This window comes from Sphaerimonospora cavernae, from assembly GCF_042435035.1.
Taxonomy (GTDB): domain Bacteria; phylum Actinomycetota; class Actinomycetes; order Streptosporangiales; family Streptosporangiaceae; genus Sphaerimonospora; species Sphaerimonospora cavernae.
This window is the reverse complement of the sequence record NZ_JBHMQT010000033.1, coordinates 1-110228: the sequence shown is the minus strand read 5'-3', so window position 1 is coordinate 110228 and position 110228 is coordinate 1. Positions and strand designations below refer to the sequence as shown.

The window sequence follows — 110228 nt, the reverse complement described above, 5'->3', positions numbered from 1 at the left end:
CCACCGGGACCGACGACAGCAGCATGAACGCGGTGGCCAGCACCGAGTACATGAGCGTGTTGCCGATCCAGGTGAGCAGTGGCGCCTTCTCGAAGATCTCGGTGAAGTTGCCCCAGTTCCACGTCTTCGGCCACAGCTGTGAGGTGAGCGCCTGGTTGTCGTCCATCAGCGCCGTCAGCGCGATGAAGACCAGCGGTCCGAGGAACATGATCGACAATGCGATGGCGAGTGCGTGGTGGGCGATCCACAGGAGCATCCGCCGCCACCTGACCGACGCCGTGGCCGCGGCGGCGGGGGAGGCCGAGGTGGTGGTGGTCGTCATGCCTCCTCCTCGGCGAAGCCCCGGAACTGCCGCAGCAGGACGAGCGTGAACATCATCGAGACGACGAACAGCACCAGCGCCATGACGCAGGCGTAGCCCATGGCGAAGTCACGGAAGCCCTGGTGGTAGAGCCATTCGGGGAATGTCAGCGTCGACTGGTCGGGGTAGCCCGGGGTGAACACCGACCCGGCCGAGTCGGTGGACCCGGAGGCGACCCGGGCCGCGATCATCGCCTGGGTGAAGTACTGCAGGGCCTGGATGACCCCGGTCACCGCGGCGAACATCAGCACCGGCCGGATCACGGGCAGTGTGATCCGGTAGAACCGCTGCCAGGCGCCCGCCCCGTCGATCGCGGCGGCCTCGTACAGCTGCTTGGGCACGTCCAGCAGGGCGGCCATGAAGATCACCATCAGGTCGCCGACCGACCAGAGGGCGAGCATGGTCAGCCCCCACTTCGACCAGGCCGGGTCGCCGAACCAGTCGGGGGAGCCGATCCCCACCGCGGACAGGATGGCCTGCACCGGGCCGGTGCCCGGGTTCAGCAGGTACACGAACCCGAGCGTCCCGGCCACCACCGGCACCAGCGACGGCAGATAGAAGATCGTACGGAACAGCCCCACTCCGGCCTTCAGCCTGGTGATGAGCTGGGCCACGCCGAGGCCGAACAGCACCCGCAGCGGGACCATGACCACGACCAGCCACAGCGTGTTCTTGATCGACCGCCAGGCGGCCGGATCCTCCAGGAAGTACCGGTAGTTCAACAGCCCCACCGGCTCCAGCGTGAACATGTCGTACCGCTGGAAGGAGAAATAGACGGTGGCGAGCAGCGGGTAGAGGAAGAAGACCGCGAACCCGATGATCCACGGGGAGAGCCAGATCAGCGCGCGGAGATTGTCGCGCCGGCCGCGGCCCGTACCTCGACCTCGGCCGGCGAGTGGAACGGCTGCCATGGATCAGCCGCCCGCGGTCAGCTTCAGCTTGTCGTCGATCCTCTTGTCCACGTCGGCGAGCAGGGCGTCCAGGTCATCGGCCCGGCCGGACTCCCACTTGATCTGCGCCTCCTGCAGCGCCTGCTGGTTGAAGACGGAGTTGAGGTGGGCCGGCAGCGTGGTGCTGTTCGGGTTGGCGAACACGTCGAGGAAGGTCTGGAAGTGCTCGTCCTTCTTCAGGTTCGGCGACTGCAGCGCGGGCAGCGTGCTCGGCACGTTGCGGATCGCGTTCGACAGCGTGACCAGCGCATCGGTGTCGGTGGTCAGGTACTTGACCAGCTCCCAGGCCGCCTCGGCGTGCTTGGCCCCCTTCGGGATACCGATGACGGTGCCGGTGATGAAGCCCGCGCCGTACCGCTCGGGCTGGTCGTCGGCGACCGGGAACGGGGCGGTGCCGTAGTCGAGGTCGGGGGCGCTGTCGGCGAGCATGGCGACCCGCCACTCACCGTCGATGGCCATCGCGACCTTGCCCTTGTGGAAGGGGTTGTCGGCCGACCACTCGTCCCCGAAGCTCTTGCGGAACTTCTCGATCTTGTCGTAGCCGAACCAGTCGGTCAGGTCCTTCTGCCAGGTCATCAGCTTCTTCCACTGCGGGTCGGAGCCGATGGCCGAGGTGCCGTCGGGGTTGGTCCACTTCGCGCCGACCATGACCCCGGTGTGGATCGGGGAGTTCTCGTACATCTGGCTGATCGGCATGAAACCGGCGACCTCGAGGTCGCCCTTGGCGTTCTTGACCGTGAGCTTCTTGGCGAGGTCGGCCAGTTCGCTCAGCGTCTTGGGCGGTTCGTTGCCCTGCATGAGCTTCTTGTTGTAGTAGAGCCCGTAGGCGTCGGCGAGCATGGGCAGCACGCACCGCTTGCCGTCGTACTGGGTGTACTCGTCGATGACCTTGGGGAACAGTGCCGTCCCGTCGATCTTGCTCGCCGTCAGGTACGGGTTCAGGTCCTGGAAGATGCCGGCCTTGCAGAACTCGGCCACGCTGTCGGTGGTGAACGACAGGGCGACGTCGGGCGGGTTGCCGCCGCGGACCGACTGGATGATCTGGTCGTCCTGGATCGCCTTGGTCGCCTTGACCGTGATCCACGGGAACTTCTGGTTGAAGCCGGCGAGCGTGTCCTCGAACGCCTTGAGCTCGCTGTCGGCGCTGAAGCCGTGCCAGAACTCGATGGTGACCGGGGTCTGATCGGTCGCGCTCGCCCCGACCTTCGGCGGGCCGGAGGACTCCGTGCCGGCCGTGCAGGCGGTGAGCAGGGCGAGACCGGCGGCCGCCGCCGCGGGGATCACGAGCGGTCGTCTCATCTCGGGGGGTGCCTTTCTGTCAGGAAATCATGATCATCAGGACGGGGAGATCAGGGGGCCGAACAGCTCGTCGCGGGTCGCGCCGAGGGCGAGGTCGAGGGCGCCGGCGATGACGGGATTGCCCTCGACGGCGGACAGCCGCACCGGGGGTCGGGGGATGGTCAGCGCGTGCAGCTCCCGCTCGACGAGCTCGCGCAGGATCTCGCCGCCGGCCATCGGCACTCCGCCGGACAGGACGACGATCTCGGGGTCGACGACCGCGGTGACCGAGGCGAGCCCGAGCGCGAGGCGGGTGGCCACCTCCGCGAGCGCCGCCCGGGCCGCGTTCGCCCGCGCGGCCTCCGGCCGGCCACGCTCGATCGCGGCCACGGCGTTCCGCACGGCCTGCGCCGGGCTCGGCCCGCGCAGGCCGTGTGCACGCAGGATGTTCAGTACGGCGATGCCGCCGGACAGCGCCTGGAAACCATGCCTGGACCGCTTGCCGACATCGCGGGCGGTGGGGGCGCCGATCACCGGCATGTAGCCGACCTCGCCCGCGCCTCCGGTCGCGCCCCGGTGCAGCCGCCCGTCCAGGACCAGGGCCGCGCCGAGGCCCTCCTCGGCCCACAGCAGCACGAAGTCGCGGTGGCCCCGCGCGGCGCCCCGCGACCGCTCCGCCTGAGCGGCGAGGTTCACGTCGTTCTCGATGTCGACCGGCACGCCGATCCCGTCGCGCAACGTGCCGACCACGTCCGGGACGTGCCAGCCGGGGATGTGCGCCGCGTACCCCAGGCGGCCGGTGGAGGGGTCGATCGCGCCGCCGATGCCGATGACGACACGGTTCAGCGTCCGCGGATCGAGCCCGGCGGGGGAGCAGGCGCCGGTGAGCGCCGAGCGCACGCGTTCCACCACGTCGCCGCCGCTCCGGCCGGGGGTGGGCAGGCGGTGCGTGGCGACCGCGCCCCCCGTGATGTCCGCGACGGCCACCTCGATCCTGGCCGGGGTCACGTCCAGCGCCGCCACGTGCGCCGCGCCGGGATTGATCCGGTACAGCTCGGCCGTACGGCCCGGCATGCCCCCGCGGATGCCGTCCAGCACGACCAGGCCGGCCTCCTGGAGTCTGGCCAGGAGCTGGGAGGCGGTCGGCTTGGACAGCCCGATGAGCGCGCCCAGCTCCGGGCGGGTGAGGGGACCCCGCTCCAGCAGGACCCGGAGCGCGGCGCCGTCGTTGATCGCCCGCAGCAGGCTGGGCGTTCCACCCATGGGCCGTTCGCTCACCGGCCGTCCCTCCAACCTGCGCTTAATCTTCTATTAGTAAAGTTTCCTAACTTATAGAGGCCCCGGCTGCCGATGTCAACGGGCCGGCGGCGCCGCAACCGACCTGTGACCCGCACCCGGACAGGGCCACCGACGACCACCGGGCCACTACAATCTGTCGGCCTATGCCTGAGACTTCGGCGGGTGAGCTGGCCCGGGAACAGAAGTACGTCGCCGCGCTGTACGAGCGCCTCGACGTGCTGCGCGAGCGCACGCGCAGACAGCTTGACGACGTGCTGGCCCAGGGCGCCTCCGGCACGCATCAGAACCGGTCCGAGCGTGACACGTTCGCCGTCATGTACGCCCAGCGCCTGGCCCGCCTGTGGGCGGTGGAGAACCGGCTGTGCTTCGGCAGGCTGGACCACGCCGACGAAACCTCGCTGTACATCGGCCGCATCGGCCTGTCGGACGACGAGCAGCACCGCCTGCTGATCGACTGGCGGGCACCGGTCGCCCAGCCGTTCTACCGGGCGACCCCGGCCGCGCCGATGGGGCTGACCCGCAGACGCCACCTGCACAGCAAGGGCCGCAAGGTCACCGGGGTCGACGACGACCTGCTCGACCTCGACCGGCTCACCGACGCCGACCGCGCCACGCTGAACGGCGAGGCCGCCCTGCTGGCCGCGCTGGACGAGCGGCGCACCGGGCGGATGCGCGACATCGTGGCCACCATCCAGGCCGAACAGGACGCGATCATCCGGAGCGACCTGAACGGCGTGCTCGTCGTCCAGGGCGGCCCGGGCACCGGCAAGACCGTGGTGGCCCTGCACCGCGCGGCCTACCTCCTGTACACCTACCGGGAGCGCCTGGAACGGCGGGGCGTGCTGGTCCTCGGGCCCAACCCGACGTTCATGCGCTACATCGACCAGGTCCTGCCCTCGCTCGGCGAGACCGACGTGCTGCTGTCCACCATCGGTGACCTCTACCCCGGGGTCACCGCCGCCCGCTCCGATCCCCCCGAAGCCGCCGCGATCAAGGGATCGGTCCGGATGGCCAAGGTGGTGGCGGCCGCCGTAGGCGACCGGCAGCGGATCCCGGACCGGCCGCTGGAGATCCGGCTCGACAAGTTCACGCTGCGGCTCGACGTCAAGACCTTCGAGGCCGCCCGGGCGAAGGCGCTGCGCGCCCGCAAGCCGCACAACGAGGCGCGCCCGGTGTTCGTCAGGCATCTGCTGAACACCCTGACCAGGCAGGCCGCCAGGAAGCTCGGCCGCGGCATGCTCGACGAGGCCGACTTCGCCGAGCTGCGCGAGGACCTGCGGACCGAGGAGCCGGTTCGGGCCGCGCTCAACCGGCTCTGGCCGTACCTCACCCCGCAGCGCCTGCTGATCGGCCTGTTCACCTCCGCCGAGCGGATGGCCGCCGCCGGGCTGAACGAGCGGGAGCGGGAGGCGCTGCTGCGGGAGCCGCCCCGGCCGGGTGAGGGCGGCGCCTGGTGGAGCGAGGCCGACGTCCCGCTGCTCGACGAGGCGGCCGAGCTCCTCGGCCACATCGACGAGGGGGTGGTCCGGGCGGCCCGGATCGCCGAGGAGGAGCGCCGGGAGCGGATCGCATACGCCCGGGAGGTCCTCGAGCTGACCGGTATGGCCGACATCATGGACGCCGAGCGTTTCGCGGCCCGCCAGGAGGCCGAGGAGACGCAGCTGACCACGGCGGAGCGGGCGGCGCGCGACCGCACCTGGGCGTTCGGCCATGCGATCGTCGACGAGGCGCAGGAGCTGTCGGAGATGGCCTGGCGCATGGTCATGCGCCGCTGCCCGAGCCGGTCGATGACGATCGTCGGCGACATCGCCCAGACCGGTTCGTCAGCCGGTGCGGCCAGCTGGGGCCGGATGCTGGACCCGTACGTCGGGGGCCGCTGGCGCGAGGCCGTCCTCACGGTGAACTACCGCACGCCGGCCGAGTCGATGGCGGTCGCGGCCCGGGTGCTGGAGCTGGTCGGCCCGGACCTGAAGGCCCCGGAGTCGGTGCGCGAGACCGGGGAGCGGCCCTGGGCGCTGCGCGTGGCGGAACTGTCCGAGCTGGGCCCGCTGGTCCGCGAAGAGATCGTCCGGGATGAGGAAGGCGGCGCGGGCCGCCTGGTCGTGATCGTCCCGGCCTCGGCGGAGCGCGAGATCGGGGCACTGGTCACCGCCGCCGTGCCGGGCGCCGTCGCCGTGCCGGGACCGGCCGCCCTCGACGCCCCGGTCGCCGTGCTGACCGTGGCGGACGCCAAGGGGCTCGAGTTCGACTCGGTGATCGTGGTCGAACCGTCGCGGATCCTGAGGGAGTCACCCCGGGGGCCCAGCGACCTCTACGTCGCGGTGACCCGGGCCACCCGGCGGCTCGGCGTGGTGCACACCGGCGTGCTGCCCGCCGCTCTGACCGGTATGGCGGACCGGATCCGATGACGGCCACATCGCCCCAGGCAGTCGGGGCGGAATTTGTCAGATACCCTCCAGCTGGGCAAAGTTGGCATTACCCCTGTTGGGGGTGCGGTTGACATCTACGCTGAGGTCGGTAGTTTGCTGCGAGTCCAGCACGGGACTGACCGGTTGGCCGTCTCCTGGCGCCATCGGCTCCTGCGTCCGTGACGGAGAGTGACTCCGTCTTCACAGCCAGGCGCAGACCGATGTTCCGCCGGGCCGGGGCACCCCAGCCGGCCGGGGGGTTGGACCCAGGGAAGGGGTCCGGGCACCCAGTAGACAACGGTCTCCGCGCCCGCCGCCGGCGGGACGGATCCGGTCCGAAGGGCAGCCCGGGCCCCCTTCCGCCGTAGAGTGTGCCCGTGTTACTGAAAGTGGCCGCCTCCGTCGCCGGCGGCCTGGTGCTCTACCTGGCCTTCCCGCCCATCGGCTGGTGGTTCTGCGCGCCGGTCGGCGTCGCGCTGCTCGCCCTCGCCCTGTACGGCACGGCCTGGCGCCGCGCCGCCTGGATCGGATATGTGGGAGCCCTGGCGTTCCTGTTCCCCACGCTGTCGTGGGTGCGCCCGATCGGGAACGACGCCTGGCTGGCCCTGGTGGGCATCGAGAGCCTGTTCTGGGCCGCCCTGGCGGTGGCGGTCACCTACGTCATGCGATCGCGCGCCTGGCCGCTCTGGGTGGCCTGCCTGTGGGTCGCCCAGGAATGGGCCCGCGGCCTGTTCCCGGTCGGCGGTTTCCCCTGGGCGCGGCTGGCCTTCAGCCAGGGCGAGTCGCCGTACACCCCCTTCGCCGCGCTCGGCGGCGCCCCGCTTGTGAGTTTCACGGTCGCCCTGTCGGGAACGCTGCTGTCCGCGCTGGTCATCAGGGTCGTCAGGGCTCCCGGGGGGATGCGGTGGGACGGCGTCGTCGCCGGGACGCTGCTGGGCGCGATAGCCGTACCGGTGCTGGGGTTCGCGGTGCCCCGGCCCGGCGACGAGGGCAGAACAGTGCGGATAGGCGTGATCCAGGGGAACGTCCCCGGGCGGGGGATGTACTTCCTCGGGGACGAGCCCGCCGTGGTGCTGCGCAACCACGCGGATGAGACGCACCGTATGGCCAGGGCCGTACAGGACGGGAAGTTGCCCAAGCCGGACCTCGTGGTCTGGCCGGAGAACTCGACCGACATCGACCCCTACGAGAACCGGTTCGCCCGTGAGGTGATCGACTCGGCGGCCAAGGACATCGGGGCGCCGATCCTCGTCGGGGCCGTCGTGCACATCGGGACCGAGTACCGGGCGACCCGCGGCCTGGTGTGGGACCCGGTCACCGGGCCGGGGGCGTACTACGACAAGCGCAAGCTCGTGCCGTTCGGCGAGTACACCCCGATGAAGGACCTGGTCCTGGCGCTGTCCGAACGGGCCCATCTGGTCGGCCGGCAGTCGAAGGCGGGTGAGACGCCGGGCGCGCTGCGGATGGGGCCGGTCACGGTGGGCGTGGTGGAGTGCTACGAGGTGGCCTTCGACGGCATGGTCAGGGACACCGTCGCCACCGGCGGCACCCCGCTGGTCGTGCAGACCAACAACGCCAGCTACGCGCTCACCAACCTGCCGCCCCAGCAGCTCGCGATGTCGCAGCTGCGTGCGGTGGAGTTCAACCGGGCCGTGGTCACGGCGGCGACCACGGGGATCTCGGCCTATGTCACCCCGGACGGCCGGATCGCGTGGCGGACCGGCGAACTGGTCGCGGACATGAATGTCGTGGACGTCCCCGTCAGGACGGGGACCACGCTCGCCGCCAGGTTGGGTGCGCTGCCTGAATGGATTTTGATATTCATTGGTGCGACTGCAACCGTGGCGGCGATTGCGAAAGCGCGGAGGAACAGCTGATGGAGCGGCCTGGCGGGCGAGTGCTCGTGATCGTCCCCACGTACAACGAGCGAGAGAACCTGCCCGTGATCACGCGGCGGCTGCGCGAGGCGCTGCCCGACGCGGACCTGCTCGTCGCCGACGACAACAGCCCCGACGGCACCGGGGAGATCGCCGACGAACTGGCCGGGCGGGACGACCACATCCACGTCATGCACCGGCCGGGCAAGCAGGGCCTCGGCGCGGCCTACATCGCCGGGTTCCGGTGGGGGCTGGAGCGGGGCTACGACATCCTGTGCGAGATCGACGCCGACGGCTCGCACCAGCCGGAGGAGCTGCCCCAGCTGGTCGACTCGGTGGGCCGCGGCGCCGACCTCGCGATCGGCTCCCGGTGGGTGCCGGGCGGGAAGGTCGTCAACTGGCCGCTGCGGCGCGAGTTGCTGTCGCGCGGCGCCAACATCTACGTGCGGCTGATGCTCGGCATCCCGGTCCGCGACGCCACCGCCGGCTTCCGCGCCTACCGCGCCTCGACGCTGCGGAAGATCGGCCTGGACGACGTCGAGTCGCAGGGCTACTGCTTCCAGGTCGACCTCACGCTCAGGACCGTACGGCACGGCCTGCGCGTGACCGAGGTCCCGATCAGGTTCGTGGAGCGCACGGTCGGCGCCAGCAAGATGAGCGGCGACATCATGAAGGAGGCCCTGTGGCGGATCACCGTCTGGGGGTTCCAGGGCATGGACCGGCGGTTTCGCCGTCGGCGATGACTGGAACCACTCGGGCGGCGGAGACGTTTCATCCTGTATGTACGGTCTGTAGGTACGGCCGCCGTGTGATTGAGGGGTGACATGCTGCGAATCGGGTTGTTTCTGGCGTTCCTCGTCGTCCCCGTCCTGGAGATATGGGTCCTGATCCAGGTGGGATCGGTCATCGGTGGCTGGAATACGGTCGGCCTGCTGATCGCCGGCGGCCTCCTCGGCGCCTGGCTGATGCGCCGGGAGGGCAGAAGGGCCTGGGCGGCGCTGCAGAGCGCGATCAGGTCCGGGCGGCAGTGCGACCGCGAGTTGGCCGACAGCGCTCTGGTGATGGCGGGCGGCGCGCTGCTGCTGGCGCCCGGCTTCCTCAGCGACGTGTTCGGCCTCTTCTTCATCCTGCCGGTCACCCGGCCGATCGCGCGCCGCTGGCTGGCGTGGTTCCTGGGCCGCCGCGTCCGCTCGCTGGCCGCGCGCTCGCCGTACGGTCCGCTGCTGGACCACACCGGCGGATTCGGCGATCGGTTCGGCGGCCCGTTCGGTGGTACGGGCGCGGCCGGCGGGTCGGGGAGCCGCGCCGGGCACGCCCGCGTGGTGCACGGCGAAGTGATCACGGACGACGGTGAGACGGCGCGCGGCGGCGACGGCGACAGGCCCGCCATCAGGTGAAGCCCACCAGGTGAAGCAGCGCCTGTCCGGTGAAGCACCGCTGGGAACGTGAGACGCCCCCGGAGACCGTTCGGAAACGGTCTCCGGGGGCGTCCCTTTCGTGGCTTCAGCCACTCATGTCTTCAGCCGGTCGGCGGTCTCTCACGAGAGGCTAGGCGCTCTTGCGGCGCTGCTCCCGCAAGATGGCCAGGCGCTCGTTGAGCACCTCCTCCAGGTCCTCGATGGACCGGCGCTCCAGCAGCATGTCCCAGTGCGTCCGCGCGGGCTTGGCCTTCTTCTGCTGCGGCTGCTCGCCGTCGACGCGCAGCGCCGTGGTGCCGCAGTAGCGGCACTCCCAGGACGAGGGGATCTCTGCCTCGACGGCGAGTGGAACCGTGGTGAGATGGCCCTTGGGGCACGTGTAGGACACCTCCTGGCGTGGGGCCAGGTCGGTGTTGCGGTCGTTCTCGTAGCTGGTCGCGCCGAGCCGGGTGCCGCGAAGTGCACGCTCTCCCATGTTCCAAGCCTCCTGAGGTCCCCGCCTAGAGGGGTTATGTCGCCACCGCGTACAACGCCTGATACCGTTTGTGGATTCCCAGGAGTGGCCTGCTCCAACCGCACTTTCGCATCACTCGCTAGATGTGATCGGGGACCTCGTTGCCGGCCTCCCGGATGGCCCGCGGAAGATCGACGATCACGAGCAGCACGAAGCCGATCACGAAGAACACGACCAGCGAGACGATCGCCGTGCGATAGCTGTCGGTTACCTGCAGGGCCAGCGTCAGCACCAGAGAGCCGAGGAACGCCGATCCCTTGTCGCTGATCTGGTACAGACTGAAGTACTCGGCCTCCCGGCCCGGCGGGATCACCAGGGAGTACAGCGAGCGCGACAGCGCCTGGGTGCCGCCGAGGACGATCGCGATGAAGAACGCGATCGCGAAGAACTGGATCGCCGCGCCCTTCTGCAGGAAGTAGGCGACGCCCACGACGGCGGTCCAGATGACGAGGCTGCCGAGCACCGTGCGCTTGGTGCCGTATCGCAGGGCGAGCCTGCCGAGCAGGAGGGCGCCGCCGAACGCGACGAACTGCACCATGAGAATCGCCCCGATCTGGGTGCTCTTGCCCAGCTCCAGCTCGTGCTCCGCATAGGTGGACGAGAAGCTGATGACAGTCTGCACACCGTCGTTGTAGAGCAGGTAGGCGACCAGGAACAGCAGGGTGCGCGGGTAGCGGCGAAGATCGGCGATGGTACGGCCGAGCTGGCGGACGCTGCCCGACACGGCGCGGGAGACGGTGGCGTCGTGAGCGTAGCCCGGGCGGTCGCGCAGCCGCAGCATCGGGATGATCGCGAAAATCGCCCACCACAGTCCCGCCGAGGCCAGACTGATCCGTACGGCGAGGCCCTCGTCGATTCCGCCGCTCAGATAGAGGGCGAGGTTCACCGCCAGCAGCAGGCCGCCGCCGAGATAGCCGAACGCCCAGCCCCGGCTGGAGACGTCGTCGCGCTCGCCCGCCTCCGCGATCTGCGGCAGGAACGAATCGTAGGTCACCCGAGCCCCGCCGAAGGCGACGTTGGCGAGGAGGAACAGCCAGCCGCCGAGCAGGTAGCGGTCGCCGGAGACGAAGTAGAACCCGAGCGTGGCCGCCGCGCCCAGATAGGCCAGAAAGCCCATGATCTGCTTCTTGCGGCCCGTGTGGTCGGCGAGCGCGCCCACGATCGGCATGGTCACGATCTGGAGCAGCACCGAGATCGTCACGAGGGCCGTGAAGTACGCCTTCGGCCGCAGATCCAGCCCGAGGAACGCGACGAAGCCCTCCTCCCCGCCGGCCGCCGTCGTCGCCACCGCTGTCAGGTAGGGCCCGAGGAAGACGGTCAGGACGGTCGTCTGGAAGGCCGAGTCCGCCCAGTCGTACCAGAACCAGCCGCGGTGCTCACGCCGCCGCGACTGCGGCGACTCCTCTTCGACGACCTCGGGGGCGGCCATGCTGTCTCCCTTATGTGACGATCACGGGAAAAGTGAAGCCGAGATTATCCCCGATCGCGTCCCCGCGATAGGCGTGGGACTCTCGGCTCAACTGCCGTAGGTGAGGAGGTCGCCCGGTTGGCACCCGAGTTCGCGGCAGATCGCGCTCAGCGTGGAGAACCGGATCGCCCTGGCCTTGCCGTTCTTCAGGATCGACAGGTTGACGATCGTCACGCCAACCCGGTCGGCCAGTTCGGTGAGTGTCATCCCGCGTTCTGCGAGCAACCGGTCCAGATGGACGTGGATGTGGTGCTCGGTGTCGGATGGCATGTCAGACCAGCCCTTCGGTGTCTTCCCGCAGGGCGGCGCCCCTCCTGAAGATCGTGCCCAGTGCGGCCAGGAGCAGGGCGAACCCGATAGGGGCCGGAGCGAACGGCCAGTCGGTGTCGATCATCCCCTCGGCGGGGGTGCCGCCCACCACGATCACCGCGACCATCGTCCTGAGCGGTTCAACGAGCAGGCCGTATCCGGCCACGCAGCCGGCCATGAGGAAGATCCGCCGGGCGTTGCGAGGCACGAAAGGGTCACCTCGCCTAAGCGTTCGGGCGACCTGCCACAGCAGAAAAGTGAGGATGGTGGTTAACAGCGCCGTCACCACCGACGGCAGGTGCATCAGGAGGGTCTGCCAACGCTCCGGGTGATCGAGAGAGATGAAGGCGCTGTAGCTCAGGCCGATTCTCAATGGCCCCACCTGTTGAGGATTGAGAAAGGGCCAGTCCAGCAACTGGGGCACCTCCATGGTGGCGGGGCCGGTGTAAGTCACGCCCGAAGCCATCCACGCCGTGCCGAGCAGGGCGATGACTCCGAGCGCGAAAGCCAGGTAGGCCAGGTTCTCAAAGATCGCCCACCAGGTGCGGCCCGTCCATACACGCACTCGCCCCCATCCCACGGAATCCCCTCCTTATCGTTTATCGATATGAAAGATAAGCGAGAAGGAGGGTGTTGTGAAGGACGGGGAGATAGGCGAGCCGGGATTCCGGGCCCGCTTCGGCGACGAGGAGTTCGACGCCGCAGTGCGTGCCGCGATAGGCCTCCACGACAGCGGCCCCGGACTCGGGTGAGAGTTCGGGGCCGGATGTCCGTCGAGCGACGTGCCAGGCGACAACGGTCGGACACGCTCGGCCTGCGGGCCCTTGGCCCCCTGGCCCGCGGTGTACTCGACCCGCTGGTTCTCCTCCAGTGACCGGTAACCACCGGCATTGATGGCCGAGTAGTGGACGAAGACGTCCGGGGTGCCGTCGTCGGTGGCTCCGGAGGGCCTTCGTCATACGATCTCGTCGCAGAAGTCCTCCAATGGGCGGTGGGCTACGGCGGCGGCGTGCTTTCGCAGTTGGGCCGGCCCGATACCCAGCTCGCCAGTGGGACTTTCGATGAGATCTCCATGACGTGGGGATCGCCTTCGAGCCCTCGACCTGAGCGAAGAGCATCGCAGCCATGCGACGCGTTGGTAACGGTGGTCAGGTCACAGGTGGACGCGGACCTGCCAGCCGTCCTGGATGCGCCGGAGAGTGGGACGCAGGTCGGCGAAGGCTGGCTGTCCCTGCGCGCGCCAACTGTCAGCCCAGCCTGCCAGCACCTGCAGGGCGTGGCCGTCGCCCGCATGGAACGCGCGCTGGGCATCGCTGAAGCTGATCAGCGCGGCCTCGCTGGGTGAGGCATAGCCGATCCGCCAGACGGGTTCCCCGCAGGCGGCGGTGGTCAGCCCCTGGGGTCGGGTAGCGAGGAGGAAGCCGTAGAAGCCGTTGTGGTCCTCCGACTCGTCCAACGGTCCCGGCGCCGGGCGACCGTCCAGCATGAGCCGGTCCAGCAGGGCCCGGCCCAAGGTGTCGCTGTCTTGCCGGGTGCGCAGCCACTCCGCCGACAGCCACCATGAACAGCCCTCACCGTCTCGGGTGACGGCGTCGGCTCCGTAGGGCGGCACCAGCCATTGGTCGACGACCTGATCATGCGCCTCGACGAACCCTCCGGGGACGAGCTGCTCGGCCACCATTTCCTCACCCTCACAGCGGACGCGGGCTACGCCGAACGTCTTCGCCATGCCGGTCAGGTTCACGGGAGTGACGATGACCGCTTGCGGGGTGGCCTGTACCACCCACTCGTCGGGGATCCGCGCCGAGGTCGCCCACGCGATGACCCGATCGAACTCGTCAGCACGGCCCGGGGCGCCCTTGGCACCATCCCCGCAGATCGGCTCGACATTGCGGCGGCCGTGATTGTGAAGCAGTTCCTCGGCGCGGGTGACCAGCTCGGGCACGACCTCGACCGTGGTCACGTGGCCGGCGTCGCCGACCAGATGGGAGAGCAGCGCGGTGGAGTAGCCGGAGCCGGTGCCGATCTCCAGCACTCGTGCACCTGGGGTGACATCGAGCAGGTCGAGCATGGTCGCGATCACCGTCGGGGAGGACGTTTGCGGGAGGCGGGCACCGTCGGGGCCGGTCGTGTAGGCGCCCTCATCGACGGCCGCCAAAGCGGCTTCCACGGGCGGGCTGAAGGTCATGTGCGTCTCCTCATCAGATGCGCAGCAGCAGCAGATAGGGCCGATCCGGGTTCTCGGGCTCCCCTGCCGGGCCGGCGTCGGTCTCGATCCAGGCGTGGGCGGCGTACGGGGACATGCGGCCCCCGATGCACCAGTCCACGGCCCGTCTCTTGCACGCGGCGGCGAGTACGGCGGTCAGGGAGTGTTCCAGGCACGCGGCCCGGCCGGGGAACCATTGTCCGGCCCAGCGTGCCGCAGCGGCGGTCGTTTCCGCCTCTTCGGGCGTGGCGGGCCTACGGCAGCGGCGTTTCACCCAGGCAGCGACCCGCGTCGTCCGCTCGAACGGCAGCCGCAGTAGCAGCACCGCCGCCGCGAAGGCGGCCAGGGCGATGAGCCGATCCACCACCGGCAGCCGTGGCGTGGCCGCGGGCAGCGCCATGTGGCTGCTCATGGCGTCGAGGTGAGCAGCCCACGGTCTTGCAAGGTGGCCGTGAGCCGCTCGATGTCGCCGCGTGCAGTGTCGGCGTCGACATCGAAGCAGTTCAGCACCGCGGCCACGGCCTCGTTGACGCTTCCGCCTGCCACCAGGGCGTTCCACGCGACGGCAGCGGCGGGGTTGAGCCCGTACAACTGGCCGCCGGACCGGTCGAGCAGGATGCCGCCCTCGTCCGTGGTCTGGAACGTGACCCCCTCAGCGGGTGCCAGTCGCGGCATGGTGTACCTCCTGAACATGAGTGGCCCAAAAGTCGGGTCGAGGCTGGTGGATCCGGCGCAGCCACAGCTCGGCGGCGACCACGTCGCCGAGCGCGGGCAGGGGCACGTTCTGGCCGTTGATGGCGTCGTCCAGCGCGAGCGTCAGCGGGGCCGGATCGATCAGCCCGTGCTCGGCCAGAAGCGGGGCGCGGAGCAGCGCCCGCAGGTGCGGTGCCGCCTGCCGCAGCCCGGCATACACGCAGGCGGTGTAGTCGCCCTTGGTGCGGCGGGTCAGCAGCTCGGCCGGGACCATCCCGTCGACCGCGGCCGCCAGCAGCGGTTTGGCGGCAGCCGTGGTGGTGCGGTCCGCCACGGTCACACCCATGCAGGCGGCGATCACCTGATTGTCGAGGAACGGGACATGCACCGGCACGCCGAGCTGATCGGCGAGTTGCTCGAATGCCCGGCTGGCACCGCCGTTCCATTGAAGAGTCGCCATCGCCGCCTCGTCACCCCCGATCTTGTAGTCCGCCGACTGCCGGATCTCGTCGACGTGGTCGGCCAGGCGATGCCGCACCGGTGCAGGTGCCCACGCGGCAGTAGGGGAGACGCTGCACCAGGTGAGGTAGTCCTCGACGCCACGGCGGCGGTGGGGGCCGCCCGCACGGAGGCGGCGCGTGACCTGCCCGAGCGCATCCGCGTAGCTGGTCCGCGCCAGCCGTACCGCAGCCGCGACCATCGCGTGGGCGGGTCGGTGACGCAGCCGCGCCCATGATCCAGCTTCCCGCAACAGGTCGCGGATACGCCCAGTGCGGACCAGGTCGGCGAGGTAGGGGAGCGGCCCGACCAACACTGCATCGCCGCCATCCCCGCTCAGGTGCGCCTGTGAGCCGTGTTCGAGAGCAGGAGCGAGACGGGAGCGGGTGCGCGCCACCAACAAGACCTCCTGTGACGGCTCATCCAGCAGCGGTGCCGCATCCAGATCGAGAAATGGCAGGCAGGTGTCGTCGCCGTGGACCACGACATGTCGTAGACCGGGTGCTGAGCGGGCGCACATCTCGGCGTAGGTCAGATCGTCGACGCTCCCGGAAAGCGGGTCGACGTAGGTGACAGCGGGCAACTGCGAGGGCAGGCACGCGGCTGCCAGCAACGCCAGGGTAGAGGAGTCCAGGCCGCCGGACAGGTCGGCCGTCATCTCCGGCCACATCTCCACACGCCGGCCTGCAGCGGTGATCAGAGCGGCACGTAGAGCGGCAGCTCCGTCCTCGAAAGACGTCCCACCCAACTGCAGCGGGATCGGATGCTGAGTCGGTTCACCTTCTCCCAGCACCAGGACGTGACCGGGCCGGGAGCGGCGAACCCGGGTGAATGAGGACCGGCCCTCAGCCGCTTGCGGGACATCAGCGCACAACAGCGTCGAGGTCATCCAGTCCAGGTCTGGCCCGGCGCCTATGAGGTCGGCCAGCGGCAGCGGTGAGGAAGCAAACCAGAATCCGCCCGCCCACCGTGTGTAGAAGACCGGGTGCAGCCCGGCCAGGTCGGTCACGATCGACACCGCCTGCTCGTCGGCCACGACGATCACACAGTTGCCCGGCAGCTTGGCCAGGCGGGCGTAGTCTCCAGCCTGTTGCGCGTCAGTGACAGCGGCGGCCAGTTCGGCGTCGGTGGCCAGGCACACCCCAAGCGCGGCGATCTGACAGCCGTCGACCTGCACTGTGCGTACCCGCTCGCCGGACCAGTCACCGGCCGTCCACAGTGGGTGAGTTCCTGCCCAGATGCGACGGCTGCCGACTGGCGTGGGCAGGACGACATCGACGGAGTCGGAACCGGGCACCCAACCGGCGAACCAACGCATGACCACTCCTTGATCTGCTCAATGGGGCGGTGCACCCGCCGCCCCCGGAGGCGGCGGGTGCACCAGGAGCCGCGGAGGCTCAGTTGTAGTACTTCGACATGTCAGCGGTGTCGTTGTTGCTGCTGCCGAGCACGACCGACCGCACGTCACCGAGCTCCACCAGGGCCGGGGTGCTGTAGGTCTGCTTGTTCATTGAGTTCACCTCCTCCCGAAATAGCGGGGTGTTGAAGGTACTCCCCGGACCGGACCGGTTCGGGGGTTGTGCTGGTGGCCGGCGTCCAGGGGCTGGAGCCCGCCACACCCGTCCTCACCGGGACTACACCGGCAGGGACGGAGCCTGAGCGTTCGCGGCCAGCCGCTCGCGGGTGAACTCCCCGTCCTCGACCCCGCCGAGGAACGCGTCCCACTCGGCAGGAGTGAACACCAGGGCGGGACCGTCGGGATCCTTGCTGTCCCGCACGCCGACCTTGCCGTCAGCGATCAGTGCCACTTCCACGCAGGCGCAGTTGTTGGCGCTGCGGCTGCTCTTCCACCAAGCGGCCCCGGAAAAGTCGGCAGCAAGCATGTCTCCCCTTCTCTCTCCAGATCTCCGAACCGGTCACCACCGAGAACAGGTCGCCATCCCCACGCTCATTGGGCGGCCAGGTGATCGAATTTGCCGCTCTTCACGGCCTTGACGAAGATGTCCCAGGCGTGCCGGTTGGTCGTCACGAAGCTCGGGCGCTGCATGATCCCGGTGTGCGACAGGTCGCCGATCGCGATCGTGATCGCATCGCCCTCCTGCTGAGGCATGAACCTGTCCGCTTTGATCGAGGAGAGCAATCGGGTCCACCGTGCCAGGCTCACCCGCACCGACGGCTGTTCCTCATCGATCGAATCTCGGACGTAGACCACCGCCGTGCGCGGTTGGTACTCGGCCGACAACCCCTCCCACACCCCCACGCCCAGCAGGGTCTTCCTCTGTTCGGTCATTTTTCGCCGCCTCCATGTGTGACGAAGAGATCAGTTCTCCACGGTCGAGCCGATAGGGAATGCTGTAGACCACGCAGAACTCGGTGACGAACGGCGATAACGGGTGGGAGTGCCGCAGTTCGGTGAAACGCTCGGCGACGCGGTGCGCGGCCGTGGTGACCGCCTCGGCCCGGCATCCGGTGTAGACGCGCCGCCCTGTCTGTGCCGAGACACGGCCGGTCCACCAGCGGTAGCGCCAGCCATTCGTCTCCGGCTCGCACCAGATGACCAAGTCGACCCACACCGACACCAGGGCCAGGCCCTCGCCCTCGTTGACATCGGCGGCGATCCCCCACCGCTTCAGCTCCGCGCGAAGCCGCTCGGCCACCTGACCGGCAGGAGACAGCACAACCACCGCAGCAGTCCCGCTCACCCCTTGACCCTGACTTTGCCGTAGAACGGCGTACACCCGAGCCACCTTCGGTGCAGCCGGGGTGGACTTGCTTGCGGCTTGTTCTAACCGATCAACGGATCCTGAGGAGAGCCCTTCGTCAACCGTCATCGCACGCCACGCCTCCAACCGGTTCGTGCAGCCCGCGTGAGGCAGAGCCGCATCGTCTCCCCTGACCGTCCTGCCACAGAGCGATCGGGTACCCTCTAAACGCCAAACGTTTGGTGTCTCACTCATGGATCCAGCGAGAGTGCGAAGTCAAGAAACTCCAAACGATTGGCGTTTGGCGGTAAGATCTCTTGGGACAGGAGAGGGAGACATGCAACACGTCAGCAAGCTCGGCTTCCGGCAGATCGCCAGCGAGATTCGACAAGCGATCATCGAGGGTCGCTTCCCGCCGGGAGCCTTCCTTCCACCAGAACCGGAACTCGCCGCCCAGTACGGCGCGTCTCGAAGTTTGGTCAACAGGGCGATGCAGGCACTCGCAGCCGAAGGAATGGTCCGTTCCCGTCAAGGCCGGGGGACGATCGTCACGTGGATTCCTCCGTTGCTGCACACACCAGCTCGCTATGCGCGCGACACGCGCGAAAGTGACGGCGCAAAGGGGGCATTTGACGCGGAGATCCGAGCCATTGGTCTCCAGCCGGAGCACGAGATCCGAACCGATCGAGCCGAGCCGCCAGCCGCCGTCGCCGATGTCCTTGGGCTCCCCCACGGTCAGGCAAACTGCTTGGTACGACGCCGGAGGCTGCTTGCGTCCGGCATCCCGATCCGCCTGAATGAGTCGTGGATCCCGTTGACGATCGCCGCCGGAACAGTGCTGGAAGAGCAAGGGCCCGTGATCGTCGGCGGAATCAAATCAGCGCTGGCCGAGCTTGGCTACCCACAGACAGACGCGACGGAGCGGATCACGGTCCGCTTGCCGACAGAGGGCGAAGTCCAAGCGCTGGAGATCAGCCCCGAACGGAGCGTTCTCGACATCCACCATGTGGGCAAGATCGCAGACGGTCGGGCCGTCGAGGTCACCATCTCGGTCACCCCGGCGAATTACCTGGTGATCGAGAACCAGTTCCCGCTCGCCTGAGCTTCCGGACGAACAGGATCGGAGTAGAGATGACAGCCATACTGCCGACGCAGACGCCGATGTCCGAGATGGCGACAACCGGACGACTTCCGGCCTTCGTCTACGACCTCGCCGAGCTGGACGCCCACATGAAGGACATCCGAGCCGCGCTGGGGGACATCGAGCTCTATTACGCGGTCAAGGCGAACCCCGATCCGGAGCTGCTGAAGGTGCTCGCCCGTCATGTCGATGGCTTCGAAGTCGCCTCAGGCGGAGAGCTGGCACACGTACGGGCGCTGCACCCCGACATGCCGATCGCGTTCGGTGGTCCCGGAAAGACCGACGAGGAGCTGTTCAGCGCGGTTACGCGACTGCATGTGGAGAGTCCCAGCGAACTCCGGCGCCTGCTCGCCTCTGAACGTTCCGCCGATGTACTGCTGCGCGTCAACCTGGACGTCCCGATCGAAGGCGCATCACTGGCGATGGGCGGAGGCGCGACGCCGTTCGGGATGGACCCGCAGGGCATCGCCGAATGCCTGGAGCAGCTGCTCGCAGAGCAGGACGTCATCCGGCTTCGCGGTATTCACGCGCATCTGGCCAGCGGCCTTGACGCCCCCCGGATGCTGGAGTTGGCGGCCGCCATCCTCGACTACGCGCGGGGGCTCGGCGTTACCGAGATCAACCTGGGTGGGGGGATGGCCGTCTCCTACGCCGACCCGGACCGCCGTTTCGACTGGCAGACGTACGGCAGGGGCCTCGCGGAGCTGCGCCGCCCCGGGGAGGTGCTGCGCATCGAACCCGGACGCTCCCTCACTGTCTACTGCGGCCGGTACGTGACCAGGGTGATCGACGTCAAGCGCGTTCACGGCGAGTTGTTCGCCGTCGTGGCGGGCGGAACCCATCACATCCGCACTCCGGCGACCAAGGGGCACAGTCAGCCTATGATCATCCGGGAGGCCGGTGAACCCACCACGATCGTCGGCCAGCTCTGCACCCCCAAGGACACGCTCGCACGACGGGTCCCCGTGAGCCTGAAGCCTGGCGACATCGTGGAGTTCACCATGGCGGGAGCGTACGCGTGGAACATCTCCCACCATGACTTCCTCATGCACCCGAAGCCCAGCTTCCGGTACGTCGGGGAGTAGTCCAGGGCAACGAGACCGGTGGCTACGGCGGCGGCGTGCCCTGTGCTCCCACGTCGCCGGCGGCGTCTGACGGCCGCGGGCCGGGAGCCGTCACGCTCCCGGCCTGTGCTGTGCGGTCGCCGGTCGGTTTTTCAGACGCCGGCGAGTGCGGAGATCACCCGGGCGCGGTGGGCCGCGGGGGAGCCCCAGGCCGAGTGCAGGGCGCGGGCCTTGCGGATCCACAGGCTGGGGTCGTACTCGTCGGTGTAGCCGATCGCGCCGTGCACCTGCAGCGCGATCTTCGCTGCCGCGTACGCCGCCTCCGACGCCGCGACCTTCGCGGCCGACACGTCGCGCCCGAAGTCCGGCGAGCCGTAGGAGACGGCCGCGCCGTGCACCAGCGGGCGGGCGTACTCCAGGCCGACGAGCGCGTCGGCCAGGTGGTGCTTGACCGCCTGGAACTCGCCGATCGGCCGCCCGAACTGCTGCCGGGCCTTCGCGTAGTCCACGCTCACCTCCAGCAGCCGCCGGCCCACGCCGACGAGCTGGGCGGCGGTGGCCAGCACCCCCATGTCGCAGGCGGCCCGGGCGGCGGCGGCGACCGAGGGACCGGCGGCGAGAACGTCGCCCGCCACGACGGACGGCAGCCGGCGGGCCGGATCCAGGGAGGCGCGCACCTCACCTGCCGCGGCGGCGCGCAGCTCGTCGCCGTCCACGAGCAGCACCAGGTCGGCGGCGTCGGCGTCCAGTGCGTACGGCGCGGCGGCCTGAGGCGGCGCGGGCAGTGCGGGCAGTGCGGGCAGTGCGAGTGAGGCGACGACCCGGCCCTCCGCGATGCCCTCCAGCCACTCGCTCCCGCGTTCCAGCTCATCGCCCAGGCGGTGGAGCAGCGTGGCGACGGCCACAGTCTCGGTGTACGGCCCGGGCACGGCGTGCCGTCCCAGCTCGTGGAAGGCGGTGACCAGCTCGACCGGCAGCGGCCCGGCTCCGCCGGCCGACTCGGGTACGGCGAGGGCGAGGACGCCCGTCGCGGCGAGTGAACGCCACAGGGCCAGGCCGGGCTGGTGGGCGCCCGCGGCCCAGCCGCGGATCACCGACGGCGTGTCCGCCTCGGTGAGGATCTTGTCCAGGGTCTCGCCGAACAGCCGCTGCTCGGCGTCGAGGATGAACTTCACGGCGGCCTCCCTATCGCCCGGCTCGGGGCAGGCCGAGCACGCGCTCGGCGATGACGTTGCGCTGGATCTCGTTGGTCCCGGCGTAGATCGGCCCGGCGAGTGAGAAGACGTAGCCCTCCAGCCAGTCGCCCTCCAGCTCGCCGTCCGGGCCGAGGAGGTCGAGGGCGGTCTCGTGCAGCGTCACGTCGAGCTCGGACCAGAAGATCTTGTTGATGCTGGACTCGGCGCCGATGTCGTCGGTCCGCGAGACGGTCTCGTAGCCCTTCAGCCGGTAGGCCCGCGCCTTGATCCACGCGTCGGCGACCCGGTCGCGCAGCGCGGTGTCGGCGGGGTCGGCCCGCTCCCGCCACAGGTCCAGCAGCCGGTCCGCGGCGGCCAGGAACCGCCCGGGGCTGCGCAGCGTGAGACCGCGCTCGTTGCCGGTGGTGCTCATCGCGACCTTCCATCCGGCGCCCGGCTCGCCGATCACATCCCGGTCGGGGACGAACACGTCGTCGAAGAACAGCTCCGCGAAGGCGGGCTTGCCGTCGATGCGGCCGATCGGGCGCCGGGTGATCCCCTCCGCGTCCAGCGGGAACATCAAATACGTCAGCCCGCGATGCCGCTGGGCCTCCGGATCGGAGCGGAACGGGCCGAAGCCCCAGTCGGCGAAGGCCGCCCGGGAGCTCCACGTCTTCTGGCCGTTCAGCAGCCAGCCGCCGTCGACCCGGGTCGCGGTGGCGCGCAGGGAGGCGAGGTCGCTGCCGGCGCCCGGCTCCGACCAGGCCTGCGCCCAGATCACCTCACCGGAGGCCATCGACGGCAGGACGCGGGCGAGCTGCTCGGGGGTGCCGTGCTGGAACAGGGTGGGCGCGAGCAGGTTGATGCCGTTCTGGCTGACCCGGCCCGGCGCCCCGGCCGCGTAGTACTCCTCCTCGAAGACCAGCCACTCCAGCGGGGTCGCGGCGCGTCCGCCGTACTCCTCCGGCCAGGACACCACCGACAGGCGTGCGCCGTACAGCTCGCGCTCCCAGGCGCGGTGGGCGGCGAAGCCCTCCTCGATCTCCAGCGAGGGCAGCGGGGCGGCGGGCAGGTGCGTGCGCAGCCATTCGCGCACCTCGGCGCGGAACGGTGCAACGGACGACAGGTCAAGATCCATCGGCGGCCGCCTTCATGCTCTTGGGGTCCATCCCGGCCAGGGAGTCGGCCGAGGTCTCGGCGTTGTGGGCGTGGGCGAGGTGGTGCAGGCCGAAGACCGAGTCCATCCCGGTGTGCATGCCCTGCAGGTCCTCGGCCTGGTTGACGGCCTTCTTGGTCAGCGCCAGTCCCAGGCGCGGCATCGCGGCGATCTTCTCGGCCAGCGCGAAGGTCTCCGCCTCCAGCTGCTCGCGTGGTACGACCCGGTTGACCATCCCCACCTCGTGGGCGCGGGCGGCGCCCATCCGGTCACCGGTGAACAGGAACTCCTTGGCGATCCGCGGCGGCATCACCCAGGGGTGGGCGAAGTATTCGACGCCGGGGATGCCCATCCGCACCACCGGGTCGGCGAAGAACGCGTCGTCGGAGGCGACGATCAGGTCGCACACCCAGGCGAGCATGAGCCCGCCGGCGATGCAGGCGCCCTGCACCATCGCGATGGTCGGCTTGGGGATCTCCCGCCAGCGCCGGCACATGCCGACGTAGACCTCCGACTCGCGCGCGAAGCGGCTCTCGGCGCCCTCCTTGCCCACGTGGTCCCACCACAGGGTGGCCTTGCGGTCGAAGGACAGATGCGCGTCCCGCTCCGGCGTGCCGATGTCATGACCGGCGGAGAAGTGTTTGCCCGCGCCGGCCAGCACGATCACCTTGACCTCGTCGTCGGCGACGGCCCGGTAGAAGGCCTCGTCCAGCGCGTAGGTCATCTTCGAGTTCTGGGCGTTGCGGTAGTCCGGGCGGTTCATCGTGACCACCGCCACGGGGCCGCGCCGTTCGTAGTGCACCACGCTCATCGGGCACCCCTCGATTCTTTCTAACAACTGTTTGGTAGAGTAACCTACGTGAAGCTCACTGAGGAGACGGAGGCGGGGGAATGACCGTAGGAGCGACGGGGAAGACGGCACCCTCCTATGTTCCGGGCCACGGGCTGCTGCGCGGCCGGGTGGCCGTGGTGACCGCCGCGGCCGGTACCGGAATCGGCGGTGCCTGCGCGCGTCGCATGCTGGAGGAAGGCGCCCGTGTAGTGATCAGCGACGCCCATGAGAGGCGGCTCGCTGAAACCGCGGCCGAGCTCGAGAAGGAGTTCGGAGCCGACGCGGTCACCTCTGTGCCATGCGACGTGACCAAGGAAGAGCAGGTCCGGCACCTGTTCGCGACCGCCGAGGAGCGCCTCGGCCCGGTGGACGTCGTGGTCAACAACGCGGGCCTGGGTGGTACGGCCCGGCTGGTCGAGATGACCGATGAGCAGTGGACCCGGGTGCTGGACGTCACGCTGAACGGCACCATGCGCTGCACCCGTGCCGCGCTGGCGCTGATGCAGCCCAGGGGGCGCGGCGTGATCGTGAACAACGCGTCGGTGATCGGCTGGCGGGCGCAGGAGGGGCAGGCGCACTACGCGGCGGCCAAGGCCGGGGTCATGGCCCTGACCAGGTGCGCCGCGATCGAGGCCGCGCCGCACGGCGTACGCGTCAACGCGGTGGCCCCCTCCCTTGCCATGCACCCCCACCTGGCCAAGGTTACGACCGAGGAGCTACTGGCCGAACTGACGACGAGGGAGGCCTTCGGTCGTTACGCGGAGCCGTGGGAGATCGCCAACGTTATCGTCTTCCTCGCGAGCGACTACTCCTCCTACATGACCGGAGAGGTCGTCTCGGTCTCCAGTCAGCATCCCTGAGGCATCCCGGAGAGGTCCGATCCGCCATGAGCGCAAGACGCCGAGACTCCGCCAGCACCGCCGCGGCACGCGCCGAGCGGCGAGCCGAGTTGCTCGCCACGGCCGCCGAGGTCTTCGCGTCGCGGGGGTACGCCGTAACCACGGTCCGGGAGGTCGCCGAGGCGGCCGGCATGCTCGGCGGCAGCCTCTACTACCACTTCGACTCCAAGGAGTCGATGGTCGACGAGATCCTGTCGGCCTTCCTCACCGAGATGTGGGCGGCCTACGACAGGGTGCTCGCATCCGGGCTCGGATCCCGCGAGACCTTCCAGGCTCTCGTCGCCGAGTCGTTCCGCATGATCGACCGTCATCGCCCGGCGGTCATGATCTATCAAAACGAGTCGCGATATCTGTCGACAAATCCGCGTTTTTCCTACCTGCTCGACTCTCAGGAGCGGTTCCGGCAGATGTGGCTGGAACTGCTGGACCGGGGCGTGCTGGACGGCACGTTCCGGGTCGGGCTCGACACCGGGGTCATCTACCGGTTTCTCCGCGACACCGTCTGGGTGGCGGCCGGCTGGTACCGGAGCGGTGGCCGGTTGACCGCCGACGAGATCGCCAGGCAGTACCTCACGATGATCCTCGACGGGATCCTGTCAGCGTAAATCTAAGGAGTTTCGATGGCTGAGGCGTACATCGTCGAAGCGGTGCGCACGCCCGTGGGCAGGCGCGGCGGCGGGCTGTCCGGGGTGCACCCGGCCGACCTCGGCGCGCACGTGCTGAACGAGTTGGTGTCCCGCTCGGGAATCGACCCGTCCGCGGTCGAGGACGTGGTCTTCGGCTGCCTGGACACGGTCGGCCCGCAGGCCGGCGACATCGCCCGCACCTGCTGGCTGGCCGCGGGGCTCCCCGAGGAGGTGCCGGGCGTGACCGTCGACCGGCAGTGCGGATCCTCCCAGCAGGCCGTGCACTTCGCCGCCCAGGCCGTGCTGTCCGGCACGAGCGACCTGGTCGTCGCCGGTGGTGTGCAGAACATGTCGCAGATCCCCATCGCGTTCGCCTCGCGCGGCGCCGCCGACTCGCTCGGCCTCACCGAGGGCCCGTACGTCGGCTCGCGCGGCTGGCAGGCCCGGTACGGCACGCAGGACGTGTCCCAGTTCCGCGGCGCCGAGATGATCGCCAGTGACTGGGACATCTCGCGGGAGGACATGGAGGCCTTCGCCTTCGAGTCGCACCAGCGGGCGATCCGGGCCATCGACGAGGGGCGCTTCGAGCGCGAGATCACCCCGTTCGAGGGCGTCACCACCGACGAGGGGCCGCGCCGCGACACCTCGCTGGAGAAGATGGCGTCGCTGAAGACCCTGGAGGAGGGCGGCAAGCTCACCGCCGCCGTCGCCTCGCAGATCTCCGACGCCGCCGCGGCCATGCTGATCGCCTCCGAGGCCGCGGTGAAGGCGCACGGCCTGCGGCCCCGCGCCCGCGTCCACCACATCTCGGTACGCGGCGAGGACCCCATCCGCATGCTGTCGGCCCCCATCCCGGCCACCGCGTACGCGCTGAAGAAGACGGGCATGTCGATCGACGACATGGACCTGGTGGAGATCAACGAGGCGTTCGCCTCGGTCGTGCTGGCCTGGCTGAAGGAGACCGGGGCCGATCACGCGAAGGTCAACGTGAACGGCGGCGCCATCGCGCTCGGTCACCCGCTCGGCGCCACCGGTGTCCGGTTGATGACCACCCTGCTGCATGAGCTGGAGCGCACCGGCGGCCGGTACGGCCTGCAGACGATGTGCGAGGGCGGCGGCCAGGCCAACGTCACCATCATCGAACGCCTCTGACCCGAACAGGACTGGACGCTCCCCGGCTCCGGAAAGTCGTCCGCCCCCGTCCCATCCCCGCGCCCGACATACCCGATACAAGGGTGCATGGGGGTGTGACGGCGGCGGACGCGTTCGTTCGCGGGGTCAGCTTGAAGCCGCCTGCGCGGCCCCGTCAGGATCTTCCGCCGTCTCCGGCTCATCCGCCCGGAGCACCGCCGCCAGCAGACCGGGGAAGCGCCGCTCCAGCTCCGCATGGCGCAGCAGGCTGTATCTGCAGGTTCCCTCCCGGTACTGGAGGATGACGCCGCTCTCCCGCAGCACCTTGAAGTGGTGGGTCGTGGTCGACTTGGACAGCGGAAGGTCGAAGGCGCCGCAGCTCATCGGCTCCGTGGACCGGGCGAGCGAGCGGACGATCCGCAGCCGGGCCGGCTCGCCGAGCGCCCGCATCACCTGATCGATCCGGATGTCCTCCAGATCCGGCTGCGGAAGGCACTTGCCCGACTGCCGCAAATCATCGCTCGACATCCACTCATTGTACGACAGACGTCGGACAAGCGGCTCCGCCTCCGTCTCGTCCCCCAAGCGAGACGGAGGCGGAGAGCCGTACCGTCAGGACGGTCAGGAACCGAAGGTCCAGCCGGGTATGCCGGGCATGCCGGGGATGGGCCCGGACGGCACGTGTATCGGGGACCGGTGCAACGAGGTCACCTCGGTGGGCGGCACCGCCGGGCAGCGGCTGCCGCGGGCGGGGAGGGCGAGCGACACCAGGTAGCGGTCGAACGCCCCGGTCGTGCAGTCGCCGCGGCCGTAGATGCCGTGGCCCCAGCCCTCATAGGTGAGCAGCACGCCTGAGCGGCCGAGCTGCATGGCGGTGTGCACCGCCCAGGGGTAGGCGGTGGCGGGATCGTGCAGCGCGTTGCCCAGCAGCAGCGGGGTGTTCGTACGCACGTGCAGGCGGTGCTGCGGGTTGGGAATCGGGGCGCGCCGGCCGAGACAGGCGGCGGTAAACGAGATCGCGAGCGGACTGATCCGCATGTCGGGCGCGAGCCGTGCCGACCGGCGAAGATGAGTCGCGTACTCCCGGAAGTCGCGGATCGGCAGGAGATAGTCCTCGCAGAACACCGGCGGTGAATACCCGGTGACCTCCTCCTGCATCGGCCGGGGGGCGAGCAGCTTCATCAGCTGCCCCTGCTCGGCCCGCGCGGAAGGCTCGGCGCCGGTGTCGATCGCGACGAGCAGGTCAGCGAGCTCGGCCCAGAAGGGCCCGTAGAAACCGGAGGTGGCCAGCGCGATCAGGCTGCTCTGGTTCAACGGCACATCCGGATATCCGGGGAAGTGCAGCTCGCCGCGTTCCGCCCGGGCGAGCAGACCGGCCCAGAACGCCCGGATGTCCTTGCCGTGCAGCGCGCAGGTGCTGGTCCGTTCGCACCAGGCGACGAACTCGTTGAAGGAGTCCTGGACGGTCGCGGCCTCGGTGTCGAGGAACGCCCTGGTGCCCAGGGTGTGGTCCATGGTGCTGTCGAGGGCCAGTGCCCGGAAGTTGCGCGGGAAGGTCTCGGCGTACACCTGCCCGATCAGGGTGCCGTACGAGATGCCGTAATAGGTGAGCTTCCGTTCGCCGAGGGCGGCGCGGATCGCGTCGAGGTCGCGCGCCACGCTGAGCGTGTCGACGTGGTCGAACAGCGGTCCCGTACGCGCCCGGCAGTCATCGCGCAGCCGCCGGTTGTAGGCGAGGCGCGCGGTGAAGTCGGCCTGGCTCTTCATGATCGGATCGGGCATCTGGGCAAGGAGATCCGTCGAGCAGACCACCGGGTGGCTGCGGGCGATGCCGCGCGGGTCGAAACCGACGATGTCGAACTTCCGGTTGATCTCGTCGCTGAACGTCATCTGGTATTCGCCGATGATGGCTTCGACGCCCGAACCGCCGGGGCCACCGGGGTTGATGACCAGCGATCCGATCCTGGCCGCCGGATCGGTGGCCTTGCGCCGGGCCAGCGCGAGGTCGATGGTCGGGCCGCCGGGCCGGGCCCAGTCGATCGGCACGGGGAGCGTGCCGCACTCGGCGGTCGGGTCATCCTCGCACGGGGACCAGTTGATGGACCGGGTGGTGCCCGCTCCCGCGGCACCCGTGCCGGCGGTGGCGGGGGAGTGGGGGAGCAGGGTGGCGGCGCTGACGGATAACGCCGCAGTGATCACTTGCAGTGTTCTTCGCATCGGCCCTCCGGCAGTTGAAGTGATCGATAACCAAATCCTCGATCACCGATGACAACTCTTGGGTCCGACTAAAGGTGGAAATGTCCGTCATCCTTGCGGCGTACAGCCGTAGCCGACATCAACCCAAATCCCACCCCTCCCACATCACCGTGATCTTGTAGTTTCTGTCACGCATAAGGGTTGACCTGCTCGGACGAGCTTCATGATCTTGCAGTTTCTGGCATACCTGGGCGCTGGCCAGGCCTGATGGCCGTCATGATCTTGCACTCTCCGGCCGAATGCAAGATCAACTCGCGCGATAGTGCAGGTCGGAGGGGTTGCTCGAAAACAACTGCAAGATCACCGTAGGTGAATGCCCAGGTGGGGAGGCATTCCTGCGAGAATTCGCAAGATCACGCGAGGGGGTGGGGGATCGTCTCAGGGGCCGGAGAATCCTTGAGGGCGTTGGTGGGACGTACGACCGGTGACGCGGGCGTGGCGTGGCCGATCTACCGTCGGGGGCGGACTGGGCGGTACGTACTACCCGTATGGGGGGAAATGCGTACGTATGTGGGGGTTTTCCCCGTCAGTATCAGGGCTTGGAGACGGCATTCTGAAAACGTCGTAAAGAACGTCCCCGCACCTCGAAGTGACCGGCACCCGCCAGCCGAAGGGAACCGATCATGTGTCAGCACCAGCCGCCGTGTCCGCCCGCCGACGCCCGCGACCGCGAGGCCGCGTGCCTGATGGCCTTCCATCCGGAGCAGGGCTGGGGCCTGCTGTGTAACGGCGTCGTGCTGTTCGACGACCGGGGAGAGCTGCTGCCCGACGGGCGAAGTGTGCCCTCCCGCCGACCGGACCGCCGTGAGGTGCTGGGGCGGGCCGCATGAGCCAGGCGTCCGTCACCTCCGCCGTGGGCCGGGCCGCCGCGCTGCACAGGCGCCGCGTACGGGAGTGCTGGCAGGCCGCCAGGCGCCGGCTCGGCGAGATCGTCATTCAGCTCGCGGAAGAGCCCGAGATCAAGACCGCCTCCTGGCACCTGCCTGCCAGCCGCCGATCGCCGGCCGTCGCCCGCCGGCTGACCCGGCTGAGCCTTGAGCGGTGGGACATGGGCGGGCTGTCCGACGCCGCCGAACTGCTGGTGAGCGAGTTGGCCACCAACGCCGTGTGCCACACCCGGGGGCCCGTCCGGCTCGCACTCACCGCGCAGGAGAACCTGCTGCGGTGCGAGGTGGAAGACACCGGCCACCTGCTTCCCCAGCCCGGCGAGGCGGACGACTTCGACGAGAGCGGGCGGGGGCTGCGCATCCTCGACCTCATGGCCTGCTGCTGGGGCGCCACCCACACGCCGGCCGGGAAGGTGATGTGGTTCGAGCTCTCCGGGGACGTGGACGGGGACGGGGACCGCGCCGCCTGATCACTGGGGAGGCCGTCGGCCGGGCCGGGTGTTCCCGTGACCCCTGTGGGCGCCGTGCGTGTCTGCGTGGATCATTCTCGCCGCGTTTATTAGGATGTCCTAGTATTTTCTTAGGACGTCCTAGTAAATTCGGTCCCACCCGATCCCCACAGGAGACGACTTCGATGCACGTTCCCCTGCACCCCGTCCGCGTCGTCACGGCGGCGGCGCTGTTCGACGGTCATGACGCGGCGATCAACATCATGCGGCGGATCCTCCAGTCGCAGGGGGCCGAGGTCATCCACCTGGGGCACAACCGGTCGGTGGAGGAGGTCGTCACCGCGGCGATCCAGGAGGACGTGCAGGGCGTGGCGATCAGCTCCTACCAGGGCGGCCACGTCGAATACTTCAGCTACCTCGTGGACCTGCTGCGCGAGCGCGGCGCCGGGCACGTCAAGGTGTACGGCGGAGGCGGCGGGGTCATCATCCCCGAGGAGATCGAGCGCCTGCACGCCTACGGGGTGGCGGGCATCTTCTCCCCGGAGGACGGGCAGCGGCTCGGCCTGGCCGGGATGATCAACACGGTCGTCGCGGCGTGCGACGTGGACCTGGCGGCCGGGGAGCCGCCCGCGATCGCGGCGGTCACGGAGGGCGACCAGCAGGCACTGGCGCGTGCGATCACGGTCGTGGAGTCCGGTGCCGCCGGCGATTGGCTCGCGGAGCTGCGCGGCGCGGCCGCCGCCCGCCGGGCCCCCGTGCTGGGCATCACCGGAACGGGCGGATCGGGCAAGTCCTCCCTCACGGACGAGCTGCTGCGCCGGATCAGGATCGATTACGAGGACAAGCTGCGGGTCGCGGTGGTGGCGGTCGACCCGACCCGCCGCCGGGGCGGGGGAGCGCTGCTCGGCGACCGGATCCGGATGAACAGCCTGGCCGGTGGCGGGGCCTACTTCCGGTCGCTGGCGACCAGGAACGCCCGGGAGCTGCCCGGCTACACCGCTGACGTGATCGCGGCGTGCCGGGCGGCCGGGTATGACCTGGTCATCGTGGAGACCCCGGGCATCGGCCAGGGCGACGCGGCGATCGTGCCGTACGCGGACGTGTCCCTGTACGTGATGACACCGGAGTTCGGCGCGGCGTCCCAGCTCGAGAAGATCGACATGCTCGATTTCGCGGACGTGGTCGCGATCAACAAGTTCGAACGCCGGGGCGGGCAGGACGCGCTGCGCGACGTGCGCCGCCAGCTGGTGCGCAACCGGGAGGCGTTCGGGGTGCCGCCCCAGGAGATGCCGGTCTTCGGGACGATCGCCTCGCGCTTCAACGACGAGGGCGTGACCGCGCTCTACCAGCGGCTTCGCGACCTGCTCGGCGAGCACGGGCTGCCGGCCGGGCCCTGCCTGCTGCCGCGGGTGGAGGGGACGGCGTCGAAGGTCACCGCCGGCGTCGTGCCGCCGTCCCGTACGCGCTATCTGGCGGAGATCGCCGAGACCGTCCGCGGCTATCACGCCCACACCGGCGAGCAGGCCGAGGCGGTGCGCCGGCGGCAGCACCTGGCGCACGCCCGTGAACTGGTCGCCGCCGAGGGCGCCGACACCGCTGCCCTGGACACCCTGGACGTGCTGCTTGAGCGGGCCGAGGTCGGCATCGACGCGGGCAGCCGCGGCCTGCTGGCCGAGTGGGATGCGACGGCCGAGACGTACCGGGCCGATGAACTGGTGGTGAAGGTCCGCGACCGGGAGCTGCGCACGCCGCTGTGGCGGGACACGCTGTCGGGCAACCGGATCCCCCGCGTCGCCCTGCCGCGCTATGCCGACCACGGCGACCTGCTGCGCTTCCTGCGCGCGGAGAACCTGCCGGGCCGTTTCCCGTTCACCGCCGGGGTCTTCCCGTTCAAGCGGGACGACGAGGACCCCACGAGGATGTTCGCCGGCGAGGGCGACCCGTTCCGTACCAACCGGCGCTTCAAGCTCCTGTCGGAGGGCCAGCCGGCCACGCGGCTGTCCACGGCGTTCGACTCGGTCACCCTGTATGGCCACGACCCGGCCGAACGCCCCGACATCTACGGAAAAGTCGGCACATCTGGGGTGTCGATCGCGACGCTGGACGATATGAAGGCGCTGTACGACGGGTTCGACCTGTCCGCGCCGAATACCTCGGTGTCGATGACGATCAACGGTCCGGCGCCGACCATCCTGGCCTTCTTCCTCAACGCGGCCATCGACCAGGCGCTCGACCGTTTCTACGACGAGCACGGCCGCGAACCGTCCGCGCAGGAGGCGGCGGAACTCCGCGCCCGGACCCTGTCGACCGTACGGGGGACCGTGCAGGCCGACATCCTCAAAGAAGACCAGGGCCAGAACACCTGCATCTTCTCCACCGAGTTCAGTTTGCGGATGATGGCCGACATCCAGGAATGGTTCATCGCCAACGGAGTGCGCAACTTTTACTCGGTGTCGATCTCCGGCTACCACATCGCCGAGGCCGGAGCGAACCCGATCAGCCAGCTCGCCTTCACCCTGGCCAACGGGTTCACCTACGTGGAGGCCTATCTGGCGCGGGGAATGGACGTCGACGCCTTCGCGCCGAACCTGTCGTTCTTCTTCTCCAACGGCATGGACCCCGAATACAGCGTGCTCGGGCGGGTCGCCCGGCGGATCTGGGCGGTCGCGATGCGCGAGCGGTACGGCGCGGGCGAGCGGGCGCAGAAGCTGAAGTACCACATCCAGACCTCGGGCCGGTCGCTGCACGCCCAGGAGATGGACTTCAACGACATCCGCACCACGCTGCAGGCGCTGATCGCGATCTACGACAACTGCAACAGCCTGCACACCAACGCCTTCGACGAGGCCGTCACCACCCCCTCGGCCGAGTCGGTGCGCCGGGCCATGGCGATCCAGCTCATCATCAACCGCGAGTGGGGCCTGGCCATGAACGAGAACCCGCTGCAGGGGTCGTTCATCATCGACGAACTGACCGACCTGGTGGAAGAGGCCGTGCTGACCGAGTTCGAGCGCATCTCCGACCGCGGCGGTGTGCTGGGGGCCATGGAGACCGGCTACCAGCGCGGCAAGATCCAGGACGAGTCGATGCTGTACGAGCAGCGCAAGCACGACGGCAGCCTGCCGATCATCGGGGTCAACACCTTCCGCAACCCCGACGGCGACGTCCAGCACGGCCCGCTGGAGCTGGCCCGCGGCACCGAGCAGGAGAAGCAGTCACAGCTGGAGCGGCTGTGCGCCTTCCACAAGGCCCGCGCCGATGACGCGCCCGCGGCCCTGGACCGCCTGCGGCGGGCGGCCATGTCGGCCGACAACGCGTTCGAGGTGCTGATGGACGCCGCCCGGGTCTGCTCACTCGGCCAGATCACCGAGGCGCTGTTCGAGATCGGCGGCCAGTACCGCCGAAACGTCTGACGAAAGCGACGCCTGATCGGGGAAGCCGCGGCTTCCCCGATATTAAGAAGAAACAATTGTGCGGGTGTTTGGGTAAAACCGCAAGGCGGGACCGGCAAACATGCCGCCAGCGGACCGAATGCATCGTGTTCGAAATGACGAGGCAAGCCCAGCGCCATCACGGGGCGGCGGAAGCCAGCGCATGCCCATCGAAATACCCGGAATGATGATCTGGTCGTCCCAGGAACAGTCAATTTGGCTGGACGTGCTCGGACAGCGGTGCCAACGATTGAGATACGAGCTGATCGCCCAATGCGATCTGATCGAAGAGGAGTATCTCTATGCACGGCAATCGATTCTCATTACTGCTCGGTCCGGCGGTACTCGGAATTGTCGCGCTCTGGCCCGCGACGGCGGCCTCGGCCTCGACGACCACCCACACTCCGAGTCTGGCGGCGGCGGTGGCCTCGCCCAGCGCGGCGATCCCCGGCGCCTACGGATACGGCGAGGAGGAATCGGAGAGCGGATACGCCCAGGAGAGCTCGTACAGCGGCGAGCTGATCAGTCAGTCCGGCTACAGCCGGCTCGGCTCCAGCCGGCTCGCATCCGTCCAGGTCGGATCCATCAGCAGTCGGACGATCAGTGAGGAGGCCTCGTACGCCCATCCGGTGTCGGTCTCACGCACGATCAGCTACCAGCGTCCGGTCACTCACACGCGGATGGTCACCACCCAGCGTCCGGTCACCACCACGCGGATGGTCACCAGCCAGCGTCCGGTCACCACCACGCGGATGGTCACCAGCCAGCGTCCGGTCACGCACACGCGGATGGTCACCGAGTCGCGTCCGGTGACGCGGCACGTCACCTTCCAGCGTCCGGTCACCGAGACGCACATGGTCACCGAGTCGCGTCCGGTGACGCGATGGGTCACCTACCAGCGTCCGGTCACGCACACGCGGATGGTCACCGAGTCGCGTCCGGTGACGGAGCAGGTCACCTTCCAGCGTCCGGTGAGCGAGACGCGGCTGGTCTCGGAGAGCCACCCGGTCAGCGAGACCAGGCTGGTCACGGAGAGCCACCCGGTCAGCGAGACGCGACTGGTGAGCGAGAGCCACCCGGTCAGCGAGACCCAACTGGTCACCGAGTCGCGGCAGGTGTCCTTCAACAGCCCGGCGTCGTTCAGTCACCAGTCGGGCCTGAGCGAGGCCAGCTGGTCGAGCCAGTCCGGCCTGTCCAGCCAGTCGTACAGCCTGTCCAGCGAGGAGGAGTGTGACTGAAAGCAGTGACGACAGGGGGCACGGGCATCCGCCCGTGCCCCCTCTCTCATTCCAGGTCAGTACATACGAGGCGGGCCTGATCGGCTAACGGCAGGTCTTCGTCGCGACCGAGCAGTGCTTGACCTCGGGGTAGCGGGCCGACGGCTTGCTGAGCAGAGGTTGGCGCCTGTGGCGCAGGTGCAGGTCGAAGAAGGCCGCGACGTACCTGCGGGTGATCTCCATGGATCGGGCGCCGGGTATGTCGGCGCCGAGGTCGATGCCGAACTGGTCGGCCAGCACGCCGAGATCGGTGAAGGAGGTGTGCGCGGCCCCGGTCACGAGGAGCCAGCGCTTCCATCCGGTCATGAGTTTCCAGTCACGTTCCCAGCTCTCGGCCTGTGATTCGCCGGATCCGGGGGTGTTGGAGGACGGCTTGCCCAGGAACAGGAACGGCCGCGACAGCCCGCTGTCCGGGATCGGGGCGTACGTCATGCCGTCGATGTCGATTCCGGCGCGCACGCGGGAGTCTTCGATCATTGTCGGGATGGCGCTCGCTCCGCCGACGGAGTGGCCGGCCATCGCGATCCGGGATCGGTTGATCAGCCGGGCGCCTTTCCACTTCGGGTGTGACCCGGTGAGCTGGTCGAGCACGAAGGAGACGTCGGCCGCCCGGCTGCTCACCAGCTTCTCCCACCACGCCGGGTCTTTTTTGATCTTGCATGTGACGCAGGTGGTCACCCGTCCGTCGGGGAAGGTGGTGGCGACGTTCTCGTAGGTGTGGTCGATCGCGGCCACCACGTAGCCCCTGCTGGCCAGGTCCTCGGCCAGCGAAGTGAGCTCGGACCGGGGCTTGGAATGGCCGGGGGAGAGCACGACGAGAGGCAGGCCGTACCTGCGCCCAGCCGGCTGGGCATCGGTGAAGGCGTTGGTCCGTGTCCTGCTCAGCAGATCCAGCGGCACTCCGGTGATCCCTCCGTCCTTCAAGAGGAGCTCGGACTCCTTCGGTGTCATGTACCGCGCCCGGTGGCGGCCCGGTGACTTCGCCGGGTACCACAGGGAGACCATGAGCTCCCTGGCCTTCATCTCGGGAACCCACGGGTCGGGGCGGGAGGCGTCCTTCAGGTAGAGGGCCGTGGTGCCGACCGGGTGCGTGCCGGTCGGCTTGGGCAGGTACGGCGTGCCGCTCGGCGTGGCCGTGGGCGTGACGGCGGCAGGCGCGGCCGAGGCGGGGGCGGACACGCAGACGGCTGTGGCCACGACGGCGAGCAGGCCGGTGACGGCGGCCAGGCCGCCGCGGTCGTGTCGCCTGGCCGCATGGCGCGGTTCGATCGCATGACTCATGGAGGCAGCGGTCCTTTCGAAAGGGGATGGCAACGTGAAGGGGGACCGGTCAGGACACGCGGTTGCGGATCCATCGGAGGCAGAGCCAGGCCAGCAGGGCGGAGAGGGCGAGGAAGATCGCTGTCTCGATCCCCTGCAGGGCCCAGAAGCGGTCGGCGGGCTGGTAGGTCACCCGTTGCCGGTAACCGAGGTCTGCGAGCTTCGTGAGGCACTCCTGGTCGGCCTCGGCCACCGGACCGGGGGAAGCCCGCCCCTGCGGCTCCGACGGCATCGGTGGCAGCAGGCAGGCCGCCACCCAGGACGGCGCCGTGACCACCCGTCCGGTGGCGTCGACGGTCTCGTTGCCCAGGACCCACGCTCCCCGTGGTCCGGCCACGGCCAGTTCCTCCACCCCGCCGGAGCTGTTCACCCCCAGCTTCGAGATGTTCGCCGGTGTGATCGTGACGGTCTGCTGGACCGCGGGGATCACGTACGGGCGCACCGCGAAGGGCACGGCGATCTGGACCGCGGCGAACACGGCGAGGGTGACGGCCATGGCGGGCACGGTGCGGCGCAGCAGGATTCCGGCGGTGACACCGAGCACGAAGGCGAAGGCGGCATAGCCGACGGGCGTGATCCCGCGCACGCCGAACAGCAGCGGCGAGATCCGCGCGGCGAAGGACTCGGCGTCGGGCACGTCTGTGCCGATGTCGGCGCCGACCGGGACCGTGGACGGCTGGCTGGCGGCGTCGACGGGACCGGCCCACCAGGTGACCGCGAGGCTGAGCAGCCCGGCCGCGGCCACCGCGGCCAGGCCGGTGAGGGCGAGTTTTGCGGCCAGCCACCGGGCCCGGGTGACGCTCTGGTTCCACACCAGGCGGTGGGTGCCGGCCTCCAGCTCCCGGGTGACCAGCGGGGCGCCCCAGAAGACGCCGATGACGGCGGGCAGGAGGTACGTCGCCACGATGCCGGCGTAGTACAGCCTGCTGTCGGCCGGGGTGAGCCGCACGACGCCGGACAGCGGCCGCCCGGCGATCACGAGGATGGCGGCCAGCACGAGAAGGAGGCCGTACACCGCCGCGGCCTGAGCGCGGAACTGCCGCCAGGTCAGCCAGATCACCGCAGCACCTCCAGCGTGGGGCGCGGGCCGGAGCCGGCCTCGGCGGGACGGCTCATGTAGGCCAGCACGAGGTCCTCCAGGCCGACCGTGCTGACGGTCCAGGAAGGATCAAGGATGGGCGCCTCGGTGCGGATCATCAGCGTGGTCTGCCGGTCGGTGTGGCTGGCCGAGATGACCTCCTGGTCCGCGGGCAGCGTGGCGGCATCGCGGCGTGGCCCGCTCAACCGATGATGGGCGGCCAGGAGCTCCTCGACCTCTCCTGTCAGCCGCACCTGACCGGCGACCAGCACGACGAGGTGGTCGCAGACGCGTTCCAGATCGGCGACCAGGTGGGAGGACAGCACGACGCTGAGTCCGTGCTCGGCGACGGCCTCCATCAGGTCCTGCAGGAACTCCCGCCGGGCGAGCGGGTCCAGGGCGGCGACCGGCTCATCCAGGATCAGCAGCTCGGGTCGCTTGGCGATGCCCAGGGTCAGGGCGAGCTGGGCGCGCTGACCGCCCGACAGCTTCCCGGCCCGCTGGCCCGGGTCCAGGCCGAGCCGCTCGATCCGGCGGCGTGCCAGGGCGTCGTCCCAGCTCGGGTTGAGCCTGGCCCCGAGGCGCAGGTGGTCGGCCACGGTCAGGCCGGCGTAGGTGGGGGTGTCCTGGGCGACGAAGCCGACCTTCGCCAGCTGTGCCGGGCCGCTGCCGGGCATGCCGCCACACACCTCTATCGTGCCCGTCGTCGGTGCCAGCATCCCGGCGGCCAGGTTCAGCAGCGTCGACTTCCCCGCGCCGTTGGGCCCGACCAGGCCGGTCACGTGCCCGGCCGGGATGTCCAGCGCACAGCCGGTCAGCGCCCAGCCCCGCCGGTACTTCTTGCCCAGGTGCCGGGCCCGCAAGACGGCGGTCACGCTATGTCCTCTCTGGCGGTGGTCCGAAAGGTGGTCATGAACAGGGCCTCGATGCTTTCGTCGTCGAGGCCGGCCCGGCGGGCCCTGTCCAGCCAGCGCCGCAGGTCCTGCCGCAGCGGTCCGTGCGCGGCGAGCGTGGCGTCGGTCAGCGTCCGGGTGACGAACGTCCCGACACCCGGGCGGGCGGCGACGAGATCGGCGTGTTCGAGTTCCCGGTACGCCTTGAGGACGGTGTTGGGGTTGATCGCCAGCTGGGCCACCACCTCCTTGACCGTCGGAAGCCGGTCGCCCTCACGCAGCAGGCCCAGCCGCAGCGCGTGCCGCACCTGCTGGACGAGTTGCAGGTACGGCGAGACGCCGGACCTGCCGTCCAGGTGGAACTCGATCACCACTTCCTCCATTTATCTACGATGCTAGTACTTTAGGTAAATGGAAGAAGCCGGTCAAGGAGCAGACCACCCGGTGATCTTGCTACATCACACTCGCCGACTCCGCGGGGCAGCGATGGCGTGGAGCTCCGCGGTGGGTGAATCTAGGATCGGAACGCGTGGCCGCCGGCGCGCACGTTCCGGAAGGTGGGCCCATGGACGTCCTACGTACTCCCGAGGAGCGCTTCACCGATCTGCCCGGCTTCCCCTATGAACCCCGCTATGCCGAGGTGGCCGGTGACGTGCGGATGGCGTACGTCGAGGCCGGCCCGGCCGACGGACCCGTCGTGCTGCTCCTGCACGGCGAGCCGAGCTGGTCGTTCCTCTACCGCCACGTCATGGCGGTGCTCGCCGAGGCGGGCTGCCGGGCCATCGCCCCGGATCTGATCGGTTTCGGCCGGTCGGACAAGCCGTCGAGGGTGGAGGATCACACCTACGCCCGGCACGTGGAGTGGGTCAGGTCGCTCGCCTTCGACGCGCTCGGCCTGCGGGACGTGACACTGGTGGGGCAGGACTGGGGTGGCCTGATCGGGCTGCGGCTCGTCGCCGAGCATCCGGACCGCTTCGCCCGGGTCGTCGCGGCCAACACGGGGTTGCCGACCGGTGACATCCCGATGCCGCAGGTGTGGCACCGGTTCCGGGAGACCGTACGGAACGCGCCCGTGCTCGACGTCGCCCGGCTCGTTCGGTCCGGGTGCGTCACCACGCTGCCGGACACCGTCCTGCGCGCTTATGACGCGCCGTTCCCGGCCGAGGAGTACAAGGCCGGGCCGCGGGCGATGCCGAACCTGGTGCCCACCACGCCCGATGATCCCGCCGCGCCGGCCAACCGGGCCGCCTGGGCGGTCCTCGCCACGCTCGACCTGCCATTCCTGGTGGCATTCTCCGACCGGGACCCGATCACCGGTGGCATGGCGCCGATCCTGAAGAAGACGATCCCCGGCGCGGCCGGCCTCGATCACCCCGTCATCGCGAACGCCGGTCATTTCCTGCAGGAGGACGCCGGACACGAGCTGGGCGAGGTCGTCGCGGCCTTCGTCCGCGCATGGTCCCAGCAGTAGGGCCGTACGTCACCAACCGGCCGAGTTCGAGATCGCCAGAGACAGGAAGACCGGTGCGGTGCGGCCCTGACTGCTATCGCCCCCAACGTTCTCTTGTCCTGGGCGACGGGGTGTGACGACCACGTAGTCAGACCCGAGATTGGGAGGCGGGGACCTTCGCCAGGAAACGGGCGAAATCACTGAGAAACACTGAGAAACACTGATACTCAGTGAACGGCAGTAGAGTCGCGGCCGGGTGACGGCATCATCTCGAACCGGAGGCCGGATGGATCAGGCATGGACCTGGGGGCAGGATGTGCCGCTGCGGTGGTTGCTGATCGATGACGGCAGCAGCGGCGTGGACGACTCCGACGTCCCCCTGGCGCTGTGCGCCGAGATCGACGGCTTGTTCGTCGAGCCCGCGCCGCCCCCGGTCCCGGAGCAGTTCACCCTGATCGGCTGTCGGCCCGAGCCGCCGCTGCAGGCCCTGCTGGAGCGGCGATCGGCCCGGCGGCGCCACCTGCGGGCAGTGATTCACGCCGTCGACCGCAGCGGGCGCACGGTGGCCATGGCCAAGATGGTGTCGGCCACCGTAACCGGAGCAGGCCCCTCCCGCCTCGGCACGGGCCTGATCGACCTCATCCTCGACGACGGGCTCTATGAGCCCCTGCCCAGCGGTGCCCGCGCGATCTGGGAACTGTGGCACATAGGCCGACCGATCCGGCCCAACCTGTGGGCCGGCTACGACCGGGCGCTGCGGCACCAATGGTCCGGCGCGGCCCTGTGCCACCACCCCGACGGGCAGCCTGACCGGCCCGCCGGAGGCACCTACCACCTCGACGGCCGGTTCGTCACCGACATCGAGGGCTTTTACTGCGCTCTGGGTGAGGCCATCAACGGCCCCGGCGGCTACTTCGGCTGGAACCTTTCCGCGCTTGATGACTGCCTGCGCGGTCAGTGGGGGGCTGCGCCGCCGTTCCGGCTCATCTGGCGCGACGCCGACGTGGCCCGTCGGCACCTCGTGCCGGGCTATGACCGCCCGGCCTACGACCAGCGATCCTGGGGCCCGGCGATCACCTTGCAAGACCTGCTCGGCATCTTCACCGACCGCGGGGCCGAGGTTGAACTGCGATGAACGTTTTGTCGGTAGTGAGAGTGAATCAAATACACGGAGAGTTTGAGGTGGACGAGGAGACGGTGGGCGTGCCAGGATCGGTGCTGGGTCACGAAGCCGATCGCGCCCCTGGACGATCGTCGGCTGGCAACCTCGCCTCACCGCGCAAGGTGCCCTCCAGGGAAGACCTGGCCGCTGCCGGCATCGGCAGTGGCAAGCGCGGATCTCCCTGCCTCTCCCGGTAAGGGGGTCCCCTGACAGCCAGAGGACCTTCATGACCTACGAACGCGACTTCTTCCGCGACGCCGCGGTCCACGACATCTCGCCGGTCCTGAGTTCAGCCGTGCAGGTGATCGACGCCGCCTTCCCCGACGAGCTTTGCCTGCGACTCCGCCCGGTGCTTCCCCACCTCGCGGGAACGGCCGATGACGGCAGGGACGGGGACCGCGTCCGCCTCGCGCAGGACTGGCTGGTCCGGACCTGCCTGGCGGCATGGATGCGGGCCGCCGGACAGCAGGACGAGGCGGTGCGGCTCCGCCGCCTGACACCCGTCCGGGATATCGGAACGGCACTGCGAGCGGCGGGGGTGGCCGCGCAGGCGTCCGGCAAGGTCATGATCAGCGCCCCCGGCAGGGCGGAGGGATTCCCCCTCGTCAGCACCGCCGTAGGGGCGGCGAACCGGGCCGTGAAGACCATGACCGTGTGGAACTGTGTCGCTGCCGCCGGCGCGGCCTTCGCCGGGTCCACCGGGCGCCACCCCCCGATGGGCTCCGGGCACGGTGACGGGGTGAAGCCAGACCGATCAGGTGGGGCATCGGGGCGTTTCGCGGGGCGAGGCGGCTCGGTGAGCGTGAGCCGTTCGCCGTCCCAGGTGCCGACCACGTGGTAGTCGCCCCAGCGCACGCCACCCTGGGCGTCGTGCTCGACCGTGTTCCAGTCCCACCCGACGATGTCGGGCCCGGCGCACTGGGGCGGCATGGAGAAGGCGACGCCGGCGCAGAGCTGTGGGCCGTGTCGCGCGTCGGCGAGCACGAATCCGTCGGCCTGGTAACGCGTCGGGGGAGCGGACGCCGCGGACGCCGTCCCGCAGGCGGCGAGCCCGGCGAGTGCGGCCGCGAGCCAGACGCCTCTCATGCCCCCCGAAGATTCACCCATGTCATCGGCCGGACTATCGCGAGCCGGAGTCGCGGTCGAGTTCGCAGCGGAGTTTCATGCTCTTGGCCTCCGTGCGGATGTACCGGCGGGTCCGCCCGCCGGTGAGCAGGCCCACCAGCGGCGCCGGCAGGCCGGACTGGTCGATCGTGAGGAGGAGCGATCCGCCGCCCGGTCGAGGTGTGATCGGGTGCCCCGCGACCGTGGTCACGCCTCCGCTGGTCGCCTGCCAGGCGAAGGAGTCGCCCTCCGTGAACTCGGTCACCTGCCAGACCATCACGGGAAGCCCCGGTTGTTTGATCCGGACACGGCTGCCGAGGCCCAGTGGACCGTCCCCTTGACCGTTGCCGAGAAACTCGAGCTCGGTCACCGTGGGCAGGAACTCGGGCCACCTGGCCACGTCCGTCATGACCCGCCAGATCCGCTCCGGAGACGCGTCGATGTCGATGCCGGTCTCGAATCGCATAACGGTCGACCCCCGGGTCAGTTGGGCGTGACGAGCGTCGTCTCCCGCATCCTACAAAGAAACGATCTACGGAAGTGAGGAGGCCTCCCCACGGTCCCGATCACCCTGGTCAGCCTGCGGTCGACGCCTACTACGCCCTGTTGATCCGGTCGCCGCGGCCGGAAAACCTGTGCCGGACTCCTACCTGAATGCCGGATGATGGCGACAGGCAAACGAAAGGTGGCCCAGTGGGTGGTTTAGGCAGAATCGGGGTCCTTGTTGCCGCCAACCTGCTCGGTGGAGTCGGAGTCGCCGCCGGGGTCGCGGTCGGTGCGCTGCTCATCGAAGCGGTCGGCGGCACCACGATGGCGGGGCTGGGCTCGGCCGCGAACGTGCTCGGCGCGGCGGTCGCCGCGGTGCCGCTGGCCGCGATCGCGTCCCGGTACGGGCGGCGCTGGTCGCTCACCCTGGGCTATGCGCTCGCCGCCATCGGCGGCGCTCTGATCATCGCCGCCGCTATGATCTCCAACATCGTCGTCCTGCTGGCCGCGCTGGCCTTCTTCGGCGTCGCGCAGGCGGTGAACCTGCAGACCCGGTACGCGGCGGCCGACGACGTCCCGCCCGCCACCCAGGCCAGGGCGATGTCGACGGTGATCTGGGCGACCACCATCGGGTCGGTGGCCGGCCCCAACCTCAGCGAGGTGGGGGACAGGCTCGGCGTACGGCTCGGGCTGCCCGTTCTGTCCGGCCCCTACCTGTTCTCGGTCCTGTCCTTCGTGTTGGCGGCGGCGGTGGTGGCGCTGCTGTTCCGGCCTGCCGTACGGCCCCGGGAGGCGGCGGCGGCCGTCCCGGCGGGGTCCGCCGGGACGGAGCCGACGGTGGGTGCGATGGCGGCGCTGCGCTGGGCGGCGGCGCATCCGACGGCACGGTTCGCGATGGTGCTCATCGCGGCGGCACACGCCGTGATGATCACGGTGATGGTGATGACCCCGCTGCACCTGCAGCACCACGGGATGACGCTGCAGGTGGTCGGCATCGTCATCAGCCTGCACATTTTGGGGATGTACGCGTTCAGCCCGGTCTTCGGCTGGCTGGCCGACCGGCTCGGCGTGGTCCGGGTCGCGTTCGGCGGCATCGCGATGCTCTCGGTGGCCCTCGTGCTCGGTTTCCTGGCCGCGGCCACCCCGGCGGGCGGGGCTCTCACCGCGGTGGCGCTGACCGTCCTCGGGGCGGGCTGGTCGGCGTCGGTGATCTCCGCTTCCGCGCTGCTGACGAGCGCCTCGCCGGCCCGGGTCCGGGTGCCCCTGCAGGGCGTCACCGACGCGGGCATGAGCTACGCGGGGGCCGCGGCGGCCGCGCTGGCCGGGCCGATCCTCGCATTCGGCGGTTTCCACGCGGTCAACATCGCCGCGGCGATCATCCTGGTGCCCGCCGTGATGGCCGGCGTCGCAGCCCTTCGCGGCCGGGGCGCCGACACCGCCGACACCGCCGACACGGCGCCTGAGGATCCGCTCGACGAGGGGGACCGCCGGGACATCGGCTCGCCGCGCTGAACACGGACTGCGCTGAACACGGACCCCCGCCCCCCACCCCTTGGCCGTGATCTTGCGAATTCTCGCAAACAAGCATCGTGACCTGCGCAGCTCAATTTGGTGATCTCGCAGTTTCTCGCACGTAGGCCTCCTGACGTGCGCAGACGACTTCGGTGATCTTGCATGGCGAGAAGTGCAAGATCACTGACCCTGTTGGTGCTGCTCACGGGGTAGGTCTGCGAGAAACTGCAAGATCACGGCCAAGGTATGGGGGGTGGTTGTGCAGATTGTCTGGCGTAGATTGATTTGGTGCTGGACGGTCTGGGCACATTGCCCGGTACGGCCTGGCCCCGGCGAGTTCGTGCTGATCAGCGGGGTAAAGGTCCACTAGCATGCGATCGTGGACAGCGACGAGGTGACGTTCTCCGGTGGCGAGGCCCGTGGCGAGGAACTGTTCGCCTCGCTGTTCGACGACGCCGCGCTCTTCCCGCCCGGTAACGCGCCCATGGCCGACGCCGTACCGGCGCATCGCCGCCACCGCGCGTCGTGGTACGCCCGTTTCGTCGGCCCGTTCATCTGCGCGGACACCCGGCTGGCCGAGCTCCCGGCGGACGTGGCGATCAGCGTCGTGGTGACGGGCGGACCGGCGGCGATCGAGCGGTTGGGCGAGGGGCTGAGCGAGGGGCTCGGCCCGCTGCCGAACGCGGTGGCGCTGGAGGTCTCGGGCGTGGCGGATCCGGCCGACGCGGCGGCGGCCGTGACCGCGCTGCGGAACTGGACGAGCGGCGGCCGGGCGAGCGGCGGCCGGACAAGCGATCCCGACAGGGGCGCGGCCGGGTTCGTCGAGGTCCCGCGGGGCGAGGCGTCCCTTCCCGTGCTGGACGTGCTCGCGGGCACGGCGTTCCTCGCGAAGTTCCGTACCGGCGGCCTTCAGCCGCAGGCGTTCCCGTCCGAGGCCGAGCTGGCCGGGGCGATCGTCGCCTGCGCGGACCGGGGCCTGCCGTTCAAGTGCACCGCCGGGCTGCACCATGCCGTACGGCACACCGCACCCGGCACGGGTTTCGAGCACCACGGGTTCCTCAACGTGCTGCTCGCCACGAGCGCGGCCCTGGACGGTGTGGCGGCGGACGAGGTGGCAGAGGTGCTCGCCGAGCGGGATGCCGTCGCGGTGGCCGACCGGATCCGCGCCCTCGGCGACGACGATGTGGCGGCGGCCCGCCGGATGTTCCGATCGTTTGGCACCTGCAGCATCGACGAGCCTCTCGACGACCTGGCCGCGCTGCGCCTGATCACCGTACCCGCCTGATCAGCATTCGGACCGCGACCGTACAGGAGCGACTGTGACCTGGATCGACCTTCGAGACGACGGATGGGGCCTGGACAACTTGCCCTACGGAGTGTTCTCCACCGACGGGCCGGACCGCCGGGTGGGCGTGGCGGTCGGCGGGCACGTCCTGGACCTGGCCGCCGCCGCGCGGGACCTGTGGCCGGCCATGGCCGGCACGTTCGCCGAGGGCACGCTCGACCGTTTCATGGCCCGGGGGCGGGCCGTGTGGGACGAGACCCGCGAGCGCGTCACCGGCTGGCTCACCGACGCCGCCCATGAGCGCGCCGTGCGGCCGCACCTGGTGGACCGGGACGCGGTGCGGCTCCACCTGCCCTTCACCGTCGCCGACTACGTTGACTTCTACGCCTCAGAGCACCACGCCGCCAACCTCGGCCGCATGTTCCGCCCCGGCCAGGAGCCGCTGACCCCGAACTGGCGGCACCTGCCGATCGGCTACCACGGCAGGGCGGGCACGGTCGTGGTGTCCGGCACGCCGGTCGTACGGCCATGCGGGCAGCGTCGTACCCCGGACGGCGACATCGTCTTCGGCCCGTCGACCCGCCTGGACATCGAGGCCGAGCTGGGATTCGTCGTGGGCGCCCCCTCCGAGCCGGGCACGCCGGTGCCGGTCGAGGATTTCGCCGACCACGTCTTCGGGGCCTGCCTGGTCAACGACTGGTCGGCCCGGGACATCCAGTCGTGGGAGTACGTGCCGCTGGGTCCCTTCCTCGGCAAGTCGTTCGCCACGTCGGTCTCCCCGTGGGTGGTCCCGCTGGCGGCGCTCGAACGCGCCCGGGTCGAGCCGCCGGTACGCGATCCGAGGCCGCTGCCCTACCTGGACGACGCGGGCATGGAAGGCTGGGGGCTGGACATCCGGCTGGAGGTCAGGCTGAACGGCCACGCGGTGTCGCGGCCGCCGTTCGCCGGGATGTACTGGACGGCCGCCCAGCAACTCGCCCATATGACGGTGAACGGCGCGAGCCTGCGCACCGGTGACCTGTTCGCCTCGGGCACGATCAGCGGACCCCGGCCGGATGAGCGCGGCTCCCTGATCGAGCTGTCCTGGGCGGGCGAGTCGCCGATCGAGCTGCCTGACGGGAGCAAGCGCACGTTCCTCGAAGACGGCGACGAGGTCGTCATCACCGCCACAGCCCCGGGATCGGGCGGGGGCGCCGTCTCCTTCGGCGAGGTCCGCGGCGTCATCGTCGCGCCCCGAGCCGGCTGAAACACCGCGCCCGGCTCGGATCTCCAGCCGGGTGGATGGAGCGGACGGGCCCCGGTTCCAGCTGGAACCGGGGCCCGTCGTCACTCAGCCGGTCAGCACGCCTGGTGCTTGGCCGGCGTCCGTCCCGCGAAAACCGCGTCGGCGAAGGCGCGGGCCTCGCCGTACGAGGCCGCCACGGTCGTCCTGTGGTCCGGCCCGGTGGCGGGCGGCGAGCCCAGCAGCAAGTAGTCCACCAGGGGCCTGCTGCTGGCGCACAGCCGCGGAATGAGCGGGTTCACCTGGGTCGCCGGATCGACGAGCGTGTCGCCCCAGCTGGAGACCACCATCGTCGGCACCCGTAGTCTGAGGTGCTCGGACGCCTGACTGTCGAGGTAGGCGGTCAGCTTCGCCTGCTCGGTCTCGGTGCCGTCGGCGAAGGGGTTGCGCGGTGCGGCGGCGTACACCTGCTCGGCGACCGCGTACGAGTCGTCGATGCACCCGTTGCGGCCGACCTCCAGCAGCGGCTGCGCCTCGGGGATCAGCATCGCCGCGGCGTCGATGGACGGATCGGCCGCTTCGGCCCCGCTCAGGATGGTCGGCAGGAAGGCCAGCACCGCGATCGCCTGGGCCCGCGGCATGTACGGGATGGCGGAGAAGTACGAGGTGGTGACCTTCAGGTTGTGGCCGCCGGGGGAGAGGGCGACCGCGCCCAGGAGCCGGACGTCGCGGCGCGGGCCGCTTTGGGCGGCGGTCCAGAGCGCGGAGTGCCCGCCCTGGCTGTGGCCCATCACGACGTAGTTCTTGCCGACGTGCGGGTTGAGGGCGCGGGCCGCGCGCACGATGTCGACCACCGTGTTGGCGGCGCTCTGCCCGTTCAGGTAGGGATGGACGCCCGGGGTGCCCAGGCCCTCGTAGTCGGTCTGCACGACGGCGTAGCCGGCGGCCACGTACCTGTCGAGTGTCTGGCTGACGGTTCCGATGTAGCCGCCGTCCTGGCGGGTGGGGGTGCACTGATCGGCGTTGCCCACGGTGCCGTGCGCCCAGCTGATGACCGGCCAGCCGCCCGCCGGCGCCTTGCCCCGCGGGATCGCGACCGCGCCGGTGACCTCGATGCGCCGGCCCTGGGCGCCCACGGAGACGTAGCGGACCAGGCGATTCGACGCGGCGCTGGGCAGGACGGTGGCGCCGGTCAGCTTGGTGCTGCGCAGCAGCCTGCCTCGCTGGCCGGGCGGGACAGACTGATGGGACGAGTTGCCGATCGCGTGGCCGGTCCCGTTGCCTTCGGCACTACCTGCCTGCGCGGTGGTGATTCCGCCGGCGGTCAGCAGGGCGACCGTCCCGGTTACGGCGATGGCCCGGGACATCCAGGCCAGACGCGTGGTGCTCATCAGTGTTCCTCCTTGTGGGGGATACAGCCGGTCCGCCACGTCCTGTGGCGGTGTCGTTCACCTGTGCGTCTCCTCGGGCGTCGATGGGCGGCATCCAACCGGTGAAGATCACGCTGCGGCGACCCGCCATCCCGCTCAGCGCGACGAGAGTTCCAGCCCGCGTCCGCCGCTCTCGGCGGTCGGCCCGCCCCGTCCGAAGATCCGAAATCCGCACAGGCTTCAGTGTGACGTGCTGGCCCGGATCATCAGTTCGGTGGGGAGGATCTCGACCGTGCCCGGCGCGACGTGGCCGGCGAGGATGCCGGCGAGCAGCCGCGCGGCCCGGCGGCCCATCTCGCGGGGGGCGATGTCGACCGCGGTGATGGGGGTGGCCAGGCCGCGCAGTGAGGGGCTGTCCACGTAGGAGGCCACCAGCAGGTCGGCGGGCACGTGGCGGCCCTGCTGGAGGGCGGCGTGCACCGCGCTGGTCGCGCCGCCGTCGGGGACGGAGACGATCGCGCCGACTCCGCCCGGCGCGCGCAGGGCCTCGGCCACCGCGTGGTTCACGTCCTCCGGATCGCAGACGAAGGGCACGTCGTAGACGAGCGCCTCGCGGCCGTTGTCGGCGCACCAGGCCCGGTAGGCGGTGCGGATGTCCAGGCCGAAGGAGGTCTCCGCACCCGGGCAGAGCAGCGCGATGTGGTCGCCGCGGCCGGACAGGTGATCGAGCAGGGCGCGGGTCCCCGCCCGATGGTCGGACTCGACCCGGCCCGCGTGCCGGGCGCCCGGCGTCAGGTCCCGCTCGCAGGTGACGACCGGGACGCGCAGGTCGGTGAGCGTTTCCAGCATCGGGTCGCCGAGCACGGGGTCGGAGACCATCACGCCGTCGATGTGCGGCGGCGGCGTGCGGCCGGGGTCCGCGGGGGCCGGGATGAGGGTGAGCGCCAGGTCGTGCGCGAGCGCCTCCTCGGCGGCGCCGATGGCGAGGTCCATGTAGTACTCGAGCCCGATGGTGCGCGCCGGGAAGTACAGGCCGATGGCCCCGGTGCGGCCGCCGCGCAGGTTGCGGGCGCTCCGGTTGGCGACGTAGCCCAGCTCACGGGCGATCGCGGCCACCCGCTCGCGGGTGGCGGCGGGCAGCCGGCCACGTCCGCTCAGCGCGTCCGACACGGTCGTCTTCGACACCCCCGCGGCGCGGGCCACGTCCTGCAGGGTGATCGGTCGGGATTCGTTCATCGAGGTCAACGGTACTCGCAAAGATCGGCTGCCATCCCCTGTGGTAACGATCCGGACCACATTGGCGGAACGTTCCTTCAACCCTATTGCAGGAACGTTCCTGTGCGTGGTCTAATCGCGCTCACCTTCTCCGACCCCCTGCGCCCACGCCCTGGACACGGAGGTGACAGTCGTGCATCTCACCCCTGCGGAACGCGACCGGCTGCTGCTGTTCACCACGGCGGAGCTGGCCAGGGCGCGGCGGGCCCGCGGCCTGCGGCTGAACGTGCCCGAGGCCACCGCGCTGATCGCCGACACGGTGTGCGAGGCGGCGCGCGACGGCCGGCGGCTGAGCGAGGCGATCGCGGCCGGCCGCTCGGTGCTGACCCACGAGGACGTGCTGCCCGGCGTCGCCGACGTGGTCACCGAGGTGCAGGTCGAGGCGGTCTTCGACGACGGGACCCGGCTGGCCGTGGTCACCGGGCCGTTCGGCCCGGCGGGGCCCGACCCGAGGGGGCCCGGCGCGGTGATCCCCGGGAAGCCGCGAGCCGAGCCGTACGGCGACGACGCGGTGGAGGGGGTGGACGGGGTGGACGCGGTGACGGTGGAGGTCGTCAACACGGCGGCCGTGCCGATCAGCGTCACCTCGCACTTCCACTTCTTCGAGGTGAACCCGCGGCTGCGCTTCGACCGGGCCGCCGCCTACGGGCGGCATCTGGCCGTACCGGCCGGAACGGCCGTACGGTTCGACCCCGGCGCGGCCAGTGAGGTGCGGCTGGTGCCGATCGGCGGCGCGCGGGTGGCGGTCGGCTTCGCCGGCCTGGTGGACGGTCCGCTGGACGCGCCCGGCGCCCGGGAGGCGGCGCTGGAACGGGCCCGTGCCTGCGGCTACCTGGGAGCGGGGGAGCGGGCATGAACGGTGACGACTACGCGGCGGTGTACGGGCCGACGACCGGGGACCGGGTGGTGCTCGGCGACACCGGGCTGGTGGTGGAGGTCGAGGCCGACGCGCAGCGGTACGGCGAGGAGTTCCTGGCCGGGTTCGGCAAGACCGCCCGCGACGGCCTGCACCTGAAGGCGACCTCGGTGCGCGACACCTGTGACCTGGTCGTGTCCAACGTGCTGATCCTCGACCCGGTGCTGGGGGTGCGCAAGGCCTCGATCGGGATCCGGGCGGGCCGGATCGCCGCGATCGGCCGGGCGGGCAACCCCGACACCCTCGACGGGGTCGACGTGGTGGTCGGCACCGGGACCACGATCATCAGTGGGGAGGGCCTGATCGCCACGGCCGGGGTGATCGACACCCACGTCCACCTGATGTCCCCGCGGGTGATGGAGGCGTCGCTGGCCTCCGGGGTGACGACGATCCTCGGCCAGGAGTTCGGCCCGGTGTGGGGGGTCGGGGTGAACTCGCCGTGGGCGCTGCGCACCGCGTTCGCCGCGTTCGACGCCTGGCCGGTCAACATCGGCTTCCTGGCCCGTGGCTCCTCCTCCCGGCCCGAGCCGCTGGTCGAGGCGCTGGCCGAGGGTGGTGCCTGCGGCTTCAAGGTGCACGAGGACATGGGCGCGCACGCCCGGGCGCTCGACACCGCGCTGCGGGTCGCCGAGGACCACGACGTGCAGGTCGCGCTGCACACCGACGGCCTGAACGAGAGCCTTTCGGTACGGGACACCCTGGCCGTGCTGGACGGGCGCACGATCCACGCCTTCCACATCGAGGGCTGCGGCGGCGGGCACGTGCCCGACGTGCTCAGCCTGGCCGGGCAGCCGCACGTCATCGGCTCCTCCACCAACCCGACGCTGCCGTTCGGCCGGGACGCCGTCGCCGAGCACTACGACATGATCGTCTCCTGCCACGGGCTGTCTCCGGACCTGCCGAGCGACGAGGCGATGGCCCGCGACCGGATCCGCGCGCAGACCATGGGCGCCGAGGACGTGCTGCACGACCTTGGCGTCATCCCGATCACCTCCTCCGACGCCCAGGGCATGGGCCGGGCCGGGGAGACGGTCCGGCGGACCTTCGCCCTGGCCGCGAAGATGAAGGCCGAGCGGGGAGCCGAGCACGACCGGCACGACAACGCCCGGGTGCTGCGTTATCTGGCCAAGCTCACCGTCAACCCGGCGCTGGCGCACGGCCTCGGCCACGAGATCGGCTCGATCGCGGTGGGCAGGCTCGCCGACCTCGTGCTGTGGCAGCCGGCCCGGTTCGCCGCCACCCCGCACCTCGTGCTCAAGGCCGGGTTCCCCGCCTGGGGCGTGACCGGCGACCCCAACGCGGCGGTGGACAGCGCGCAGCCGCTGGTCCTCGGGCCGCAGTTCGGCGGGTACGGCGCAGCCCCGGCCGAGCTGGCCGTCGCCTTCGTCAGCCGGTCCGCCCGCGACGCCGGGGAGGACCGCCTGCCCACCCGCCGCCGCCGCGTGGCCGTACGCGGCACGCGCGGCATCGGCCTGCCCGACATGGTGCGCAACACCCGCACCGGGCGGGTCCACGTCGATCCCGGCACCGGCGCGGTCGACCTGGACGGTGAGCCGCTCACCTCCAGACCGGCCGAACGGGTGTCCCTGTCCCGCCTGTACTTCCTCTGAAACCCCTCAATCTCTCTCAGAACCAGGAGGTGCGCACCGAGTGACTCCGTACGCCGATCTTGTCATCACCGGGGCCGACGTCTACACCGTGGACGCGGCCCGGAGCTGGTCCGACGCGGTGGCCGTGCGCGGGGACCGGATCGTCGCGCTCGGCGCGGCGGCCGCCGGCGAGCTCATCGGCCCGCGCACCCGGGTGATCGAGGCGCGCGGCGGGATGGTGCTGCCCGGCTTCCAGGACGCGCACGTCCACGCCCCGTTCGCCGGCCGGAACCGGCTGAACGTGGACCTGAACGGCCTGGTCGGCCGGCAGGCCTACCTCGACCGCATCGCCGCCTACGCGGCGGCCGACCCCGACGTGCCCTGGATCGTCGGCGGCGGCTGGGCGATGGAGTACTTCCCCGGCGGCACGCCCAGCAAGGACGACCTCGACGCGATCGTGCCGGACCGGCCGGTGTTCCTGTTCAACCGGGACGTGCACGGCGCCTGGGTGAACTCGGCCGCGCTCGCCGCGGCCGGGATCGACAGGGACACCCCCGACCCGGCCGACGGCCGCATCGAGCGCGACCCGCGGACCGGCGAGCCGACCGGCACCCTGCACGAGGGCGCCGCCTACAGCTTCAACGACCGCCACGTCCCACTCCCCAGCCGGCAGGACTGGGAGGCCGCGATCCTCAACGCCCAACACCACCTGCACTCCCTCGGCATCACCGGCTGGCAGGACGCCTGGGTCACCCCGGCCACGCTGGACGCCTACCGCTCGCTCGACGCCTCCGGCCGGCTCACCGCCCGGGTGGTCGGCGCGCTGTGGTGGGACCGGCATCGCGGACTCGACCAGATCCCGGAGTTCCTCGGCCAGCGGGAGGCAGGCACCGAGCGGTTCCGCCCGACCACCGTGAAGATCATGACCGACGGGGTGATGGAGAACTACACCGGCGCGCTGCTCGAGCCGTACTGCGACGGCTGCGGCGGGCACACCGACAACCACGGCCTGTCGTACGTCGAACGCGACCTGCTGGCCGCGGCGGTGACCGAGCTGGACCGGCTCGGCTTCCAGGTGCACATGCACGCCATCGGCGACCGCGCCGTACGCAACGCGCTCGACGCCGTACAGGCAGCTCGGGCCGCCAACGGCGGCGGCGACCACCGGCACCACATCGCGCACCTGCAGCTGGTGCAGCCCGAGGACGTGCCCCGCTTCCGCGAACTGGGCGTCACCGCCAACTGCCAGGCGTACTGGGCGCAGATGGAACCGCAGATGGAGGAGCTGACGCTGCCGTTCCTCGGCCGGGACCGCGCCGACCTGCAATATCCGTTCGGCGACCTGCTCCGCACCGGCGCGACGCTGGCGATGGGCAGCGACTGGGCGGTGACCACCGCCAACCCGCTGGAGGAGATCGAGGTCGCGGTCACCCGCATCGACCCGGACAACCGCGGCAACGCGCCGTTCCTGCCCGAGCAGGCGCTGCCGCTGCCGGTCGCGCTGGCCGCGTTCACCGCCGGCTCCGCCTACGTCAACCACGACGACGACGCCGGCGCCATCGCCGTCGGCAGGCGCGCCGACCTCGCCGTCCTCGACCGCAACCTGTTCAGCCGCGCCGCCGGTCCGGTCGGCGACGCGCACGTCGACTACACCATCGCCGCGGGCTCCGTCGTGTACGAGCGCCCGTAAGTCCGTAAGGAGCCCTGAGGAGGGTTCGATGCCAAACCAGCCCACCCCCCACTCCACCCCCACCACCACGACGACACATCTGCAGCGGGTGCTCGGCATGCCCTCGCTGGTGCTGTTCGGTCTGGCCTACATGGTGCCGCTGACCGTGTTCACGACGTACGGGATCGTCACCGACCTGACCGAGGGGCACCTGCCCGGGGCGTACGTCGTCACGCTCACGGCCATGCTGTTCACCGCATACAGCTACGGGCGGATGGTCCGGGCGCATCCGTACGCCGGATCGGCCTACACCTACACGCAGAAGTCCTTCGGCCCGCACCTGGGATTCATGACCGGCTGGGCCCTGATGCTGGACTACGTGTTCCTCCCGATGATCAACTATCTGGTCATCGGCATCTACCTGCACGCCGCCTTCGACATGATCCCGATCTGGGTGTGGATCCTCGCCGCGATCGTCCTGGTCACCGGGCTGAACGTGCTGGGCATCCGCATGGTCAGCCGGATGAACCTCATCCTGATCGCGATCCAGATCGTGTTCATCGCGGTGTTCCTGGTGGGCGCCCTGCGCGCCGTCGCCGGCGAACCGCTGCCGTCGCTCACCGCGCCGTTCTTCAGCGACGGCGCCGACACCTCGAAGATCCTCGGCGGCGCCGCGATCCTGTGCCTGTCCTTCCTCGGGTTCGACGCGGTCTCCACACTGTCGGAGGAGACCCACGACCCGCGGCGGCGGGTGCCCCGGGCGATCATGCTGACGACGCTGGCCGGCGGCGTCATGTTCATCGTCATCTCCTACGTCGGCCACCTGGCCTTCCCCAACTGGCAGTCGTTCACCGACGTGGACTCGGCGGCGCTGGACGTCATGAAGCACATCGGCGGCGCCGCCATGGCCGCCTTCTTCACCGCCGCCTACATCTCCGGGTGTTTCGCCTCGGCGATGGCCTCCCAGGCGAGCGTGTCGCGCATCCTGTACGCCATGGGCCGCGACGGCGTGCTGCCGCGGCGGTTCTTCGCCTACCTGCATCCCCGGTTCCGCAACCCGGTGCTGGCCACCCTCGCGGTCGGCGCGGTGTCGCTGGTGGCGCTGTTCATCAGCCTGGATCTGGCCTCGGCGATGATCAGTTTCGGTGCGCTCGTCGCGTTCTCGTTCGTGAACCTCTCGGTGATCAAGCACTATGTCGTGGACGAGGGCCGGCGGACCGCCGCCGACCTGGTCAAGTTCGGCGTGGTGCCCGCCATCGGCGTGCTGCTCAGCCTGTGGCTGTGGACCAGCCTGTCCGGGCTGACGTTCATCGTCGGGCTGTCCTGGGTCGCGGCCGGGTTCATCTACCTGCTCGGGCTGACCCGGATGTTCACCCGGCGCCCGCCGGAGCTGCGCCTGACCGAGGTCGAACTGGACGACGAGGCGGATCCCAAGTCGGCGGTGCGGTCATGACGGTACGGGTGGCCGCGTGTCAGCTGGCTCCCGTGGTCGGCGACCCTGAACGCAACCTCGACCTGGCGCTGGCCGCGGTGTCGGCGGCGGCCGACCGGGGAGCCCGGCTGGTCGTGCTGCCCGAGCTCGTGACCAGCGGCTATGTGTTCGCCGACGAGGCGGAGGCACGCGGGACGGCGCAGGCGCAGGACGGACCCGCGGTGGTCGCCCTCGCCCGGGCGGCCCGCGACCGCGGCCTGGTGGTCTGCTTCGGCTTCGCCGAGTTGGACGCCGACGGGCTGCTGCGCAACAGCACCGCGCTGGTCGACGCCCACGGCCTGCGCGCGGTCTACCGCAAGGCGCACCTGTGGGATCGGGAAAAGGAGATCTTCATCCCGGGGGACGACCCGCCTCCGGTGGTCGACACCGAGCTCGGCAGGGTCGGCCTGGTCATCTGCTACGACCTGGAGTTTCCGGAGTGGCTGCGGCTGGCCGCGCTGCGGGGCGCCCAGATCGTGTGCGCGCCGACCAACTGGCCGGCCGAGCCCCGGCCGCCGGGGGAGCGGCCGATCGAGGTGGTGCGCGCGCAGGCGAGCGCATCGGTCAACCGGATCTTCCTGGCGGTCGCCGACCGGACCGGCACCGAGCGCGGGGTGGAGTGGGTGTCCGGGTCGGCGATCATCGGCCACGACGGCTTCCCGCTGAGCGAGGCCGAGCCGGGCGGCGGCGAGCAGATCCTGCTGGCCGACTGCGCCCTCGCCGAGGCGGCCGACAAGCGGATCTCCCCCCGCAACGACGTCCTCGCCGACCGCCGCCCCCACCTCTACGGCGAAGTCACCCAGCCCTGAGGCGGCCGGCCGAGTCGCCCGCCCCTGGGTCGCAAGCCCGCTGGCCCCACAGTTATGACTCCTCCGTCTCTCTGAAATAGATAGGAGTACACTTCGACGAAGTACACTTCTATCTATTGGAGAAGGATGCTCGACAAGCCTGAGCGCATCTTTGACCGCGAATTCGAGTGGCGTCACCTGTCGGCGTTCGCTGGACGCGCCCATGAGCGGCCACAGCTCGGTGTGATCAGCGGGCGCCGACGTCAGGGGAAGACCTTCCTCGTGGAAGCGCTTGCCCGGGAGACCGGCGGGTTCTACTTCGGTGCCACCGAGGCGACGGAAACCGAGTCGCTGAGGCTGTTCTCCGACGCGCTCGCCGACTACGCGGACGCTCAGGTCCCGATGCGCTTCGCGAGCTGGGATGAGGCGATCAGGCAGCTCTTCCTGGTGGGCGCGGACAGACGCCGTCCACTGGTGATCGACGAGTTCCCCTACTTGAGCAAGGTGTCACCCGCGCTGCCCTCGATCATCCAGCGGGAGATCGATCGTGCGGTGTCGTCAAGGGCTCCCGTGTCCCTGCTGCTCTGCGGTTCCGCCATGTCCGTGATGGGTGGTCTGCTCTCCGGTAGCGCGCCGCTACGCGGGCGCGCGTCGTTGGAGCTTGTCGTACGCCCGTTCGACTATCCGCTTGCGGCGCGATACTGGCGCATCGATGACCCCAGACTGGGAGTGCTCACCCATGCGGTGGTGGGTGGCACGCCCGCCTATCTCCGCTTCGTCAACGACGACATACCCGCCGGACTCGACGACTTCGACGACTGGGTGCAGCGAACGGTGCTCGATCCTGGCACTCCGCTGTTCCGAGAGGCCCGCTATCTTCTGGAGGAAGAAGCCGACGTTCGCGACTCGGCCTTGTATCACTCGGTGCTGGCGGCTGTGGCGGCGGGCAATGGGACACGAGGTGGGATCGCCGGCTATATCGGCCGCAAGGCCGCCGACATCGGGCACCACCTCAATGTCCTGGAAGACAGCTGCCTCCTGCGCAAGGAGGCCGACGTCTTCCGGCAGGGGCGCTCGATCTACCGCGTCTGCGAACCCCTGATCACCTTCTACCAGATGGTCATGCGACCGCAGTGGGGCTTGCTGGAGAGCGGCAGAGCGCGAAGTGTTTGGCTGGACGCGCGGACGCGGTTCCGCGATCAGGTGATCGGCCCCCACTTCGAGCAGTTGTGCCGCGAGTTCGCACGGGTCGAGCCGGTCTTCGGTGAGCTTCCCGGCGAGGTGGGGGCGGGGGTGGTGGCCGACCCCTCCAGGCGGAGTCAGATCCAGGTGGACGTGGTGGTGTTCGCCCCGGCCGTGCCGGGCCAGCCGCACAGAGTCCTGGCCCTGGGCGAAGTCAAGTGGGGCAAGCGCCTGACTCTGGAACATGCCGCCCGCCTGCAGCGGGCCCGAGAGCTGCTGGCCGCCAAAGGGCTCGACGTTCGTGACACCGTCCTGGCCTGCTTCAGCGGGGCCGGATTCGACCCTGCGCTGCGCACCGAGTCCGGTGTTCGCCTGATCGGACTGGAGGACCTGTATCCGCCTCGTGCATGAGCTTGCCGTTCACTGAGTATTCGGGTTCGCGAGAGCACCGCGCCCCTGACTACCAATGGACACTGGCCGATGCCGTGATGGGCGAGGAAAGCGGGCGTACGGGCTCGGGTGACGAGCAGCGCCCGCATCCCCGGCGTGGCCCATCCGGTTGCCGCCTGGTGGGCCACGCCGCGACATGACTCAGCTGAGGCGGTCGAACAGGCCCTCGAGGTCGAGCTCGCCTCCGAGCCGGCCGCGTGGACAGCGCCCTCGACGACACGGTGCGCCTGCTCACCCGAGAGATCTGTGACCCGCAGATCGCCACCACGGTCGTGCTCGACCGGCTCGTCGACGTCATCCTCGTCCAACTGCTGCGCCGCTGGCTGAGCACCTGCCCGGACCTCGCCCGCGGCTCCTGGCTCGGGGCTCTCGCCGACCCGTTGGTCACCGAAGCCATGGTCCGCATGCATCAGCAGCCCGCCCGGTCGTGGACCACCGAGACGCTCGCCCGTGACCTCACGGTGTCCCGTTCCACCCTGACCCGACGCTTCCAGGACGTCACCGGACAGAGCCCGGGTGCGTACCTGACCCGATGGCGAATGGACCTCGCCGCCCGCCGGCTACGCGACACCGACGACAGCATCGAGACCATCGCCCGATCCGTCGGATATACCTCCGTCTACGCCTTCAACCGCGCGTTCCGCCGCACACGATCCCAGCCGCCGGCCCGCTTCCGCCTCAGCATCCGCTGACCGACAGCGACGCCCGCGGTCAGATGAAGGGCTCGGCGATCGGCAGCAGGACCAGGATGAGGCAGGCCGCCAGGACCAGCCACAACTTGGGCCGTCCGGCGCTCGTCCGCCGCCAGACGATCGCCAAGGCCGCCGCCACGGCGAGCGCCAGGAGCAGGTGGGCGCTGTACCACACGGGCATCGGGATCCTCCCCATGACCGTGCCGGAGAACAGGTCGTCGGGCAGCGCGTAGCCGACGACCAGGGTGAGCGTGCCCAGCCCCAGCAGCGCGACCCCGGCCAGCACCTGCCGGGCCGTGAGGCCGGCCACCGCACGCAGCGCCATCAGCACCAGGAGGGCCTGGGAGAACCCGTGGTGCGACTGCCGCATCAGCAGGCCGCCGCGCACGTCGAAGCTGATCTGCAGGGTCGAGTCGTAGGCCTCGCTCATCTGGACTCCGTGCAGCGGGGTGTAGGAGCCGTCGTAGGAGACCGCCCCGCCGTCCGGGGTGTAGAAGAACGCGAGGAAACCGCCGGTGATCAGGACGACCACGAGGCAGGAGACGAGCATCGAGTTCAAGATCACTGTTAACGTCTGTCGCACGCGGCATATCTCACCACAGATCGAAGCACGATGATCTCGTGGTCGCCGGATGACGAGGGCCCTGCCGCGGCCGTGAACGGCCCCACATCAGTCGCGGTCACTGGTCGTGGAGATCCTGGCCAAGGCCGGCGGCACGGGCTTTGACAATGGCCTGAGGCCGGTCGGACACCTGGATCTTGCGGTAGATAGTGGACAGGTGGTTGGCGATGGTTTTTCTGGACAGGCCAAGCCGTTGCGCGATCACGGCGTTGCCGTGGCCTTCGGCTACGAGGCCGAGAATCTGGCGCTCCCGGAAGGTCAGGTCGGGAAAGCCGGATGCGCCGCCGCCGCCACCGCCACCGGCGAGGAGCGTGGTGATGCGGGCGGCGACGGCGGCGCCGAAAATGGCCTGGCCCTGGTGCACCGCGTGGATGGCGTGCAGGATCTCCTGCTGTCCGGCGCCCTTGAGGAGGTAGCCGCGGGCACCGGCCTGCATGGCGTGCAGCACCGAGGCGTCGTCGTCGTACATCGTGAGCACGAGCACGGCGGCCCCGGGGCATTCGACGCGCAACCGGCGCGCGGCCTGCAGACCGTCCAGCCCGGGCATCTGAAGGTCGAGCAGCACGATGTCGGGTTGCTGCAGCACGGCCTCCCGGATCGCCGCGGCGCCGTCGGCGACCTCGGCGACGACCTGCACATCGGATCGGTTGCCCAGGACGGCGCGCAGGCCTTCCCGTACGATCGGGTGATCGTCGGCGATCAGCACGCGGACGGGATGGTCATCGGTCACGGCAGCTCCAGGGGGAGGGCGGCGTGCACCCGGCCGCCGTCGGGTGTGGGGCCGGCCTCACAGCCGCCGCCGAGTTCCTCGGCGCGTTCCCGCATCGAGGTCAACCCGACCCCGCGTCGCCACGGCCCGGTGCCGCTTCGGCCGTCGTCGTTGACCTCGATGTGCAGCAGACCATCGGCGTACACGAGGATCTCGGCATGGCCGGCGTCGGCGTGGCGAAGGACGTTGGTGATCGCCTCCGTGGCGATGCGGTAGGCGGCGACCTCGACCGCGGCCGGCAGGGACGGAACCGGAGCGGGTGCGGTGACGGTGATGCGGGTCGCGGTCGTACGGGTCGCGGTCGTACGGGTCGCGGTTGTGAGGGTCGTGGCCGTACGGGTCGTGACGGCGAGGGTTTCGGCGTGCTGGCGCAGCGCCCCGACCAGGCCGAGGTCGTCGATGGCCGGTGGGCGCAGTCCATACACGAGCCGCCGGATCTCGTCGATGGCCGACCGGCTGTCTCGCACCACCTCATCGAGCAACTGCCGGGCACCGGTCTGGTCATCGCCCAGCAGCCCGCGCGCGGCGTCGGCCTTCAACGCCGATCCGGTCAGGACGGGGCCGATTCCGTCGTGCAGGTCGCGGCGGATGCGTCGACGCTCCTCTTCCAACGCCGCGACGGTCCGCTCCCGCGAGCGCATCAGATCCTCGGTGAGGACCACGGCGTGGACGGCGGGGCCTGCTTGGCGACGCAGGTCCTCCAGGAGGGCGGCCCGCCCGTCGTCCAAAGTGAGCTGACGAGGCGGCAGCGCGACGGTGAGTGTGCCCACCGGCTCCCCGCGGTGACTCAACGGCAGCTCGACCAGGCTTCCACCGGGCGAACCGTGCTCGACCACCCGGTACGGCCCGCCCTCACGGCCGGCGGCGACCCGTACGTACGGCAGGCGCAGCGACGTGGCCACGACGGACGCGATCGCCGGCAGGACCGCGCCCGGAGCCATCGGCGTCTCCAGCTGTCGGCCGAGGCGCACCAGGGCGGCGTAGGGCCGGGTACGGTCGCCGAAGAAGAGCCGGTCGACCGTGGCCTGCAGCCCACTGCGCACCGGAGAGAACGCCACGGCCACCGCCCCGGTGGCGATCACCTGAGGCAACGGGCCGGGCTGGGCCAACTGTCCGATGCCGATGCTCAGAGCCACGTACAAGCCGAGCAGGACCCCGGTCAGCAGTGTGTAGACGAGCGTGCGGTTGATGAGGACGCGGATGCCGTACAGGCGATACCGCAGGATGGCGATCGTCATCGCGGCCGGGATGAGCGGGAACGTCAGCAGCGGCACCGGCGCCGGCGGCGCCGACCCGACGAACCCCGGCGTGTTGACCAGTATGACGACCGCTCCCGCCCAGACCAGCCACAGCATCTGCAGCCGCTGCTCACCACGATGGCGGACGAGCCGCACCAGCGGCACCGCCGACGACGCGAGCACGACCACCCCCGCCACCGCGAGCATCGGTCCGAGCATCACCGCGAGGTCGTCGGCCACCCGGGCCGGCAGAAGTGGCCCCGGATCGTCCAGTTCGATGCCGGCCAGCAGGTCCGGACTCGTGACCCAGCCCAGCGTCGCGGTCACGCCGACGAACATGGTGACGACCGCGAACCAACGGCCCACGCGGCCCAGTGGCCGTCCCGTCGGGAACGTCTGCACAACCAGCGGGAGGCCGATCGCGATGGCCGGCATCCACACGGTCGAGAAGACGATGGCGAGCACCCGGGACACCGCGCCGCCGTCGCCGCCGGCGATGCGGGCGTAGGCCATGCTGCCTACGGCGGCCGCGATCAGATACAGCGTGCCGCCGCCCAGCATCAGCCAACCCAGCCGGTTCCCCGGCACCCGGGTGGCGACGATGGCGCCGCAGACCGCGAACGAGACGCCGATCGCGGCGTCGCCGAGAAGGTACGCGTCGACCAGCTCACGCAGCGGTACCCGCCCAGTGATCCACAGTGTTCCAGCCGACAGCAGCAACACGACGTCGATCAGCGAGATCACGCGCGCCAGCCCCGGCAGCAACCATCTGACCGTCGGCGGTCGTTCTGCGCCGATCGGCCCGGCGACAGTGGCGTCGTCCACCGTCATATCCTCCCGGACCGCTGGCGGGCACCCCCAGGGAACACGTTCCCGGTCCGGCCGGGAGAGCCTCCCGGCCGGTCCCGGTCAGTATCTCTGTCGAAGGCGGGCCGCACCAGCCCACGCTGGGACACATCCGGTGCTCGACGACAGGAGGACATCATGAGTACCACCATCCCGACCGGTGTGACATCGACCGTCGCCACTCGACCTGCCCGCCTGCTGGGCCTGACCGGCATCGCCGCCGGTCTTCTCTGGGCTGTCCTGACCGTCTGGGAGTACCAGGCCGGCCTGCAGGACGGTCCGCTGATCGGCGCACGGCTCGTCAACCAGATCGGGTTCGCCATCGCCATCGCGGGATACGTCGCCCTGCTCATCGGCGTCCATCGGGCTCGGCCCGCCGGCCCCGGACGCGTGGCCCGTGCCATCACCGGGCTGTTCGCCGCGGCCTGGCTGGTGATCCTGGCCGGCCAGCTGCTCAGCCTGCTGGCCGACCTCAGCGGCGACGACAACCCGCTGCTGGGGATCGGCGGACTCCTCCAGGGCGTAGCCTCTCTTGCCACCGGCATCGCCGTCGCGCGCAGCGGGCGGTGGTCCGGCTGGCAGCGGTGGTGGCCGCTGCTCCTGGCCCTGTACTACGTCGGCGTGCTCCTCGTCCCGGTTTTCGCCGGTCACGAGCCGACCATGCTGACCGAGAGCATCTGGGCCGTGACCTACGCGGTGCTCGGCATCGCTCTCGCCACCGCGACCCGACGCGCCGACGCGGGTCAGAGGTCGTTGCCGGCGTAGGACAGGTTGAAGCTCTTGTTGACCAGCGGGAAGTCGGGGACGATCGCGCCGCTCAGCGCGACGGGCAGGGCCGGCCAGTTGAAGAACGACGGGTCGACGATCTTCACGCGGGACAGCGTCCCGTCTCCGGCGAGCTCGACGCGATGGACGATCGTCCCTCGCCAGCCCTCGGCGATCCCGACGCCCGACGCCGGCCCCCCGGCCGTCACGCGATCGCCGAGCTGGACGCCGGCGGACAGGCCGGCCACCAGCCGGTTGATCAGCTCGACCGAGACCGCGATCTCCTCGGCGCGCACCTGGAACCGGGCGAGCACGTCGCCGCTGGTACGGGTGACCACGCTGAGCGGCCCGATGTCGGCGAACGGGTGGTCGCGGCGGGCGTCCGCGTCGAGGCCGCTGGCCCGTGCGACGTACCCGAGGACGCCGAGGTCCCGCGCCGCCTCCGCCGACAGCTCGGCCGTGCCCGCGAACCGGTCGAGGACGACGGTGTGCCCGAGAGCGAGATCGACGATCTCCGCGACGTCGGCGGCGACGGCCGACATGACGGCGGGATCGGGCAGGACGCGCAGCTCGGCACCGCCCGGGATGACCCCGCCGCGCAGCAGCCGGTGGCCGGTGACCCCGGCGTTGAGCCGCAGCAGCCGCTCACGGACCCGCTGGGCATGGGCGTTCAGGATGGCGTGGGCCACGTCGTTGCACAGCGCGCCGAGGTCGGTGACGTGGTTGTACAGCCGTTCCAGCTCCAGGAGGACGGCCCGCATGAGCTGCGCCTTCCGCGGGACCGTGCATCCCGTGGCCTCCTCCACGGCCAGGCAGTACGCCAGGGCGTGACCGACGGACGTGTCGCCGCTCACCCGCTCGGCGAGCTCGAGCCCGTCGGCGGGGGCGCGGCCCTCGAAGAGCTTCTCGACGCCCTTGTGCACGTACCACAGCCGGGCCTTCAGCTTCAGGATCGTCTCGCCCACGACCGAGAACCGGAAGTGTCCCGGCTCGATCATCCCGGCGTGCACGGGCCCGACGGGGATCTCGTAGACACCCGGCCCGGTCACGGTCACGAACGGAAAGGGCCCCTCGGGGTCGCCGAACGACGGCGGCGGCCCGGCGTCGGAGCGCATCGGATACCACCCGCGCGGCCAGTGGTGGTGGCGCACCAGGCGGCGCGGCAGTGGATGATCGGCTGGCACGATGCCGTACAGGTCGCGCATCTCGCGTTCGAACCGCCCGGCGGGAAACGACAGCGCGGCGAGGCTGGGCACGACCGGATCGCCGACGGGCAGGTGTACCCGCAGCTCGGTACGCCGTTCCGGGCCCTGATCGAAGCCGGCGGCGGTGAACAGATAGACGACGCGGAAACCGCCGGCCTGCTCGCACGCGGACACGAGCGCCAGCCGGTGGCCGCCGTCGCCGAGCAGTCGCGCGGCGTGGCCGGGCAGCTCGCCGGGGCCGATGTCGAGGACGAGGCGTTCGGTCATGGCGTGACTCCGGCGCTGGTGATGGTGGTCGCGGCGGTTTCGAGCAGCGGCCGCAGCGGCCCGGTCCAGACGCCGAGCACGGCGGCCGCGGCCAGCCCGGCGACCAGCGGCAGGGCGGCCGTGCGCGGCAGCAGCCGTACGGCGCCCGCCGGGTCGGCCGAGTCCGCGGCCTCGGGAACATCAGGGTTTTCCGGGGCCTGGGGCGGACCGAGCAGCATGCGCCCGGCGTGGCGGGCGACGGCGGCGAACACGACGAGCAGCAGCACGAGAGCCGCCCCCGTCGCCCAGCCCGCCCAGGTGCCGGATTGGAACCCGGCCCGTACGATGCCGATCTCGCTGGCGAACAGGCTGAACGGCGGCAGCCCGAGCACGGCGGCCAGCCCCAGGCCGAAGGCCCCGGCCAGCAGCGGCGCTCGCCGGGCCAGGCCGCGGATCGCGGTGATCCGGCTGCTGCCGGCCGCCAGGGTGATGTGGCCGGCCGACAGGAACAGCACCGACTTGGCCAGGCCGTGCCCGAGGATGTGCAGCAGGACGGCGGTGAGCGCCAGCCGGCCGCCGATGGCGGCGCCCAGGGCCAGCAGGCCCATGTGCTCGATGCTGGAGTAGGCCAGCATGCGCTTGTAGTCACGCTGGGCGATCAGCAGCGCGGCGGCCACGGCGAGCGAGCCGAGCGCGGCGACCAGCAGCAGCGTCCGGGCGAAACCGGCGCCGAGCGCCGCGTCGGAGATCACCTTGACCCGCAGGATCGCGTAGAACGCCACCGACAGCAGCACGCCGGACATCAGCGCGGACACCGGCGCCGGCGCCTGGCTGTGCGCGTCGGGCAGCCAGGCGTTCATCGGGGCGAGCCCGGCCTTGGCGCCGAAGCCGAGCACGAGCAGGGCGACCGCCATCCGCGTCACGCCGGGGTCGAGCGCGGCGGCCTGCCCGGCCAGCACCGCCCAATCCAGGCCGGCCCCGGCGTCGACACCGGCGTGCTGCCCCGCGTAGTGCAGCAGCACCACACCGAGCAGCGCGAGCGCGATGCCGACCGAGCAGATCACCACGTACTTCCACGCGGCCTCGGTCGCCTCGCGGGTGCGGCGGTGCCCGACGAGGAACGCGGTCAGGATCGTGGTGGCCTCGACCGCCACCCACAGCACGCCCAGGCTGGCCGCCAGCACGGCGAGCGCCATCGCGGCGATGAAACCCTGCGTGAACATGCCGTACCGGCGGGCCGCCCGAGGCCCGGCGTGCCCAGAGTGGGCAGACGCCGTGGCCGACTCGGCGGCCAGGTAGGCGGGGCTGGCGAGCATCGCGAGCAGCGCGACGGCCCCGATCACGATCAGCATGAACGCGCTCAGCGAGTCGGCGCGCAGCAGCCCGCCGAGGGCCCGCCGCGACCCGTCGGCGGTGACGGCGGCCAGCGTGATCGCCGCGGCCAGCGATCCGGCGGCCGCCACCGCGCCGAGCCAGGCCGTGGCGGGCCGCCAGCCCAGGACCGCGTACAGGCAGCCGGCCAGCACCGGCAGCAGCACGGGTGCGCCCACCAGCAGGGTCACGACAGGTCCTCCTCCATCAGTCGTGCAACTCGCGCAGCTCGCCGAGGTCGGTCCCGCCGAAGGCGGCGCGCATCCGCGTGGTCAGGACCTGCAGCACCAGTACGGCCAGCAGCACGTCCAGCGACACGCCGAGCTCGACCACCAGCGGCACCCCGCTGGTGGTGAGGAACGCGGTCGCCGTGATCGCGTTGTCGATCAGCAGGAAGCCGACCACCTGCGACAGCGCCCGCCGCCGGGTGACCAGCACGAAGAAGCCGACCAGCAGCACGGTCAGCGCCACCGGCACCGCCTGGGTGGCGGGGTCGGGCGACAGCCGCACGATCGGCTGGGACACGGCGTAGGCCACCAGCGCGAGCACCGCCGCGGCCAGCAGCGAGGTCGCCACGTTGACCAGCGGCCGCGTCTCACGCGCCTCCTCACCCGCCGTCCCGTTCCCGGGTGGCGGGGTGTTCAGCGCACGCCGCATCAGGTACGGCAGCAGGCCGGCGCGCAGCGCCCCCACTCCCACCGCGACGGCGACCAGATGGACCGACCCCTGGCGCAGGCCGAGCACCACGACCATCGCGCCGAGCGCGACGCCCTGCAGGGCGAACAATCTGACGATGGCCGCCAGGTCGCGCCGCCACAGCACCAGCACCCCCGCGAGCAGGAACGCTCCGCAGGCCAGCGCGAGCCACTGGGCGTACATCGAGTCGCTCATCAGGCACCGCCCGCCAGGAAGAAGGACGCGGCGACCGCCAGCAGGGCCAGCAGGAAGGACCCGGCGAGCAGCTCGGGGATGCGGAACAGGCGCAGCTTGGCCATGAACACCTCACCGACGGCCAGCAGCACGCCCAGGGCGGCAGTCTTCACCGCGAACGCCGCCACACCGATCAGCACGGCCAGCGCTCCCGTACCGGCCGTGGCCACACCCCAGGGCAGGAACAGGCTGCCCAGCAGGCCGAGCAGTACGGTCAGCCGAGCCGCGGAGGCCCACTCGATCAGCGCGAGGTCGGGGCCGGAATACTCCAGCACCATAGCCTCGTGGATCATCGTCAGTTCCAGGTGGGTGGACGGGTTGTCCACCGGGATCCGGCCGGTCTCCGCGATCGTCACCACGGCCAGGGCGACGGCGGCCAGCAGGCTGGCGGGGGACAGCACCCGCATCGGGTCCGCCGCGGTCAGGTCGACGATCGCGCCCAGGTTGGTCGACCCGGCCCGCACCGACAGGGCGAAGACCGACACCAGGATGGTCGGCTCCACCAGCGCGAGCACGGTGACCTCCCGGCTGGCCCCCATGCCGCCGAACGCGGTCCCGGTGTCCAGGCCGCCCAGCGCCAGCGCCACCGATCCCAGCGCGAGCAGCGCGGTCACCGCGAACAGGTCGGCCGCCGAGTCCAGCGGCGACGCCGTGCTGACGAGCGGGACGACGGCCGCCACGACCAGCGCCGTGCCGGCGAGCACCAGCGGCGCCAGGCGGAACGGCCATCCGGTGTCCCGCGGCGTGGTCGGCTCCTTGCGCAGCAGCTTGCGCAGGTCCCGCCACGGCTGCGGCACCCCGGCTCCGGCCCGTCCCTCCATGCGGGCGCGCACCTGGCGCATCAGCCCGACCAGCAGCGGCGCCCCGGCGATGACGAGCACCACCTGCAGCACGGTCGCGATCAGGCCGCTCATGAAACCATCGCTCATGGGATCACCGCCAGGAGGATCAGCAGGCCGGTGAGCGTCCAGAAGCCGTAGGCCAGATAGCGGTGCACGCTGCCGTTGGCCAGCGCCCGCGCCCGGCGGCCGACGGCTTCGACGGCGGCCAGCAGCGGGCCGTACAGCCGCCGCTCGATCCGGTCGGGGACCAGGGCGTGGAAGCGGATCCGCTCCACCAGGTAGGCCGACTCCTTCTTCGGGGTCACATCGACGTCCGTCTCCGGTCGCAGCACGTCGTCGAAGACACGCTGCAGCGGCTCGGCGAAGGACGTCGCCGTGTACTGCATGCGCGTCGACATGGGTCCGACACCGCAGTCCCACAGCCGCGCGACCCGCCGCCCGCGCGCCGCGAGCATCCGTACGGCCCCGGCGAGCAAGATGATCGCCGCCACCACGGCCACGGCGATCAGCAGCGGCGACATGGTGCCCGCGATCCCGGACAGGTGCAGCGTCACGGTCTCCATCGCCGGCCCGGAGACGGGGCCGGTGGCCGGTGCGGCGCCCGGGAGCAGCGTGCCGACCGCGCGGGCCAGGCCGGGCACGATCACGGTGGGGCCAAGCGCGAGGGCGGCGCAGCAGAGCGCGGCCAGGCCCATCCCGCCCAGCATCGACGGCGGGCTCTCCACCGCCCTGTCCGCCTCTGGGCTGCGCGGCCGGGCGAGGAAACCGACGCCGAACGCCTTGACGAACGTGGCGACCGCCAGCCCGGCCGACATCGCCACCACCCCGACGGCCAGCGGCAGCGCCACCGCCCCGGCGACGCCGGAGGCGGGGATCGCGTGGACGAGGCTCTGCAGCAGCAGCCACTCGCTGACGAACCCGTTGCCCGGCGGCAGCGCGGAGGCCGCCAGCGCCCCGATCGCGAACAGCGCCGTCGTGTACGGCATGCGGGCGCGTAGTCCGCCCAGGACGTCCAGGTCCCTGGTTCCGGTGGCGTGCAGCACCGACCCGGCGGCCTGGAACAGCAGCGTCTTGAACGCCGCGTGGTTGACCACGTGCAGCAGCGCGGCCACCAGCGCGAGGGCGGCCAGTCGCGGCGCGCCGCGCGTGGCGAAGAACCCCGCCGCGCCGAGGCCCATCAGCACCAGCCCCATGTTCTCGGTGGTGGAGTAGCCGAGCAGCCGCTTCAGGTCGGAGGAGACCGCGGCCTGCAGGATGCCGTACATCGCGGAGGCGCCGCCGGCGGCCAGCACCAGCAGCCACCACCAGGCCGGGCCACCGCCTTCCGAAGAGCCGCGTAGCAGGTCGAGGCCGACCCGGGCGATGCCGTACACGCCCATGTTGACCATGGCCGCGCTCATCAGCGCCGACACGTGGCTCGGCGCCTCCGGGTGCGCCCGCGGCAGCCACGCGTGCAGCGGGACGACACCGGCCTTGGAGGCGAACCCGGCGAACGTCGCCAGGAACACCGCGTCGCGGGCGAGGGGCGGCAGGTGCGCCGCGCGGAGCTGGTCGAAGGCCTCGCCGTGGGCCCCGGCCGCGAATCCGGCGAGCCCGGCGAGGATCGCGATCAGCCCGAGGTGGGTCATCACGGCGTACCACAGCCCCGCGCCGCCCACGGCCGTACGGCGGCCGTGCTCGGCCAGCACCAGCAGCAGCGAGGTGATCGCCATCAGCTCCCAGGCGACCAGCAGCGTGCTCACGCTCGCCGCGGCCGGCACCAGCAGCATCGACGCGACGAACAGCGGCAGCGTCGCCTGCACCACCCGGCCGGAAAGGCCGTGCCGGGCGTAGCCGATCCCGTAGACGCCCGCGCAGACGGCCACGCCTCCGGTGACCGCGACGAACAGCCCGCCCAGCGGGTCGAGCGCGAGCCGCACCCCGGCCAGCGGCAGCAGATCGGGCAGCCATGCCGACCAGGCGTGCCCGGCCATGGCGGCCCCGCCCGCCACCGCGCCGGCCGCGCCCGCCGCCGCCGTGCCGAGGCCCGACAGCGCGGGCCGGATCCGGGCGGGTACGGCCGGCGCGAGCAGGGCCGTCGCCAGGCACAGGCCGAGCGCGACCGTCAAGAGCGTCCCGGGGAGGTTCATCGGCCGGTCAGCCGCCGCAGCGCCGCGACGATGGCCTCGGGCTCGGGCGGGCAGCCGGGCACCTCGGCGTCGACCGGGACCACGTCGCCCACCGCGCCGGCGACGCCGTACGCGCCGGCGAACACCCCGCAGTCGCGGGCGCAGTCTCCGACGGCGATGACGAGCCGGGGCTGCGGCACCGCTTCGTAGGTGCGGCGCAGCGGCACCTCCATGTTGCGGGTGACCGGGCCGGTCACCAGCAGCGCGTCGGCGTGCCGGGGAGAGGCCACGAGCCGGGCCCCGTACCGCTCGGCGTCGTAGACGGGGCCGAAGGCCGAGCCGATCTCCACCTCGCAGCCGCTGCACGACCCGGCGTCCACGTGGCGGAACTGCACGGACCCACGCAACTCGGCCGCCTCCGGCGGGGCCTCCCCGGTGGGGCGCTCGGGCGCGGGCTCGGCGACCCGTCCGGTCTTTCTGATCTTGCGCCACAGGCTCACGCGGCGACTCCTGCTTCCAACTCGGATGATCTCATTGGGACCGGGGTTGTTCCTCCTGCCGCAGCTCGGCCAGCACCCTCCCCTGGCCGGAGAGTACCTCGGTGAGGATCCGCCGGGCCGCGCGCAGTAGATCGGCCACGTCGCCGCAGCTCAGCGCGTACACAACGGTGGATCCCTCACGGGTGGCGGTCACGAGGCCCGCGCGGCGCAGCACGGCGAGCTGCTGCGACAGGTTCGACGGCTCGACCTCGATGTCCGCGAGCAGGTCACGCACCGGCAGCGGGCCGTCCTGGAGCAGTTCGAGCACCCGTACGCGCACTGGATGGCCGAGCGTGCGGAAGAACTCCGCCTTGACCTGGTGGAGGGGCACGGACATGGTCAGCCCGTGCCTAAGCCGCGTCGCACCGTCAGCGACGTACACCGAAGAAGTTGGATAAGTCCGAAACTCACCAATCCAGTATGTGACGAATTGAAGATTTCTTCAACTCGTCGACCCACCCTCACCCCCCACCCCACCCCCGTGATCTTGCACTTTCTCGCACCAAGCCGTCCCCACCTGCGCCTTTCCCTTTCGTGATCTTGCAATTACTCGCACGCATGGTCTCTGGCCAGGAGCGATGTCCTTCGTGATCTTGCAGTGCAAGATCACGAAGGATGGAGTCGCAGTTCAGGTGGGTCGTGTGCGAGTATCTGCAAGATCACGAAAGAGATCTGGGCAGTTCAGAGGGGCAGACTGCGAGAATTCGCAAGATCACGGGCTTCTCGTGTCCTCTCTTCTCTCTTTTTTGGGGAGTGGAGGTGGTCGACCTGGTTGTAGGCGACGAGCCGGAGGGCGCCGTTCGCATGCCGCCAGCGGGTCAGGGAGGCATTGGCCACCGGGCCGTCCCGGACGATGTCGGCGACCTCCTGCCAGGACAGTCCCTCGATCAGGCGGCGGAGCATCAGCACCACGGCGTCGTGGGCCACCAGGAGAATCCTGCGCCCCGGATGGCGTACGTGCAGGTCGTCGAGGACCTCCCGCAGCCGGGCCGTGACATCGTCGAACGACTCCCCGCCGGGTGGCCGGTAATGAAACTCCCCGACGGTACGGCGCCGCCGGGTTTCAGCCGGGAAGCGGGCCCCGATCGCGGCGTCGCTGAGCAGCTCCAGCTCACCCATCACCCGATCTCGCAGCCGGTCGTCGAAACGCGGTGGCGGCAGGGCTGGTCCGCAAGCGGCGACCACCGCTGACGCGATGCCGAGCGTCTGCCTGGCACGTACGTATGGCGAGCAGAGCACGACCTCGGGACGCTCATCGGTGGGCGACTCCATCAGGCGTACGCCGAGCCGCGCCGCCTGCCAACATCCCAGAGGGGAGAGCGGCACTGCGGCGTCCCGACAGGTGAGCCCCAAATCGAGGGCACCACTCGCCCGCGCGGCCGCGAAGGCGATGTTGGCGGTGCTCTCGCCATGCCTGACCACGATCAGCTCGGCGACGCCAGGAATCGAAGATGGCGGCATATGTCGATGTAATCACGGCGTCGACAACAGGTCAGGCCACCGCCCTGAACCGTTTGGTCAGTTGATCATGCGGCTGAAGGCGTCCGGAGTGACGATGGGGAGCCCGTACGCCCGTGCCTTACGGGCCTTGCCGGAAAGGGTGTCGGGATCGGCCGCGACAAGGAGCCGCACTTTCTTCGTCACGCTGGGATGGGGGGCGTAGCCGGCTCGGCGGGCCCGTGCCTCCCATGCTTCGCGGCCGCCGTCCATCTCCCCGGTGAACACGATCAGGTCGCCGGGCGTCAGCTGGAAGCGGGAGATCGCCGGCGTCGTCTCGCCCGCCGTGCGGCTCAGTGCCGTTTCTACCGCCGCGGGCGGCAGGTCGAGTAGCGCGGCGACCAGTTCCAGCTCGCGGCGTTCGGCTTCGGTGACGACGCCGTCGGCGAGCGCCGCCTCGGCGAGCGCGGCGAGGTAGCCGCGGTGCAGCCGTTCCAGGTCCGCGCGGCCGAGCCCGAGATCCGTGGCGAGCTGGACCAGGGCGTCGGCCTCGGCCGCGGAGATGTGATGGTCGAGAAGCACCTGGTCCAGCAGCGCGAGGTAGGAGTCGGCCGCGGCCGGATGTGGCACGCGGGGGAGCCGGTCGACGATGCGGGCCAGGAAATGTCCGTTGCGGTCGGCCGCGGCGCCACGCCGTACCGCCGGGGTGTCCGAGGGCGGCAGGTGCGGCCATGAGGTCTGGGTCGCGAGGTGGAGCAGGTCCCGCCAGGGGACCGCCGGAGCGGCGAGGCCCAGGTAGTGCCGCAGAAGCGCGGCCGCGGCCCGCGCGTCGATGAGCGCGTCGTGGTGGCCGTTGAGCGGGATGTCGGCCATCGCGCAGCAGGCCGCGAGCGCGCGGGGAGCCTCGGGAAGATAACGGGCGGCCTCGGCCATCGTGCAGATCCCGAGGTCACGTCGGAGCGGGACGTCCGCGCCGAGCCGGCTGAACTCCTGCGAGACGAACCCGAGGTCGAAGGGGAGATTGTGCGCGACCACGACGCGCTCGTGCAGGAGCTCGGCGAGGGTCCCGGCGATGTCCTTGAAGGTCGGGGCGTGCCGTACGTCGGCGGCGCGGATGCCGTGGATGTGCTGCGGGCCCAGATCGCGTTCGGGATTGAGGAGTGTGGCCCACTCGCCGGTCACCTCACCCGTGGGCGTGAGGTGGACGACTCCGATCTCGATGACGCGATCGTTGCGCCTTGGCGCCAATCCGGTCGTCTCCACATCGATGACCGCGTAGCCGAGTGGGTCGTTCGCCATGTCACTCCCTGCTGGCCGTGTGAATCTCCTACACCTGCCTGGAAGATGACATCGGGCGTACGGAAAGTCAGCCGGAACGGGCAGAGTGAGACCAGCTCGTGACGATCCGAGGCACAGGACCGCCCGGGCGGCGTGTGGCAGCCCGGGCGGCTCCGGGGATGCCCCGGCTCAGCGGTGAGTGAAATCAGCGAGCGGAAACAGTCTTCTGCCACTTCTCAATCGTCTGCTTGTACGGCTCCGGCATGTGGAGGGCCGGTACGTCGGCGTAGGCGAAGACGCCGAGCTCCTTGTGCTCGTTGGAGCTGCGGATCTCTTCGTCGCCGGTATAGGTCGCTCCGAAGCTCACGATGAACGTATGGCGTAGCGGCGTGATCTCGTAGACCCAGGTGTCGATGATCTCCTCTACGGACACGGTGATGTTGAGTTCCTCGAAGACTTCTCGGCAGACACAGACCTCCGGGGTCTCCCCCACCTCGAGCTTCCCGCCGGGCAACTCCCACTCGTCGCGCTCGTTCATCAGCAGCGGGACCTTGCCGCCCATGTCGATGACGAGCTTCACGGATATCGGGAGCTGATATTCGAAGTAGCCCGGGTTGCGCTCGACCAGATATTCCGGCATGCCGTTGCTCCGAAGGCGGTCCGGTCCGTCCATATCAGTTCTCACTTTCAAGGGTCAAAAGAATCGCCGCCAAATCGTCGGCATTCTTGAATTTCTTCGCCGCTGCCGCCTGTGTCGGACCTGATTCGCGTTGCCTGATCCGGGCGGTGATGCTGTCGAGACCATCCTCGCGCGCGTGGTGGCCTAGGCTATGCCAATCTGGAAATATCCGATAGTCCGCAACAGCGCGGGCGAAGCCATCGGTACAGAGCAGCAGTGTGTCAATACTCTCCAACGGAAGCGTCTCCGCGTGGACTTTGAAAACCGCGTCGGGATGGCCGGAGAAAACCGATTCTTCATAGACGCCTTTGATGTACTCCGTTCGTCGTGCGAACATCGCGTCTACGATCTCCTGCCTTGTTTGCTGCTGTGACCTGGCCCGCTCGACCGCTCCCGCTTCACGAGCCTCAAAGAAATCGGTACTGATCTCCCGGGCGACCTCTGACTCGCGATAGGCGATAATAGTGGCGTCGCCGATGCGCCCTAGTTGAACATAGTCGTCATGTATTACGGCGAGGCCGATCGAGCAACAGGGGTGATTGTGCAGGTCGTGCGGAGAAAGATCTGCCAGTCGGGTGCGCACGTCTCTCCCCAGAGCATCGAAAACGTCGCCGGCAGTCTTCGCGTCGGCGCCAGAACCGATTACATGCAGACGCTGCTGAACGAGATCCACCAGCCATTGGACATTTGATGCCGCAGGCAGTGTCATTTCATTGGTGAAATCGGTTGCTCCGTCTATCACCCAGGCGAGGTTTCCCGATGCCCCTGCCCGATCCTCCGTCGGCTTCGTCCGCGAGCCGGGACTCTGCGTCAGATCAAGGACTTTCAACGGTCTCGTCACCGTCCTATCAGATGCGGTATCACTATCAATGCCACGCCGGCCAGGAACGAGACCAGCACGCGCCACAACGAGCGCGCGGTCATCAATGAGAAGGCCGAGAAGACGATGACGACGGAGCCTGCCATCACTTGGATGAGAGCTACGCCGTCCGCGGGTTTGCTCTGGCTGGCGATACTTCCTCCCGCAGCGATCAATGCCACGACCGCGGCGAGCAACCCCATCAACTGGAGCTGTTGGTTTTTGAACTCCGCCAACTCCCGTCTACCGCTTTCTTGCATTTCGTCCCAGCGAGCCTGCTGCTCCAGCAGGTCGATCCGTATTCGTGTGGTGTGGTACTGAGTCAGCCGCCTGTGATGATCGCGGCCGTCGCGCGGCTCCAGTTCGATGGCCCGAGTCAGGGAAACGCGAGCCGAATCAAAATCTCGCCGAAGTGCCAGGATGCGTGCTTTTGTTTCATGATAATGAGCGACCTGCCCATTGGAGGATATTATGGCTTTGTCTGCGCATTGCTCCGCTTCTGCGATCTCGTTTTTCGTTGGCGGGGTTGACCTCCGTTCGAGGTATTCTGCCATGAAGGCGGCCAGTTGGTGCACAACTCCAGCGACGTTGGGCATGTCGACAGTCGCCCTACGAGAATATTCCACTGCTTTGCGTAGACTGGCGACATCCCCGCGGTTGCGTTCGATTATGGCGAGGAAAGTAACGAAGTAGGGTTCTCTGGAGAACTGTTTGGCGTAGCGTGCCACTGTTTGCTCGTAGTCGGTGTGCCGTTCTTCTCGCCGTATTCGGAGGAGCAGGCCATATAAGGCACAAAAACGTGTGGATGGTTCAAGTCTGGAAAGTTCCAGTATCTCACGTAATGTCTCTTCTGGTTCGGGGAGGCGCTCGATGGCGCCCCGTATGGCTTGCGGGAAATCCGGGGATGTCTGCTCAGGTAAGCATCTGAGCTCCCGAATGACGGCACCATATTTCTTTGGAGCACGCACGCATTAACCCTGGAGTTGGTCGGAGCGATCGTTTGTCAATTCGAATCCGATGTTCATGTGGGAGTGTGCGGAGGAGCCCATGACTACCGCCATTATCCTAATGGCTTCGCGATTCCCGGTGAATGTTCTGCGGCCGTGTAGAAATCTCTGATTGTGAATCAGGTAGCCCTGCCCCTCCTCAAATAAGTGGACGGCGGGCGTCGTAAGTGCGCCCTGCATCATGGTGAGCAGGGGCTGGGCGCCGACGGTTGCGGCGTGCGGCTGCGCCATCTGATCGGATCTGTACCGGATGCGGTAGCGCTTCGAGTCGGTAGAGGACGAGATGACAGGCAACCAGGGGCGCCCCCTGGATCGTAAGACGACATGTCGTGCCTCTGAGACCAACGTACTGCGCTCGGCGGCCCGGACAATTTCTGCCCCATCCAAGAGAAGGGACTCACCGCCCTTGGAGGAAGGCTGGGTGTAGAGGCATCCCACTATCGTGGGTGGCGCAGGTGAATGTGCGCGATCGGTGTGGAGAGGCAAAGACCGGCGTGTGAAGCCGTTGCCGTTGCCGTCGCTCACCGCGAGTGGCTGGATGACGGTGATCCCGGGGTTGCTCTCATGAGGATGGGAGTAGGGAACCGTCCAATCGCCAAGAAACGAGGTGAGTTCCGCCACGGTGGCCTCGGCCACGAGGACGATGCCGTGAACGGCCAACCATCTTCTGGCTTCTACGGTGGTGAGTTGTCGCCCCATCGGCGTCAACAGTCTCATGCCACGGCCCTCGCTGGGTAGGCAGCAGATCCCGGGTAGGTGGTGCCATGGCAAGTAGACCGCACATCTGCCGCTCTATCCAGTCAGGGTGTGCTCGTCACCGAGCATGCCCGGTTCATAATTCTGTTTGTGGTCTGTCCCCTTCCTGCAGCATAATTGAGTTATGATGCGATATCAGCCTGTTTTTGACTGAAAGGGCGATTATTGTGTGTCGTGGAATCCGTGCTTATGGTTCGCGCTGTGGCCGATGACGTGGATGGAAAGGGCGTGACGGGAAATTGGGCGCTTTCCTTGTCTTCGAGGCCAACGGCTGAGCGCAACTCCCGCAGCTCCCGCTGCCGCTGCTCCTCGTCGTGATCCTCGTCGAGGTGGGTGGGCGCCTGGGCCAGGCCCTAGGCGATGGCGTTGAGCAAACGCGACCAGACCGCCGCGGAAGGGTTACCTCGCTCGTTTGCTCGGCTAAGATCCACAAAAGACGCGTCTCAGGCGGGGATGGCTGACATGGAAAAAGTGCCGGCGGGAGTCGATCCGACTGTTCCGAGTGTGGCCCGCATCTACGACTACCTGCTCGGCGGCAAGGACAACTTCGCCTCCGACCGGGCGGCGGCCGAGAAGCTGATCGCGCTGACCCCCAACGCCCGGGAGGGGGTGCAGGCGAACCGGCGCTTCCTCAGCCGGGCCGTACGACTCATGTGCGAGAACGGTGTCCGGCAGTTCCTCGATATCGGCACCGGCCTGCCCACCCAGGAGAACGTGCACCAGGTGGCGCTGCGCGCGGCGCCCGAATCCCGGATCGTGTACGTCGACAACGACCCCATCGTGCTCAGCCACGGGCGCGCCCTGCTGGAGGACAACGCGCAGACCATCGTCGTGGACGGCGACATGCGGGAGCCGGAGGCCATCCTCGACGACCCCAGGGTCACCGGGCACATCGACTTCGATCAGCCGGTCGGCCTGCTCATGCTCGCCGTGCTGCACTTCGTCCCGGAGGACGAGGACGCCGAGCGGATCGTGAAGACGCTGCGCGACCGCCTCGCACCCGGAAGCGGCATGGCGATCAGCCACCTGTCGTACGGCGACCTCGACGAGGAGCAGATCCGCGAGGGCAGGGCGCTCTACCAGAAGACCTCGGCCGGCTCCGCGACGCCCCGCTCGTACGCGGGGATCATGACGTTCTTCGACGGGTTCGACCTGGTCGAGCCGGGCCTGGTGCCCACCGAGGAGTGGCGCCCCGAGGAGGGGGAGCCCCACCTTCCCCGCCTCCCGGGCGTCGTGGGCTTCGCGGGAGTCGGCCTGCTCCGCTGAGCCCATGACGACGGCGTCCATGACGACGGCCGGGCCGTACTGCGCCGGCGGCTCCGGCCGTCCCGCCTCGCCGTACGCCTCCGGAATGGGCCGTCAGTCGCTCCGGCTGCGGTATCGGATCGAGGTGGGCCCGCAGGATGCGGCGCCCGGCGGGGTTCAGCCGGCCGGGGGACAGGGATGTACGGCGATGACCGCGCCGACGGGCAGCGGCCCGTACAGGTGGGGGAAGCCGTCTTCCACGCGGATGTCCAGGCCGGTGGGGTCGATGTGCAGGACGGCGAGCGGCTCGGTGACGCCGCTGTAGAAGGTGTCGTGGACGTTGCGCAGTTGGGCGGAGTCGCGGCTGCAGTGGATGAAGCCCTCCTGTTCGAGGGTGCGGCCGAGGGTGGAGACGCGGTATTCGCCGGCCTGGCGGGCGGCGTCCCAGTCGGTGAGCAGGGCCAGATGCCGGACAGTGGCCTGGGCGGCCCATTCGTGTTCGAGGACGGCGTAGACGATCTCGCTGGTCCACTCGCCTTTGACGTGTTCGTTGTCCAGGAGGTGGGCTTCCTGGCGCATGCCGAGCTTGCGCAGGACGGCGGCCGAGGCGGTGTTGCGGGCGTCCAGCCTGCCGGTGACGCGGTGCAGGCCGAGCTGGTCGAAGCCCAGGCGGAGCATCTCGCGGGCGGCTTCGCCGGCATAGCCGCGGCCGTGGTGGTGGGGGTGGAGGATGTAGCCGATCTCGCCTTGGCGGTGTTCCCGGCTGGTCCAGATGAGCAGGATGCTGCCGATGACCTCGCCGCTGTCGGCCAGGGTGATCGCCAGTTCGATGACGTCGCCCTCCTGGTGCAGGGCGGTACGGGTGATCTTTGCGTCGAGGGACGCGCGGGAGGCGTCGAGGTCGCGGGGGTGCCAGTAGAGGTAGCGGGCGACATCGGGGAGGGACTCGTAGGCGTGGATCGCGTCGAGGTCGCCGGAGGTGAAGGGGCGCAGCAGGAGGCGGCGGGTGGTGATGGGGTGGCGAGGGTGAAGCACAGGGCGGAAGTCTAGGGAGGAGGCCAGGGGGCGGCAACGCGTTTTCGAACGCGGCTCGGCACGTGAACCTAACTAACATTCCCGATCGTGCATAATGTTAGGGAGTGTTAGGGAAGTTTGAGGAGTGCCCGGCAGGGGGCGAGCGGTGAGCGGAGGGGGAGCGGTGCCGCGGCAGTACTACTCGGTCGACCAGGTGGCGGCGCTGCTGGGCCTCCACGTGAAGACCGTGCGCGCCTACGTACGGGACGGCCGGCTGAAGGCGACCCGGATCGGCAAGCAATATCGGATCGCACGCGAGGACCTGGAGGCGTTCACCGGGAACGCTGCGCCCTCCGCCGGCCGGGGCGGCGGCCCGTATGCCGAGGCGTCGACGATCGTGCGGATCGACGGGATCGACCGCGAGGCCGTCACCCGGCTGACCAACACGGTCATGGCCGCCATCGCCCACGGACCGGACGGCGACGGACGGATGCGCGTCGAGGCCGTCTACGACGAGGAACGGGAAAGCCTGAAGGTCGTCATCCTCGGCGGCCTGGACAGCACAGCGGAGCTGATCAAAATCATCGACGTGCTGGTCGGGGAGGCGGAATGAAGGGCAGCCACACCGTCCTCCTCAAGGGCCGGGCTCTGCCGATAGTTCGGCGAACACCAGGAGGTACGCACCCCCATGACTGACACCCTTCAGCAGATCAACGGCACGCCGGTCTTCGTGTGCGCGGCTGACGGCGAACCGCTGCGCGGTGAGCGCGACGCCGTCGACCTCATCGGCAACGCCTCCTATCAGGGCGCCGCGTGGGTAGCGGTCCCGGCCGGCCGGTTCCCGGATGACTTCTTCCGGTTGCGTACGCGCGTCGCCGGGGAGATCGCGCAGAAGTTCGTCAACTACCGGATGGGCCTCGCCGTCGTCGGCGACATCTCCCGGCACACCGCCGCCAGCACCGCCCTGCGGGACTTCGTCTACGAGAGCAACCGTGGCACGCAGCTGTGGTTCGTCCCCGACATGGACGCCCTGCACGACCGCCTCGGCCCGGCTCGTGCGAGCGCCTGACCTCAGGCGTCGGCGTCGGTGAGCTGGAACCAGACCACGCGGCCGGTCTCGGCGTCGTGCCAGCCCCAGGTGGTGGCCAGTCGCCGTACCAGCCAGAGGCCGCGGCCTCCGTCGCGCGGCTGGTCGACAAGGTCGTCGGGGAGGACCCGGGGTTCGCTGACGGGGGAGCCGGCGTCGATGACGTCGACGTGGAGCGTTCCATCGCGGAGGGCGGCCGCGAGGGTGACCTGACCGCCGGGGCGGGCGGAGTCGGAGTGCCGTACGGCGTTCGCGACCAGTTCGGTGGTCAGCAGGAGGGCGTCGTCGACGCGGGGGTGGTCGGTGGCGGCCAGCAGCACCCGCAGGTAGCGGCGGGCCCTGGGTACGGACGCGGTCTCGCCGGGCAACTCGACCTGCCCGAGCAGGCCGAGGGCCTTCATCGCGCCCTCCAGAGAACCCGGACACCCGGTGCGCCAGAGACGTCGTCTCTGTCTGACAGGACCTCCGCTGCCCGCGCCAACCGTACGGCCTCCGCGGTCGCGGCGAGCCGGGCTTCGTGCGCGGCCCGTACGGCGGTGACCCGCAGCCGCGACCCGGCGTCGTAGAGGGGGATCTCCATGGTCGGCTCGTGGTGCGGCGGCAGCCGTACGACCGAGTCCATCCCGAGATCGTGCAGCTCCCCGGCCAGCCGGATCAGATGGCCCGCCTCCACCCCAACGTCACGCACCCGCATCTCCCCACCTGCCCTCTCGTCGCTTCGTGGCCTTGGTGTAGCGCCTGTATTCACGAAGAGTGATTAGGCGCATACGAAGAGCATGCGGCTGTGGGGATCGCCGCGCAATGGGATCCGCAAATTGCGTTGTGAGTTTCTTCGACACTGTTCGTCGTCAGCCCGCTACTCTGTGTCTCGGCTCAAGGGAGGGTGTACATGCGGCAAAGCGGCAGCCCGACGGTGCGCAGGCGACGCCTCGCGGCAGAACTGCGTCGTTTGCGCGAGAGAGCAGAGATGACGATCGAGCAGGTCGCCGAGCGGCTCGGCTGGTCTGCCACCAAGGTCTCGCGCATCGAGACCTGCCGCGTCGGGGTCGCGCTGAAGGACGTCGAGCGCCTGGTTGATCTCTATGAGGTCGATGACGCCAAGCGCAAGGAGTTGCTCGACCTCGCACGGGATGCGCAGAAGAAGGGCTGGTGGCACGCCTACGGGGAACTCCCCAGCGAATACGCCACCTACATCGGGCTTGAAGATGAGGCCGCCTCGATGTGCAGCTTCGCCCCCTCGGTGATCCCCGGCATCCTCCAGACCGAGGACTATGCACGTGCCATCATCCGTTCGGCTCTGATGGGCCTGTCATCGCCGGCCGAGGTCGAGCGTCGTGTCGAGGTCCGCATGGCCAGGCAGGCACTGCTCACTCAGGACGAACCCCTTCGCCTCTGGACCATCCTGGATGAAGCGGTCATTCGCCGGACCATCGGCAGCCCTGCTGACATGCGGGCCCAACTCGGGCGGCTCCTCGAATTGGTCGATCTACCCAACATCACCGTCCAAGTCCTGTCCTTCGCTGCCGGAGCGCATCCAGGGACGAACGGCGCCTTCCAGATATTGGAGTTTCCCGAGCCTGCCCACCCAGATGTGGTGTCCCTGGAGAACTTCACGGGCAGTCTCTATGTGGAACAGGAGACGGATGTTTACCGATATACGGTGATGTTCGACCACCTTCGCGCCAAGGCGCTGGACCCGGACCAGTCCCGGCGTGTCCTTACCGAGACGATGACTGGACTCGGCCGGTCGGCATGAGAGGAGAGAGTGGGATGTTCAAGCCGGAGCTGTCTCGCGTCGAATGGAAGAAGAGCGTACGCAGCGGGAATGGTCAGGACTGTGTCGAGGTCGCGATCGCCGATGCCGGCGAGGCCGGGGACGAGCACAAGGCGGACGTAGAACAGCTCTACCTGATCCGTGACTCCAAGGACCCCGACGGCCCGGTCCTGGCCTTCACTGCCAGCGAATGGGACGCCTTCATCGGCGGCGTCAAAGACGGCGAGTTCGACGCCCCCGCCTGAGCATTGCCGCACGGCTACCGCCAGATGGCACCTGCGGCCAGTACGAAGCAGGGTCAGTCAAGCGGGGCTGGGGTGTGAGAACCCGAGGTGGTTTTGGGGCCTCGCTATGTTCGGGATAGCGGCAAAGCGTTACGGAGGTTTGACTCTCGTCGTCGCAGCAAGAGCTTCGCCCTTGAGCAGAATGAATCTCTGGCCTTAAGTAGTCTGTTGGCTACAGTGGCGTGTACCTTGGGATAGCTGGGGGTCAAATTGCGAAAGATGGCAGGAGTCATCGTCCTGATGGCGGGCTTGGCTGTGATATTTTTCTCCGCCTATCGGGACGAATATTTCGCTCTCCTCGCGCGCATTCCACGCGGAGAAATTCTCGTACTTGCGGGTCTAATTTTATTCTTTACAGGATTAGGTCTGCTGATTTCGAGGCGGGTGTCATCTTCATCTGAGAAGCTGCTCACGCCCATGCGTGTGCTGTCGCCATGGTGGATATTAGGTGGCTTTGTAGCCGTCATAGTTTCGACATATACAGCCACCGCAGTCCTCACGAACGTGGCAGGGACGGATCCCGCCCTGCGTCTTGATGCGATAAAGAGTGGATTGACGGTAGGTGCTGGAGCGGCTGGAGGAGTAGCGCTGCTACTCGCAGTTCGCCGGCAATGGCTAGGTGAGCGCACCCAGACCTATCAGGAATACGATGCCACAGAAAAACGGATTACCGATCTATACTCGAAGGCTGTTGATCAGTTAGGTTCTGATAAGGCGGGCGTGCGAATTGCCGCGATGTATGCATTGGAGCGATTGGGTCGGAACAATCCCGAGCACCGGCAATCCATTCTTGATGTAATCTGTGCATATCTACGAACCCCGGCAACTGATCAGCGAGGCGGTAGTTCGAAGCAGGTTGAGGCATCAAAGGATGGCGACGGGATTGAATGCCAGGAGCGCGATGACGATGGAGACCATCTCGACCTAGAGGTTCGCCTCACCGCCCAACATATTCTGTCGAGGCACCTTAGATCCAAGTTATTGTACAGCTGGCGCTCCTCTAACGAGATTGGTGGAGAAGACTATTGGCCGGGAATGAAATTAGATCTCACCAGAGCCTACTTAGTGAATTTTGATCTCAGTGACTGTCAGGTCGATTCGGCGAGTTTCGAGCGTGCGGCGTTCATCGGACAAACACGCTTCTCAGGTAGCAGTTTTCAGGGACGGGCCAACTTTGAGCGAGCTGTGTTCGAAGGTGTTGCAGATTTCGGTGCCAGCAAATTTTCGGGGGCCCACTTTATGGGGGCGACTTTCGCTAGCGCCGCAATCTTCCAGTATGCGGATTTTCGGCGTGAGTCGAACTTCCGTGAGGCGAAATTCGACTCCGTCGACTTTCAGGGATCCCGCTTTCGTACTGTGCGGTTCGATAAGGCGTGCTTCAATGGGGAGATCTCAAATTTTCGAAATACAGATTTTTTTGCGGGATACTTTGGAGGCGTGGCCTTCCGGTCAAAGTTGGATCTAAGTGAAGCAACCTTTCGGGGTGGTGTTCTCTTCGATGGAGTGCACTTCTCTGATTCGGCTCGGTTCGACGATACATTTTTTGGACGCGCCAGTTTTAGGAACTCATCCTTCCGTGGTGACGCTTCTTTTGTTGGTGTTGCATCGCGCGGCATTGCCTATCAAATGGATCCGGAAGCGGGGGGTGTGCATGTTGATAGGAGCATGAGGACTGCCGACGAGGGAATATCTGCTATCCAGCAGTTAATTCGCTGGCTGCTGGTGCGTCGCACTGCCTCTCCACCTGATATTCAATATTTGGAATTTAATGATGTGAATTTTTTGGGAAATGTTGACTTTACGGATGCCGGCATTAGTGGTGACGGCCTGTCTGGTGCAACTTTTCCGTTGGGCACGTCGAATATTCGTGTCTGGCCTTCGGGGTGGCGTGAGACAACAAAGGGAGATGGCTTTGGAACCATTTTCTCGTCTAGTCAAACTGAAGAAGGAGAGGGGGATGAGTGCTGTGAAGAAGAGCATTGAGACGGCGCTGATGGCACATAGTAAAGGTGACCTGTACGGAGTGATGAAAGTTTCGATCCGGTCATGGAGAGGAAGATCAGAGGGGTTCACGCGGGCATCCTATATCTGGAATTTCCGCGTAATTCGGGCAGTTGATCTGGCCAGTCTCCCACAAGTGCCGATCTCGGCTCTTCCGTGATCTGCAAGATCGTCTTATGCTGTCGCGTTATGGACTGGGTCGAGCGGATCGCCGATATCCGGCGGTGGTCACGTGGCGGCGAACGCGCTCCGCACAAGCCGTTGCTCCTGCTCTACGCCCTCGGGTGCTTCCAACGCCAGGGCAGTCGTCCGATCCCGTTCAGCGCTGCCGAAGCGGACCTGAAACGACTACTCCAGGAGTTCGGCCCCCCACGCAAGACCAATCCGGGGTACCCGTTCCACCACCTGACCAATGACGGCATCTGGCTGGTGGAGACGGCTGAAGGTCCGGGCAGCCCTGGCTCGGAGCTCGGCCGGCTGCGCGAGAGTCAGGCGGCGGGCCGCCTGCACCCCGACCTCGTACGCGCACTGCACGACGACTCCCGGCTGGTCGCGCAGATCGCCCGGGCCTTGCTGGATGCGAACTTCGAGCCGTCGCTGCACCCGGACATCTGCCTGGCCGCCGGTCTTGAACTGACCGACCTGGAAACCGCGGTAGCCGGCGGAATCACCCGGCCGAAGGCCAGGGCCGTGCGGCGGAATCCGGCCTTCCGTGAACAGGTCCTGATCGCCTACGAGTACTGCTGCGCGTTCTGCGGCTACGACGGCTGGCTGGACGGCACCGCGATCGGCCTGGACGCCGCGCACGTGCGCTGGTGGGCCTTCGAAGGCCCGGACGACCTGGCCAACGGGCTGTGCCTGTGTGTGCTGCACCACAAGCTGTTTGACAAGGGGGTTCTCGGCCTGAGCTCCGATCGCACGATCAGCGTCTCGCAAAGATTCGTCGGCCGGACATCGACGGCCAAGGAGATGGTGCTCTCCCTGGCCGGGCGTCCGGCCCGTGAGCCTCAGCCCGGCCTGGAGCACGTCGAACTCGAGTACATCGACTGGCACAACCGGCAGGTCTTCCGCTCACCGGCGCGTCACGGCTGAAAAGCCGCTAACAGCGGCAGGACGGATGCCCGTCGCGTGCCGTACGTCGGGGTGTGAGGTCACGTGCAGGACGCGCCGTTGAGCAGGAACGCGGCGGGGGTGGGGTTGGCGCCGGTGTGGGTGCCGTTGTAGCCGATCCAGAGCGTCTGCCCGGGAGCGATGTCCTTGTTCCAGGACATGGCGGTCGCCGTCACCGCCGCGCCGGTCTGTGACCAGGTGGCCGACCATCCCAAGGTCACCTGCTGCCCGGGGTTGGGGAAGGTGAAGGTCAGCCGCCAGTCCCGCACGGTCGTGGACCCGGTGTTGGTGATCGTGATGTTCGTGGTCATCCCGCTGTCCCAGGATGTGGAGGTGGCCTTCACCTGGCAGACGGGGCTCGGCGACGGCGACGGTGACGGCGACGGTGTGATGACGTCGTTGTAGATCGTCACGGCGACAGTGCCGGACGCCGGCCCTATCGCGCCCTTCGTGTCGACCGCCACGACGTACAGGTTGTGCGTTTGAGAGGGGACGCCGGACGGCGGCCACGGCAGGTAGACGTCGCCCTCGGTCACGGCGGGCTGGAAGCTGGCCACGACGGCGAACGTGCCGTCCCCCCGGTCCTCCCGCACGTAGTAGCAGGCGATGCCGTCCGAGTCGGTGGCCGGGGCCCAGCGCAGCCGGACCACGTTCAGCGTGGTGCGGACGATCTCGGGTGTTCCCGGCGCGGTGGGCGGCGTGTTGGCCGGAGTCGCGGACGGCGCTGGGGAGGTCTTGCAGGGGTACGGAACGGACGACGACGGCATGGGCGTCGGATTGGCCGATCCGGCGCCGGCCACCGCCGGCGGGACCACGAAGACGGCCGCCCCCAGCACCGCCGCCGACACCGTGCTCACCCGTGTCCTCGTCCGCATCGCCTCGGCCCTCCGCGCTGTACGGTCGTTTCCGATTTACGGGGAATGTCACCATAGATAGCGGTCTTGGTCAAGAGAACCCCGGCAGCCGACCGTACGTCGGTGATGTTCGACCTACACCGATGAACCTTTCAGGGCGGGAGCCGAGAATCAGGCCGCCCGCAGGGTCAGCAGGCCGTCGGGGGCGCAGCGGATGTCGACGCCGAAACCTTGGCTGAACTCGTCGAGGGTGGCGCGCAGCCACTCGGTGTCGTCGGGCGTCGCGCGGCACAGTCGCATGCGCCGCGACTGCAGGGGTGCCATGCGGAGCTCGGTCAGTCTGCCCGTGGCCGGGTCGAGCGAGGCGAAGTAGAGCAGCCGGAGGTCGTCGTGGAACTCCTCATATCCGCTGATGCCTTCGTAGTCGTCGATGAGGTCGCCGCAGCCGTACAGGATGAGCTTGCCCTGATAAAGCTCGATCGGGCGCGGGTGGTGTGAGGAGTGCCCGTGCACGATGTCGACGCCGCCGTCGATCAGCGCGTGCGCGAAGCGGATGTCCGCCCGGGAGATCCGATATCCCCAGTTCGAGCCCCAGTGGATGGAGGCGACCGCGATGTCTCCGGGCCGCCTGACCTTCCGTACCCGCTCGGTGATCTCGCCGGCGACGTGCTCCGACGATCCGGGCACGAGGTCCACGCCGGAACGGCAGGCGGACGCCGCCCAGGTCGACGGGATCCCGCTGGACTCCATGCCGAACGAGAACACCAGCACCCGGCCGCCTCCGGCCAACGGCACGACCACCGGCCGCCGCGCCTCGTCCAGGTCGCGGCCTGCCCCGGCCGTCGCGATCCCGGCGGCGGCCAGCGCGTCGAGGGTCTCGGCGAGGCCTTCGCGGCCGAAGTCCAGCACGTGGTTGTTGGCCAGTGCGCACGCGTCGGGCTGGGAGACGGCCAGGGCGGGCAGGTTGGGCGGGTTCATCCGGTAGTTGACCGCCTTGCCCGGGGCGAAGTGGTCGCTTCGCGTGACGCTCGTCTCCAGGTTCACCACGCGGACATCAGGCGCGACCTCGTCGAGAATCCGAAGCGCCTCACCCCAGGGATAGGAGTAGTCGGCCCGCCGCGGGATCAGCCCGTTCACCTCCTCGGCGAGCTCGACGTACGTCCTGGCGTCCAGGACGTACGACTCACGCAGCAGCGGGTCTCCCGGGTGCGGCAGGATCTGGTCCACCCCACGGCCGAGCATGACATCGCCGCACAGGAACAGCGTCACCACGTCGTCACCCATACCCGCAGACCAGGGTTGGCCGACCGGCGTTTCCCGCCTACCGGGTTTTCGTCGGTGCTGAGCCGTAGTCTGCCCGCCCGGCTCGTGCAACACGCCCGCCGCCGCATCCTGAAGATCAGCACCACCTGGCCGTGGAAGGAGGCGTTCTTGATCTGCTGGAACCGGCTGTGCGCTCTGCCCGTGCCGGTTTGACCAGGGAAAACACGTCCCACCGAGAAGGGAAGGAGTCAGACGCACCACCCCGCGGACCCATGGAAGCCGCCGCACACCCGAGCACCTCGGGCGGCACCCCACGCCGCACAGATGAATAAACAGGACGATCAGATGGAAATCTCCGGCGAGCGGAGAGCTTCACGGCGCTCGGCCAACCGCTGAGTCATCGAGGATAACGACAGGAGTCGACATCACGAATTAAAGATCAGTAAGTTTAGTATTGGGTGGGTCGTGGGCAGCGATCTTCTCCCAGCCTCGCTTTGGGTGAGAAAATTACATGGTACGAGTGATACGCCGACGAGTCGGAGAAGTAACCATGGAAAAGAACAAGCATCTCTCGCGTAGGAGCCGACTCTCGTCTCTGGCGCGTTTTGCCTTCGCTGGATCAGTGATAATTGGTACTGTATTTCCCAGTGCGTGCACGCCCCGCGAAGAGGACATGTTCCGCATCGTCAATAGCACACAGGACACCGTCAGAGTGAGGTGGGACAACGAGGCGAAGCCCTTTGCCACGTTCGCACCGGGGGAGGGTATCAGCTTGGCCATCCCGGCCAGCCGATGCGACGTTCCGCTCAATGATGACAGGCTGATCGCCCTCACGGAATCTGGTAGGACTTACACCTACGGTCCTCCGATCTGCCGGAAAAGAACCTGGGCAATCGGTAGAACTTCTGGTTGATGAGCCGTTTCCCGGCTCATCGGGTTGGGTATCGCGGTCGCCTCCAATGCCGCATTCTCCGAATGGATGACCATCTTCACCGGCCCGCGGCTGTATGCGGCCATCGTCGACCGGTTGACCTTCCAGGGCCACGTAGATCCCACCGCTCGGCTCTCCACACGTCTTGTCGCGAGATCGATGTCGCTGGACGGCTTCATCGCCGGCCCCGGTGGTGACATGTCCTGGCTGACCGAGCATCTCGGGCCCGACCGGAGGTGGATCAGTTCATCGGTGAGATCGGCGCGCTGCTCGTGGGCAACCGCAGTTTCCGCGGGGACGATCCGCACAAGGGGACGAGCAAGGAGGGCGAGCCGTTCGGCGGGGGATGGAGCGGACCGCAGTTCGTGCTCACCCACGACGCCCCGGACGCCCCGGTGCCGGGGGTGACCTTCCTCGGTGACCTCGACAGCGGTGCCGCCGCGGCCAAAGCCGCGGCGGGCGACAAGTGCGTCAACATCATCGGCGCCGACGTCGCCCGGCAGTGCCTCGAGGCGGGTGTGCTCGACGAGATCCTCGTATTCATCGCGCCTGTCATGCTCGGCGACGGCGTCCGGTTGTTCCACCACTCCAGTGGGACCAACGTCAGGCTCGAACGTCTCAGCCTGACCCACGCGCCGCGAGCGATGAACCTGCGGCTACGCGTCATCCGATAACGGCCGGCGTCGTTGAACCGGTAGGCCGTCATGGCGGCTCGGCCGGGAACGCCCGGCGGTAGGCGCCCCCTTCGCTCCGTTGTCTCCGGCGGCCCGACCGCCGCCTCGCCGAGTGTCAGGAAAGACATCATGCGGCAGTCGAAGGGCAACCGATTTCTCAGCCGGCGGGGCGTTCGGGTTCGTCGCCGAACAGGTCGGCTATGGAGGCGGCTGTGACGGCGCGCCGTGCCCATTCATCGAGCCGGTCCAGGTCGGTGCAGGTCGTGATGCGGGTGCGGTCGGCCTCGGAGACGGGGATGCCCCGCACCTGCAGGACGGTCAGCACCGTCCTGGCCTCACCCTTCGCGAGGCCTTCCTGAAGACCTTCCACACGGCCTTCCTGTAGACCTTCCACACGGCCTTCCTGTAGACCTTCTGTTCGGCCGGCCTGGAGGCCCTTGCCGTAGTGCTCCCGTGCGAAGGGGCTGTAGACCGGCCAGACAGCTGATTCCATGAGCTTCTCCATCATGAGTCGGGCAGCCAGCGGGGCCAGGCGGTATGCGTATTCATAGTATTGCGGAGCGTGTTCGGCGGGGAGGTGTTCCAGCGCGGCCATGAGCGCCTCCACCACCGGTGCATGCTCGCCATGGGCCATCACCGACAGTGCGGCCAGTTCCGGATGTGCCGCCGCCTCCGCTGGGTCGGAGATGGGCGGGATCTGGTCCGGGCCGATCACCTCACACCTCAGCGTGTAACCCGCCAGGTTGGTGGGGATCGGCTCGGCCGCCCATGCGGCGGTCCCCGCGTCCGGGCAGATCATCAGCACCGTGACCGGACAGGACAGCAGCAGCCACAGCGCGGCGACATACCGCGGCAACTGCTCCCGCTTCGCTTCCTCCTTCTTCTGTTGGATCTCCACGATGATGGCGTGCTTGGGGTCGTGCCGAGGCCCGACCGTGATCACCGTGTCCGGACGCAGGTCCTTGGACGGACGGTCGTTGAGTTCGTTGCTCACCACCTGGACTGGAAGCCCGGCGGGCACATCGACGCCCAGATGGTCGCGCAACATCTCCACGGCGAGCCGCGGCCGGTTCCGGAACATCAGGTTGAGTGTGTCATGCAGGGGGGATGGCATGACGGAACGCTACAGTATCGATACCGTTAGTAACTGCAATCCTCGCCCTCCCCACCCGCAGGTTCAAGGCCGACAAGCCCTTCGCCATGCGGGCCACGCTAAACACGGCGGACGCTCTGATCAATGGGATTCCGGCCGCTGACGGTGGCTGCTCCGGCGCCTCCGCTGCGCGGACGCGGAGGCGCCGGAGCCCGTACGGCCCGGCACGGTGCTTGGTCTACGTCATGCGTCGTCGCGGTCGACCACCTGGTAACGCAGCAGCACGTTGTACGAGCCGTCCCGGCGCCGGGTGTTCACGAGCCGCAGCGACGGGACCGGGCCGCTGCCGAAGGCCGGGGTGCCCCCGCCGAGAACGGCGGCGCCGACCATGACGTGCAGTTCGTCGACTAGCCCGGCGACCAGCAGGTCGTTCCACAGCGTCCGGCTTCCGAACATCAGGATGTCCTTGCCCGGCTGCTCCTTGAGCTCCGCGACGACCTTATGCGCGTCCGCGCGTCGCACGATGGTCGTGCTGTCGGTCCACGGGGCGGTGTCGTCCTCGGTCAGGGAGTCGGACACGACGAACTTCCGCATCTCGTTGTTTCGCTTCCCGGTCTCACGGTGCAGGTCGGCCATGTCGGGGTTGGCCGCCACCGCCGGGGACACTGCTGGGTTCTCGGCCACCGCCGGCCAGTAGCCCTTGAGCCCCATGTACGTCGTCGCGCCGAGCAGCAGCGTGCCAGCGGCCCGCTGCCGCTCGAGATTGTGCTCGTCGAAGAACCCGTCCATCGGCAGAGCCATCACGTCGCGGCCCGGCCCCTCGACGTACCCGTCGAGCGACATGATGGTGGAGACGAGCAGTTTGCGCATGGCGTGCCCCTCAGGTCGGCGTTCGAGCTGTCACCCGATCAGAGGCATCGCCGGCGCCGGATTCATCGGCCCTGGCAAGAGAATTCAGCGGGACAGTTTCCCGGGTACGGAGAAGTAGCGCGTCACCTGGGGGTCGATGAACGCGGCGATCCACGAGATCCGGCCGTCCCGCAGGCTCAGCACGTTGACCGCGCCCAGCGAGAACCGCTCCCCGTCGTACTGGTGGCACGCGAACCCGGGCTGCCCGTTCGCCGCGATCGGCACCAGCCGCCACTGCGTGGCGAAAACCCGCTCGGCCAGGAACCGGCCGACATCCTCACGACCGTCGAACCACGCGGGCAGCGGCGGCATGGTGAACCGGGCGTCCTCGGTCAGCAGGTCGAGCAGCGCCGGGACGTCGGCCCGCTCCCACGCCGTCACGAACGCGTCCACCAACGCGCGGCGTCCGCCCGCGCCCAGTGCGGCCAGCTCGGCCTGCTGGCTGCGTCGTTGCTGGAGGGCCGCCCGGGCGCGCTGCATCGCGCTGTTCACCGACGCGGGCGTGGTGTCGAGGATCCCGGCGACCTCCGCGGCGGTGAACCCGAGCACCTCACGCAGGATCAGCACCGCGCGCTGAGTGCCCGGCAGCTGCTGCAGCGCGGCGACGAAGGCCAGCTCGACGCTTTCCCGGCGCAGGTACGCCGCCGCCGGGTCGGGCTCCTCTTCCGCGGGCAGATCGTCGGGCAACGGATCGAGCCAGACCGGACCGGGCACCGGATCCCCGAGATCGTGGACGTCGGAGCGGGCCGGGCCGTGGTCGGACGACAGCATCCGGCGGGGTCGTCGCGAGGACAGCCGCAGGCAGGCGTGGGTCGCCACGCGGTAGAGCCAGGTTCGCAATGAGCTGCGGCCCTCGAAGCCGGCCAGGCCACGCCATGCCCCGAGCAGCGACTCCTGGAGCGCGTCCTCGGCGTCCTGGACCGAGCCGAGCATGCGGTAGCAGTGGGCGTACAGGTCCCCACGATGCCGCTTCACCAGCAGTGCGAACGCCGCCTCGTCGCCCTTCTGCGCGTCGGCGAGCAATCGCTCTTCCGACACCCCGCCATCCTCGACCATGGGGCCTATCCTGCCGTCCAGCGTGCCGTCCACGAGCGTTTCACCGATGTTGGTGAGGAATTGTTAGATATCGCAGTAAAGCGAGATGTGCGGACAGAATGTTGTAATCAGATTGTTTCGCTGCGTCTGGTGAGGCGATCCAGGCCACGGGTCATCTAATGGAAAGGCGGTGATTGGAGGGTCTGAGTGGAGTCCTCGGAGTCATCCGTACATCTGGTCTATTTGGTGACATATTGCCGTAAGTGGCGCGCGTGGGGCCCCGACAGCGGCGAGGCTGAGGATCGCATCATCAGCGAACTGCTCGAATCTCCGGGCAGTGCGAACAAGGTGTGGCTGGCGGACACGCCGGAGGGCCTGCTGGACAACGTGACGTGGCACACCGGCGCCGATGCCCTGCGAGAACTCGAAAAGGGTAACAAGGAAGTCGACCGGGCGAGGCGGGATATCGAGGCCGGTTACCTCGCCGCGGCAGACCACCTCCCCTGGTGCCACGTGCTGATCCACCCAGATCACGAGGTGGGAGAGTTCCGAAAGCCGGAGAGCGGCCGGAAACCGTGGATCTTGCTCGATATCCAGTTCCGGAACCGCTGGAGCTCCCGAATCATGGTCATCGGCGTCAGCTTCTGGGCCGGGGATCCCGCGTGGGTGCCGGAGAAGGCCGGCCGCTGGTTGCCGCCGAAGGACGGTGACCGGGCGCGGCATGAGTGGTTTGTGGACTACGAGCGGCTGCCGCGCGCGACGCGGGCGGCTCTGCGTGGCTAGTGGTGGACGATCAGTGACCTCGCCATGCAGCGCAACGATATCGAGGCGCTGACCGTGCGGACGCTGCTGCTGGCGGAGCGGACGCCGACCCTGCGCAGGTACGGGCTGCCACGGCTGGCGCTGCTGCACCGGCACTGCGGGCGACTGCCCGTCAATTGGTTCGGTGATTTCGACGGTGTGCCGAAGACGGAGTTGAAGATGGTCTTCGCGGCGGCCGGATTGCCGGCCGGTAAAGCAGAGGAGGTCGACAAGACCCTGACGAAACGGATCGCCGACACCAAAGCGCTGATCGCGGGGCGGATGGGGGAGAGGGAGAAGGTCGAGGCGGCCAAGAAGGAGATCATGACCGCCCGAGACCTGCTCGACGCGATCAATGAGGAGCTTGAAGACCGCCCCAACTCATGACGTCCCCCTCATGAGTTGGGGTCGAGGGAGAGGCAGGTCTGGACCCGTCGAACGGCGACCGGAAAAGACCTCTTCGGCTTCGGAACGCATCGAACAGGTCAGCCGGCCGCGGCGGCCTTGCGTAGCAGCACCGACCGTTCACGGAGGTTGCGGCACAGCCGGGCGGCGAGTTCCAGTTCGGCCCGTGCTTCGGCGGTCCGGCCGAGGCGTGCGAGCAGCTCGCCGCGTACGCCCGGGAGCAGGTGCGACCCCGGCAGGCGGTTGGCGGCGACCAGTTCGTCCACGATCGACAGTGCCTGCTGTGGTCCGTTCGCCATCGCGACGGCGACGGCCCGGTTGAGTTCGACGACGGGGGATGGGGCCACCCGGCCGAGCGCCTCATACAGCAGCACGATGCGTTCCCAGTCGGTCTCCGGCGCCGAAGACGCCGACGCGTGACAGGCGGCGATCGCCGCCTGCAGTCCGTACGGTCCCAGACCGCGTCCGACAGACGCGGCCCGGCCGAGCGCGGCCAGCCCGCGGCGGATCGCCGACCGGTCCCACAGGCGCCGGTCCTGATCCTCCAGGAGCACCGCCTCACCGTCGGGGCCGGTGCGTGCGGGAAAGCGCGCGGCCGTGAGTTCGAACAGGGCGAGCAGCCCGGACACCTCCGGCTCGTCGGGCAGCAGTGCGGCCAGCATCCGGGCCAGCCGGATCGCCTCGTAGGCGAGGTCGGGGCGCAGCAAGCGGTCACCGGCCGTCGCGGTCGACCCCTCCGTGAAGATCACATAGAGCGCGCTCAGCACACCGCCGAGCCGCTCGCCCCGTTGCTCCGGCGGCGGCAGCTCGAACGGCACCCCCGCCGCGGCGATCGTCTTCTTCGCCCGCGTGATCCGCGCCTGGACCGTCGGCACGGGCACCAGAAACGCCCGGGCGATCTCCTCGCTCGACAGACCACCGACCGCGCGCAGCGTCAGAGCCAGCCGAGCCTCAGACGACAGCACCGGATGACAGGCCACGAACATCAGCGCGAGGACGTCGTCGTCGATCCGGTCGGGATCCCACGGCAGGTCGTCCGACCGGTCCGCCGGGGCCGCCGCGCCCGAGCTCGCCTCACCCTCGGCAAGCCGGCCGGCGAGCATGGCGTACCGCTCATCCAGCGCCGACCGACGGCGGAAGCCGTCGATGGCGCGCCGCCGCGCGGTCGCCAGCAGCCAGCCCACCGGGTTCGCCGGCGCACCCTCGCGCGCCCAGGTGACGAGCGCCTCCGCCACCGCCTCCTGCGCGACGTCCTCGGCGAGTTCGAAGTCCCCGGTGTAACGGGCCAGTGCACCGACGATCCGGGCGGACTCGATCCGCCATACGGCCTCGACGGCCCGCCGCGCCGACTCGGTGCTCGGCGGGCCGCCCGTGGCTGCGAGCGTCACAGCTGGCCGGTCCGCTCGCGCCACGCCCGCTCCATGGTGATCCACTCGTTGTCCTGCGGGAACTCGTCGATGCGCGGCACTCGGCGGATCTCACACTTACTGCCGGGGAACGCGGGCAGGCGCTTGGCCCACTCGACCGCCTCCTCCTTGGAGGCCACGTCGATCAGGTAGAAGCCGCCGAACAGCTCCTTCGTCTCGCCGTACGGGCCGTCGGTGACCACCGGCGTCTCGCCGCTGAAGTCGACCACCACGCCCTGGGCCGGGTCGTCCAGGCCCTCGGCGGCGACGAGCACGCCGGCCCGGATCAGCTCCGCGTTGAAGCGGCCCACCGCATCGAGCATCTGCTCCATGGGCGTCTCCATCATCTTCGCGATGGACTCATCCGTGCCCCGCATGATCAGCATGTACTTCGCCATCGTCGATCTCCTTGCCATCGGGGTCGCCTGTCGACCCTCTCACTCCAAGGTCGAACGGGGCAGCCGCAAATCGACACCGCGGAGCAAACTCAGGTGATTTCGCTCCGAGCGCTCCGAGCGCTACGCCTTCCGGCGCCGCTCCGGCCGCCAGGTTGAGCGAGCAGACCAACTGGATCCAGCGGGTTCAGCGCGGGCCTGGTCGACGTGCCGCGCGAGCTCGGCGGCGGGTCGATGCAGCGCTGGTCCCCAGCACCGGGACGGTGGCGCTGCCGCGATCGCCACGCTGAAGCCTGGGGAAGCCTAGCTCCGCGGGAGGTCCCTGACGAAGACGATCCCGTCGTTTTCGTCAAGGTGGGCCGGGTCCAGGGGGGAGTAGCCGAACCAGGGGGACACCCGGGGGGTGGGCCGGGCGTCGGCGAGGGCGGCGGCCAGCCGGCGGGGGTCGACGACGTAGCGGTCCTGCGGGAGTGCGTACAGGAGCCCTTCGACGGTGTCTGGTGGCGGGGTGTCCACTCCCTGGTGCCGGATCGTGCCGACGGCCGTGGCCAGGAAGGCGTACTCCTCGCCCAGGTGGGCGCTCACGATCGCGCCGGCGCTCCACCACTCCAGCGGCAGGCCGCCCATCCGCATCTTGCTCTTGTTCCGCTGGAGATGGCCGTTGTGGGCGTGGGCCAGCGCCGGGCCCCGCTCGGCGATGGCGAGGAGGTTGGCGGCCATCATCGAATCCCGGATCGCGCACAGCCGCGTCAGGCGGCTCGGTGAGGTGTCGGCCAACCAGAAGTGGTAACGCAGCAGGCCGGTGGCGGTGCGCCCGTACAGGCGTGCCCGGTCCCAGTCGCCTCGTGAGGACACCGCGATCAGGTGCGGCGTCTGCGCGTCGAGCAGCGCCACCAGATCGTCGGCGAGCAGCCGCAGTTGACTGGCCTCGACCGACTGCCCCGCGGACTGGGACGGGTCCATCATCGCGGCGGGATTGGTCCACCGGTCGTCGGCGCCGAGCAGACGGTCGAGCGTTTCCGCTGTGCAGGGGAGCAGGTCCGCGTCCACCCGGGCCGTGAGGTAGCCGTGGAGTGCGGTGAGGGCCTGGCGGGGGCTGGCGGCGTGGCTGATCTCCAGCGGGCCGTCGACACCGGCGAAGCGCAGCCGCTCGGACGCGGGCCGACCGTCGTTGTACGCGCGCATCCAGCGCACGAGCTCGCGGTTGGCCGCGGACGCGCCCCACCCGTGGCTGAAGCCGCGCTCCATGACCTCGTCGAGGGTGCCGGTGCCCGAGGTGACGTAGTCGTCCACGACCAGGCCCATCATGCAGTCGCTCTCGATTGCGATCGTCCGGTAGCCCTCCCGCTCGACGAACTGCCGGAAGAGCTCGTTGCGCAGGTCGAGCAGAGTGTCCTCGCCGTGGGTGGGCTCGCCCAGGGCGAGCAGTCGCGGCCGGGCCGGGAGCAGCTTCATGACGGCAGCGGCCTCGACGGCATGAGTGGTGTCTTTGATCCCAACAGTCATACCTTCGACAGTATCGTTGAACCTTCGGTTTAAACTTTTACGATGAACCTCTGCTGTCACCGGGTGGAACCTTCAACATGAGGCCAGTGGATCTGGCGCGCGAGCACGGCCTGTCCACCCAGGCGATCAGGAACTACGAGGACGCCGGCATCCTGCCCGCCGCCGGACGCAGCCCCCACGGCTACCGCGCCTACGCGCCGCTGCACGCGCAAGCCCTGCGCGCGTTCCTCGCCCTCGTGCCCGGGCACGGCCACCAGACGGCCACATCGATCATGCAGGCGGTCAACCGGGACGCGACCGAGGACGCACTGCGGCTCATCGACGAGAGCCACGGCCAACTCCTCGACGACCGCCGCACCCTCCAGGCCGTCGAAGCCGCGCTCCACGACCTCGCGCCCGTGCCGCAGGAACGCGGCGACACGTTCATCGGCCCCCTGGCCAAGAGGCTCGGCATCCGCCCGGCCACCCTGCGCAAATGGGAACGGGCCGGCCTGGTCCGGCCGCGCCGCGACCGGCAGACGGGCTACCGGGTCTACAGCGCGGCCGACGTACGCGACGCCCGGCTGGCCCACCAGCTCAGACGGGGCGGCTACCTGCTGGAGCAGATCGCCCCGCTGATCGCCCAGGTCCGCTCCGCCGGCGGCGTCGCACCGCTTGAGTCGACGCTGCACGGCTGGCAGGCCCGCCTCTCCGCCCGGAGCCGCGCCATGCTCACCGGTGCCGCCGCCTTGGATGCCTACCTCAACTGCCGACCGGCCCCGCCCGAAGGCGGACCGACTGCACCAGCGTGATGGCCAGGCCGTACGCCGGCGACGTGAGGGCGTCGCTGGCCGCGGCCACGATCGTGTTCAATCTGTTCGGCCGGTAGGCGTTGACGCCCGGGGGCTCGGCGACCAGGATGCGCGTGGTCCGCCCAGTGGCTGCTCGGTGCAGGGCCGCTCAATGCCGCTGCCAGTGGGAGACAAGCGGAGCCAGTCGCCGAGCGAGTGATATCACTATGGCGGACTTAAGCGATAGCATTGAACGGTGAAACAACTGCTGCTTCGGATCGATGACGACCTGCATCGGCGCATCACCCGTCGGGCTCACCGCACTGGCCGATCCATCAACGCGACCGCCGGAGAGATCCTCGCGAGGGGCGTCGCCGATGAGGCGCTCGACGCGCGGGCAGAACTGCGTGCCCGGGCCCGCCGCCTGGGTGTCCTCGCGGAAGGTTGTGTGTCCCAGACGTCACGGGTGACCAGCGCTGAGCGCGAGCGCGCTCTGGAAACGACCGAGGGTATCGGCCCCATTCTTGACCGGCTCTGGGCCGAAGGTCGCTGACCGCCGCCATGCTCACCTATGTCGACTCCTCCGTCCTCGCCTGTGCCTACCTTCGTGACGAGCCCGGACACGGCCGGGCTCGTGAGCTGCTGGAAGATCCTGATCACCTGTTGGTGACAGGGACGCTGACGGTGGTTGAAGTAACCGGCGTTCTGGTGCGCGCGGCACGCACGCAACGGCTGATGGATCTGGACGGAACTCTCGCGGTTCTCGCGTCCGACCTTGGCGAAGACGGTCCTGTCACGCTGCTCGCCGCTCCGCGTGAGATAGTCGAACGGCGCGCCACCGAGATCGTCTATGCCTACGCGTTGCGTGCGCTCGACGCGATTCACCTCGCCCTGGCCGAGATCGCGGCGGTTCCTCTTCTGGAGGACGAGGGTGACAAGCTCGGCTTCGCCAGCCGCGATCGCTTTCAGGCGCAGGCCGCCGAAGCACTCGGCTTCGCTCTCGTTTGATGCCGCGGGTGCAGCGACTCGAACGTGCCGAGCTCCTTGCGATTGACTGGGGTTACGTCAGCGGAGGGAGATCGTGAGGTCTTCGAGGAGGTCCATCTGCTCCTGCATGCCGACCTCCATTCCGGATGCGATGACCCCGATCGAGGTTCTGATGGAGAGCACAGCACTGAGTGCGGCGGCGCCGTCGAGCAGGGCTTTGGAGCGAACCGCGATGTCGGCATCTCTGGCGGCCAGCGCGGAGGTGATGTCCTTTGATCGGCGGCCGCGCCGTAGCTCGGGGATGAGGGCCCGAAGAGGCGCGATGCGGTAACCGGCCTTGCGCAGCTGGTGAACGATCCGCGCATCCCGCACGTGGGCTGGTGTGTATCGGCGCGTTCCTCGCACCGGGTCGCGGTCAGGGACTACGAGATCCTCCGCGTCCCAGTGCCGCAACGTCGAAGGGCGCACGCCGAGCGCGGCGGCGAGTTCGGAGACGCTCATCGAGTCCGAGGGGCGTACGTCTCCGATCGGCTCGCTGGAGATCGCCTGGGCGGCCTCCTTGGCCTGCCTCAGTTCCGTGCGCTCTGCGTCGAGCCGGGCGTGCGCCGCGTCCAGAAGGGCGAGCACCACCTGAGAGGCGGGGAACCGGTGTACGGCCCGCACGATCTTCTTGGCCTCAGCCGGGCCCGCGCCCGCCGCGAGGGCTCGGTAGGCCAGCGCGGACTGTACATGTATCTCTCCGTACATCCGGTAGCCCGTGGCCGTGCGTGTCGCCGGCGGAAGCACGCCGTCGCGCTCGAGATTGCGAACCTGTTGAACCGAGTACCCGGAACGCCGCGCGACATCGACGGTGCGTAAGTCCCCTGATTTGAGACCTGACATCCTGAAGCCCCCCAGTTTCAGCCGCGAAGTCTCCACAAGCGCTTCAATGGAACGCTGGAGCACATGACGATAGACGAGATCATCGGCTTCGTGGACGGCCTCGACGGTGTCCTGTCCCTCAGGCCGGCGCCCGGTGACGGCTCGCCGGAAATCAGCTGGGGCGACACGTTCTTCTACTACGCGCCTGACGGCGTCATCCCGGCGACGGCCCAGCCGTTCGCGACGGTCGTGGCCAAGGACTACCCCGGCGACGAGACATCCCGGCTGGATCGTCCGGGCGCCTTCCGCGTGAACATCTCCGCGGGGAAGGAGGCGTTCATCCGGTGGACCGGTCACGCGCCACGCGAACCGGTCACCGCCGAGGTCGACCCCGGCACCGCCGACACCGTGATCGCGCACCCCGTCTACGGCACCCTCGGCTGGCTGGCGGTGGTGAACCCGGGTTCACGTACGGAAGCGGCGACCCGTGAGCTGCTGCGTACGGCCTATGGCCTCGCACGCTCACGCCACGAGCGACGCGCCCGCCGGGGTGACGGCCGGTGAGGCGGAACCTCCCGGCCGAAAGTCAGTGCGGTCGGCGTAGGCCTGCGATGAGGAGTTCGACCAGTCGACGTGCGTCGTAGCGGGGATTGTTCTCCACCCCGATGCAGAGGTTCCCGACGCCGCGCATGAGTTCGTAGGCGTCCAGGTCGGAACGGATCTCGTCGGCCGCGGCCGCGGCTTCGAGCAGTTGGGCGCACACGGGCACGAGCCGGTCGAGGAAGTAGGCGTGCAGCGTGTCGAACCCGGCGTCGTCGGACTGCAGCACGGCGGCGAGACCGTGCTTGGTGACCAGGAAGTCGACGAAGAGGTCGATCCATCGCGCCAGTGCGGCGTGGGGGGTCGGGCCGGTCGCCAGCAGGGCCGGGCCGGCCTCGGCGAGGGCCTCGATCTGGTGCCGGTAGACGGCGATGATGAGATCCGCCCGCGTCGGGAAGTGACGGTAGATCGTGGCCGTCCCGACGCCGGCCTTGGCCGCGATGTCGCGTATCGGCGCTTCGACGCCTGAGGTCACGAAGACCGCCGCGGCGGCGTCGAGCAGCGCCCTTTCGTTGCGCCGGGCGTCGGCCCGCTTGCGTGGGGCCGCATGCCCCGCGCCTGCGTCGCTGTCGTTCATCGTGCCGTTCCCTCCGCCGCCGGGATTGCTAAACGGGACAACGTCCCGTATCGTCAAACGGGACGAGGTCCCACTTGCTCATGATGCCAGAGCGGGGGCCGGCATCCAAGCCATGCAATACCACCACGCTTCATCCGCAACGGAGGAGACACGGACATGCAGTACCGCACCCTGGGCCGCACCGGCGTACAGGTCAGCTCCCTCGCGCTCGGCGCGATGAACTTCGGCAGGATCGGGCGTACCACCCAGGACGAGGCCACCGCCATCGTCGACGCCGCCCTCGACGCGGGGATCAACCTCATCGACACCGCCGACGTGTACAGCGGCGGCGAGTCGGAGGAGATGGTCGGCAAGGCCATCGCCGGCCGCCGCGACGACATCGTGCTGGCCACGAAGGCGAGCATGCCCATGGGAGACGAGCGCAACCACCAGGGCGGCTCGCGCCGCTGGCTGGCCACCGCGCTGGACAACAGCCTGCGCCGCCTCGGCGTCGACCACGTCGATCTCTACCAGATCCACCGGTGGGACCCGAGGACCAGTGACGAGGAGACGCTGTCGGCGTTGACCGACCTGCAGCGCGCGGGAAAGATCCGTTACTTCGGCTCCTCGACCTTCCCCGCGTACCGCATCGTGCAGGCCCAATGGGCCGCCCGTGAGCATCACCTGAGCCGTTACGTCACCGAACAGCCCAGCTACTCCATTCTGCAGCGCGGGATCGAGACCCACGTGCTGCCCGTGACCGAGCAGTACGGGCTCGGCGTGCTGGTGTGGAGTCCGCTGGCCTCGGGCTGGCTTTCGGGCGCGATCCGCGAGGGCCGGGAAATCACCACCAGTCGCTCGACGTTCATGCCGCAGCGCTTCGACACCACCATTCCGTCCAACCGGGCCCGGCTCGACGCCGTCGAGCGGCTGGCGAAGGTCGCCGACGAGGCCGGCCTGACCATGATCCAACTCGCGCTCGGGTTCGTGACCGCGCATCCCGGGGTGACCAGCGCGCTCATCGGCCCCCGCACGCTGGACCACCTGCAGTCGCAACTCGCGGCCGCTGACACCGTGCTCTCCGCCGACGTGCTCGACGCCGTCGACGCGATCGTCGCCCCCGGCACCGACCTCGCCGCACACGAGAAGAACGACACCCCGCCCTCTCTGCTCGACCCGTCACTGCGGCGCCGCTGATCGCCCGAGGGTCCGGGGCTCCGGGGCTCCGGGGCCTGTGAGGGGCAGCAGCAGCGGGCAGTGCCGCCTTGTTCGTTACCCGCGGTTCGCCGTGCCGTGCAGATGGCCATGTGACAGGGAACGCCGGGATTTCCTGTCACATGGCGAGATCGACGTCTGTGCGAGAACACGAACACGGACCGGCCGCCTCGAACCCGCCGCCCGCGAGATGGCCGCCGTCAAACTCCGTACCCTGAGCGACGTCGACACCGGCCTGTTCACCGCCTGGCTGCGTCAGGCGCGTGACCTCGAAGCGCCGGCGGGCGATTGACCCGTGGGTCGAGCTGGGCCGGGGCGGGTCTCGAACAGGTCGGCGTGATGTGGCGGAGAAAGGCCTCGGCGATGGTTCTGAGCCGATCGGTGCGCCAGACCAGGGCGTAGTCGAACGCGGCATCGCCTTCCACGGGGATGCAGATCAAGCCGGGACGCGGATAGAAGTGCGGCGTCTGGGCGCCGACGAGGGCGACGCCGTGGCCTGAGGTGACGTAGGCGAGGATCTCCTGGAAGCCGGGCAGGGATTCGGTGAGACGGCCGGGCGCCGGTAGGTGGTGGTCGATCCAGTAGCCGGGCAGGGTATCGGCGAAGAACACCCTCTCACGGGCGATCTCATAGTGATCGACGCGGACGCGGTGCGCCAGGCGATGGTCCGCGGGCACGGCGAGCATCGCCGGCTCCGACAGCAGCACCGGCCCGACGGTGAGGTCCGGCTCCTCTACCGGCAAGGGCAGCACCGACAGGTCGACCTCTGCCCGGCGCAGGGGGCCGAAGAGGTCGGCGAGCGCGGTTTCGCGGATGGTCACCCGGCGCCCGGGCACGTGGTCGCGGAAGCTGTCAGCCAGCCGCAGGACGACTTGGGCCACCGCGGCCGACATGTAGCCCAGTTCCAGCGTGCCGGTGATGCCGTGCCCCGCCGCGATCGCTCGTGCGATCGCAGCCTGGATTTGTGCGTGCGCGGGCTGCAAATCGTCTCGGAGTTGCCTGCCGAGCGAGGTCAACTCGACCCGGCGGGTGGTGCGGTGGAACAGCGACGCGCCGAACCGGCGCTCCAGCTTGGCGATGGTCTGGCTGATGGTTGCAGCCGAGACATGGAGGCGCTCGGCCGTGCGCGCGAAGTGCAGTTCCTCGGCGAGTACGAGGAACACCTCGATGTCCTGACGCTCCACCGCTCCCTCATTCTTCAGTACTGCCGAACAATTGTTCCATGTTTCGTCATTGATGAGGCCCGGCTGTGAACGCGACGATGTGTCGGTAAGCCGACGATCACAGGGAGAACGATGGCGAACACAAGCGCGGTGGACAGGTCGGCGCCCACGGGCAGGCAGGTGACCGCACCGAGTACGGATCTCACCGCCGACAGGGCGATCCCAGCCGTCGGGCACCTCAACCACCGGGCCCGCGGCCGGTGACCGGCATGTGGGCGATGGTTCCCAGGCTGCTCGGCGACAACCACTACCTTGTGCTGGCCACCGCCGATCGCCAAGGGCAGCCGTGGGCCACCCCCGTCTTCTTCGCCGCCCGCGATGAGGATCGGCTCGTCTGGGTGTCGGCACCGGACAGCAGGCATTCCCGCAACCTCACCGAACGTCCGGACGTGGCCATCACGGTCTTCGACTCTCACGCGCCCATAGGCGGTGCGGAGGCGCTTTACCTCGAGGCGACCGCCGGTCCCGCCGACGACCCCGTCGCGGCGCTGACACTGCTCAACGCCCGCCTCCCCGCAGGCAAGGAACTCACCGGTGACGACCTCGCGCCGTCCGGCCCTCTGCTGGCCTACTGCGCCGAAGTGCGGCGGCACTTCGTCCTGATCAGGGGAGGGGATTCACGCTTCGACAACGTCACCGACATACGACTCCGCGTCACCCGCACCCGGTGGAAGGCCCGGCCATGACTGCGGGCATCCCGCGTGGAGCGTCGGCGACAAGCTACATACCGATTTTGAGATCCGTTGCCCAGGCAGGTAAGGAGGCCCACCTTGGGTAAGCTCATCTACTCGATGATCACATCGCTCGACGGCTACGTGAGCGATACGGACGGCGACTTCGGCTGGGGCCGCCCCGAGAAGGAGTCGCACGAGTTCATCAACGAGCACGGGCGATCGATCGGCACCTACCTCTACGGCCGCCGGATGTACGACACGATGGTCTACTGGGAGACCGCGCACACGGTGCCTGACCAGGAGCCGTTCATCTTGGAGTGGGCGCGGGTCTGGCAGGCCGCCGACAAGATCGTCTATTCCGCGACGCTGCGTGAGGCAGTCGGCGAACGGACCCGGATCGAGCGCATGTTCGATCCCGAGGCAGTGCGGAGGCTGAAGGCCGAGGCTGACCTCGACATCGCCGTCGCCGGGCCGCATCTGGCGGCGCAGGCCAGGCGATCCGGGCCGGGCTGGTCGACGAGTACCACCTCTTCGTCCGGCCGGCGATCGTCGGCGGCGGCAACGCGTTCTTTCCGGACGATGTGCGCGTCGACCTGGCCCTGCTGGACGAGCGACGCTTCAGTGACGGCACAGCCTATCTGTGCTACGGCGTCAAGGACATCGCGCAGGGGTGAAGCTTGTTGCATTGGTTCCGCCGCCTGCGCATCCGCTGGGAGATTCGCGACGACATCCACGAAGCCTTCATGACCCTCGCCGCCGCCATCAACTGCTGGCGACGCCACATTCACTGATCATTCCGTTCGGACTTTCTCATAGCGGTCGGACGCGCGCGGCCTCACAGCCGGGATCTCAGCACGTCGATCTCACAGCCCGGCGCGAACGGGTCGAAGCCGTGCTCGACCAGCCAGCGAACATTCAGCAGGCTTCGCAACGACCACCACGCGCGGATCACGTCGAGGTCGACGTCGGTGCCGTAGCCGGCGACGACGTCGCCGAGGTGCTCCTCGTGTCCGAGCGTCAAGGTGGCGAGGTCGTACAGGGCATCACCTTGGCCTGCCTCGGACCAGTCGATGATGCCCGTGATCCCGTCGCCGTCGACGAACGCGTGATCGATCTGCAGGTCGCCGTGCGTGAAGACCGGTGTCCACGGCCGGAGCGCGGCCTCGGCGACCTGGCGGTTGCGGGTGACCAGGTCGGCGGGCAGGACGCCGTTCGTCACGAGCCACTCGCACTCGCCATCGAGATCCGCCGCCAACTCGCCGAGGCCCCGGCCGGCCTGGCCGGGCCTGGGCGGCAACGGCGCGTCGTGCAACCTCCGGACTGCGGCGCCCGCCGCGGCCCACGCTGCCGGGGACGCGGTCGACGGCTCGCCGAGGCGGCCGAGCGCCGTCCCCGGGACTGCGGCGATCGCGAGCACTGGCGGCTTGTGCCACAGGACCTTCGGGGTCGGGACCGGCGCCAGGGCCATCGCCTCGACCTCGACCTCGACGCGCGCCTGATCGGCGTCCACCTTCAGGAACACGTCGCCGACGCGCAGGGTCGCGCGCTCGGAATGGGCGACGACCATTTTGACCTCATCCATGGGCGACCAGTATCCCGGGGGTGATCGTCGACGTCACCGGGTTTATCGCGTGCGATTGCGCGGATGACCACGTCCCGCTACCAAGCCGCCTCGTGCGCGACACCGACCGCTGACCAGGTCAAGTCCACCACTTCTGTTAGGAGCCCTTAGCGGCCTTCGGGGGCCTCGCGGGCAGGGCGTCAGGCCCTGCCGCGTCCGTGGGGGGCGTCGAAGACCAGGGTATATCGCCAGGACAGGCGACCCCGGACCTTGGCGCCGGGCAGTTCCCGTGCGGCCGCAACTCGGATGTCGGCCAGGGTCTCCTGGGGATCGGTGGTGGGCGCCGTCATGTGTCCGGGCGATTGCGCGACCCGATGACGTCAACCCAATGCAGAGTGACGTCATAAATGACTTGATTCGACGTCGAAATGACGTCATAGTTGAGGCATGGATCTGATGCCGTATGTGGAGAACCTTCGCCGCGAGCTCGCCGTCGCCGCCGAAGCGGGGGGACCGGACGCACGGGCGCTGGCCGAGCGCCTCACCGGCGTTCTTGAGTCGGCCACCAGGCTCACCCTGCTGGAGGCGCTGTCGGCGGCGGCGGACGAGATCACCCGCGATCTCGCACCGGGCTCTGTCGACGTGCGGCTGCGCGGTGGCGACCCGACATTCGTGGTGACGCCGCCGCAACCGGGGCCGTCTTCGGAGGTCGTGGTCGGTGGTCCGGAGACCGCGCCACCTACCGTGCCGCCCGCCGGGCCAGCCTCCAGGCCGGCCCCCGGCGAGGAGAGCGGCACCGCGCGGATGACCCTGCGGTTGCCTGAGCACCTCAAGGTGCGCGTGGAGGAGGCGGCCGGCCGGCAGGGGATCTCGGTCAACGCCTGGCTGGTCCGTGCCGTCTCCGCCGCGTTCGAGCCGGGCGCAGGGACTGGTCCCGTCGACCGGCCGCAGCGGCCCCAGAGCGGGCGCGGCTACACCGGCTGGGTGCGCTAGCGGCGCCTGCCCGGCCCCCATCACCCGTCATCGCTCATCGCCCGGCCCCGAGGCCGGGATGTTCCACCGGACCCATGAGGAGGGCTCCGCCATGCCTGCTTTCGACACCCCCGAGCCGATCACCGCCGACATCCAGATCTACATGGGCCAGGTCCGCATCCACGCGAGCGACCGCGCCGACACCGTGGTGGAGGTGCGCCCCAGCGACCCGTCCGACGAGGCGCACGTGCAGGCCGCCGAGCGGATAATCGTCGAGTTCTCCGGCGGACGGCTGCTGGTCAAGGACCCCAAGTCCAAGGCGCTGAGATATCTGCTGCCCTGGCGCGGTTCCATCGAGGTGACCATCGAGTTGCCCGCCGGATCCCGTGTCGAGGCCCAAGGCGCCGCGGAATTGATCGCCACCGGCCCGCTCGGCCAGGCCGTCCTGCACAGCTCGTACGGCGACCTGCGCCTGGAGGAGACCGGCCCCCTGGAGGCCAGGGCGTCCTACGGCAGCATCTCCGTCGGCCGGGTGAGCGGACCCGCCGAGGCGACCACCTCCACCGGGGCGATCCGGATCGGAACCATCGACGGCACCGGCATGCTGAAAACCTCCAGCGGCGCCATCGCCCTCGGCGAGGCGACCGGTGACCTGCAACTGAAGACCGCCCACGGCGACATCAGCATCGACCGCGTGCTGGCCGGCCTCACCGCCAAGTCCGCACACGGCGGGATCCGGATCGACGCGGCGGTGAGCGGCGCCATCCACCTGGAGACCGGCTACGGCAAGATCGGTGTCGGCATCGCCGAGGGCACCGCCGCCTGGCTGGACGTGCACTCCAAGAACGGCGTGGTGCGCAACACCATGGACGCGGCCGAAGGCCCCGAGGCCGCTGAGGCGGTCGTCGAAGTGCACGCGCACACCAACTGGGGCGACATCGACATCCACCGGTCCTGACCCTCGAATACCGCAAGGAGACCCCTCATGAGTGACGCGATCACAGCCGAAGGACTGGTCAAGAGATACGGCGAGGTGACCGCTCTGGACGGGCTGAGCTTCTCCGTCCCGCAAGGGACGGTGCTCGCCCTGCTCGGCCCGAACGGCGCCGGCAAGACCACGACGGTGCGGATCCTGACCACGCTGCTGCGCCCCGACGGCGGCCGCGCCACCGTCGCCGGATGCGACGTCGTCGGGGACGCCCGGCGGCTGCGCTCGCGCATCGGGCTGTCCGGCCAGTACGCCGCCGTCGACGAGCACCTCACCGGAGCCGAGAACCTGGAGATGGTCGGGCGGCTGTACCACCTGGGCGCCAGACGCAGCAAGGCCCGCGCCCGCGAGCTGCTCGAACGCTTCGACCTCGCCGACGCCGCGGACCGGCCGGTGAAGGGCTACTCCGGCGGCATGCGCCGCCGCATCGACCTCGCCGGCGCGCTGGTCGCCGACCCGCCGGTGCTGTTCCTGGACGAACCCACCACCGGCCTGGATCCCCGTGCCCGCGCCGCACTGTGGGACACCATTTCCGAACGCGTCGCGGCCGGCAGCACGCTGCTGCTCACCACGCAGTACATGGAGGAGGCCGACCGCCTCGCCGACCAGATCATGGTGGTCGACCACGGCCGCGCCATCGCCCTCGGCACCGCCGACGAGCTCAAGGACCAAATCGGCGGCAACCGCATCGAACTGACCGTGACCGACGCCGCCGAGCTGGAGACCGCCCGGCAGACCCTCACCCGGTTCGCCGTCGGCACCATGCGGACCGTGCTGGAGTCGCTCCAGATCACCGTCCCGGTCACCGACGGCCCCGAGGCGCTCCGCCAGACCCTCGGCCTGCTCGCCGACGCCGGAGTCCGGGTGCGGGACGCCGGGCTGCGGCGGCCCACCCTCGACGACGTCTATCTCACCCTGACCGGGCGCCAGGTGTCCGGCACCGACCCGCAGTCTCTGGAGGCCACCGGATGAACGCGCTCACCATGCCCATCGCCGACGGCTGGACCATCGCCAGGCGCAACACCCTGAAGATCAGGCGGTCGCCGGACCTGCTCGGTAGCGCCATCATGCTTCCGATCGTGCTCGTGCTGCTGTTCGCCTACGTCTTCGGCAGCGTCATCGACGTCCCGGGGATGTCGTACCGGGAGTTCCTGCTCCCCGGGATCTTCGTCCAGGCCGTGATCATCGGCGCGCAGATCACCGGCTACACGCTGACCCTGGACCTGCAGAAGGGCGTCTTCGACCGGTTCCGCTCGCTGCCCATGGCCCCGTCCGCGGTGCTGATCGGCCAGACCGTCAGCGACCTGCTGATGAACCTCGCCAGCCTGGTCGTCATGGCGGTGATGGGGCTGATCGTCGGCTGGCGGGTGCACACCTCGCCCCACGAGGCCGTCCTCGGCTTCGGGCTGCTGCTGCTGTTCGCCTACGCGTTCTCCTGGGTCACCGCGACCGTCGCGCTGGCGCTGCGCACCCCGGAAAGCTTCAACAACATCGCCACCATGGTCTCCTTCCCGTTGATGTTCGTCTCCAACGCCTTCGTCGACAGCTCCGCACTGCCCACGCCGCTGCGCGTCGTCGCCGAGTGGAACCCGGTCTCCACCTTCACCCAGGCCGCACGCGATCTCTTCGGCAACACCAGCACCGCGCTGAAGACCTCGGACGCCTGGCCCATCCAGCACGCCATCCCGGCATCACTGCTCTGGATCACCGTCATGCTGATCGTGTTCATCCCCCTGGCGACCCGCCTCTACAAGAAGGCCGTCAGCACCTGACCACCAGCGCACGGCACCCCCGCCAACCCACACGCGAGAGGCGCCTTCAGCGTGTCGGAAACGACCCGGGCTCAACAAGATCTAGCCAGGAATCCCCGCCCTTCGGCGCGCGATGGCAGAGCCGTACCGCTTAACCGACGCTGATACCGGCCCTGGTTAATCTCCGCAGGTCCGGAGCATGTTGAGCAGGGCCACCTTTTCCTTGCGGGTCACGAACAGTCGGTAGTGATGCTTCACAGTGATCCACGAGATTGCGTATCGGCACCAGTGGCTGCGGCGCGGCGGACGCCAGCTCTGCGGCCCTTTGCCGCCCTTGGCCATGTTGACGGAGTGGCTGACCGTGATCAGCTCAGGCCGGGTGAGGTCGTTGGCGAAGGCGCGCCGCCGCGCTTGGCTCCATCTGCTGGCGCCGGAGCGCCAGGCGTAGGCCAGCGGCACGACGTGGTCGACGTCGACGTCCTTTTCGCTTTTCAGCCACTTGCCGTCGTAGGGGCTGTACCAGACGCCCTTGACGGGGTGGCAGGCCGCGTTTCTGCGTACGTTCCGTCCGTCGCGAGCCAGGACCACCTCCCGTGCGTCGCACGTGCCCTTATGGTGCGCCCATCGGGGCTGGAACCGCTTGTGGCTGTATCCACGGATCGATAACGGCCTGGCGACCTTCAGCTGAGCCAGCATGCGACGGGCCATCGCCGCGGTCTCGGTCTGTGGACGCTTGCGCGGGGCGGCCGCCGCCTGTGAGGTGGCTGTGACAGCGCTGATCGGGATGACCAGAAGAGTGAGCACAGCAATCTGGACCGTCCGCCTCATGAAGATCACGGTTCCACTCATTACCAGTCGATGCCCGCCGGCGGCAGCGATATTCGAGACACGAAGGGACTCTTAGGCGTTGGGAGGTGAGGTCGCGTCGGTGTGCACCGTCGTGTTCGTGTGGTCTGCCCGTACGGATCACACTCCCCCCATCGAACCTCACGGAAGCGGTTCGACTTCCAGGGCAGGGGCGAGGGTACGCAGGTCGAACATGCGGTCGCTGACCACCGGCCAGCGGCGGGACAGTCCGCACCAGGCGACGTGCGCGAGGGTGGCGTCGTCCCCGCCCAGATCGGCGATCTCGTGTGCCTTTTCGCGGTCGTCGAGCAGGTCGATCTCGACGCCGGGCGAGGTGGTGAGCAGCATCAGCTGCCAGCGCAGGTCCTGTGGGATCACGGCCAGGGCCTGGACGTACGCGGTGACCGGGGTGAGCAGGGTGACGGTCCCGGACTGCAGCGCCATGGCGATCAGCGCGCGTACGTAGACGTGCTTGCCGGTCGCCGCCGATTCGAGGGCGGAGGCGTCGAGGACCCGGCCGGACCCGGCGGTCGGCGACGGGGTCACGAGGCGGCGCGCTGCGCGTCCGGTCCCAGGGCGGCGGCACTGCGCCGATCAATGCAGAGGGAGGCGGCCGCACGGTCTAACTGGTCCTGCGGGAGGGGCCCCCAGGCGTCCATGAGCCGGTTGAGTACGGACATACGGGTGATGTGTTCGCGTACGGAACGCTTGACGAGCTCGGCCATCGACACGCCCTCGGCCTCGGCCTGAGCGCGCAGCAACTCGTTCTCCTCGTCATCGAACCTGATGGTCATCGCCATACCGCCACTTTAACCCGCCGTGGTATCACCTGCCAGCGGTATCGGTATCAACAGCAAAGGGAAGGGGTGGCCGCAGTCGCCGGGGTGTGTGCTCGGTGCCGTCGACGATCAGGGTCATCCGGCGGTCGTCTGTTGTACGGTTTGGTCGTTCTGATGAATGCCAAGCGATGGGCTGTGATCGCTCTGCTGCGGGCTTTGGGCAGCTCACTCGCATACGGCTCGTTAAATGGCGCTGCACCAAGGAGAACGGTATGTTCACCCAGCCCTGGGACGCCGGCCTGGACGAAGCCGAATGGCAGACCTGGATCGCTGAAGGCCACGACTTCGGGCAGCTGAGCGTCAACGGTCTGCCCGGCCGCCCGCCCGTCGTCGTCCCCACCCACTTCACCTGCGACGGAGGCCACCTGCTGATCCACCTCGCCCGGCCCAATCCGGTCTGGAAGGCGATCGAGCATGACCCGAACGTGGCCTTCACCGTTATCGGCGACTACGCCTTCGTCCCGGGCCCCTGGCGCGCCCAGCCTGGTATTCCGTCCCGCGACGGCGTGCCCACCAGCTACTACGCGGCCGTCCAGTTCACCTGCCGCGCCCATATCATTGACGACCCCGAGGCCAAGGCCGAGTTGCTGCGCCGTCAGCTCGCGCACTTCCAGCCTGACGGTGACCACGCCCCCGTCGCCGTCGACCAGCCTCCCTACGGGCGGTTGCTGTCCGGCATCCGCGGCCTGCGCCTGGAGGTCGCCGACGTGGTGGCCAAGTTCAAGTACGACGACCACAAGCCCGTCGAGCACCGCGCCGCCGTCGCCGACCGCCTCACCGCCCGCGGTCATGGCCTGGATGCGCCCGCCGCGCGCCAGCAGCTCCGCCGCCTGGACCGCATCGGCCCCTGGAAGCCCTGACCCCACCAACGTCTCCCATCCCGGTGACGTCCCCCACGTCTTCCAGGCCCTCGATCCGGGAACCCACGCGGTGCTCGTCTCCGAGCACATCTAGCCCCCACATCCCCGTGATCTTGTAGTTTCTCGCAGATGCACCGCCTGACCTGGGTGGACACATGTGGTGATCTTGCAGTTCTTTTCGAACAGGCCGCCCGACGTGCGACGATGTGTTACGTGATCTCGCAGTGGTGCGTGAAGTGCAAGATCACGAACGCTGTTTTCGCTGCTCACTGGCCATGTCTGCGAGAAACTGCAAGATCACGAACGTTAAAATGCCTGCTTCCGGCGCCTGTGTGCGAGAATTCGCAAGATCACGGCCGTCTCCTCGTCCCCCATGGAGAATCCCCGCCGCATGAGCGCCATCTACGACCAGGTCGACGGTGAGCGCATCGCCGTGGCCGACCACGGTGACTGCGTCAGCGTCATCAACAGCACCGGAAAGATCGTCGTCGCCAAGAAGGACATCCGACGGTTCGCCGAGCGGGTGCTCGCCGCGGCGGGCAGGATGGCCGTCGTCCTGTTCCCGCCGTCGCTGCGGAAGGAGAGCCTGTCGGTTTCGTGCCCATCGGGCCGGTGGCGGGTCCGCGTCTCGCCGAAGAACGGCGCCCGCGTCCTCGTCGAGGTCGACCCGCAGGGTCTCGGGCCGGCCGAGGCCTACGAGCTCGCGGCCGCCGTCGCCGTGGCGGGGCGGCACATCGGCGACTCCGGCCAGGCCGACCGGCGCATGGCCACGCGGATCCGGGAGGTCATCGAGGCCAACCGGGGCCGGGACGAGGAGGCGGTCGCGGCCGCGATCGTGGCCCAGGTCCTGGACGGCCCGCGCCGGTGACCACCCCCGACCATGACCGGCCGGGGGTCGCTTCCCAAGGCGCGTCCGACTAGGGCGCGTATCGGGTTGTGATCAATTCCCTTGATTCGCCCCTAAGGTGGGGCTTGATCCGGTAGATCGTCGTGTGTGACGCGTGCGCAACTGACGGATGATG

The 110228-nt window shown here is 69.2% G+C and carries 115 protein-coding genes, 1 pseudogene and 1 riboswitch (1 of these 117 running past the window's edge); of the genes and pseudogenes, 52 read left to right on the top strand and 64 right to left on the bottom strand.

The window, feature by feature from the left end; translation table 11 throughout:
• The 4 genes in view from ACFHYQ_RS15515 to ACFHYQ_RS15500 are tightly spaced (at most 36 nt apart) and all read right to left on the bottom strand, a layout consistent with a single transcriptional unit that may run on beyond the window.
• Nucleotides 1-322, bottom strand: the 5' portion of a protein-coding gene (locus ACFHYQ_RS15515) for a carbohydrate ABC transporter permease (protein WP_394301849.1). The gene continues 554 nt to the left of window position 1, outside the view; the window shows 322 of its 876 coding nt (coding positions 1-322); the start codon lies at nt 320-322; its stop codon lies off the left edge, out of view.
• The gene (locus ACFHYQ_RS15510) at nt 319-1272 is read right to left on the bottom strand and encodes a carbohydrate ABC transporter permease (protein ID WP_394301848.1); all 954 of its coding nucleotides are present in this window, start codon (nt 1270-1272) and stop codon (nt 319-321) included. The genes ACFHYQ_RS15515 and ACFHYQ_RS15510 overlap by 4 nt, the downstream gene beginning before the upstream one ends.
• Before the next feature lie 3 nt (nt 1273-1275).
• The gene (locus ACFHYQ_RS15505) at nt 1276-2610 is read right to left on the bottom strand and encodes an extracellular solute-binding protein (RefSeq protein ID WP_394301847.1); all 1335 of its coding nucleotides are present in this window, start codon (nt 2608-2610) and stop codon (nt 1276-1278) included.
• 36 nt (nt 2611-2646) lie between these two features.
• Nucleotides 2647-3867, bottom strand: a complete 1221-nt coding sequence (locus tag ACFHYQ_RS15500; RefSeq protein ID WP_394301846.1) for an ROK family transcriptional regulator — start codon at nt 3865-3867, stop codon at nt 2647-2649.
• A gap of 164 nt (nt 3868-4031) precedes the next feature.
• Here ACFHYQ_RS15500 and ACFHYQ_RS15495 point away from each other — a divergent pair, with 164 nt between their 5' ends.
• The 4 genes from ACFHYQ_RS15495 to ACFHYQ_RS15480 all read left to right on the top strand — a co-directional run bounded on the left by ACFHYQ_RS15495 (nt 4032) and on the right by ACFHYQ_RS15480 (nt 9570).
• The gene (locus ACFHYQ_RS15495) at nt 4032-6296 is read left to right on the top strand and encodes a HelD family protein (RefSeq protein ID WP_394301845.1); all 2265 of its coding nucleotides are present in this window, start codon (nt 4032-4034) and stop codon (nt 6294-6296) included.
• 377 nt (nt 6297-6673) lie between these two features.
• Entirely contained in the window at nt 6674-8173 is a 1500-nt protein-coding gene (lnt, locus tag ACFHYQ_RS15490; RefSeq protein WP_394301844.1) for an apolipoprotein N-acyltransferase, read from the top strand.
• Nucleotides 8173-8916, top strand: a complete 744-nt coding sequence (locus ACFHYQ_RS15485; RefSeq protein ID WP_394301843.1) for a polyprenol monophosphomannose synthase — start codon at nt 8173-8175, stop codon at nt 8914-8916. The genes lnt and ACFHYQ_RS15485 overlap by 1 nt, the downstream gene beginning before the upstream one ends.
• Before the next feature lie 81 nt (nt 8917-8997).
• Nucleotides 8998-9570: an FxsA family protein gene (locus ACFHYQ_RS15480; protein WP_394301842.1), complete on the top strand. Its 573-nt coding sequence runs from the start codon at nt 8998-9000 to the stop codon at nt 9568-9570.
• A 151-nt stretch (nt 9571-9721) separates the two neighbouring features.
• Here ACFHYQ_RS15480 and ACFHYQ_RS15475 read toward each other — a convergent pair whose 3' ends face one another.
• The 13 genes and pseudogenes from ACFHYQ_RS15475 to ACFHYQ_RS15415 all read right to left on the bottom strand — a co-directional run bounded on the left by ACFHYQ_RS15475 (nt 9722) and on the right by ACFHYQ_RS15415 (nt 17981).
• On the bottom strand, nt 9722-10066 hold the full coding sequence (locus ACFHYQ_RS15475) for an RNA polymerase-binding protein RbpA (protein WP_394301841.1): 345 nt from the start codon (nt 10064-10066) through the stop codon (nt 9722-9724).
• Nucleotides 10067-10184: 118 nt separating this feature from the next.
• On the bottom strand, nt 10185-11534 hold the full coding sequence (locus ACFHYQ_RS15470) for an MFS transporter (RefSeq protein WP_394301840.1): 1350 nt from the start codon (nt 11532-11534) through the stop codon (nt 10185-10187).
• Between the two features lie 87 nt (nt 11535-11621).
• Nucleotides 11622-11843 (bottom strand): helix-turn-helix domain-containing protein, encoded by a 222-nt coding sequence (locus ACFHYQ_RS15465; RefSeq protein WP_394301839.1) that lies wholly within the window; start codon nt 11841-11843, stop codon nt 11622-11624.
• A gap of 1 nt (nt 11844) precedes the next feature.
• On the bottom strand, nt 11845-12447 hold the full coding sequence (locus ACFHYQ_RS15460; RefSeq protein WP_394301838.1) for a DUF2975 domain-containing protein: 603 nt from the start codon (nt 12445-12447) through the stop codon (nt 11845-11847).
• Between the two features lie 228 nt (nt 12448-12675).
• Nucleotides 12676-12816: pseudogene (locus ACFHYQ_RS15455) on the bottom strand (cold-shock protein); the annotation flags it as partial.
• A 219-nt stretch (nt 12817-13035) separates the two neighbouring features.
• On the bottom strand, nt 13036-14070 hold the full coding sequence (locus ACFHYQ_RS15450) for a protein-L-isoaspartate O-methyltransferase family protein (protein WP_394301837.1): 1035 nt from the start codon (nt 14068-14070) through the stop codon (nt 13036-13038).
• A 13-nt stretch (nt 14071-14083) separates the two neighbouring features.
• On the bottom strand, nt 14084-14500 hold the full coding sequence (locus ACFHYQ_RS15445) for a lasso peptide biosynthesis B2 protein (RefSeq protein ID WP_394301836.1): 417 nt from the start codon (nt 14498-14500) through the stop codon (nt 14084-14086).
• Nucleotides 14497-14763: a PqqD family protein gene (locus tag ACFHYQ_RS15440; RefSeq protein ID WP_394301835.1), complete on the bottom strand. Its 267-nt coding sequence runs from the start codon at nt 14761-14763 to the stop codon at nt 14497-14499. Before ACFHYQ_RS15440 ends, ACFHYQ_RS15445 begins: the two co-directional genes overlap by 4 nt.
• The gene (locus ACFHYQ_RS15435; RefSeq protein WP_394301834.1) at nt 14741-16597 is read right to left on the bottom strand and encodes an albusnodin/ikarugamycin family macrolactam cyclase; all 1857 of its coding nucleotides are present in this window, start codon (nt 16595-16597) and stop codon (nt 14741-14743) included. Before ACFHYQ_RS15435 ends, ACFHYQ_RS15440 begins: the two co-directional genes overlap by 23 nt.
• A 79-nt stretch (nt 16598-16676) precedes the next feature.
• Nucleotides 16677-16790: a lasso RiPP family leader peptide-containing protein gene (locus tag ACFHYQ_RS15430; protein WP_394301833.1), complete on the bottom strand. Its 114-nt coding sequence runs from the start codon at nt 16788-16790 to the stop codon at nt 16677-16679.
• Nucleotides 16791-16913: 123 nt separating this feature from the next.
• The gene (locus ACFHYQ_RS15425; RefSeq protein ID WP_394301832.1) at nt 16914-17162 is read right to left on the bottom strand and encodes a DUF397 domain-containing protein; all 249 of its coding nucleotides are present in this window, start codon (nt 17160-17162) and stop codon (nt 16914-16916) included.
• Nucleotides 17163-17227: 65 nt separating this feature from the next.
• Nucleotides 17228-17389, bottom strand: a complete 162-nt coding sequence (locus ACFHYQ_RS15420) for a hypothetical protein (RefSeq protein WP_394301831.1) — start codon at nt 17387-17389, stop codon at nt 17228-17230.
• Nucleotides 17390-17462: 73 nt separating this feature from the next.
• On the bottom strand, nt 17463-17981 hold the full coding sequence (locus ACFHYQ_RS15415) for a hypothetical protein (RefSeq protein ID WP_394301830.1): 519 nt from the start codon (nt 17979-17981) through the stop codon (nt 17463-17465).
• Nucleotides 17982-18318: 337 nt separating this feature from the next.
• Here ACFHYQ_RS15415 and ACFHYQ_RS15410 point away from each other — a divergent pair, with 337 nt between their 5' ends.
• Nucleotides 18319-19083, top strand: coding sequence for a GntR family transcriptional regulator (locus ACFHYQ_RS15410; RefSeq protein WP_394301829.1), 765 nt, complete (start codon nt 18319-18321; stop codon nt 19081-19083).
• A gap of 29 nt (nt 19084-19112) precedes the next feature.
• Nucleotides 19113-20207, top strand: a complete 1095-nt coding sequence (locus ACFHYQ_RS15405) for a type III PLP-dependent enzyme domain-containing protein (RefSeq protein WP_394301828.1) — start codon at nt 19113-19115, stop codon at nt 20205-20207.
• 131 nt (nt 20208-20338) lie between these two features.
• Here ACFHYQ_RS15405 and ACFHYQ_RS15400 read toward each other — a convergent pair whose 3' ends face one another.
• Genes ACFHYQ_RS15400 through ACFHYQ_RS15390 form a run of 3 tightly spaced genes read right to left on the bottom strand, consistent with a single transcriptional unit; the run spans nt 20339 to nt 23328 of the window.
• Nucleotides 20339-21361 (bottom strand): acyl-CoA dehydrogenase family protein, encoded by a 1023-nt coding sequence (locus ACFHYQ_RS15400; protein ID WP_394301827.1) that lies wholly within the window; start codon nt 21359-21361, stop codon nt 20339-20341.
• A gap of 10 nt (nt 21362-21371) precedes the next feature.
• Nucleotides 21372-22499, bottom strand: coding sequence for an acyl-CoA dehydrogenase family protein (locus ACFHYQ_RS15395; protein WP_394301826.1), 1128 nt, complete (start codon nt 22497-22499; stop codon nt 21372-21374).
• Nucleotides 22489-23328 carry an enoyl-CoA hydratase gene (locus ACFHYQ_RS15390; protein ID WP_204018501.1) on the bottom strand — a complete coding sequence of 280 codons (840 nt, stop codon included), beginning with the start codon at nt 23326-23328 and terminating at the stop codon, nt 22489-22491. Before ACFHYQ_RS15390 ends, ACFHYQ_RS15395 begins: the two co-directional genes overlap by 11 nt.
• An 80-nt stretch (nt 23329-23408) precedes the next feature.
• Between ACFHYQ_RS15390 and ACFHYQ_RS15385 the strand changes: the two genes are divergently transcribed.
• The 3 genes from ACFHYQ_RS15385 to ACFHYQ_RS15375 are packed head-to-tail and all read left to right on the top strand — an operon-like array spanning nt 23409 to nt 26026.
• Nucleotides 23409-24209, top strand: a complete 801-nt coding sequence (locus ACFHYQ_RS15385; protein WP_394301825.1) for an SDR family oxidoreductase — start codon at nt 23409-23411, stop codon at nt 24207-24209.
• A 26-nt stretch (nt 24210-24235) separates the two neighbouring features.
• A complete protein-coding gene (locus ACFHYQ_RS15380) occupies nt 24236-24853 on the top strand; it encodes a TetR-type transcription factor C-terminal domain-containing protein (RefSeq protein ID WP_394301824.1) in 618 nt (205 codons plus the stop codon).
• A gap of 15 nt (nt 24854-24868) precedes the next feature.
• Nucleotides 24869-26026, top strand: a complete 1158-nt coding sequence (locus ACFHYQ_RS15375; RefSeq protein ID WP_394301823.1) for an acetyl-CoA C-acetyltransferase — start codon at nt 24869-24871, stop codon at nt 26024-26026.
• A 126-nt stretch (nt 26027-26152) separates the two neighbouring features.
• On the opposite strand, the gene ACFHYQ_RS15370 is transcribed toward ACFHYQ_RS15375, so the two are convergent.
• Both ACFHYQ_RS15370 and ACFHYQ_RS15365 read right to left on the bottom strand, forming a co-directional pair.
• Nucleotides 26153-26533, bottom strand: a complete 381-nt coding sequence (locus ACFHYQ_RS15370; RefSeq protein ID WP_394301822.1) for an ArsR/SmtB family transcription factor — start codon at nt 26531-26533, stop codon at nt 26153-26155.
• A 93-nt stretch (nt 26534-26626) separates the two neighbouring features.
• Nucleotides 26627-28222 carry an alpha/beta fold hydrolase gene (locus ACFHYQ_RS15365; RefSeq protein ID WP_394301821.1) on the bottom strand — a complete coding sequence of 532 codons (1596 nt, stop codon included), beginning with the start codon at nt 28220-28222 and terminating at the stop codon, nt 26627-26629.
• Nucleotides 28223-28884: 662 nt separating this feature from the next.
• Here ACFHYQ_RS15365 and ACFHYQ_RS15360 point away from each other — a divergent pair.
• The 4 genes from ACFHYQ_RS15360 to ACFHYQ_RS15345 all read left to right on the top strand — a co-directional run bounded on the left by ACFHYQ_RS15360 (nt 28885) and on the right by ACFHYQ_RS15345 (nt 34266).
• On the top strand, nt 28885-29091 hold the full coding sequence (locus tag ACFHYQ_RS15360; protein WP_394301820.1) for a DUF5999 family protein: 207 nt from the start codon (nt 28885-28887) through the stop codon (nt 29089-29091).
• Nucleotides 29088-29618 (top strand): ATP-binding protein, encoded by a 531-nt coding sequence (locus tag ACFHYQ_RS15355; RefSeq protein ID WP_394301819.1) that lies wholly within the window; start codon nt 29088-29090, stop codon nt 29616-29618. Before ACFHYQ_RS15360 ends, ACFHYQ_RS15355 begins: the two co-directional genes overlap by 4 nt.
• Before the next feature lie 164 nt (nt 29619-29782).
• Nucleotides 29783-33010 carry a fused isobutyryl-CoA mutase/GTPase IcmF gene (gene icmF, locus ACFHYQ_RS15350; RefSeq protein WP_394301818.1) on the top strand — a complete coding sequence of 1076 codons (3228 nt, stop codon included), beginning with the start codon at nt 29783-29785 and terminating at the stop codon, nt 33008-33010.
• A 320-nt stretch (nt 33011-33330) separates the two neighbouring features.
• The gene (locus tag ACFHYQ_RS15345) at nt 33331-34266 is read left to right on the top strand and encodes a hypothetical protein (protein WP_394301817.1); all 936 of its coding nucleotides are present in this window, start codon (nt 33331-33333) and stop codon (nt 34264-34266) included.
• Between the two features lie 84 nt (nt 34267-34350).
• Here ACFHYQ_RS15345 and ACFHYQ_RS15340 read toward each other — a convergent pair whose 3' ends face one another.
• The 4 genes from ACFHYQ_RS15340 to ACFHYQ_RS15325 are packed head-to-tail and all read right to left on the bottom strand — an operon-like array spanning nt 34351 to nt 37979.
• Nucleotides 34351-35586 carry an alpha/beta hydrolase family protein gene (locus tag ACFHYQ_RS15340; protein ID WP_394301816.1) on the bottom strand — a complete coding sequence of 412 codons (1236 nt, stop codon included), beginning with the start codon at nt 35584-35586 and terminating at the stop codon, nt 34351-34353.
• Between the two features lie 49 nt (nt 35587-35635).
• Nucleotides 35636-36685: an ABC-2 membrane transporter-related protein gene (locus tag ACFHYQ_RS15335; protein ID WP_394301815.1), complete on the bottom strand. Its 1050-nt coding sequence runs from the start codon at nt 36683-36685 to the stop codon at nt 35636-35638.
• Nucleotides 36682-37578: an ABC transporter ATP-binding protein gene (locus tag ACFHYQ_RS15330; protein WP_394301814.1), complete on the bottom strand. Its 897-nt coding sequence runs from the start codon at nt 37576-37578 to the stop codon at nt 36682-36684. The genes ACFHYQ_RS15335 and ACFHYQ_RS15330 overlap by 4 nt, the downstream gene beginning before the upstream one ends.
• Complete coding sequence (locus ACFHYQ_RS15325; protein ID WP_394301813.1) at nt 37575-37979, bottom strand: GntR family transcriptional regulator; 405 nt, start codon at nt 37977-37979, stop codon at nt 37575-37577. Before ACFHYQ_RS15325 ends, ACFHYQ_RS15330 begins: the two co-directional genes overlap by 4 nt.
• Before the next feature lie 182 nt (nt 37980-38161).
• Here ACFHYQ_RS15325 and ACFHYQ_RS15320 point away from each other — a divergent pair, with 182 nt between their 5' ends.
• The 3 genes from ACFHYQ_RS15320 (at nt 38162) to ACFHYQ_RS15310 (ending at nt 41049) form a co-directional block, all read left to right on the top strand.
• A complete protein-coding gene (locus ACFHYQ_RS15320) occupies nt 38162-39067 on the top strand; it encodes a haloalkane dehalogenase (RefSeq protein WP_394301812.1) in 906 nt (301 codons plus the stop codon).
• A gap of 265 nt (nt 39068-39332) precedes the next feature.
• Entirely contained in the window at nt 39333-40181 is an 849-nt protein-coding gene (locus tag ACFHYQ_RS15315) for a barstar family protein (RefSeq protein WP_394301811.1), read from the top strand.
• An 86-nt stretch (nt 40182-40267) separates the two neighbouring features.
• A riboswitch (SAM riboswitch) is annotated at nt 40268-40386 on the top strand.
• Nucleotides 40387-40434: 48 nt separating this feature from the next.
• Entirely contained in the window at nt 40435-41049 is a 615-nt protein-coding gene (locus tag ACFHYQ_RS15310) for a hypothetical protein (RefSeq protein ID WP_394301810.1), read from the top strand.
• Nucleotides 41050-41328: 279 nt separating this feature from the next.
• Here the strand turns inward: ACFHYQ_RS15310 and ACFHYQ_RS15305 are convergent, their stop codons facing one another.
• Entirely contained in the window at nt 41329-41778 is a 450-nt protein-coding gene (locus ACFHYQ_RS15305; protein ID WP_394301809.1) for an SRPBCC family protein, read from the bottom strand.
• 227 nt (nt 41779-42005) lie between these two features.
• On the opposite strand from ACFHYQ_RS15305, the gene ACFHYQ_RS15300 reads away from it, so the two are divergent.
• From ACFHYQ_RS15300 to fahA, 3 genes are all read left to right on the top strand, one after another.
• Nucleotides 42006-43310 carry an MFS transporter gene (locus tag ACFHYQ_RS15300; RefSeq protein ID WP_394301808.1) on the top strand — a complete coding sequence of 435 codons (1305 nt, stop codon included), beginning with the start codon at nt 42006-42008 and terminating at the stop codon, nt 43308-43310.
• 379 nt (nt 43311-43689) lie between these two features.
• Complete coding sequence (locus ACFHYQ_RS15295; RefSeq protein ID WP_394301807.1) at nt 43690-44595, top strand: hypothetical protein; 906 nt, start codon at nt 43690-43692, stop codon at nt 44593-44595.
• A 34-nt stretch (nt 44596-44629) separates the two neighbouring features.
• Nucleotides 44630-45841, top strand: a complete 1212-nt coding sequence (fahA, locus tag ACFHYQ_RS15290) for a fumarylacetoacetase (protein WP_394301806.1) — start codon at nt 44630-44632, stop codon at nt 45839-45841.
• Between the two features lie 92 nt (nt 45842-45933).
• On the opposite strand, the gene ACFHYQ_RS15285 is transcribed toward fahA, so the two are convergent.
• Together ACFHYQ_RS15285 and ACFHYQ_RS15280 are read right to left on the bottom strand one after the other, a co-directional pair.
• The gene (locus ACFHYQ_RS15285) at nt 45934-47208 is read right to left on the bottom strand and encodes an alpha/beta hydrolase (RefSeq protein ID WP_394301805.1); all 1275 of its coding nucleotides are present in this window, start codon (nt 47206-47208) and stop codon (nt 45934-45936) included.
• A 219-nt stretch (nt 47209-47427) separates the two neighbouring features.
• Nucleotides 47428-48423 (bottom strand): LacI family DNA-binding transcriptional regulator, encoded by a 996-nt coding sequence (locus ACFHYQ_RS15280; RefSeq protein ID WP_394301804.1) that lies wholly within the window; start codon nt 48421-48423, stop codon nt 47428-47430.
• Nucleotides 48424-48586: 163 nt separating this feature from the next.
• Here ACFHYQ_RS15280 and ureA point away from each other — a divergent pair, with 163 nt between their 5' ends.
• The 7 genes from ureA (at nt 48587) to ACFHYQ_RS15245 (ending at nt 57219) form a co-directional block, all read left to right on the top strand.
• Nucleotides 48587-49318: an urease subunit gamma gene (ureA, locus tag ACFHYQ_RS15275; RefSeq protein ID WP_394301803.1), complete on the top strand. Its 732-nt coding sequence runs from the start codon at nt 48587-48589 to the stop codon at nt 49316-49318.
• Nucleotides 49315-50988: an urease subunit alpha gene (locus tag ACFHYQ_RS15270; protein WP_394301802.1), complete on the top strand. Its 1674-nt coding sequence runs from the start codon at nt 49315-49317 to the stop codon at nt 50986-50988. Before ureA ends, ACFHYQ_RS15270 begins: the two co-directional genes overlap by 4 nt.
• 40 nt (nt 50989-51028) lie before the next feature.
• Nucleotides 51029-52657, top strand: coding sequence for an amidohydrolase (locus tag ACFHYQ_RS15265; protein WP_394301801.1), 1629 nt, complete (start codon nt 51029-51031; stop codon nt 52655-52657).
• A gap of 28 nt (nt 52658-52685) precedes the next feature.
• Nucleotides 52686-54089: an APC family permease gene (locus ACFHYQ_RS15260; RefSeq protein WP_394301800.1), complete on the top strand. Its 1404-nt coding sequence runs from the start codon at nt 52686-52688 to the stop codon at nt 54087-54089.
• Complete coding sequence (locus ACFHYQ_RS15255; protein WP_394301799.1) at nt 54086-54916, top strand: nitrilase-related carbon-nitrogen hydrolase; 831 nt, start codon at nt 54086-54088, stop codon at nt 54914-54916. Before ACFHYQ_RS15260 ends, ACFHYQ_RS15255 begins: the two co-directional genes overlap by 4 nt.
• Before the next feature lie 126 nt (nt 54917-55042).
• Nucleotides 55043-56488: an AAA family ATPase gene (locus ACFHYQ_RS15250; RefSeq protein WP_394301798.1), complete on the top strand. Its 1446-nt coding sequence runs from the start codon at nt 55043-55045 to the stop codon at nt 56486-56488.
• A 236-nt stretch (nt 56489-56724) separates the two neighbouring features.
• A complete protein-coding gene (locus ACFHYQ_RS15245) occupies nt 56725-57219 on the top strand; it encodes an AraC family transcriptional regulator (protein WP_394301797.1) in 495 nt (164 codons plus the stop codon).
• Between the two features lie 19 nt (nt 57220-57238).
• Here ACFHYQ_RS15245 and ACFHYQ_RS15240 read toward each other — a convergent pair whose 3' ends face one another.
• The 3 genes from ACFHYQ_RS15240 to ACFHYQ_RS15230 form a co-directional block, all read right to left on the bottom strand.
• The gene (locus ACFHYQ_RS15240) at nt 57239-57802 is read right to left on the bottom strand and encodes a hypothetical protein (RefSeq protein ID WP_394301796.1); all 564 of its coding nucleotides are present in this window, start codon (nt 57800-57802) and stop codon (nt 57239-57241) included.
• 97 nt (nt 57803-57899) lie between these two features.
• The gene (locus ACFHYQ_RS15235) at nt 57900-58571 is read right to left on the bottom strand and encodes a response regulator transcription factor (RefSeq protein ID WP_394301795.1); all 672 of its coding nucleotides are present in this window, start codon (nt 58569-58571) and stop codon (nt 57900-57902) included.
• Complete coding sequence (locus ACFHYQ_RS15230; protein WP_394301794.1) at nt 58568-60673, bottom strand: sensor histidine kinase; 2106 nt, start codon at nt 60671-60673, stop codon at nt 58568-58570. Before ACFHYQ_RS15230 ends, ACFHYQ_RS15235 begins: the two co-directional genes overlap by 4 nt.
• Before the next feature lie 159 nt (nt 60674-60832).
• Here ACFHYQ_RS15230 and ACFHYQ_RS15225 point away from each other — a divergent pair, with 159 nt between their 5' ends.
• Nucleotides 60833-61459 (top strand): hypothetical protein, encoded by a 627-nt coding sequence (locus ACFHYQ_RS15225; RefSeq protein WP_394301793.1) that lies wholly within the window; start codon nt 60833-60835, stop codon nt 61457-61459.
• Here the strand turns inward: ACFHYQ_RS15225 and ACFHYQ_RS15220 are convergent.
• The 13 genes from ACFHYQ_RS15220 to ACFHYQ_RS15160 form a co-directional block, all read right to left on the bottom strand.
• Nucleotides 61438-62931: a hydrogenase large subunit gene (locus ACFHYQ_RS15220; protein WP_394301792.1), complete on the bottom strand. Its 1494-nt coding sequence runs from the start codon at nt 62929-62931 to the stop codon at nt 61438-61440. The two genes, ACFHYQ_RS15225 and ACFHYQ_RS15220, sit on opposite strands and share 22 nt — an antisense overlap.
• Complete coding sequence (locus ACFHYQ_RS15215) at nt 62928-64472, bottom strand: proton-conducting transporter transmembrane domain-containing protein (protein WP_394301791.1); 1545 nt, start codon at nt 64470-64472, stop codon at nt 62928-62930. Before ACFHYQ_RS15215 ends, ACFHYQ_RS15220 begins: the two co-directional genes overlap by 4 nt.
• A gap of 16 nt (nt 64473-64488) precedes the next feature.
• Nucleotides 64489-65172 (bottom strand): hypothetical protein, encoded by a 684-nt coding sequence (locus ACFHYQ_RS15210; RefSeq protein ID WP_394301790.1) that lies wholly within the window; start codon nt 65170-65172, stop codon nt 64489-64491.
• Complete coding sequence (locus tag ACFHYQ_RS15205) at nt 65172-66140, bottom strand: respiratory chain complex I subunit 1 family protein (RefSeq protein WP_394301789.1); 969 nt, start codon at nt 66138-66140, stop codon at nt 65172-65174. The genes ACFHYQ_RS15210 and ACFHYQ_RS15205 overlap by 1 nt, the downstream gene beginning before the upstream one ends.
• Nucleotides 66137-68161 (bottom strand): proton-conducting transporter transmembrane domain-containing protein, encoded by a 2025-nt coding sequence (locus ACFHYQ_RS15200; RefSeq protein WP_394301788.1) that lies wholly within the window; start codon nt 68159-68161, stop codon nt 66137-66139. The genes ACFHYQ_RS15205 and ACFHYQ_RS15200 overlap by 4 nt, the downstream gene beginning before the upstream one ends.
• Nucleotides 68162-68178: 17 nt before the next feature.
• Nucleotides 68179-68661 (bottom strand): NADH-quinone oxidoreductase subunit B family protein, encoded by a 483-nt coding sequence (locus tag ACFHYQ_RS15195; RefSeq protein ID WP_394301787.1) that lies wholly within the window; start codon nt 68659-68661, stop codon nt 68179-68181.
• Nucleotides 68662-68692: 31 nt separating this feature from the next.
• Nucleotides 68693-69037 (bottom strand): ArsR/SmtB family transcription factor, encoded by a 345-nt coding sequence (locus ACFHYQ_RS15190; RefSeq protein WP_204016967.1) that lies wholly within the window; start codon nt 69035-69037, stop codon nt 68693-68695.
• A 344-nt stretch (nt 69038-69381) separates the two neighbouring features.
• Nucleotides 69382-70161, bottom strand: coding sequence for a histidine phosphatase family protein (locus ACFHYQ_RS15185; RefSeq protein ID WP_394301786.1), 780 nt, complete (start codon nt 70159-70161; stop codon nt 69382-69384).
• Nucleotides 70162-70218: 57 nt separating this feature from the next.
• Nucleotides 70219-71436, bottom strand: a complete 1218-nt coding sequence (locus tag ACFHYQ_RS15180) for an exonuclease domain-containing protein (protein WP_394301785.1) — start codon at nt 71434-71436, stop codon at nt 70219-70221.
• A gap of 184 nt (nt 71437-71620) precedes the next feature.
• Nucleotides 71621-72055 (bottom strand): NUDIX domain-containing protein, encoded by a 435-nt coding sequence (locus ACFHYQ_RS15175; protein WP_204017023.1) that lies wholly within the window; start codon nt 72053-72055, stop codon nt 71621-71623.
• A 34-nt stretch (nt 72056-72089) separates the two neighbouring features.
• Nucleotides 72090-72935 (bottom strand): protein phosphatase 2C domain-containing protein, encoded by an 846-nt coding sequence (locus ACFHYQ_RS15170; RefSeq protein WP_204016974.1) that lies wholly within the window; start codon nt 72933-72935, stop codon nt 72090-72092.
• Nucleotides 72932-73921: a hypothetical protein gene (locus ACFHYQ_RS15165; RefSeq protein ID WP_394301784.1), complete on the bottom strand. Its 990-nt coding sequence runs from the start codon at nt 73919-73921 to the stop codon at nt 72932-72934. The genes ACFHYQ_RS15170 and ACFHYQ_RS15165 overlap by 4 nt, the downstream gene beginning before the upstream one ends.
• Before the next feature lie 3 nt (nt 73922-73924).
• The gene (locus ACFHYQ_RS15160) at nt 73925-74677 is read right to left on the bottom strand and encodes a TauD/TfdA family dioxygenase (protein ID WP_394301783.1); all 753 of its coding nucleotides are present in this window, start codon (nt 74675-74677) and stop codon (nt 73925-73927) included.
• A 501-nt stretch (nt 74678-75178) separates the two neighbouring features.
• Between ACFHYQ_RS15160 and ACFHYQ_RS15155 the strand changes: the two genes are divergently transcribed.
• The gene (locus ACFHYQ_RS15155) at nt 75179-75982 is read left to right on the top strand and encodes an SAM-dependent methyltransferase (protein WP_394301782.1); all 804 of its coding nucleotides are present in this window, start codon (nt 75179-75181) and stop codon (nt 75980-75982) included.
• 156 nt (nt 75983-76138) lie between these two features.
• Here ACFHYQ_RS15155 and ACFHYQ_RS15150 read toward each other — a convergent pair whose 3' ends face one another.
• Nucleotides 76139-76996, bottom strand: coding sequence for a GNAT family N-acetyltransferase (locus ACFHYQ_RS15150; protein ID WP_394301781.1), 858 nt, complete (start codon nt 76994-76996; stop codon nt 76139-76141).
• Nucleotides 76997-77141: 145 nt separating this feature from the next.
• Between ACFHYQ_RS15150 and ACFHYQ_RS15145 the strand changes: the two genes are divergently transcribed.
• Together ACFHYQ_RS15145 and ACFHYQ_RS15140 are read left to right on the top strand one after the other, a co-directional pair.
• A complete protein-coding gene (locus ACFHYQ_RS15145) occupies nt 77142-77588 on the top strand; it encodes a helix-turn-helix domain-containing protein (protein WP_394301780.1) in 447 nt (148 codons plus the stop codon).
• 75 nt (nt 77589-77663) lie between these two features.
• Complete coding sequence (locus ACFHYQ_RS15140) at nt 77664-78044, top strand: DUF4180 domain-containing protein (protein ID WP_394301779.1); 381 nt, start codon at nt 77664-77666, stop codon at nt 78042-78044.
• A gap of 2 nt (nt 78045-78046) precedes the next feature.
• Here ACFHYQ_RS15140 and ACFHYQ_RS15135 read toward each other — a convergent pair whose 3' ends face one another.
• Both ACFHYQ_RS15135 and ACFHYQ_RS15130 read right to left on the bottom strand, forming a co-directional pair.
• Nucleotides 78047-78463: an ATP-binding protein gene (locus ACFHYQ_RS15135; protein WP_394301778.1), complete on the bottom strand. Its 417-nt coding sequence runs from the start codon at nt 78461-78463 to the stop codon at nt 78047-78049.
• Entirely contained in the window at nt 78460-78750 is a 291-nt protein-coding gene (locus ACFHYQ_RS15130; protein ID WP_394301777.1) for a hypothetical protein, read from the bottom strand. The genes ACFHYQ_RS15135 and ACFHYQ_RS15130 overlap by 4 nt, the downstream gene beginning before the upstream one ends.
• A 201-nt stretch (nt 78751-78951) precedes the next feature.
• Here ACFHYQ_RS15130 and ACFHYQ_RS15125 point away from each other — a divergent pair, with 201 nt between their 5' ends.
• From ACFHYQ_RS15125 to ACFHYQ_RS15110, 4 genes are all read left to right on the top strand, one after another.
• Nucleotides 78952-79818 carry a helix-turn-helix domain-containing protein gene (locus tag ACFHYQ_RS15125; RefSeq protein WP_394301776.1) on the top strand — a complete coding sequence of 289 codons (867 nt, stop codon included), beginning with the start codon at nt 78952-78954 and terminating at the stop codon, nt 79816-79818.
• A 14-nt stretch (nt 79819-79832) separates the two neighbouring features.
• The gene (locus ACFHYQ_RS15120) at nt 79833-80081 is read left to right on the top strand and encodes a DUF397 domain-containing protein (protein WP_394301775.1); all 249 of its coding nucleotides are present in this window, start codon (nt 79833-79835) and stop codon (nt 80079-80081) included.
• 258 nt (nt 80082-80339) lie between these two features.
• Nucleotides 80340-82103: a pentapeptide repeat-containing protein gene (locus tag ACFHYQ_RS15115; RefSeq protein ID WP_394301774.1), complete on the top strand. Its 1764-nt coding sequence runs from the start codon at nt 80340-80342 to the stop codon at nt 82101-82103.
• A 207-nt stretch (nt 82104-82310) separates the two neighbouring features.
• Nucleotides 82311-83213, top strand: coding sequence for a phosphorothioated DNA-binding restriction endonuclease (locus ACFHYQ_RS15110; RefSeq protein WP_394301773.1), 903 nt, complete (start codon nt 82311-82313; stop codon nt 83211-83213).
• A 59-nt stretch (nt 83214-83272) separates the two neighbouring features.
• On the opposite strand, the gene ACFHYQ_RS15105 is transcribed toward ACFHYQ_RS15110, so the two are convergent.
• Nucleotides 83273-84106, bottom strand: a complete 834-nt coding sequence (locus ACFHYQ_RS15105; protein ID WP_394301772.1) for a cellulose binding domain-containing protein — start codon at nt 84104-84106, stop codon at nt 83273-83275.
• A 150-nt stretch (nt 84107-84256) separates the two neighbouring features.
• Nucleotides 84257-85369, bottom strand: coding sequence for a CapA family protein (locus ACFHYQ_RS15100; RefSeq protein WP_394301771.1), 1113 nt, complete (start codon nt 85367-85369; stop codon nt 84257-84259).
• A gap of 54 nt (nt 85370-85423) precedes the next feature.
• On the opposite strand from ACFHYQ_RS15100, the gene ACFHYQ_RS15095 reads away from it, so the two are divergent.
• Both ACFHYQ_RS15095 and ACFHYQ_RS15090 read left to right on the top strand, forming a co-directional pair.
• Entirely contained in the window at nt 85424-85561 is a 138-nt protein-coding gene (locus tag ACFHYQ_RS15095; protein ID WP_394301770.1) for a hypothetical protein, read from the top strand.
• A 954-nt stretch (nt 85562-86515) separates the two neighbouring features.
• A complete protein-coding gene (locus tag ACFHYQ_RS15090) occupies nt 86516-86953 on the top strand; it encodes a dihydrofolate reductase family protein (RefSeq protein ID WP_394301769.1) in 438 nt (145 codons plus the stop codon).
• A 157-nt stretch (nt 86954-87110) separates the two neighbouring features.
• On the opposite strand, the gene ACFHYQ_RS15085 is transcribed toward ACFHYQ_RS15090, so the two are convergent.
• From ACFHYQ_RS15085 to ACFHYQ_RS15075, 3 genes are all read right to left on the bottom strand, one after another.
• Complete coding sequence (locus ACFHYQ_RS15085) at nt 87111-88067, bottom strand: hypothetical protein (protein ID WP_394301768.1); 957 nt, start codon at nt 88065-88067, stop codon at nt 87111-87113.
• A 222-nt stretch (nt 88068-88289) separates the two neighbouring features.
• Nucleotides 88290-88916, bottom strand: coding sequence for a dihydrofolate reductase family protein (locus tag ACFHYQ_RS15080; RefSeq protein WP_394301767.1), 627 nt, complete (start codon nt 88914-88916; stop codon nt 88290-88292).
• Nucleotides 88917-89000: 84 nt separating this feature from the next.
• Nucleotides 89001-90044: an RNA polymerase subunit sigma-70 gene (locus tag ACFHYQ_RS15075; RefSeq protein ID WP_394301766.1), complete on the bottom strand. Its 1044-nt coding sequence runs from the start codon at nt 90042-90044 to the stop codon at nt 89001-89003.
• A 192-nt stretch (nt 90045-90236) separates the two neighbouring features.
• Here ACFHYQ_RS15075 and ACFHYQ_RS15070 point away from each other — a divergent pair, with 192 nt between their 5' ends.
• Complete coding sequence (locus tag ACFHYQ_RS15070; RefSeq protein ID WP_394301765.1) at nt 90237-90773, top strand: hypothetical protein; 537 nt, start codon at nt 90237-90239, stop codon at nt 90771-90773.
• 24 nt (nt 90774-90797) lie between these two features.
• Entirely contained in the window at nt 90798-91178 is a 381-nt protein-coding gene (locus tag ACFHYQ_RS15065; protein ID WP_394301764.1) for a hypothetical protein, read from the top strand.
• A gap of 98 nt (nt 91179-91276) precedes the next feature.
• Here ACFHYQ_RS15065 and ACFHYQ_RS15060 read toward each other — a convergent pair whose 3' ends face one another.
• The 3 genes from ACFHYQ_RS15060 to ACFHYQ_RS15050 form a co-directional block, all read right to left on the bottom strand.
• Complete coding sequence (locus tag ACFHYQ_RS15060) at nt 91277-92584, bottom strand: RNA polymerase sigma factor (RefSeq protein ID WP_394301948.1); 1308 nt, start codon at nt 92582-92584, stop codon at nt 91277-91279.
• The gene (locus ACFHYQ_RS15055; protein ID WP_394301763.1) at nt 92581-93000 is read right to left on the bottom strand and encodes a YciI family protein; all 420 of its coding nucleotides are present in this window, start codon (nt 92998-93000) and stop codon (nt 92581-92583) included. Before ACFHYQ_RS15055 ends, ACFHYQ_RS15060 begins: the two co-directional genes overlap by 4 nt.
• A 300-nt stretch (nt 93001-93300) precedes the next feature.
• A complete protein-coding gene (locus tag ACFHYQ_RS15050) occupies nt 93301-94503 on the bottom strand; it encodes an erythromycin esterase family protein (RefSeq protein WP_394301762.1) in 1203 nt (400 codons plus the stop codon).
• 77 nt (nt 94504-94580) lie between these two features.
• Between ACFHYQ_RS15050 and ACFHYQ_RS15045 the strand changes: the two genes are divergently transcribed.
• The 3 genes from ACFHYQ_RS15045 (at nt 94581) to ACFHYQ_RS15035 (ending at nt 96281) form a co-directional block, all read left to right on the top strand.
• Entirely contained in the window at nt 94581-95294 is a 714-nt protein-coding gene (locus ACFHYQ_RS15045) for a TioE family transcriptional regulator (RefSeq protein WP_394301761.1), read from the top strand.
• Between the two features lie 235 nt (nt 95295-95529).
• On the top strand, nt 95530-95826 hold the full coding sequence (locus ACFHYQ_RS15040; RefSeq protein ID WP_394301760.1) for a FitA-like ribbon-helix-helix domain-containing protein: 297 nt from the start codon (nt 95530-95532) through the stop codon (nt 95824-95826).
• Nucleotides 95827-95834: 8 nt separating this feature from the next.
• The gene (locus tag ACFHYQ_RS15035) at nt 95835-96281 is read left to right on the top strand and encodes a type II toxin-antitoxin system VapC family toxin (protein ID WP_394301759.1); all 447 of its coding nucleotides are present in this window, start codon (nt 95835-95837) and stop codon (nt 96279-96281) included.
• 57 nt (nt 96282-96338) lie between these two features.
• Here the strand turns inward: ACFHYQ_RS15035 and ACFHYQ_RS15030 are convergent, their stop codons facing one another.
• Nucleotides 96339-97142 carry a MerR family transcriptional regulator gene (locus tag ACFHYQ_RS15030; protein WP_394301758.1) on the bottom strand — a complete coding sequence of 268 codons (804 nt, stop codon included), beginning with the start codon at nt 97140-97142 and terminating at the stop codon, nt 96339-96341.
• A 63-nt stretch (nt 97143-97205) separates the two neighbouring features.
• Between ACFHYQ_RS15030 and ACFHYQ_RS15025 the strand changes: the two genes are divergently transcribed.
• On the top strand, nt 97206-97685 hold the full coding sequence (locus ACFHYQ_RS15025) for a DUF6194 family protein (protein ID WP_394301757.1): 480 nt from the start codon (nt 97206-97208) through the stop codon (nt 97683-97685).
• A 22-nt stretch (nt 97686-97707) separates the two neighbouring features.
• On the opposite strand, the gene ACFHYQ_RS15020 is transcribed toward ACFHYQ_RS15025, so the two are convergent.
• A complete protein-coding gene (locus ACFHYQ_RS15020; RefSeq protein ID WP_394301756.1) occupies nt 97708-98298 on the bottom strand; it encodes a TetR/AcrR family transcriptional regulator in 591 nt (196 codons plus the stop codon).
• A gap of 156 nt (nt 98299-98454) precedes the next feature.
• On the opposite strand from ACFHYQ_RS15020, the gene ACFHYQ_RS15015 reads away from it, so the two are divergent.
• On the top strand, nt 98455-99474 hold the full coding sequence (locus ACFHYQ_RS15015) for an aldo/keto reductase (RefSeq protein ID WP_394301755.1): 1020 nt from the start codon (nt 98455-98457) through the stop codon (nt 99472-99474).
• Nucleotides 99475-99731: 257 nt separating this feature from the next.
• Here ACFHYQ_RS15015 and ACFHYQ_RS15010 read toward each other — a convergent pair whose 3' ends face one another.
• On the bottom strand, nt 99732-100676 hold the full coding sequence (locus ACFHYQ_RS15010; protein ID WP_394301754.1) for a LysR family transcriptional regulator: 945 nt from the start codon (nt 100674-100676) through the stop codon (nt 99732-99734).
• A gap of 111 nt (nt 100677-100787) precedes the next feature.
• Between ACFHYQ_RS15010 and ACFHYQ_RS15005 the strand changes: the two genes are divergently transcribed.
• The 3 genes from ACFHYQ_RS15005 (at nt 100788) to ACFHYQ_RS29370 (ending at nt 102136) form a co-directional block, all read left to right on the top strand.
• Nucleotides 100788-100919, top strand: coding sequence for a hypothetical protein (locus ACFHYQ_RS15005; protein ID WP_394301753.1), 132 nt, complete (start codon nt 100788-100790; stop codon nt 100917-100919).
• A 5-nt stretch (nt 100920-100924) separates the two neighbouring features.
• The gene (locus tag ACFHYQ_RS15000; RefSeq protein WP_394301752.1) at nt 100925-101401 is read left to right on the top strand and encodes a pyridoxamine 5'-phosphate oxidase family protein; all 477 of its coding nucleotides are present in this window, start codon (nt 100925-100927) and stop codon (nt 101399-101401) included.
• 105 nt (nt 101402-101506) lie between these two features.
• Nucleotides 101507-102136 (top strand): dihydrofolate reductase family protein, encoded by a 630-nt coding sequence (locus ACFHYQ_RS29370; protein ID WP_446746298.1) that lies wholly within the window; start codon nt 101507-101509, stop codon nt 102134-102136.
• 88 nt (nt 102137-102224) lie between these two features.
• Here ACFHYQ_RS29370 and ACFHYQ_RS14990 read toward each other — a convergent pair whose 3' ends face one another.
• Entirely contained in the window at nt 102225-102971 is a 747-nt protein-coding gene (locus ACFHYQ_RS14990) for a phosphotransferase family protein (RefSeq protein ID WP_394301751.1), read from the bottom strand.
• Between the two features lie 179 nt (nt 102972-103150).
• Entirely contained in the window at nt 103151-103300 is a 150-nt protein-coding gene (locus tag ACFHYQ_RS14985) for a hypothetical protein (RefSeq protein ID WP_394301750.1), read from the bottom strand.
• Nucleotides 103301-103397: 97 nt separating this feature from the next.
• Between ACFHYQ_RS14985 and ACFHYQ_RS14980 the strand changes: the two genes are divergently transcribed.
• From ACFHYQ_RS14980 to ACFHYQ_RS14965, 4 genes are all read left to right on the top strand, one after another.
• The gene (locus ACFHYQ_RS14980; protein ID WP_394301749.1) at nt 103398-103943 is read left to right on the top strand and encodes a toxin-antitoxin system HicB family antitoxin; all 546 of its coding nucleotides are present in this window, start codon (nt 103398-103400) and stop codon (nt 103941-103943) included.
• A gap of 91 nt (nt 103944-104034) precedes the next feature.
• A complete protein-coding gene (locus ACFHYQ_RS14975; RefSeq protein ID WP_394301748.1) occupies nt 104035-104880 on the top strand; it encodes a DUF4097 family beta strand repeat-containing protein in 846 nt (281 codons plus the stop codon).
• A gap of 27 nt (nt 104881-104907) precedes the next feature.
• Nucleotides 104908-105882, top strand: coding sequence for an ATP-binding cassette domain-containing protein (locus tag ACFHYQ_RS14970; protein ID WP_394301747.1), 975 nt, complete (start codon nt 104908-104910; stop codon nt 105880-105882).
• The gene (locus ACFHYQ_RS14965) at nt 105879-106682 is read left to right on the top strand and encodes an ABC transporter permease (RefSeq protein ID WP_394301746.1); all 804 of its coding nucleotides are present in this window, start codon (nt 105879-105881) and stop codon (nt 106680-106682) included. The genes ACFHYQ_RS14970 and ACFHYQ_RS14965 overlap by 4 nt, the downstream gene beginning before the upstream one ends.
• A gap of 156 nt (nt 106683-106838) precedes the next feature.
• Here the strand turns inward: ACFHYQ_RS14965 and ACFHYQ_RS14960 are convergent, their stop codons facing one another.
• From ACFHYQ_RS14960 to ACFHYQ_RS14950, 3 genes are all read right to left on the bottom strand, one after another.
• A complete protein-coding gene (locus ACFHYQ_RS14960) occupies nt 106839-107489 on the bottom strand; it encodes an HNH endonuclease family protein (RefSeq protein ID WP_394301745.1) in 651 nt (216 codons plus the stop codon).
• 159 nt (nt 107490-107648) lie between these two features.
• Entirely contained in the window at nt 107649-108053 is a 405-nt protein-coding gene (locus tag ACFHYQ_RS14955; RefSeq protein ID WP_394301744.1) for a hypothetical protein, read from the bottom strand.
• Entirely contained in the window at nt 108050-108307 is a 258-nt protein-coding gene (locus ACFHYQ_RS14950; RefSeq protein WP_394301743.1) for a DUF6290 family protein, read from the bottom strand. Before ACFHYQ_RS14950 ends, ACFHYQ_RS14955 begins: the two co-directional genes overlap by 4 nt.
• A gap of 251 nt (nt 108308-108558) precedes the next feature.
• Between ACFHYQ_RS14950 and ACFHYQ_RS14945 the strand changes: the two genes are divergently transcribed.
• Complete coding sequence (locus ACFHYQ_RS14945) at nt 108559-109206, top strand: FMN-binding negative transcriptional regulator (RefSeq protein ID WP_394301742.1); 648 nt, start codon at nt 108559-108561, stop codon at nt 109204-109206.
• Between the two features lie 391 nt (nt 109207-109597).
• The gene (locus tag ACFHYQ_RS14940) at nt 109598-110074 is read left to right on the top strand and encodes a hypothetical protein (RefSeq protein ID WP_394301741.1); all 477 of its coding nucleotides are present in this window, start codon (nt 109598-109600) and stop codon (nt 110072-110074) included.
• Nucleotides 110075-110228 lie beyond the last annotated feature (154 nt).

Coding starts and splice junctions, on each gene's coding strand:
- ACFHYQ_RS15185 (WP_394301786.1), bottom strand. CDS start 70,161: ATGCCGCCATCTTCGATTCCTGGCGTCGCCGAGCTGATCGTGGTCAGG.
- ACFHYQ_RS15310 (WP_394301810.1), top strand. CDS start 40,435: ATGACCTACGAACGCGACTTCTTCCGCGACGCCGCGGTCCACGACATC.
- ACFHYQ_RS15055 (WP_394301763.1), bottom strand. CDS start 93,000: ATGGCGAAGTACATGCTGATCATGCGGGGCACGGATGAGTCCATCGCG.
- ACFHYQ_RS15325 (WP_394301813.1), bottom strand. CDS start 37,979: ATGGAGGAAGTGGTGATCGAGTTCCACCTGGACGGCAGGTCCGGCGTC.
- ACFHYQ_RS29370 (WP_446746298.1), top strand. CDS start 101,507: ATGATCACATCGCTCGACGGCTACGTGAGCGATACGGACGGCGACTTC.
- ACFHYQ_RS15080 (WP_394301767.1), bottom strand. CDS start 88,916: ATGCGCAAACTGCTCGTCTCCACCATCATGTCGCTCGACGGGTACGTC.
- ACFHYQ_RS15005 (WP_394301753.1), top strand. CDS start 100,788: ATGGCGAACACAAGCGCGGTGGACAGGTCGGCGCCCACGGGCAGGCAG.
- ACFHYQ_RS15385 (WP_394301825.1), top strand. CDS start 23,409: ATGACCGTAGGAGCGACGGGGAAGACGGCACCCTCCTATGTTCCGGGC.
- ACFHYQ_RS14975 (WP_394301748.1), top strand. CDS start 104,035: ATGCCTGCTTTCGACACCCCCGAGCCGATCACCGCCGACATCCAGATC.
- ACFHYQ_RS15450 (WP_394301837.1), bottom strand. CDS start 14,070: ATGACCTTCAGCCCGCCCGTGGAAGCCGCTTTGGCGGCCGTCGATGAG.
- ACFHYQ_RS15100 (WP_394301771.1), bottom strand. CDS start 85,369: ATGGGTGACGACGTGGTGACGCTGTTCCTGTGCGGCGATGTCATGCTC.
- ACFHYQ_RS15115 (WP_394301774.1), top strand. CDS start 80,340: ATGGCAGGAGTCATCGTCCTGATGGCGGGCTTGGCTGTGATATTTTTC.
- ACFHYQ_RS14985 (WP_394301750.1), bottom strand. CDS start 103,300: ATGACGGCGCCCACCACCGATCCCCAGGAGACCCTGGCCGACATCCGA.
- ACFHYQ_RS15435 (WP_394301834.1), bottom strand. CDS start 16,597: ATGCGTTGGTTCGCCGGTTGGGTGCCCGGTTCCGACTCCGTCGATGTC.
- ACFHYQ_RS15365 (WP_394301821.1), bottom strand. CDS start 28,222: ATGCGAAGAACACTGCAAGTGATCACTGCGGCGTTATCCGTCAGCGCC.
- ACFHYQ_RS15140 (WP_394301779.1), top strand. CDS start 77,664: ATGACTGACACCCTTCAGCAGATCAACGGCACGCCGGTCTTCGTGTGC.
- ACFHYQ_RS15465 (WP_394301839.1), bottom strand. CDS start 11,843: ATGCCATCCGACACCGAGCACCACATCCACGTCCATCTGGACCGGTTG.
- ACFHYQ_RS15320 (WP_394301812.1), top strand. CDS start 38,162: ATGGACGTCCTACGTACTCCCGAGGAGCGCTTCACCGATCTGCCCGGC.
- ACFHYQ_RS15480 (WP_394301842.1), top strand. CDS start 8,998: ATGCTGCGAATCGGGTTGTTTCTGGCGTTCCTCGTCGTCCCCGTCCTG.
- ACFHYQ_RS15285 (WP_394301805.1), bottom strand. CDS start 47,208: ATGAGCACCACGCGTCTGGCCTGGATGTCCCGGGCCATCGCCGTAACC.
- ACFHYQ_RS15000 (WP_394301752.1), top strand. CDS start 100,925: ATGTGGGCGATGGTTCCCAGGCTGCTCGGCGACAACCACTACCTTGTG.
- ACFHYQ_RS15410 (WP_394301829.1), top strand. CDS start 18,319: ATGCAACACGTCAGCAAGCTCGGCTTCCGGCAGATCGCCAGCGAGATT.
- ACFHYQ_RS14950 (WP_394301743.1), bottom strand. CDS start 108,307: ATGGCGATGACCATCAGGTTCGATGACGAGGAGAACGAGTTGCTGCGC.
- ACFHYQ_RS15260 (WP_394301800.1), top strand. CDS start 52,686: ATGCCAAACCAGCCCACCCCCCACTCCACCCCCACCACCACGACGACA.
- ACFHYQ_RS14990 (WP_394301751.1), bottom strand. CDS start 102,971: ATGGATGAGGTCAAAATGGTCGTCGCCCATTCCGAGCGCGCGACCCTG.
- ACFHYQ_RS15370 (WP_394301822.1), bottom strand. CDS start 26,533: ATGTCGAGCGATGATTTGCGGCAGTCGGGCAAGTGCCTTCCGCAGCCG.
- icmF (WP_394301818.1), top strand. CDS start 29,783: ATGCACGTTCCCCTGCACCCCGTCCGCGTCGTCACGGCGGCGGCGCTG.
- ACFHYQ_RS15050 (WP_394301762.1), bottom strand. CDS start 94,503: ATGACTGTTGGGATCAAAGACACCACTCATGCCGTCGAGGCCGCTGCC.
- ACFHYQ_RS15485 (WP_394301843.1), top strand. CDS start 8,173: ATGGAGCGGCCTGGCGGGCGAGTGCTCGTGATCGTCCCCACGTACAAC.
- ACFHYQ_RS15355 (WP_394301819.1), top strand. CDS start 29,088: ATGAGCCAGGCGTCCGTCACCTCCGCCGTGGGCCGGGCCGCCGCGCTG.
- ACFHYQ_RS15135 (WP_394301778.1), bottom strand. CDS start 78,463: ATGAAGGCCCTCGGCCTGCTCGGGCAGGTCGAGTTGCCCGGCGAGACC.
- ACFHYQ_RS15125 (WP_394301776.1), top strand. CDS start 78,952: ATGCGGCAAAGCGGCAGCCCGACGGTGCGCAGGCGACGCCTCGCGGCA.
- ACFHYQ_RS15190 (WP_204016967.1), bottom strand. CDS start 69,037: ATGTCCGTGCCCCTCCACCAGGTCAAGGCGGAGTTCTTCCGCACGCTC.
- ACFHYQ_RS14960 (WP_394301745.1), bottom strand. CDS start 107,489: ATGAGGCGGACGGTCCAGATTGCTGTGCTCACTCTTCTGGTCATCCCG.
- ACFHYQ_RS15395 (WP_394301826.1), bottom strand. CDS start 22,499: ATGGATCTTGACCTGTCGTCCGTTGCACCGTTCCGCGCCGAGGTGCGC.
- ACFHYQ_RS15340 (WP_394301816.1), bottom strand. CDS start 35,586: ATGAGTCATGCGATCGAACCGCGCCATGCGGCCAGGCGACACGACCGC.
- ACFHYQ_RS15280 (WP_394301804.1), bottom strand. CDS start 48,423: ATGAACGAATCCCGACCGATCACCCTGCAGGACGTGGCCCGCGCCGCG.
- ACFHYQ_RS15065 (WP_394301764.1), top strand. CDS start 90,798: ATGCAGCGCAACGATATCGAGGCGCTGACCGTGCGGACGCTGCTGCTG.
- ACFHYQ_RS15085 (WP_394301768.1), bottom strand. CDS start 88,067: ATGCCATCCCCCCTGCATGACACACTCAACCTGATGTTCCGGAACCGG.
- ACFHYQ_RS15470 (WP_394301840.1), bottom strand. CDS start 11,534: ATGGCCGCCCCCGAGGTCGTCGAAGAGGAGTCGCCGCAGTCGCGGCGG.
- ACFHYQ_RS15225 (WP_394301793.1), top strand. CDS start 60,833: ATGAGTACCACCATCCCGACCGGTGTGACATCGACCGTCGCCACTCGA.
- ACFHYQ_RS15440 (WP_394301835.1), bottom strand. CDS start 14,763: ATGCCGCGACTGGCACCCGCTGAGGGGGTCACGTTCCAGACCACGGAC.
- ACFHYQ_RS15045 (WP_394301761.1), top strand. CDS start 94,581: ATGAGGCCAGTGGATCTGGCGCGCGAGCACGGCCTGTCCACCCAGGCG.
- ACFHYQ_RS15020 (WP_394301756.1), bottom strand. CDS start 98,298: ATGAACGACAGCGACGCAGGCGCGGGGCATGCGGCCCCACGCAAGCGG.
- ACFHYQ_RS15250 (WP_394301798.1), top strand. CDS start 55,043: ATGCTCGACAAGCCTGAGCGCATCTTTGACCGCGAATTCGAGTGGCGT.
- ACFHYQ_RS15030 (WP_394301758.1), bottom strand. CDS start 97,142: ATGTCAGGTCTCAAATCAGGGGACTTACGCACCGTCGATGTCGCGCGG.
- ACFHYQ_RS15380 (WP_394301824.1), top strand. CDS start 24,236: ATGAGCGCAAGACGCCGAGACTCCGCCAGCACCGCCGCGGCACGCGCC.
- ACFHYQ_RS15360 (WP_394301820.1), top strand. CDS start 28,885: ATGTGTCAGCACCAGCCGCCGTGTCCGCCCGCCGACGCCCGCGACCGC.
- ACFHYQ_RS15390 (WP_204018501.1), bottom strand. CDS start 23,328: ATGAGCGTGGTGCACTACGAACGGCGCGGCCCCGTGGCGGTGGTCACG.
- ACFHYQ_RS15105 (WP_394301772.1), bottom strand. CDS start 84,106: ATGCGGACGAGGACACGGGTGAGCACGGTGTCGGCGGCGGTGCTGGGG.
- ACFHYQ_RS15405 (WP_394301828.1), top strand. CDS start 19,113: ATGACAGCCATACTGCCGACGCAGACGCCGATGTCCGAGATGGCGACA.
- ACFHYQ_RS14980 (WP_394301749.1), top strand. CDS start 103,398: ATGGATCTGATGCCGTATGTGGAGAACCTTCGCCGCGAGCTCGCCGTC.
- ACFHYQ_RS15220 (WP_394301792.1), bottom strand. CDS start 62,931: ATGACCGAACGCCTCGTCCTCGACATCGGCCCCGGCGAGCTGCCCGGC.
- ACFHYQ_RS15110 (WP_394301773.1), top strand. CDS start 82,311: ATGGACTGGGTCGAGCGGATCGCCGATATCCGGCGGTGGTCACGTGGC.
- ACFHYQ_RS15445 (WP_394301836.1), bottom strand. CDS start 14,500: ATGAGCAGCCACATGGCGCTGCCCGCGGCCACGCCACGGCTGCCGGTG.
- ACFHYQ_RS15375 (WP_394301823.1), top strand. CDS start 24,869: ATGGCTGAGGCGTACATCGTCGAAGCGGTGCGCACGCCCGTGGGCAGG.
- ACFHYQ_RS15305 (WP_394301809.1), bottom strand. CDS start 41,778: ATGCGATTCGAGACCGGCATCGACATCGACGCGTCTCCGGAGCGGATC.
- ACFHYQ_RS14965 (WP_394301746.1), top strand. CDS start 105,879: ATGAACGCGCTCACCATGCCCATCGCCGACGGCTGGACCATCGCCAGG.
- ACFHYQ_RS15025 (WP_394301757.1), top strand. CDS start 97,206: ATGACGATAGACGAGATCATCGGCTTCGTGGACGGCCTCGACGGTGTC.
- ACFHYQ_RS15510 (WP_394301848.1), bottom strand. CDS start 1,272: ATGGCAGCCGTTCCACTCGCCGGCCGAGGTCGAGGTACGGGCCGCGGC.
- ACFHYQ_RS15160 (WP_394301783.1), bottom strand. CDS start 74,677: ATGAGACTGTTGACGCCGATGGGGCGACAACTCACCACCGTAGAAGCC.
- ACFHYQ_RS15495 (WP_394301845.1), top strand. CDS start 4,032: ATGCCTGAGACTTCGGCGGGTGAGCTGGCCCGGGAACAGAAGTACGTC.
- ACFHYQ_RS14940 (WP_394301741.1), top strand. CDS start 109,598: ATGAGCGCCATCTACGACCAGGTCGACGGTGAGCGCATCGCCGTGGCC.
- ACFHYQ_RS15155 (WP_394301782.1), top strand. CDS start 75,179: ATGGAAAAAGTGCCGGCGGGAGTCGATCCGACTGTTCCGAGTGTGGCC.
- ACFHYQ_RS15420 (WP_394301831.1), bottom strand. CDS start 17,389: ATGCCTCAGCAGGAGGGCGATGCGATCACGATCGCGATCGGCGACCTG.
- ACFHYQ_RS15205 (WP_394301789.1), bottom strand. CDS start 66,140: ATGAGCGATGGTTTCATGAGCGGCCTGATCGCGACCGTGCTGCAGGTG.
- ACFHYQ_RS15475 (WP_394301841.1), bottom strand. CDS start 10,066: ATGGGAGAGCGTGCACTTCGCGGCACCCGGCTCGGCGCGACCAGCTAC.
- ACFHYQ_RS15270 (WP_394301802.1), top strand. CDS start 49,315: ATGAACGGTGACGACTACGCGGCGGTGTACGGGCCGACGACCGGGGAC.
- ACFHYQ_RS15175 (WP_204017023.1), bottom strand. CDS start 72,055: ATGCCGGAATATCTGGTCGAGCGCAACCCGGGCTACTTCGAATATCAG.
- ACFHYQ_RS15255 (WP_394301799.1), top strand. CDS start 54,086: ATGACGGTACGGGTGGCCGCGTGTCAGCTGGCTCCCGTGGTCGGCGAC.
- ACFHYQ_RS15315 (WP_394301811.1), top strand. CDS start 39,333: ATGGATCAGGCATGGACCTGGGGGCAGGATGTGCCGCTGCGGTGGTTG.
- ACFHYQ_RS14970 (WP_394301747.1), top strand. CDS start 104,908: ATGAGTGACGCGATCACAGCCGAAGGACTGGTCAAGAGATACGGCGAG.
- ACFHYQ_RS15210 (WP_394301790.1), bottom strand. CDS start 65,172: ATGAGCGACTCGATGTACGCCCAGTGGCTCGCGCTGGCCTGCGGAGCG.
- ACFHYQ_RS15425 (WP_394301832.1), bottom strand. CDS start 17,162: ATGCTTGCTGCCGACTTTTCCGGGGCCGCTTGGTGGAAGAGCAGCCGC.
- ACFHYQ_RS15180 (WP_394301785.1), bottom strand. CDS start 71,436: ATGGCGAACGACCCACTCGGCTACGCGGTCATCGATGTGGAGACGACC.
- ACFHYQ_RS14945 (WP_394301742.1), top strand. CDS start 108,559: ATGTTCACCCAGCCCTGGGACGCCGGCCTGGACGAAGCCGAATGGCAG.
- ACFHYQ_RS15035 (WP_394301759.1), top strand. CDS start 95,835: ATGCTCACCTATGTCGACTCCTCCGTCCTCGCCTGTGCCTACCTTCGT.
- ACFHYQ_RS15015 (WP_394301755.1), top strand. CDS start 98,455: ATGCAGTACCGCACCCTGGGCCGCACCGGCGTACAGGTCAGCTCCCTC.
- ACFHYQ_RS15505 (WP_394301847.1), bottom strand. CDS start 2,610: ATGAGACGACCGCTCGTGATCCCCGCGGCGGCGGCCGCCGGTCTCGCC.
- ACFHYQ_RS15430 (WP_394301833.1), bottom strand. CDS start 16,790: ATGAACAAGCAGACCTACAGCACCCCGGCCCTGGTGGAGCTCGGTGAC.
- ACFHYQ_RS15345 (WP_394301817.1), top strand. CDS start 33,331: ATGCACGGCAATCGATTCTCATTACTGCTCGGTCCGGCGGTACTCGGA.
- ACFHYQ_RS15120 (WP_394301775.1), top strand. CDS start 79,833: ATGTTCAAGCCGGAGCTGTCTCGCGTCGAATGGAAGAAGAGCGTACGC.